The sequence below is a fragment of the Paraglaciecola hydrolytica genome (genome assembly GCF_001565895.1).
GTDB classification, from domain to species: Bacteria; Pseudomonadota; Gammaproteobacteria; order Enterobacterales; family Alteromonadaceae; genus Paraglaciecola; species Paraglaciecola hydrolytica.
This window is the reverse complement of sequence record NZ_LSNE01000011.1, coordinates 127,025-242,367: the sequence shown is the minus strand read 5'-3', so window position 1 is coordinate 242,367 and position 115,343 is coordinate 127,025. Positions and strand designations below refer to the sequence as shown.

Genomic DNA, 115,343 nt, shown 5'->3' with positions numbered 1-115,343 from the left:
ATACTAGGGACATTGGCTCAATCCCCATCGTGATGACAAAACAAAACAGAAACAAGGTTGGTATTGGAGCTAAAAAGACTTCCCAACCCCTTGTTTCGATAAAACCCAGTATCTTGAAGAATTACAGCATGCACTTACACAGATTGAACAAAAATCCCTTTAAGCCTTAAACGTAAATATCTAAGTGTTTAAAACCTTTATCTGATTTATCCTTGTCCTTGATTTGCTGATTGTCTTCACTAGCCTCTTCTTCTTTGGCAGGGACTTGAGATTTATTTTTTGACTGCGATTGCTGCTGTTTTTCACGGGCCTCTCGCTCTTCTAGATGTAACTCCTGCTCTTCATCGTTAAGCGCACGCAAAGCAGCCTCTTTCGAGACTTTCTGTACTTTGTGTTCATCATGGGCAATAGGTACCGTGCCCTGACGAGGTAATACTGAAAATAGCAAATCGTTACTCATAACAATATCCGTCCATTTTTTAAGCAGTTGTAAACCTATATCGCCTCTTTTACTTAAGTCTTTAAATCACTGAGATAAACAAGGTCTTATAAGATAAGACCTTTAATAGTCGATTTTGTTTTAAGTAAGAGGCAAAAACCTGATAATTGCCCTGTATTTACCCTTGCAATAAGCCCCTCAATTGCATAATGTATGCGCCATTATTGAGTGCCAACATTTTTAAAAGCAACATGGGTTGCTCAGCACTTTCAAACAGGATTAATTTATTTTGAAAAATTCACTGCAAGTCGTCCATCACCACAAAGCTTAACCTTTCAGGTCTAGGCTGGAAGGTTTATTGAATCCTTCCAGTGGCGCAGAAAATTTTCTCAACCCTCGGAAGGCAACTTCCGGGGGTTTTTCATTTAAATGGCCCCAAGAAGAGAATGAACGGCAAGCAAACTATTAACTTTTTGATTTTATAAAACGGGAACAAACATGAGTGACAGCAACAGACTTCGTATCGCGGTACAAAAATCCGGTCGCCTTAGCGACGACAGTATCGCTTTGTTAAAAGCCATTGGCATTAAACTACAAATTCGTGATCGTTTACTCATTGCTCATTCTACCAATCAACCCATCGACTTATTGTTAGTGCGCGACGACGATATCCCTGGTCTGGTAATGGATGGCGTGGTTGATCTTGGTTTTATTGGTGAAAACGAATTAGAAGAAAAAATGCTCGAACGCCAAGCGGCAGGCAAGCAACACGAATATATTGAATTACGCCGTTTAGACTATGGTGGCTGTCGTTTATCCATAGCTGTACCTAATGAATTTAATTATCAAGGTGTGCAGTCCTTAGCCGGTAAAAAAGTCGCGACTACTTATCCGTTTTTACTTGAACGCTTTTTCAAAGAGCAAAACGTTGAAGCTAAAGCGGTTATGTTAACCGGCTCGGTAGAAGTTGCACCACGGGCTGGTGTGGCCGATGCGATTTGTGATTTGGTTTCAACTGGTGCCACTTTAGAAGCCAATGGTTTGCATGAAGAAGATGTGATCTTCCGTTCAAAAGCGGTATTTATTCAACGTGCTGGCGAACTGACTGAAGCCAAACAATCTTTGATCAACAAATTATTACCTCGTATTGATGGCGTTATTCAAGCCAAAGAAAGCAAATACATCATGTTGCACGCACCTTTGGCCTATTTAGAGCAAGTTAAATCCTTGTTGCCCGGTTCAGAAAACCCAACAGTATTGCCACTGGCGGGTAATGATAAAACCGTGGCCATTCACGTGGTGAGTCCAGAAAATCTATTTTGGGAAACCATGGAAAAACTTAAAGCATTGGGCTGCAGTTCAATACTGGTTATGCCCATTGAAAAGATGATGAACTAGGAGCGAGCAGGTCTCATGCAAAAGTGGTCCCTACTTAATCAACAGCAACAGCAAAGCTTACTGAGCCGTCCTGCCATGGCAGACTCGGCTACGTTAAGCCAGATTGTGGCCGACATTATCAGTCAAGTCAGTAGCCAAGGTGATCAAGCCTTATTGGCTCTGACCGAACGTTTTGATGGGGCGAAACTGAGCCAATTACGTATTGCTGACTCAGCCATGCAAAACCTCGCAGCACAGCTTAGTCCCAAGGTAAAAAGCGCTATTGAAGTGGCTTATGCCAACATCAAAGCCTTTCATCAAGCCCAGTATCCACAAGATGTAACAGTTGAAACATCCCCCGGTGTAGTGTGTGAATTAAAACATGCGCCTTTAAGCTCAGTGGGTTTGTATATTCCAGGTGGTAGTGCACCACTGCCCTCGACTGTTTTAATGTTAGGTGTAAGCGCTCAAGTCGCTGGTTGTGCACGCAAAGTGCTGTGTACGCCGCCTAACAAAGACGGCGAAATAGCTCTTGAGATCCGTTACGCCGCCGAGCTTTGTGGCATTGATGAAATCTATTTAGTCGGTGGCGCTCAGGCGATTGCAGCACTCGCTCTAGGCACTGAATCTATTGCCAAAGTGGATAAAATATTTGGTCCTGGCAATAGCTTTGTGACCGAAGCCAAACAACAAGTTAGCCGTATTCCGGCTGGCCCAGCTATTGATATGCCTGCAGGCCCTTCAGAAGTATTAGTGATTGCTGACTCTCAAGCTAACCCAGTATTTGTAGCTTCTGACTTATTATCCCAAGCCGAACATGGCGCTGATTCACAGGCAGTATTAGTGTCTGACAGTGCCACGCTTATCGATGCGGTTAAAGCACAAGTGACTAAACAATTAACAACTTTGAGTCGCCAAAATATCGCTGAGCAAGCGGTGCAACACAGTCGTTATATTCTCACGGACTCACTCGAGCAGGCTTTTGCGGTGAGTAATGCTTACGCACCTGAACACTTAATTGTGCAGATTGAAAATGCCCGTGCAGCTCTGCCTAAGTTGACTAACGCTGGCTCCATATTTGTGGGTAAGTGGTCACCCGAATCAGCAGGCGATTATGCCAGTGGCACTAACCATGTATTGCCCACCTACGGTTATGCACGTAATTATTCGAGCTTAGGTTTAGCCGATTTTATGCGCCGTTATACCGTGCAAGAACTCTCTTATCAGGGCCTTAAAAATATTGGCAATGCCATCATGGACTTAGCCGATGCAGAAGGTTTAGACGCCCACAGACAAGCCGTGGCGTTAAGATTACAAGATGGAGACGCTACGCAATGACAGCCAATGTTCAAACTCTAGTGGACAAACTGGTGTGCGAAAATCTCAAAGCCTTAGTGCCCTACGAATCGGCACGCCGTTTGTTTGCCGCCAGCGATAATAACCAAGATGCACAAGTCCCGGTATGGCTAAACGCCAACGAATCGCCTTTTGCCAACGAGTATTCGATAGACAGTGACTTGTTAAATCGCTATCCCGATTGTCAGCCCAGTGCAGTCATTAAGCCCTACGCGTCCTATGCAGGTGTGAACAACAAACAACTGCTGGTTAGTCGTGGTGCCGATGAAGGCATAGAGTTACTCATTCGCGCTTTTTGCACCCCAGGTAAAGACAGCATATTAATCTGCCCCCCTACTTACGGCATGTATGCCATTAGTGCAGAAACCTGCAATGTGGGTGTTGATGTTGCCTTGCTCAAGCCTGATTTTTCCTTAGATATTGAGGCCATCAAAACCTTCAAAGATAAGGTCAACATCGTTTTTATCTGCTCACCCAATAACCCAACAGGCACTAGCGTTGCGCCACAGCAAATTGAACAAGTGTTAAACCACTTTGCTGATTCGGCTTTAGTGGTGGTTGACGAGGCCTATATTGAATTTGATGCCACGTGTACCTTTGCCACTAAACTGGCTGAATATCCTAATTTAGTGATCTTGCGTACTTTATCTAAAGCCTTTGCTTTAGCCGGTATTCGCTGCGGTTTTACTCTGGCTAACGAAGCCATTATTCATACTTTATTAAAAGTAATTGCGCCCTACCCTATGCCACAACCTGTAGCACAGATTGCCGAGCAAGCGCTAAGTGCCAAAGGTTTAGCTTTGATGACCTTACAGGTTGAGACTATCAGCGATGAAAAAGCCAAGCTTAAACAGGCTTTAAGCAACTTCCCAGGTATTGAGTTAGTGGGGGATGATAAGGCCAACTTTATCTTATTCCGCAGCGCGCAAAAGCAAGCTTTGATGGACTTTTTAGTCTCTCACAAGATGTTTATTCGCGACCAAAGTAAACAACGTAATTTAGCCAATTGCTTGCGCATTACCGTGGGTAATGTTGAACAAAACCAGCACTTGCTAAGCCTTATTAAACAATTTTTTGCCAGCCAATCGAACACAGGAAGCCCAGCATGAGTCAACAAGCCATTCTTTTTATCGACCGTGACGGTACCCTAGTTGAAGAGCCAGCTATTGATAAACAATTAGATACCTTAGAAAAACTGGTTTTTGAACCGCAAGTTATTCCGGTATTACTTAAACTACAACAAAGTGGTTTTCGTTTAGTTTTAGTGTCGAACCAAGACGGTTTAGGTACAGATAGTTTTCCACAAGCCGATTTTGATTTGGCTCACAATAAAATGATGGATATTTTTTCCAGCCAAGGCGTGATTTTTGATGACGTATTGATTTGCTCACATTTTGATAATCAAAACTGCAGTTGCCGTAAACCCAAACTCGGGCTAGTGAAAGACTATTTACAACAAGGTAGAGTGGATTTTACCCGCTCCTTTGTAATTGGTGATCGTCAAACTGATATCCAGCTAGCTGAAAATATGGGCATTGTGGGCATCAAGTATGACCGCATTCTTAATGACTGGCCTGCCATTCAAAAACAACTTTTGGCTTCTAGCCGCGTGGCTACTGTAGTGCGCAAAACTTCCGAGACTAATATCGAAGTGACGGTGGATTTAGACTCTACGGCCAAGTCGACTATTCATACTGGCGTGGGCTTTTTTGATCACATGCTGGACCAAATCGCTACCCATGGCGGATTTGAATTGATCTTAAAAACCGATGGCGACTTGCACATCGATGATCACCACAGTGTGGAAGATACCGCCCTTGCCTTAGGTGAAGCCATGAAAAAGGCCCTTGGTGACAAACGGGGTATAGGTCGTTTTGGGTTTGCTTTACCCATGGATGAATGTCGCGCCGAATGTATTTTGGATATTTCGAACCGCCCTCACCTTAAATTTGATGCCGTGTTTAGCCGCGATACCGTAGGTGAAATGGCCACCGAAATGGTGCCCCATTTCTTTTATTCGATTGCTCAGGCTATGGGTTTGTCATTGCACCTTTCTACCACCGAGGGCAATGCCCATCATCAAGTCGAAAGTTTGTTTAAAGTGTTTGGCCGTGCTTTACGTCAGGCTATTCACAAACAAGGTGAAGCCCTACCCAGCAGTAAAGGAACCTTATAGTCATGGCTCAAAACATTGTCATCGTAAATACCGGCTGCGCCAATATTTCCTCGGTAAAATTTGCCGTTGAACGTTTGGGTGTAAAGGTCGAGGTCAGTGATAAGCTCGATATTATCAAAAGCGCCGACAAAGTATTTTTACCCGGTGTTGGCAGTGCCAATGCGGCCATGGCCAGTATCGAACAAAAGCAGTTAATTAAGACCATACAAGGTTTAACTCAACCCGTATTAGGCATTTGTTTAGGCATGCAGTTGATGGTTGAGAAATCAGCAGAGAGTTTGACTGGTTCCACCCCCTGTTTAAACCTGATCCCCGGTGAGGTTAAACGCATGCAGGTTGGCGACTTACGTTTGCCCCATATGGGTTGGAATACCGTGACTCCGGTAGATGAAACGTCATTATTTAAAGGCATTCCAACTGGCACCTATTTTTATTTTGTGCACAGTTTTGCCGTGGACATCAGCGAATTTACCCTAGCGAGTTGCCAGTACGGCATGAACTTTTCAGCCGCCCTGCACAAAGACAATTTTTTTGGTGTGCAGTTTCACCCTGAACGTTCCAGCGATGCGGGCGCCCAGTTATTAAAGAATTTTATTGAGTTGTAACCATGATTATACCTGCCATAGATTTAATAGAAGGCTCGGTCGTACGTTTGTTTCAAGGCGACTATGCACAAAAAACCGAATACAAGTTAGACCCTATCGCTGTGGTACATGACTACGCCGATCAAGGGGCTAAGTGGCTGCATATAGTCGACTTAACCGGCGCCAAAGATACCAACAAACGTCAGTTAGATTTAATCGGTAACATGGTCGCGACTAAACGCATGGATTTTCAAGCCGGTGGTGGTATTCGCTCTGAACAAGATGTAGCACAATTACTGGACATCGGTGTTAAACGAGTAGTTATCGGCTCACTGGCAGTAAAAGAGCCTGAACTGGTGAAAGGCTGGGTTAAACAATACGGGCCAGAAGCCATCGTATTAGCCTTGGATATCAATATTGATGAAGCCGGTAACAAGTTTATTGCCACCCACGGCTGGCAACAAAACTCGGGAGTTTCTATCGAGGCCTTACTCGAAGACTTTTTAACCGTAGGGGCCAAACATGTGCTGTGCACTGATATTAGTCGCGACGGTACTTTACAAGGTGCTAACCATCAGCTTTATCAAGAAATGGCCGCACGTTTCCCTACTGTAGGCTGGCAAGCCTCAGGTGGCATTGGCAGCTTAGCAGATATTGAAATACTTAAACCCACTGGGGTGAGCGGCGTGATCTTGGGTCGCGCTTTGCTCGAAGGTAAATTTACCGTCGAACAAGCTATTCAATGCTGGAAAGAATAACAAACAAATTGAGCCAAACGAGCGGAGCTAATACCAGCACTAAGATTGCGTGTTTAAAGCCGTTATTGAATAATTGGCAGACAAATATTAGTACATGAAACAATGTGTGACATGTATGGGTAAAAACTAACTAAATAGGAAAAGACAATGGCGGCGTTTGGTACAGTGTTTATGCCAAAGATGGCATTAACCACCTTCGAAAATAATCAGTGGGGTCAGGCACAAACAGTGGCTGCGGACAGTATACAATTACATCCCGGCGCCCATGTATTGCACTATTCAAGCACCTGCTTTGAAGGGCTAAAAGCCTTCCGCCACAGTGATGGCAGTGTGCATTTATTTCGTATGGATCAAAACGTCAAACGCTTTGCCCAAAGCAGCCGTTTTTTATCTTTGCCCGCCATCGACGAAGCACAAGTATCTAAGATGATAGTGGACATCGTGGCCCAATACGCTGCTGATGTACCTCTACCTCCGGGTTCGATGTACATTCGTCCGACCCACATTGGCACGGAAGGCGCTATCGGCAAAGCCGCAGCACCCACTTTATCATCCATGTTGTACGTTTTGTTATCACCGGTTGGCGACTATTTTGCCGGCGGCGCTAAAGCTTTACGGATTTTACTAGATGAAACGGGCATGCGTTGCGCGCCTCACATGGGCATGATCAAAAGTGGTGGTAACTATGCCAGCGCGTTGGGCCCTATCCTAAAAGCTAAAGCAGAAGTACAAGCCGACCAAATTTTGTTCTGTCCCAATGGCGACGTGCAAGAAACCGGCGCGGCCAACTTCTTACTTATTGATGGCAACGAAATCATCACCAAAGGTTTAGATTCAAGCTTTTTACATGGTGTAACTCGCTCAAGCATATTGACCCTAGCGGCTGATTTGGGCATGACCATTAGCGAACGTAACCTCACGGTGAGAGAACTACTTGAACGTGCTGCCAAACCCGGTGTAGAAGCCGCGTTATCAGGAACCGCGGCGGTATTAACGCCTATTGGCACCTTTATCCATAATGGAAAAGAGATCAAAGTAGGCTCAGGCGAAGCAGGTCCTACAACCCAAAAATTACGCCAAGCACTGAACGATATTCAGTGGGGCAAAGCACCTGACACTCATGGTTGGTTAACTAAGGTCTGCTAAACGTCCGTAAATAGATACTAGTAAATAGCTCAAAGACTAAAAGCAATTAACCACAGAGAACACAGAGGGTCGATAGGTAAAGCCAAAGACAGAGTAAACACTCCAACTTGGCTTTAACATATCACTAAGCTCTTTGAGAAAGATAATTGGGTGTTCTCTGCATTCTCTGTATTGAATATTTTTGCAGTACTGTACTGCCGGTAATTTTTTATAAGGTTTATTATGCTCGCAAGACGCATTATCCCCTGTTTAGATGTAAAAGATGGCAAAGTGGTTAAGGGGGTTAAATTCCGTAACCATGAGATCATCGGCGACATAGTGCCCCTAGCTCAGCGTTATGCTGAAGAGGGTGCCGACGAATTAGTGTTTTACGACATTACCGCCTCTAGCGACCAACGTGTGGTAGATAAAAGCTGGGTTACCCGTATCGCCCAAGTCATCGACATTCCGTTTTGTGTGGCTGGAGGCATTAAAACCGTTGAACAAGCGGGTTATATTCTGGAAATGGGTGCCGATAAAATTTCGGTCAACTCCCCTGCCTTAGCGGATCCTGAATTGATTACTCGTTTACACGATACCTATGGCCAACAATGTGTGGTTGTCGGCATCGACAGCTATTACAACGAAGAAACCGGTGTCTACCAAGTGCATCAATATACCGGCGATGAAAGCCGCACTCAGGTTACTACCTGGCAAACCGCTGACTGGGTGAAAGAAGTACAGCAACGTGGCGCAGGCGAAATCGTACTCAATTGTATGAACCAAGATGGTGTACGTCAGGGTTATGACATCGCCCAACTGGCGGCCATTCGTAAAGCCTGCAAAGTCCCCTTGATTGCCTCAGGCGGTGCCGGTGAGTTAGTTCATTTTAAAGACGTATTTGAACAAGCCGATGTGGACGGCGCCCTAGCGGCCTCGGTATTTCACAAAGGCATTATCCCTATTCAAGACTTAAAAGCTTATTTAAGAGCGCAGAAAATAGCGATTAGGGATTAACCCAGTAAATAGAAGCTAGAAACGAGTAGCTAGCTAAAGACAAAAGACATATGAACCACAGAGAACACAGAGTACTCGGAGAAAAAGATTAGAAAAACTGCGTTAATACTTTACATGCTCACTTTTTGGTTTTGGGTAATATTTAAGCGTTTATTTTCTTAACTTTATGTCACTTTGCCTTTCTCAGTGAGCGTAGCGCTCTGTGGTAAATAGTTTGGCTTTTTGGCACATGATTAAATTTTGTAGAGATAACAATGAAGATTAATAAAGATAATGTCGCCAAACTTGCTTGGCAAAAAATGGATAACTTATTGCCATGCATAGTGCAAAACGCAGTATCAGGCAAAGTGCTGATGCAGGGTTATATGAATCAGGATGCATTAGATAAAACCCTAGAAACAGGTTTAGTCACTTTCTTTAGCCGTTCAAAACAGCGTTTATGGACTAAAGGCGAAGAGTCTGGCAATAGTTTAAACCTTGTCGAGATAACCAGCGATTGTGACGACGATTCACTCCTCGCCTTGGTTAACCCTGTCGGTCCAACTTGCCATACTGGTACTGAAACCTGCTGGTTCGACAGTGAGTCTGCGGATTTGAGTTTTATTGGTGAGTTAGAGCAAGTCATTGCTTCACGTAAAGGTGCCGATCCCGACTCCAGCTATACCGCGCATTTGTACAGTAAAGGCATTAAACGCATTGCCCAAAAAGTCGGTGAAGAAGGGGTTGAAACCGCCCTTGCCGCCACAGTAAAAGATTTGGAAGAACTTAAAAACGAATCTGCCGACCTGCTTTATCACTTGATTGTTTTACTGCAAGCCAGTGACTTGAGCCTGAGTGATGTAGTTGGGGTGTTAAGAGCTAGACATACAAAATAGTGTCTAGCTGACCTGCACTTTATAAGCGTTCATCTTATGTAATTGCAACCATGCCGCGTTTTCATTGAGCGCTTCAATCCCGATGGTTTTAATAATTTTTTGATAGGCGACTGTATCTTGTTGATTGTGCCTATCTAACAAAGCTAATTTATCCATCGCTTGTTGAAAATAATACCCCGTACGTAAGTAACGCTGACTGAGTTCTTCGAAACCCATTTGTACCGCAAAGGTTTTTATCAGGGCAGAGGTAATAAATAACATGGCAATAATGACAAAAAATACTGAAGTAGACATAACCGGAAAAAAATCAGTATGTACTTTAATGACACTGACAAACATCAAAATAATGGCGCTACAAAATAACACTATTGCGGTATTTTGCAGGCGCTTGGCTTTGAGAAAATAAGATGCTGCTCTGCCTCTTTCTCCTCGTTGGCCCACAAAATAGTTACGTTGATCTAAAATCCATTGTTGCCGCACAAAGGCAATATCACAATCCACGGGGGGAACAACATTTAGCATAAGTTTGTTTAAATTATCTACGATCCAATCCATTTCATTCAGTTTGGTGGTGCGATAATAATTCGCACAGTGATCGGAAATACCACTTAAATACCAAAATATTTGTACCCGTAGATCTTCTGCAAACACGCGCCATTCAACAAATTGTTCTTCTTTGGTGTCGGTGCCGACAAAAAATATTCGATAAATTCCCACCGCCACAATGACCAGAAAAAGATGCAAGGAAAACCACAACCAATTGGGGTACAGACTGACATAGATTTGTTGAGCCAATATTGCAATGAAGGACAAGCTAGTAATAGATTTTATTGAGGTAAGACGTTGTTTTTGACGCAGTTGTGCCAAACAATCCGCCACTGTATAGGCATCAATTAATTTATTAATAGCGGCTAAATCTTTTTGCGAAGACGTAGGACCTAATAAAAATTCCCGGCTAGCCGTTTTTGCCTCCTGTTTAACCCCCAAAGCATTTACGTTAAAACGTTCTGTTTTAAGTAATATTTCATTGAACAGGCGAATATCCTGCTCACCTTTGAGCAAGATGGGTTTCCAGGTGCCTATAATCTCAGGATTACCAATAGTGGCGGGCAGTGTGTTATGTCTTTCGCGGTTTGCTGCCAACCACTTACAAAATGTTTTATTGGGTTTAGAAAACAGCAAACTTCTATCATCGACTAAACCTTCTAGGCACATATTAACCACATCAGCCGTTCCACCTGCCAGTGGGCTACTTATAGTCCCATCTTGGTTGGTTTCTACAACGCCATCCCACAATACAATAACCAAATCTGAAAACTGTACTAATACCTTTGCCAGTTCACTATAGCCACTATCACGAGGAACGTGAGCCTCTCGCCGGCATATTGTTATCTCACTGCACTGACTAAGATAATGGCGAAATTGCTCCAGTGACTCCTCAGTTGCAAAATCCTTTTCGTATTCATCAATCTCAAAAGGCAGCACGCCAATGAGGTTAAAATTCAATTGCAATGCTACATGCGCCATAAGTTGGTCGGCCCCCTCAGCAAGTCCTGAAAGAACATTAATACTGCTATGGGGAAATTGTTCTTTAAGGCTATTGAGCTCAGTTGCCAACGTTTCTTTTAATTTTGGCCAATCTTTAGCAGGAATATCTCGATGGCCAGAAACACCTATGTTGATAGCAAGAGGAGACATTGTCACTATACATTCCTTTCCAAAACGTCTGAGTTTACCAGCGCTATAGCTAAATACCTTAACATTTAAACAGCCTAATAATCTAAAAATAGATGGTCAACATTTGCACGACATGGCAGTGTCACTTAAGGTAAAACCCAAAAAACCAAGGACAATTATTAATGAGCTCAAGGTAGAGCCCAAGGAGATGGAGGTGAAATGAAATATTCTGCTTCTATCAGCTATAGCCATAAGGATCAAAATTGGTTAAATCAATATTGTGATAGCGCAATACAACTGGCGGTAATGGATCCTAATAGTTTGCTTGTAGTTTCTATTTAGTCGCCTCTATTCACTGCTTTACCAATCCAGTTAATCAGATTCATTCGCCACATTAATACGTTCCAAACGTTCTTGCTCCTCAGCAAAAGCGGCTTTGATTTCTTCGAGTACCGAGTCAACGTCAGCTGCTTCGTCACTAAACTCAAAGGTACCGCTAAGTTCGGTATCGGGTGTAAGCTCACCGGCTTCAAATAGTTCCCACATTTCTTCGGCGTAGTAGGTTGAGACTAACTCTGGGGCGTACTGGCCATAATATTCAGACATATTACGTACGTCTCGTTGCAACATACTAAAGGCATTGTTGTTGGCAGCAGCATCAACTACTTGGGGTAGGTCGATGATCACCGGGCCGTAATCGTCGACCAGTACATTAAATTCAGATAAATCACCATGTACTAAACCAATGCACAGCATTTGTTTGACGTAATGCATGACTTGTAAGTGATCTTCGATGGCTTGTTCTGCCGACATCTGCACATCATTGAGGCGCGGTGCCACGTCTCCCTGTTCGTCAGTGATCAGTTCCATTAACAATACACCGTCGTAACAACCATAAGGCTGAGGTACCCTTACACCAGCTTTGGCTAACTTAAATAAGGCTTCTACTTCGGTATTTTGCCAAGCATCTTCTTGTTGTTTACGCCCAAATTTAGAGCCTTTTTCCATGGCACGAGCACGGCGCGTACTGCGTACTTTGCGGCCTTCTTGATATTGCGCGGCCTTTTTAAAGCTGCGTTGCATGGCTTCTTTATAAACCTTGGCACAACGAATTTCTTCACCACAGCGTACGGCATAAACAGTGGCTTCTTTGCCACTCATTAATTGATATAACACTTCGTCAACTAAACCGTCATCTACAAGGGGTTGTATTCGTTTGGGGGTCTTCATGGTTTCCTTAACGTTTATTACAGCAGGCCAAATTTAGCGGTGATGGAAAATATACACTTGAACAATCCGCTAAATTTTCACACAGTTTTTGTCAATTAGCGATTAACACTATGACTTTATTTAGCAAGTCGGCAGCATCGGCGCGACTGTAATGTAAGATCAAATCCATTTTCCCATCATTGTTTAAATCATTATGGGTAATAGACTTGGCATTTTTAGGCACTTGCACTTTGTGTTTTTCTGCACGTTTATTAAAAAGTCTTTTACCATCTCGACTGGCAAATAATACTTTTATTTCTTCTTCACCTTCAGAAAAAATCAAATCTTTAAATTTATCACCGTCAATATCTTGGGCTTTAACCATGGGCTCGCCACTGCGCCCAGAAGACAAACTAAAAGTAATTTCTACGTCCTGGCTGGCCGTGGGTTTAGCCGGAAAAAGATTATTTTCATCCATCTTAAATATCAATACTTCTTGCTCAATACTACTGGATAACAAGGCAGAGATAATTTGCGATAAGCTCAAATCAAAGGACGACAGCATGATCTCTTGTTTACCGTCACCGTCTAAATCAAACCACTTAAAGTCAGACAAAGTACTGTCAGACTGAATACGTGTGTCGGCCTTAAGGGCATAACTCAAGTGCCCATCAACCACACTGGCATAATAAAATTCATAATCGTTGGTGCGATCAAGCACACCAGAACTTTGGGTAAACCGCACAATTAAATCAGGCAAAGCATCACCATTAACATCGGTTATGGTTTCCACGCTTCGATGCTTCAACTGGCTTTGGTCAACTTGCTGACCATCAACATCAATTTTATCCCACCAATTGATACCCTCAATTTCGGCAGCTACCTTAATCAACAAAGGCTCAGGATTAAAATCGCCCGACAAAGTTTGCTGATAAACTCTAAGCTGGCCAGATTCAACCAACACTATGTCGTTTCTTGTATCTAAGTCCATATCCACAAATAACAAGTCACTGGGTTTAAAACGCACATCGGCACCATCAACCCGTAATAAAGATCGGATGTTGAGATGTTGTTCTTTTAAGCCTGTTAATTGAGTGGCATCTTCACCTGATAAATACAGATTTAACTGCTCAAAATGGGGCAGCACAAAATCATCACGCAGATCGTTATTAATGTCTTTGGCAAAATCCAGTGTAATGATGGCATCGGCTTTTTCGCTTAAGTACATCGACTTTATTTTGCTTATCGCTACAAGGCGTGAATTAGAATGTTCAATACTAGCAATGACCTCTGCTTGAGGCGCGGCCATCATTGGTCCGCTTGGCTTTATCGGCTCTGCAGCGGGACCAACAAACTGATACTGAAATAACTGATCCTTACTTAAAAAATATAACTGTTGCTGACCATTTTTATCGGGAGTGCCCACATCAAACGCAAACAGACTATTATCCAAGCGCAGGTGATCCATTAATACTAACTGATTATTGGCATTCAGTGCGTAGATGGCAAACTGGCGCTGACCACTTTCATTAACACCTAACAGCAACATTTCATTGCCCGGATTAGTCAATAGATTGGCCGCATACACAGGCTGAGTGAGATTAAAGGGTAAGGTAATTTGATGTTCGTTAAAAAGACTAGAGTTAGCGGCATGAGCGCAGAGATGAACACTTGCTAAAGATAGGTTCAACAAGCCTAAAATAAGGCACTGCTTAAGTGATAACTGCCATTGCTGTAACATGATTATGCCCTTCCTTTTGCCATTCAATATTGCGCTAAGCATAACAAATCCTTTTTTAAATTCAGTGTTAAAATGTAAATGTTTAATTCAATGTTTATAAGTATGTTTTGCCCGCTGTTAAGCATTTTTCAATACTTAATTCAACAGCTTATATGTTAGGCTTGAACTTGGTCTTCACTTTAATCAAATTAGTTCAACGAGGATTTTCATGTTTCTTTTGCTTATTCGCAGCAAAGCGTTGTGTTTCATCCGCCGTCTTATGATTTTAGGCGCTGCCATCTTTGGATTACTTAATCAGGCTTATGCACATCCCCTCGAACAAACTGAAGGTCTAAAACGTTTTTCGCGCCAACAAACTCTCAGTGCACCAACCAACCCTAAGCAAACTTTACAATCTTCTTTGGATATCAAAGAGGTAAAACTTGGTCAAAATATATTAGACAAAGCTATTGCATTGATCGAAAACGGCGGCGAGATCCATACAATAACAGGTGGTACCCGCAGCGAAAAAATCACTGTTAGTTTTTTTCAGCCTTATCAAGAGTCGCGCCTTGAGCAACGTTTAGAGCTGTATTTCAATAAACACTCGGGCTTTATCCATCAACTCAATTTGCGTTATAAAATCAGTAGTGCTTACCTCAGCATTGAGCCAGTTAGAACCCAAGTGTTAGAAGCCGCTATCGCCAAATACGGCAAACCACTTAGTATGCAGGACGTACGCACTTTGAGTAAACAAACGAAAGGTGAAGTAAAACTGGCAAAATTTGCTGATGCACTACAAGATAATTCACCAGCCGCAGTCACCTTTTTCAAAAAAATGAGTTTTGCGCGAAATGCGCAAATTTCTCAAGATAATCAAAACTTAGCCTTGTTTCCAGCAGGTTTTGATCAGTGTTATGTGTGGCCGCAAGATAATTTTAACGAGTTACTGACTTTTTGCGCATTTGCCCCCAACGCTGCCAATGCAGCAAGTCGCGGACTGGAGTTTAGTTTGCTTAACTTTAGCATTGCAGAAACCATCATCGAACAAGAGCACCTAAACAAAGCCTCTACTCCGCTGTCTTTGTAGCTTTGTGTTCATCAAGATTAAGTAATGTAGCGCCATAAGTTTAGTGCTGCGTTAAGTCCCTAAAGCCTACCCATTTCAAATTAAAATCCACGTACTAAAATTTTAAGGTTTACAAACAAGCCAACACATGCGAAATTACACATATGTGAAATTTCAGATGTGAATTATGGATCCCTGCAAATTCTATAAATGTCTAGCCGACGATACCCGCTTAAAGTCGCTGTTATTAATTAACACCGTCAACGAGGCCTGTGTATGCGACTTAATGGCGGCACTTGAGCTTGACCAACCCAAAATATCTCGCCACTTAGCAGAGCTACGTAAGTGTGGGATCTTGCTGGATGAACGCCGTGGCAAATGGGTGTATTACAAACTTCATCCTAGCCTGCCCACTTGGGCAAAAAATGTCATTGAACAAACGGCAAACCACAACTCCGATTACCACAAAGACGCACTCACTAAATTGAATGTCTGTTTAAGCACCACCGAAACCTGTTGTTGAGCAAGGAAAGAACATGAAAATACTCTATATCTGTACCCATAATCGTTGTCGCAGCATATTGTCTGAAGCCATCACCACTCACCTTTCTGAGGGTCTTATCGAAGCCAAAAGTGCGGGTAGTCAGCCAGTTGGTGAAGTACATCCGTTATCGATTAAATACTTAAGCGAAGCGGGCATTTCTGTTGAAGGTTTACAAAGTCAGTCGTGGGATGAATTTGAAGATTTTGCTCCTGATGTGGTGGTGACGGTTTGTGATTCTGCGGCTGGCGAGTCTTGTCCTGTTTGGTTTGGCAATAGTATAAAAGTCCATTGGAGCTTAAGCGACCCATCTAAAATTGAAGGGACTGAAAGTGAAAAAGCCGCAGGTTTTAGGGCTTGCATGCAGTTGATCAGCGAGCGAGTTGAAGTACTAAAAACTATCGCTGCCCAACAACTCGCAGGCACAGAACTTCGCGCTGCATTGTTAAAAGCTGGAGCCATATAAAATGTTAAGCGATCACACTTTACCCAATATTGAAGCGGCCTCGTTGCAGATCCCCGATAGTCAATCCTTTGCCACCGCAACAAAGCCGGCCTCAGTGCATAAACCCCGTATTCTGTTGTTGTATGGATCTTTACGGGAGCGCTCGTTTTCTCGTTTAGTCATTGAAGAAAGCGCGCGTATTTTGTTGCATTTTGGCGCTGAAGTTAAAATATTTAACCCCACAGGTTTACCGCAAACCGACACCACAGATGCAGATCATCCGAAAGTTAAAGAACTACGGGATTTAATGATTTGGTCTGAAGGTCAAGTATGGTGCTCACCTGAACGTCACGGCTCGATGACCAGCATTTTTAAGAGTCAAATCGACTGGGTGCCCCTAAGTCTGGGCGGTGTACGCCCCACTCAAGGTAAAACCCTCGCAGTCATGCAAGTCAGTGGCGGTTCGCAATCTTTCAACGCAGTGAATCAAATGCGCATATTAGGCCGCTGGATGCGCATGGTGACCATTCCAAACCAATCGTCTGTCGCCAAAGCTTTTATGGAATTTGATGACAATAACCGCATGAAACCCTCGCCCTACTACAACCGTATTGTGGATGTATTAGAAGAACTGATGAAATTCACCTTGTTACTGCGTGACAATAAAGACTACTTTGTTGATCGTTATTCTGAGCGGGTTGAGTCTGCTGAGCAGGTCAGTCAACGGGTTAACCAACGAGCTATTTAGGAAATATTATGGGATTGTTTGAACGTTATTTGTCAGTATGGGTAGGTTTGGCTATTTTAGTGGGTATTGCTGCGGGTAGTTTTTTCCCGGCTCAATTTGCCACCATTGCTACCTTAGAGTTTGCCCATGTTAACTTAGTGATTGCCGTACTAATTTGGTTAATGATTTTTCCAATGATGGTGCAAATCGACTTTTCGTCCATTAAAGATGTGGGTAAAAAACCCAAAGGTTTGGCCTTAACCTTGGTGATAAATTGGTTGATCAAACCCTTTACCATGGCCTTATTGGGTTGGTTATTTTTTAAAGTCTTATTTGCCGATTGGGTCGACCCACAAACTGCAACAGAATATATCGCGGGCATGATTTTATTAGGTGTAGCGCCTTGTACCGCCATGGTATTCATCTGGAGTCAAATGACCAAAGGTGATGCCAACTACACCTTGGTACAAGTGTCGATTAACGACATCATCATGATTTTTGCCTTTGCGCCCATTGCCGGTTTGCTCTTGGGGGTTACCGACATTACCGTGCCTTGGGATACCTTGTTGTTTTCGGTACTCTTGTATGTGGTCGTGCCCTTAGTGCTGGGAACCCTTACTCGTCGGGCTTTAGATTCGGCGGATAACCATACTCGGCTAAATAGTTTTTTGAGCACCATGAAACCTTGGTCAATGATTGGTTTATTAGCCACGGTAGTTTTGTTATTTGGTTTTCAGTCGCAAACCATTATTGCTAAACCCGAAGCCATCTTGTTAATCGCCATCCCATTGCTTATTCAAACTTACGGTATCTTTGCCATCGCTTATTATGCCGCCCTTAAAATGAAACTGCCCCATAATGTGGCCGCACCCGCTTGCATGATAGGCACTTCTAACTTCTTTGAATTGGCGGTAGCCGTAGCGATCTCTTTGTTTGGATTACATTCTGGCGCGGCACTGGCCACCGTCGTTGGTGTGCTAGTTGAGGTTCCCGTGATGTTATCCTTAGTATGGTTTGCTAACCGCACACGTCATTGGTTTACCACCAAGGGCTCACAAATATGATCGTTATTTATCACAATCCAGACTGTGGTACGTCACGTAATGTGCTACAAGTCATCAAAGATGCTGGCTATCAACCTACCGTTATTGAATATCTGCAAGTAGGCTGGACTCAAGCCCAGCTATTAGGTTTATTTGCTGCAGCAGATTTAACCCCGCGTACAGCGTTAAGAACCTCAAAATCACCGGCTCAAGCTTTGGGCTTGCTTGACGAAGGAGTGTCAGATGACACTATTTTACAGGCCATGCTCGAACATCCTGTGCTGGTTAACCGCCCGATCGTGTGCACTGCCAAAGGCGTCAAACTATGTCGCCCAAGCGAGACTGTACTCGCCCTATTGGATAAGTGGCCTGCCGGCCCTTATTACAAAGAAGATGGTGAGATGATGTTAGATGAACAAGGCCATTATTTAGCGTAATCATTTAGTAGCATGCAGCAACTAAACTCTCATGGCCTTGATGAACCAACGTCACCAAGGCTCTTAGCTTAAATTAGTTTAAACAGGCATAAACAAAGCAATAAAGACAAGGTATACTGCGCCGCTCAAATTTTGAAACACCGTAAATTTACTTTTAGGAAAAGGAAATGCCTAACCGGCGAATAAAGTGGTATCGCAACCTACCTGCGTCATTTATTGTGCTGTTTTTTGTCTGTCTCTCCAGTAATATTGCCGCTGCCAATAGATTAAATTCTCACGAACCTCAGGTTAATATTATCAACTCTCCTACGTGGGTTGATATGCAAACCTATACCGTGGCTGATTTTGTCGATTTGCGTAGCCCTGCTCATTACCATCTGGTTGATAAACAGGTGAGCGGGGTAGCCGGTAAACAGGTTTATGCGCGTTTTGTGTATTCATTAACCGATCCGTCAGGCATAGAATCTAACGCCAATATTCATATTCGTTTTAATCCCGCTTACGAAGTTTTAAATATTCACGGCATTAAAGTCTTACGTAACAACAAGGTAGTCAATCAACTCAAACGTAGCGATATTGAAGTGATCAATGCTGAAGATCGTCAAAACAGCAATATTTATTCGGGCGAAGTGGAAGCCGTGGTCTTGCTTAAAGATGTGCGGGTCGGTGACGTGATTGATTACAGTTATACCGTGGTAGGCAGTAATCCGGTGTTTGCCGATAAATTTTCGGCGGGAGCGACTATAGGTTGGGGCGTAACCGTCGACAAAATTAATGTGGCGGTTTTAATGCCCAGTAATCGACCACTACAATACAAACTCTTTCGCAGCGATGCCAAAGTCAAAAAACAAACAAAAGACACAAACACCCTATATCAACTTACTTTACTGGATACCGCTGAAATATTTGAAGAAGATAATATTCCTTCGTGGTACACACCTTATCCCCATGTGCAATTTAGTGAATACCAAAGCTGGCAAGAAGTGGCAAGTTGGGCCAATGAATTGTTTGCTGTTGATAAAACGCCTTCGCCTGAGTTAGTGGAATTTATCAGTAACTTAAAAACCAAACCACTCAACGATGCCATTGATGAAGCGATAAATTTTAGCCAAAACCAAATTCGTTATCTTGGTTTGGAATTAGGTGAAAACTCTCATCGTCCGCATAGTCCAGCCGAAACGTTTGATCACAGGCAGGGTGACTGCAAAGATAAATCTTTGTTTTTAAGTATGTTGTTGAATGAATTGGGGGTTACCGCAAGCCCTGCCTTGGTATCCAGTGTGAATCGTCAACATGTTAATGATTATTTGCCTAGCCATGGCGTGTTTGATCACGCCATTGTTAACATTCAGCTCAATGGTATCAGTTATTGGATTGACCCAACGGTCACCCATCAAGGTTCAAAACTTGTCAGTAAATTTCAAACGGACTTTGGTTCAGCTTTGTTGGTTAATCCCACTAGTACCAAGCTCGTTTCAGCCCAACCTTCGCTTAATAATCACAGCAGTATTGTGGTCACAGAAAACATCATAGCAGCCGATTATAGCTCGGCAGTTGAGTGGCGTATCACCACCAAGATGACAGGCCGTGAAGCAGATAATTTACGCTATCGGCTAAAATCAGAAGGACAGGTAAAGTTAGCCAAGTCTTACCTTAATTATTATGCCAAACGTTATCCCAACATCGAAAGTCTCGATCAATTGAGCATTAACGACAATCGTGGCGACAATCAAATCACCATTGTTGAACGTTATTTAGTGGTGGATTTTTGGCGACTCAATGCACAGCAGCACGCCGAATTTGAGTTACAGGCTGATTTTTCAAGTCAATATGTGCAATTGCCTAAGTCAATTAAACGTGAACAACCCTTAGCCATTTACCCTAACATTAGTGTTGAACATAAAATCACCCTACAACTGCCTGAACATATCGACTTTAGCACCGAAGTAGATAATGCGAGCTATGCCGACCAACACATTAACTTTGATTCACAAATTAGCAATGACAGACGTTTACTGATTTTTTCTAATATCTATCAAGCCAAACAAGATCATGTGGCCGTGGCTGACGTTGCAGCGCACCTAAGCCTACTCAACGATATTGCTAAACGCATGAGTTATCACAACAGCATCACCAATGTCAGTCAAGATCCTGGCATTCAATCAATGCAAAACCTTTTAAAAAATCTAAACCAACGTCGTTTGGCAACAGAACAAAATGCAGGAGAGTAGTATGTCAAAGGCAATGTTGTCCCGTATAAAGTGGACCGTGGTAGCTATGGGTTTGGCAACGCTGTGGGCGTGTTCATCAACTAAAGTAAATAATGCTCAAGCAACTAGCACTAATGTCCCAAATTTAGCTCCTGCCAAGCTATCTCTCTTACAGTTTAACCAACAGCTTGAGCAAGAACTGAATCAAGATCCACTCTCCAGCTTGCAAAGTAAAATTGATGTTTTGAGCATAGCCAGACACTTACGCCTAAAACATCCCGAGCAATACGCCAACCCGCTTAATACCGCAAAAGTAGCGGCCGATGTTAAACAACAGCTTATCTCGGGTATGTTAGATGTATCCCAGACTTTTAGCTGGCATTATTTACGCTCTGAAACCTTCAAGGACAATAGCCTCGCAGCTTATTACCGCATCGATAGTGATGGTGGTTATAGCTACGTTACCTTATGGTTGGAGCCAGACAGTTACCAAATATATGATTTTCATTCGGTATCTTATGCTTTTTCGGCGCTGGATTTTGTCGGTAAGTTCAGCCAATTATTTACCCAATACACAAACTCACAGTCGCAACTCAATAATTTAGTTAAAGCTTTGCAAATGAATGAACTTGATGAAGCTGTCAGAATATATAACAACCTCGATCCGCTCGTTAAAAATGATGCGGCCTTACATGACTTTTTATTACGTAAATACAGTCAGTTACCGGCAGAAAATGCAAAAAAATTACAAACAATTGTTTTAGCCAACCTAGAACAACCAGGGAAAAGCTCCTTGTTGTTTGAAGCACATTATATTCAATTAGATAACTTTGCTGCCGCCATAAAAATGGTCGAAGGTTTACCTTTATTTGCCTTGCAAGACAGCAAAATGCAAAGTGAACTAGCAATATTACATGCCTACAATCGGCAGTTTGAGTCGGCCGTAAGTTACGGACGTCAGGCAATATTGGCTGAGCCAAATCAACGCGAAGTGTATTTTGTGCTCTTGCAAGTATCGTTTTTAGCTAAAGACTATGGCCTGAGCCTTGCTTTGATGGATGTATTAGTTGCGAAGTTTAATTATGTGATGAGTCCTCAGGTCATATCGGAATTTGAAGATGGGCTTAGTTTTATTGAATCAGGCGAATATCAGAGCTGGCTTACTCAACGCATGAACAGTTAAGACCAACTCTATTAAATAAGGCACTAAGTTCTGCCTGATGTGTGCAACACTTAGTTATAGACACTTTGGTTGTAAACTATAAACAAAAGGTGGCTGCCTACAGCGCCAATTCAGGCCATAATCACCGCCGATTTTGCAAAGAAGATAGGATAGTTTGATGACAATAACTCGTATAGGCCATAAATATAGCGATGTGCAAAGTGGCAAAACCTTAGATGTTTGGTTTGCCCGCAGCAATCAAAAAGTTTCACGTAGCTGCTTAGCGCAAAAAGTTGGCTTAATTCAAAGCGAGTTTGTCGAACTAAGTATTGAAATTGACCAAGCTCCACAATCCACCGAAGACGCTTATTTACGTTTACACCTCCTATCTGAAGGTGCGGTTAAACCAAACACCATCAATTTAGACGGTTTGTTTGGTTTGCTTAATAACGTCGCATGGACATCTGCAGGCCCGGTATTACCGGCTAAAGTTGAAGAATTAAAAGCCCTACTTGCCGATGAATACCATCATCTAACCGTCAGTTCTATCGATAAATTCCCACGTATGACTGACTATGTTATTCCAGAAGGTGTGCGTATTGGTGATGCCGACCGCGTGCGCTTAGGCGCTCATCTGGCCTCTGGCACCACTATAATGCACGAAGGTTTTGTAAACTTTAATGCTGGCACTTTGGGTAACTCTATGGTGGAAGGCCGTATCTCACAAGGTGTTATTGTGGGTGATGGTTCAGACATTGGTGGTGGTGCCTCGATTATGGGTACGCTATCTGGTGGAGGTAAAACCATTAACTCTATCGGTAAAGGCAGCATGTTAGGTGCTAACGCCGGTATTGGTATTTCACTAGGTGATGATTGCATAGTTGAAGCGGGTTTATACATTACGGCTGGCACCAAAGTACTCACCCCAGATGGTGACGTAGTAGCGGCACGTAAATTATCCGGTTTATCAGGTTTATTGTTCCGTCGTAACAGTCAAACCGGTGCGGTAGAAGCCATAGTGACCGATGCAGGTAAATGGGGCGGCCTCAACGCCAGTTTACATAGCAACGACTGACAACAATCTATTCGATTAAACGTTTACAAGCCAGTCACCTCGACTGGCTTGTTAGTTTGTATCGCCAGTAAAAACGATACCCAGTTTAATATTCATTTATGAAAGTTACGCCCGATAAACCTTGCCTGACTTAAGTTATTTTCCTACTGTCTGGCGTTTCATTTTGCGGATCTCTTGCATGTATTTCACACGAATCATTAGCCTGAGTACTTTTGTTATTATCAGCCTACTATCGCAAGCTAAGGCCAGTGCCTTAATATTCAATTTTGGCACGCAGCATAACCAAACTAATGCAGAACAGGTCGATAACACCACACATATAAACAGTGCCATTAGCTATTCCGAGCAACAGAGTTACGGCTTTGATTTTGACAGTGGCAGCCATGTGGATTTTGCAGAGCAAGGTTTTATAGCAAACAAACCTGTGTATTTTTCAATGTCATTGCCAGAAGGTAATTATCGTCTTGAGGTAGTGATAGGTAGCCCAAAACAGGATTCTGTCAGTACCATTAAGGTCGAATCCAGACGAGTGCTGTTAAATCAGTTAGCACTAAACAAGGGAGAAAACAGCAAAGAGCGTTTTTTAGTTAACTTGCGTAATCCACAAATCGACGACCAACAAGCCATAGCCATCAAACCCAGAGAAGCAACTTACCTGAACTGGGATAACAAACTCACTTTAGAATTTGCAGCCCTTAGCGCCATCCAACAAATTAAGCTCAGTAAAGTAAACAACGTCACGACAATTTTTTTAGCCGGTGATTCAACGGTAACCGACCAAGAACAAGCACCTTGGGCATCCTGGGGCCAAATGCTCACGCAATATCTAGATGACAGTGTGGTCGTGGCAAATTATGCCGAATCGGGTGAATCGCTGACCTCTTTTAAACAAAGTAAACGTCTGGCTAAAATACTCTCGCTGATGCAAAGCGATGATTATATCTTTATCGAATTTGCCCATAATGATGAAAAACTCAAGGGCGAAGGCATTGGTCCTTGGACAAGCTACAGCGATTTACTCAGAGAATATGTAGTAGCCAGCCGCGCCAAAGGTGGCATACCTGTATTAGTCACACCTACACAAAGACGCTTGTTTAATGCCGATGGCACACTTAAGCACACTCACGGAGATTTTCCGGATGCCATGCGAGCCGTGGCTACCGAGCTCAAAGTGCCACTTATCGATGTAACTAAGATGAGTACAGCAATGTATCAAGCTTGGGGTGACGAGTTATCCCGCAAAGCCTTTGTACAATACCGCGCCAATACCTTTCCTAATCAAACGAGCAAGCTCAACGACAATACCCACTTTAATACCTTTGGTGCCAACGAAATTGCCTTATGCATTTTACAGGGCATAGTTGATAGGGGTTTAAAGCTGCAAAAATCCATCAAAACCGACGTGTTACCTTATAACCCAGCTAAACCGAATGACTATCAAAACTGGACTTTGCCCATGAGTGAGCGTTTTGCTAAGGTTAAGCCTGATGGAAGTTGAAGGCACAAAAAACACTGCGGAAAAAATTCAAGGGTGAGCAAAAATGTTGTTGCTGTATGATGAGGCCACACTGTCAGATATTTTTAGATATATAAATGCAAACATCAATTAGTCATTTTGCTCACGAATTAGCCGAGCTATTAGTACCATTTGAATCCACTCTACAGCAACTTAAGCTACAAAAACTAAAACTCATTATCCACGTCGGCACACCTAAAACCGGCACCACAAGTTTACAAACCTACCTCAATAAAAAACAACGTAAACTCAGAGGTTTAGGCATTCTTTACCCGCACAATCTGGAAAAATCTGACAACCCAGCGGCGCCCACACACCAATGGTTTGAGAAGAACTTGATCACAAGCCATGTGAGTAACTTCTTAGAAAACTTCAAAAATATCATCTCGCAGGTTAAACCCGATACTCACACCATTATTCTGTCATCAGAGGGGATTTATAATTACTGGTGGGATTTTCCTGACGCTTCCAAAGCCCTGTTAGCGGAGTTAAATAAACTCTTCGATATGCAAGTCTGGGTCTGGTTTCGGGAGCCCCTCGCCTTTATTGAAAGCTATTACAAACAATGTATTCGTAACCCGCAAGTGGCCAGTAATCCCTGTTATGGCAAAGACTTATCCTTTGCCCAGATGTTAGACATCCCTTGGTTTGCGCAACATTTAAACTATCAAAGTTTTGTCACTGACTGCCAAAGTCTGTTTGGCAAAAACAACGTTTGTGTATTTAACTACCAAGCTGATGTAGTTCAAGAAGTGGTGCAATTACTGGGGCTAGCAACGCCCCACGACAATCCCACACCCAGACAAAATAACAGTTTAAACAGTGCCTCGATAAAATTATTAAGAACCATAAATCATTACAATCTTAAAGCCAAAGACAAAGAACGGTTGATACCCCATATCAAAGCCATCAATGGAATTGTGGATAATTACGTAGATGATAGTTTGATCGATGCAGAGTCTAGAAAAAAGGTCTTGGCACTGTCTAGGCCGATAAAATCCTAAAACTGAAAATAGCTACTATTTACTGTTTTTTAACTGTTTGCCAAGCCGCTTCCATCTCCTCCAGAGTGGCCGCTTCGATACCCTGTCCTTGTTGCTTTAAGATAGTTTCAACTGCGCGAAAGCGCTTTTCGAATTTTTGGTTGGCTTTGATTAGGGCGGTTTCGGCATCAACTTTTGCGTGCCTAGCCAAATTAACCACCGCAAAAAGCAAGTCACCAATTTCTTCTTCAATGGCTTGTTGATTGGGTTGTGGCGCATTTACCTCGTCGAGTACTTCTTGGATTTCTTCGTGAATTTTATCCACTACCGGCGGTAAAGTTGACCAGTCAAAACCTATTGCAGAACATTTCTTTTGTATTTTTTGCGCCCGTTGTAAGGGTGCCATGCCCTTGGGGATATTGGCGAGGATACTGGCATCGGTATCTTGCTGTTTGCCCGCCCGCTCTTGGGCTTTGATGTGTTCCCATTGTTGATTCAGTTCGGTCGTAGTCAACTGAGTAGATTGCGCAAATACATGGGGATGGCGTCTAATCAATTTGCTGTTTAACTGCTCACAAATACCGGCAAAATCAAACTCATTTTGTTCTTTAGCTAACTGGGCATAAAACACCACCTGAAATAACAAGTCGCCCAACTCATCTTTGATCGCTGCCATATCACCAGAGACAATAGCGTCAGCCACTTCATAGGCTTCTTCGATGGTATGGGGTACTATGCTGACAAAGGTTTGCTGTTTGTCCCACGCACAACCTTTAAGTGGGTCACGTAATACTTGCATGGTTTTGAGCAAATCAGCTAAGGATTCAGCATTAAGTTTGGCTGCTTTGTCAGCTTTATCCACCATCTTAGTTATCTGCTCGTAAGACGTCAGACACACCTTTGATTTGTTGAATTTTAGTCATGGTTTTAGCCAAACTGTTTAAGTCCTTAACCTCTAAACTCAGTTTGATTTTAGCCGTATGTTTACTAGTATCACTTAAGCTATTAACTCCTAACAAACCGACTTTTTCGTTAGCCAACACCGTAGTGACATCACGTAAAATACCATCGCGATCAGCACAATAGATTTCAATATCGGTTTTAAAGGCCGCTTTAACATTACTCGCCCAATTAACATCAATTTGCCGCTCAGGATGAGAGTCGAGTAAATGGTTAAGCTGCTCACAGTCTTCACGATGCACACTCACACCACGGCCTTGGGTGATATATCCTAAGATTGGCTCGCCGGGTAAAGGCTGGCAGCAGCCGGCAATCTGGGTCAGCAAGTTACCTACACCTTCCACCACGATAGTGTCTTTTTTGTGTTTATCACTCTGTGGTTTTTTTGCTTTGATCCTAGGATCAATAACCGGCGCAGGTTCAAGTCTTTGCGACAGAAAGTTAACAACCTGCATTAATCGGATATCACCCGCGCCGACTGCCGCATACAAATCATCCAGATTATGCATATTAAAACGCGCAACAGCTTCGATAGCGTCTTTGCCAGCGACATTTACCTTAAAGAGTTCTCGCTCAAGTAATTCTTTACCGGCGATTAAATTTTTATCTTTATCCTGCTTTTTAAAATAACTATGGATTTTTGCGCGAGCGCGAGACGAATGCACATAACCCAAACCTGGGTGCATCCAGTCACGGCTAGGATTAGGCTGTTTACCGGTTAGAATTTCAATCTGATCACCGGTTTGCAGTTGATAGGTAAAAGGTACGATGCGTCCGCTGATTTTTGCACCTAAACAGCGGTGCCCCACATTACTGTGAATATAATAGGCAAAATCCAGCGGTGTTGAACCTAAGGGCAAATCAACTACATCACCTTTGGGGGTAAAAACATAAACCCTGTCATCAAATACTTGGCTGCGTAATTCTTCGACCAAATCACCTGATTCGGCCACTTCTTCTTGCCATTGCAAGATTTTACGTAACCAATTAATACGTTCTTCATAGGCTGAGCGACTCACCGCTGCGCCTTCTTTATAACGCCAATGCGCTGCCACACCAAGCTCAGCATCGTCATGCATTTTATGGGTGCGAATTTGGATCTCGATGGTTTTACCCTGTTTACCCAAGGTAACCGTATGAATAGACTGATAACCATTGGGTTTAGGCGTGGCAATATAATCATCAAACTCATTGGGAACATGTTTCCAATTGCCATGCACCACACCTAAGGCTGCATAACAATCCTGCACACGCTCAGCGATAATACGCACCGCTCTAATGTCATAAAGCTGGTCAAAAGACAGATGTTTTTTCTGCATTTTTTTCCAGATACTAAAAATATGTTTCGGCCGGCCATACACTTTGGCTTTGATGTTTTGTTCGTCCAGTACACTTTGTAATTCGCTAACGAAGTCATCAATGTATTGCTCACGATCGGCACGGCGTTCGTCGAGTAAACCAGCGATTTGTTTGTAGGTCTCGGGGTGCAAATAACGAAACGAAAGATCTTCAAGCTCCCACTTTAACTGGCCTATGCCCAAGCGATTAGCCAGTGGCGCATAAATACTGGCACATTCACGGGCGACAAGTACGCGGGTTTCTTCGTCTGATTTTTTAACTTGCTGCAAAGCACAGATACGCTCAGCCAACTTGATAACTACGGCTCTAACGTCTTCCACCATGGCGAGTAACATACGACGGACATTATCGATTTGGGTTTCATCGTTTTTCTTGGCACTATTAGCTCGAGTATGTAGGGATTTAATCGCGTCCATCCGCCTAACACCGACGATCAGTTTTTGAATACCTTCCCCAAACTGCTCGGCGATTTGCTCTTCACTCAGTTCGTGCATCTGACAATAAGGATACACCAGTGAAGCTTGCAGGGTTTCATCGTCCATGTGCAATTCGTGCAGTATTTCCACCATTTCCTGACCTATCAGCAGGATCTCAGGAGTAGCGGATACTTCACGTAGTTTTTGCTTTGACGTATCAGTCAAATGTAAACTCGCTAACCACTCTTCAAAAGAAGGTCGTTGCGGTTGATGCACTGTGCGGATTGAAACCATTCAACTCTGCCCTATTGCGGTTATTTATTGCTAACTTAGCGGAGCCCATCGCTAACCTTTTAAATAGCGTTCCCCACTATTACGTTATATCGCGATATTATTCGCTTTCCATTTAATATTCAGAATACGAGCCAAGTTTTTGCTCACAAAAACACCAATAAATAGCATTTTAACTAACCAACCGCTCCATTAAAGAGCAGTGCAGTCCTAGTGCTCTTCCAACAGCACTACTAAGGTGCAAACAACACAGCTAAACACTTTCTAACAACACTGTGGCAACGGCATAATGTTGCTCGTCTGAGATAGAAATAAAACTTTTGTTTACCTCATGCTGCTCACACAGTTCTGCAAACCTACCATAAAATTGTAAGCTTGGTTGCCCACTGGCTAAGTTAACAACCTCGACATGCTGAAAACTCACCCCATTACCAATACCAATACCTAAGGCTTTAACCGCTGCTTCTTTGGCGGCAAAACGTTTTGCCAAAAACCGTTCAGGAAATTTATGTTGTGCAAAGGTCACCAATTCGTTGTCGGTTAATACACGCTCAGCCAAACGTTGTGATTTTTTAAGCTGCACTGCAATGCGTTCAATCTCAACAATATCGGTACCCAAGCCAACGATAGCCATATTAAAGCGACTGACTCCGCGCTTCTTGCATTAACAAACGCATATCGGCAACGGCTTTGTGTAAACCATCAAAAGCGGCCCGTGCAATAATCGCATGGCCAATGTTCAGTTCGTATAACTGAGGGATGGCCGCTATGGGTTTAACATTATGATAATTTAAACCATGTCCGGCATTCACTTTAAGTCCTAAGGAGTGAGCGTATTCAATTCCAGCTTTAAGTTTGTTTAATTCCAGTATTTGTTGCTCACCATGAGCCTCAGCATATTGACCAGTATGAATTTCGATAAAAGGTGCACCACAAGCAACGGCGGCATCAATTTGGTTTTTGTCTGCGTCAATAAATAATGAGACCAAAATACCTGCCGCGGCCAAACGAGCACAGGCGGATTGAATGCTGACCTTATTTGCCACCACATTTAAACCACCTTCAGTGGTCAACTCTTGACGTTTTTCAGGAACTAAACAGCAATAGGTCGGGCGAGTTTGTACTGCAATCAACAGCATTTCTTCGGTCACGGCCATTTCCAAATTCATTCTGGTTTGAATGGTTTGTTTGAGTATGTTCACATCACGATCGGTAATATGCCGGCGATCTTCACGCAGATGCACGGTAATGCCATCGGCACCGGCACGTTCGGCGACTTCTGCAGCATGCACCGGATCTGGATAACTAGTACCCCGCGCGTTTCTTAAGGTGGCAATGTGATCAATATTCACGCCTAAAAAAATATCATTCATGTGCCATTCTCCAACTGTGATGGGGCATTGTGTGACCAACTATGTTTAAATAATTCACGACTTTTTAAGGGTTTGGTACCCAATAACTGGGCCAAACAAAGCCTCGCGATTTGTTTAGCACAATGTAAACTGGCCGCAGTCCATTCTAATTGTGCAACTAATAATAACGTTTCACCTTTAAAACAAAAGCGACTTTGCGAAGGTACTTTTTGGCGTAACCAACCATGTTCATAAACAAAGCCATAATAGGCCTCTGGCTCAATGTTTTGGCTAAACTCAGCATCCTGAGAAAAGTCGATACCATAGCCTAAATCAGCTAATAACGACAGTTCAAACTGGCGTAATACCGGCTCTATTGGCTCCTCGTTTGCCAATGCCCCTAAGGTCGATTGATATAGGGTGAATAATTCAGGCTGAGCAATGTCATGGGCCAACAAACGATTAACTATTTCGTTGATATACATTGCAGAAAACAAATAGTTACCTTGCAAATTAAGGCTCGGTGCCAGTGCTTCGACTTGTTGTAAATTTTTTAACTCGTGTTTACCGACTACAGTAAGTTGCAAGGCTTGAAAGGGTTGCAGCAGACTTTTTTTATCATTTTTAGCTCCACGTATGCCCTTACCAACGGCACTGAATTTGCCCCATTCCAGACTGAAAATATCAAGCAAGAAACTGGTTTCGCGATAGGGCCTGCGATGCAGGATAAAACCAGTCAGAGGGGTACTAGACACGTTATTCTTACCTGTTATACAAACAACCAAATCAGCTTATTTTAATGCGTACCACTTTCATGGCTTCAAACTGCATGCCTGCGACTTCTTCGATGATAGGGTAATAAGTCAGATTAACTTTGGCCCCGGTAAGATTTTTGTAGACTTTACGACGACGAAATTTAAACGGCACATCATAGCCTTTGATCATTAGCGTATTTACAAACCAATCATCTTCATTACGTTGCACATGAGATACAACACTGAGATCATCAGAATGCGTCAGCTTTTCATGTTTGATCAATAATTTTTCTACGTCGGTCTTTTTTGCCATTGTTAAACTTAGCTTATCTAAAAAAAACAATAATATACCCAAACACAGCAAATATGCAGTTTTGTGGGCAACTATTTAAAAAAGAGGCGGTAAATACACCATATAATGGGAATTACACGGTGGCGGCACAGAAATCATCCCCCACGAGCCATGACGGCATTTTTATAGGAAAGAAGGCCGAGCTTACATTAATCCTGTGTAGGTCGGACTTCAGTCCGTCAGCATCCAGCCAACAAACGTGCAGTTACAAGGATGAAGGGTAATTTTAGGCTGGAAGAATCGCTTCAACCATCAATTGCAAGCTACGGCGGCCACGAAACTCGTTGATATCTAACTTAAACGCCAGCCTCACCTGTTTGCAACTCATGTTTGGCCATACTTGAGGGTCGATATTAAAAGCGATGGCATCAATAAGTAATTTACCTTGATAACGCAGCATCATTTTTAAATGTTTACCACCCAGTAACTTTTGCTCAATTAATTCAAATTCATCGTCAAATATGGGCTCGACAAATCCTTGCCCCCAGGGGCCAGCCTCTTTGAGTAACTGAGCAAACTCAATGCTGTAGTGCTCCATGCGTAAACTCCCATCGGATAATATTTCGCCAGCCATGGGTTTATCGTGCAACAAGTACTGAGCTACTTGGTGAAAAACTGCTTCGAACTGCTTGAGTTTAGCCAGTTCAATGGTTAAACCAGCAGCCATGGCGTGACCACCAAACTTGATGATTAAACCAGGATGTTGCAGGTTAATGGTTTCGAGCAGATCACGGATATGCACCCCAGGAATGGAGCGCGCCGAGCCTTTTAATAACTCATCGTCTTGATGGGCAAAGGCGATGGTGGGGCGAAAATATTTATCTTTAATTCGTCCGGCCAGTATGCCAATAACACCCTGATGGTAATCGGCTTGATATAATACCAAGGCAAAGGGCATATTTTGGGCTTCGATATTAAGAGTATCTAGCGCTTTAACCGCCTCTTGTTGCATGGAGCTTTCAATTTCACGACGCTCACGATTTAAACTATCTAATTGCACTGCAATCTGCCGCGCGGTCGTTGGACTGTCGGTGATGAGGCATTCAATCCCCAGTGACATGTCATCTAAACGCCCTGCAGCATTGAGCCTAGGCCCCACGACAAAACCAAGATCTGAGGCAACTAATTTACTTTTATCACGCCCTGCCACTTCCATGATGGCCTGAATACCTGGTCTGCATTGCTCACTGCGTATTCGTTGCAAACCTTGGTGGACTAAAATGCGATTATTGCTGTCCAGTGGCACCACATCCGCCACGGTTCCCAATGCCACAATGTCGAGTAACTCGGCTAAGTTAGGCATGGCAATATTTTGTGTTGCAAACCAATCACGATTTTTTAACTCTGCCCGCAGCGCCAACATCAAATAAAACGCCACACCAACACCGGCCAAGTTTTTAGATAAAAACTCACAGCCTGGCTGATTTGGATTAACAATGGCATCAGCCACAGGTAACGAAGCCGCCGCCAAGTGGTGATCGGTAATAACCACGGTAATGCCTAGTTCTTTGGCTTTTGCCACGCCAGCAAAACACGCAATGCCACTGTCCACAGTCATAATTAAATCGGCGTGTTGACTCGCGGCAACCTCAACAATTTCGGGGCTTAAGCCATAGCCAAAATCAAAACGATTAGGTACCAAATAGCTATGATTCACACTGCCTAACATGCGTAACGACAGTAAACTCAAGGCCGTACTGGTTGCCCCGTCAGCATCAAAGTCACCCACTATAATAATTTTTTGCTGGGCTTTAATCGCATCGGCCAATAAAGTCACAGCCGCCTGAATGCCACTCAACTGCTTATAGTGCAATAGAGACTGGGTACTGCGCTCAAGCTCTGCACCATTTTGCACGCCACGATCAGCATAAATTTGTTTGATCTTAGGATGCAAACTGGCTGGCAAATGAGCGCTGTTAGTGGGTGTTCTGCGGGTAATTGTCAGGCTGGGCATAGTTTCTTTATTTATGGCTATAAAACAACTCAGCCTGTAACAATACAGGCTGAGTATAAACAGGCTTTTAGTATTAGATGTCTTTTAAGGCTTGTTCTAATGCACTAGGCGGTTGATAGCCGGGAATAAGTGTGCCGTCTGGTAATATGATATTAGGTGTACCATTTACCCCTACTTTTTGACCAAAAGCGTATTGTTCTGCTACTTTTGAATCGCAGGCTTTGGCATTAACTTTTTCATCGCTTTTAGCGTTATTCATCGCTTGTTGTTTATTATCTGAACACCAAACCGCCATCATATTTTGCGCGGTTGCACTGCGTAAACCTTCTCGTGGATAGGCTAAATATCTTACGGTAATGCCAAGAGCATTATATTTATCCATTTCGTTATGCAACTTACGACAATAACCACAATTAATATCGGTAAACACCGTTACTGCGTATTTTTCGTTCTTGGCTTTGAACTCAATAACTGAATCTTTGAACTCAGCAATGCCTGCCAAACGTATGTGGCTTAAAGCAATTTCAGTCTCATTACGCATTCCTTCATCGAGATTATACACTCGAGCTTGTAATAAAAACTTACCGTCGTCACTGCTGTAAAATAAACCTTTATTGGTTTCGAGCTGCAATAAACCAGCAACCGGAGAGTCGGCGATTGACGTAATTTGCATACCCAGAGTGCTCTGCACCTTTGCTTTAACAAGATCTAGATTGTCGTTTTGGGTTGATGCACCAGCCGTAGTGCTGATAACAAGAGCTAAACAAAACGCCTTATGCTTAATCCAATTTTTCATTTCTTTCCTAATAGATAACAGTAATCGGACAATATGACCGCGTTACTTAAATAAAATTTCAACGGGCTAGGCGGTTGAGTGTAATGGATTGTAGCCCTGAAACCAAACCATAAAGGCTGCAAAGATGTAACATTAAATAGCTGGCATCAAGCCTTAGCGTCTGTACCACATTGCCAACACACTTCAAAATTGGCATCGTTTTGCTCTTGGCATTGTGCACAGTACCAATCTTTGTTTTGTTGAGGTTGCAACTCAAACTCGCTGATAACTTGCTGAGTTTTAGGCCACCATTCGTCATCACTTATCCATACTTCAGGTAAAGAGTCAAAAGGTGATAACTCACCCACTCCACCGATAGCAAACTCATTTTTGATGAAACATGGAATACCATGTGACTCAAGCAAACCTTTGATTTGCCAGACCATAAAACGATCATGATGACTGTAAATTTTTTTCAATTATTACCTTATTAATCCATATCGATAGAAACATTCGACAAGGAGCCAAGTTTATTGCCATCGTCCCCCGCCAATTTAATCATCAGACGTAAATCATTAGGTGAATCAGCATGATGGATCGCATGTTCTAAGGTGATTTTTCCGGACTTATACAAGTCATACAAGGCCATATCAAAGCTCTGCATACCCATTTCTTTGCCCTTGCGCATGGCTTCTTTAAGGCCACCAATTTCATTGCGCTGGATTAAATCAGTCACTAAAGGTGAATTAAGCAAAATTTCAATCGCCGCCACTCGTCCCTTACCGTCTGGTGTAGGTACCAACTGCTGAGCCACTATTGCTCGCATGTTTAAACTTAAATCAAAACGCAGTTTTTCATGTTGATCGTGGGGCGCTAAATGCATGATCCGCTCTATGGCTTGGTTAGCATTGTTTGCGTGCAAGGTGGCCACACACAGATGTCCCGTATCCGCAAAGGACATAGCATATTCCATGGTTTCCATAGAACGAATTTCACCAATCAAAATGACGTCAGGGGCCTGACGTAAAGAGCTTTTAAGGGCATCGTCGAAGGACTTAGTATCTATTCCCACTTCGCGCTGAGTGACGACACATTGGCCATGTTCGTGCACAAATTCGATGGGATCTTCAATGGTCAATATATGCCCACGTGAATTGTGATTCCTATGCCCCATCAAGGCCGCTAACGAAGTTGATTTACCTGTACCGGTCGCGCCCACAAATAACAACAAACCACGTTTAGACATAATAATGTCTTTAAGCACTTCGGGCAGTCCCAACTCTTCCACCTTGGGAATTTGCGTAACGATGCGCCGAACCACCATACCCGCCATATCACGTTGCCAAAACGCACTGCAACGAAAACGCCCTATACCATCGCGGGCAATGGCAAAGTTACATTCTTTAGTATCAGCAAACTCCTGAATTTGTTTATCTGTCATGGCATCGTGCACTAAGGCGAGTGCCGACTCTTCATCCAATAAACTGCTACCGATGGGTGTCATTTGGCCATTAATTTTGGCACTGACCGGAAAACCCACAGTAATAAATAAATCTGAGGCCCCTGCGTCTTGCATGGCTTCGAGATAAGGTGTTAATTCCATAGTTGTGTCCTTGGTATGGCCCTAATTAAAAACCAGATGTGGGTTTTTTATCAATAGATTTAGCCGCTGCATCTTGTGGGGTAATTAAACCTTGCGCCACTAAACGCTGTAAACACTGATCCATAGTTTGCATACCATGTTGTTGTCCGGTTTGAATAACCGAATACATTTGCGGGACTTTGTCTTCACGGATCAAGTTACGAATAGCAGGAATACCCAACATGATCTCGTGAGCAGCAACTCGGCCCCCCCCCACTTTTTTCAATAAAGTCTGGGAGATAACCGCCCGTAAAGATTCCGATAACATCGAGCGGATCATGGATTTTTCCGCTGCCGGAAATACATCAATAATACGGTCAATGGTTTTAGGTGCTGAGTTGGTGTGCAAAGTACCAAAAACTAAATGGCCAGTTTCTGCCGCTGATATCGCCAATCTAATGGTTTCTAAATCCCGTAACTCACCCACCAAGATAATATCGGGATCTTCCCGCAAGGCTGAACGCAGTGCGTTATTAAAACTGTGGGTATCACGATGCACTTCACGCTGGTTGAGCACACACAATTTGTTTTCGTGCACAAATTCAATGGGATCTTCAATGGTCAGAATGTGTTCACGTTTGGTGCTATTGATATGATCGATCATGGCCGCCAAGGTGGTACTTTTACCCGAGCCTGTTGCTCCAGTAACCAATACAATTCCTGTAGGCTGATTAATAATTTGTTTGAATATCTGTGGCGCACCAAGTTCATCCAAACTCAAAATAGTGCTGGGGATGGTTCTGAGTACCGCTGCTGCCCCACGGTTTTGTACAAAGGCATTGACCCTAAAACGCGACAAGTCTTTCACTTCAAAAGAAAAGTCGGTTTCGAGGTTTTCTTCATATTCTTTACGCTGTTTATCATTCATGATTTCAAAGATCAGCGCATGCACTTCTTTGTGCTCTAAGGCAGGCACGTTAAGTTTACGCATCTCACCGTCTACCCGGATGATGGGGGGCAAACCAGCTGAAAGATGTAAATCAGAGGCTTTATTTTTCACACTAAAGGCTAAAAGTTCGGTAATATCCAAGCCAAATTCTCCCGCAAAATTTTTGATATCGTGGAAACAATAGCAGAACGTCTCAAAAGCGCATACCAAACAATCAAGCAATCTGCAGTAGATGCCCATCGTCCACCAAACTCGGTCAAATTGCTAGCCGTGAGTAAAACCAAACCCGTATCCGATATCGTGCAAGCGTATGAAGCCGGACAACGTTTGTTTGGCGAAAACTACGTGCAAGAAGCGGTGAGCAAAATTCAGGCTTTACAGGATTACCACGATATTGAATGGCATTTTATTGGTCCTATCCAATCGAATAAAACCAAGTTAGTAGCAGAAAACTTTAGTTGGGTACATTCCATTGACCGACTCAAAACCGTGCAACGTTTAAATGATCAACACAGTGCCCACAAGACTCTGAATGTCTGTATCCAGGTCAATGTAGATAATGAGACCAACAAAGCGGGATTGGCGGTGACTGAGGTGCTGGACTTTGCTCAGCAAGTTGCCCAACTGCGTAATATAACGCTGCGGGGTTTAATGTGTATTCCTAAAGCCAATACATCGGCTGAGGAACAACAACAAAGTTTTGCTACAATGGCAGGGCTTTTTAGCCAGTTAAGGGCTTTATATCCCGAGGTGGATACCTTGTCGATGGGCATGTCTGATGACATGGGCCTTGCAATTAGGCACGGCAGCACCATGGTAAGAATAGGTACGGCCATATTTGGTCATCGTGCTTGAACATTTTAAAGTAGATAGACAGAGGTAAAATGCAACATAGAAAAATAGCCTTCATTGGCGCAGGTAACATGAGCAAAAGCATTATCAGTGGTTTAGTTAAAAACGGCTATCCCGCTTCATCCATTTTTGCCAGTAACCCTTCACGCCCCAAATTAGACGAACTCCATAATACTTTGGGCATTCAAATTAGCCAGTCCAATGCCGAAGTTGTAGCACAATGTGACGTGATAGTACTGGCGGTTAAACCCCAGTTGATGGAACAGATGTGTAGTGACTTAGCGGCCAGTAATACTCTCGACGGCAAATTGTTTATTTCCATTGCGGCAGGTTTACCCGTCAAACGTTTACAAGAGATGTTACAAGGCCAAGATAAAGTTATTCGTACTATGCCTAATACGCCAAGTGCACTAGGTAAAGGCATGACGGGTTTATTTGCACCTGAGAATATAAGCACTGCCGACAAAGAATATGCCGGACAACTACTCAAACATGTGGGTGAAATCGCATGGGTCAATGAAGAATCACTCATCGACAGCGTAATTGCCGCAGCGGGTAGCAGCCCTGCTTACTTTTTTGCCTTTTTGGAAGCCATGCAACAAGAAGCTGAACGTCAAGGTATTGATCATGACACCGCCAGATTGTTAGTGCAGCAAGCGATGTTAGGTGCAGCAGAAATGGTTTGTCACAATCCACAACTTGAAATAAGTGAGCTGCGCGCCCAAGTTACCTCCAAAGGAGGCACCACAGCCAAAGCCCTTGAAAGCTTTGCCGCGCACAACTTAAGTGACATAGTGGCAAAATCAATGCAAGCTGCTGTCGCCAGAGCGCAAGAAATGGCCAGAACGTTTTAATAACATCAGGCAAATATAAACCCAAGTCTTTAGTGTGCAGGAAATAAGCAAAATATGAGTTCGATTGAGTTTTTAATTAGTTTACCCTTTACGCTGTATATCATGATTGTATTACTGCGGTTTTGGTTACAGCTAACACGGGCCGATTTTTACAACCCCTTAAGTCAGTTTATTGTAAAAGCGACTCATCCCTTAGTGGCACCGTTACGCCGTGTGATCCCTTCAATGGGCAGATTTGATACCGCCACCTTGGTTCTCGCTTGGTTAGTGGCTGTGGCCAAAATTGTCGTCTTGGGTTTTGTCATTGGTTACAGTTTGAGTAACTATTTTGCAGTGGCTTTTACCGGCTTGATATTAGTCCTAAAAGAAGCTATCGACTTAGTCGTTTATGTTTTGATTCTGCGTGCCATCATGAGTTGGATAAGCCAAGGACGTAATCCTATGGAATTGGTATTAAATCAACTGACCGAACCCATGCTTGCCCCCATCCGTAAACGCATGCCGGACTTAGGCGGTTTAGATTTATCGGTCATGGTAGTGATTTTAATCTTAATCTTTTTGCAAAAACTCATGGGTGATTTGTTTGGTATTTTCTAGCTTTTCTTGCTCTAAAACACTGAGTGTCATTTTTGCTGCGCTAACCTTGTTTGCTTTTGCAAGCAAGGCCAACGCTGAACAAAAAGTCGCACTAGGTACTTGGGATGTACATTACATCGCCTTCAACACCACCTTTTTAACGCCTGAAATTGCCAAAAACAACGGTATAGTGCGCAGCAAATACAACGCTTTGATTAATATCTCGGTACTGGATAAAAAAAGCCAAGCAGCACAAAACGTAATCCTAAGCGGCGAAGCCAGAAACTTATTAGGCGTGACTAAAAAGCTCAGTTTTAAACAAGTCAAAGAAGGCGAAGCCATTTATTACTTGGCAGTATTGCCCTTTAGCGATCAAGAACACTATCGCATCAATGTGGATATTAACGACGGCAAAAGCCAACAAAAGTTGAAGTTTGAACATAAGTTTTATGTTGAGTAGATAGAATTAGCGGCGAGTTTCGAGCAGCGAGCAGCGAAGGGTTGTCGCTGCGCGACAGAGCATGCACTACGTGCGCTTTTAAAAGCATAACTGCACTACTAAGATTATGCGCTGCGCGCACTTATCGCTTCGCGACCGCAATCCATTGCGTTTTTCTAACGGCGTCCCTGCCGCCCGACCATACTTTTCTCCAACAGCTAAGAAAAGTAGGCAAAAGAAGCCGCTCTCCGACCAACTTCCTATTCCAATTTCACTTGCACCTTGTTGATCAAACCGACGTGGAGATTACCTCCCTGTACTCACCACGCCTTGTCCAAACGTCCTGTTTGGACATTTGACAAGGCACAACTGAAATCGGGGAAGTTGGAGTCGAGGGAACAAACGATTCTTCGAATTAACGTCTTGATAATAGGCGCAGTCTGTGGAGCAAGTTTTTGTGCAAAGATGCCCGAAGGCCATGCACAAAAAGGTGCGTAGCAGGATGTGTCCTAAGATTAAACAGTTTGTTATGCGCTTTCTGGATCATTAAAAGATAGCACTGCTTTATAAATGCCTTTGGATCGCCAGCCACGTAAAAAACCAGACCTTAAGTTTGCTCCTAAATTGGAGTCCTCAGAAAATTTTGATGCCTTCCAGAATTTAGATTTGCTTGTGCCGTCTGTAAAGAACAAGGTTATATAAGCCGATTTGTTTTTGATTAGTGCCTTTTTAAAAACCACTTCTGTCATGCCATCAAATTCTATCTCTAATTTTGTTGAAGCAACTATCTCTTGCATAGTTGTAGTGGGCTTAAAGCCGTTTGCTTCATATGCATTGACGATTTTCTCGATCACACTGGCTGGAGTATCAAAGCCTTCAGCGTGACTTTTAAGACGATTATACAGTTTTTCGGTAATTCGGATTACTTGACTCATAACTGCCTCTGCAACATCTAGACGAAGGCACACTGTAACCATGTTACCAAATATGTCAAATATTATGTTGCGCATAAAGTTAATTAGTCGGAATTCATGTTAGCTCCGGATTTAACATTATTCCGACTAATATTAAATTTTTCTTAATATTTCATACTCTTATTCAAATGAAAGAGGCAATATTTCGATCCATAATTTGTATTTAACCTGAATCGGGTTAAATCCAGAAAAGCGGAAATAAATCGAAGAAAGTGGCATTTTATCTCGACTCCAACTTACCCGATTTCAATTGTGCCTTGTCAAATGACCTCACAGGACGTGAGGTCAAGGCGTGTAGTGCACAAGGATGTGCGCTCACGCCGGTTTGATCAACAAGGTACGGTTGAAATTGGATCAGTAAGTTGGTCGGAGAGCGGCCCTTTTTGGTTACTTTTTGCGGCTGTTGGGAAAAAGTAACTCAAGCCGCAGGGACGCGGCTTGAAGAAAGCAATGGATTGCGGTAAGCGCAGCGCATGCTCCGTGCACGAAGTGCATGCCTAGTCGCGAAGCGATAAGTGCGCGTTGCGCATAATCTTAGTGGCCGAAGGCCATAAAGTAAGCGAAGCGCATGCCCGTCGCGTAGCGACAAGAAGCCTACTTCGCTCCATCCCTAAACTCACGGGGAGTTTTGTCATAATGCTTTTTAAACACGGCATACATGTATTGCAAGGATGGATAGCCACAAACTTGGGCGACATCGTTGGTTGACATGCTTTCTTCGGCTAACAGTTTGCAAGCCTTAGCCAGTTTTTCATTATGAATTTCAGTATGAATACTGTGTCCACGCTCTTCTCTAAAACGCTGTTCAAGGTTTGAACGGGAAACGCCCACATAATCTAATACCTGCTCAACCTTGATCCCCCGACAGGCATTTTGCCGTATGTAGTGCATGGCTTGGATAACATAGGGATCTTTTAAGGCTTTAAAGTCAGTGGACTGACGTTCTGATACACCTGCAGGCGGCACCAATACTCGTTTATTTTTTAAATTAGGATTATCCAGATGACGATGCAACAATTTAGCGGCCTGGAACCCCATATCAAAACAGCCCTGGGTCACGCTGCTCAAACTGATACGACTTAAATAACGGGCGATATCATCGTCATCAATACCTACGATGGAAATGCTGTCGGGCACCAGTTTACCTATATGCTCACAGGCCTGTAATAAATGGCGGGCACGGGCATCGGTTACCGAAACTATGCCCACTGGATTAGGCAAACCTTGGATCCAGTCAGTCACGCGGTTCATGGTGTATTGCCATGTTTCGGGGCGAGTTGGATGGCCACGGTAAATCGAACAATCGTAACCATCTGCTTTACATAATTTGACCATGGCACGTTCACGCTCTACCGCCCAACGATGATTTTGATCTGCCGGAAAGCCGTAAAACGCAAAACGTTCTAAACCCTTTTTCTTAAGATGTTCGTAAGCGGCTTTCACCACTTCAAAATTATCCGTAGCAACGTAGGGCACATCGGGATAATCCTCATCATTAGAGTAAGAGCCGCCAATGCCTATGACCGGCACCTTGGCATTTAACAAGGCCGATTGAATGGCTGGATCATCAAAATCCGCAATAATGCCATCGCCGCCCCACTCTTCTATATGTTCGAGACGGGCGAGAAAATCTTCTTCCAGATAAACATCCCAATCCACTTTAGAGGATTGTAAATAGTGGCCAATACCTTCAATAACTTGGCGGTCGTAAACCTTATTGGCATTAAATAAAAGACTGATACTGTGCTTGGCTTGATACATAGACACTCCAACGAAGCTATTTACGTTTTTTCGTATTTTGCAACATAATTGTTACATATAGCTATGACGTAAGACAACAGGTTTATTATGAAATATCATTATTTAATTTCGTAATTAATCCTACAGGTCTTTAAAAATAATTCCTTCTGCTAGAATTCGTGAAACTTTTAATGAGGCTTATGTATGTTTATAGGTGTAGACCTAGGTACCTCTGGTATTAAAATAGTGTTAACAAATAGTGAAGGGCAGATTGTAGATAGCAGCTCTAGCCACTATGAAGTCAGCCGCCCAAAGCCACTTTGGTCGGAACAAAATCCACAAGATTGGTGGACAGGTTTTTGCACTGCTATGGATAAACTAAGCGGTAAACATGACTTGTCTGGCGTACTCGCTTTAGGTCTATCAGGTCAAATGCATGGCGCCACTTTGATGGATGTTGACAATCAAATTATCCGTCCAGCGATTTTGTGGAACGATGGCCGTTGTGAAGCCCAGTGCAAAGAAATTGAACGTTTAGTGCCTCAGTCTCGAAGCATAACCGGCAACATCATGATGCCAGGTTTTACCGCGCCTAAATTACTGTGGGTTAAACAAAATGAGCCTGCTAATTTTGCCAGAGTTGCCAAGGTGCTGTTACCTAAAGATTATTTACGCCTTTTATTAACGGGTGACTTTGCTTCTGATATGTCAGATGCGGCAGGCACCATGTGGTTAGATGTTGGCGCTCGCACCTGGCATAGTGGTTTACTTCAAGCCTGTGGTTTAAACGAGTCCCACATGCCAGCTTTATACGAAGGTTCGCAAGTTACTGGCACATTAAAAGCTGATATTGCTAAACGCTGGGGCATGCAAGCTATCCCCGTCATCGCCGGTGGCGGTGATAACGCAGCGGGCGCTGTGGGTGTTGGCATCGTTAAACCCGGTCAAGCCATGTTATCCCTTGGAACTTCAGGGGTATATTTTGCGGTAGCTGACGGTTTTACGGCCAACCCTGAATCTGCAGTTCACAGTTTTTGTCACGCCCTGCCCGGCACTTGGCATTTGATGTCGGTAATTTTAAGTGCCGCCAGTTGTTTGCAATGGTTTGCCGACAATATTGCCAAACGTCCGGTGCAAGACTTACTCGACGAGTTGGATAATGCTGATATTCAACTTGAGCATTGCCCGGTATTTTTGCCCTATTTAAGCGGTGAACGTACCCCACACAACAACCCTTTTGCTAGTGGCAGCTTTTTTGGTTTGAACCATTCAACGGCTCAAGTCAATCTGACCTATGCGGTATTAGAAGGTGTGAGCTTTGCCTTTGCTGATGGTGTTGAAGTATTACATGCCGCGGGTGCACAAGCTGAGGAAATCACCTTAATCGGTGGTGGTGCAAAAAGCCATTATTGGCGCCAATTGCTGGCCGATGTATTGCAACGCCCAGTAAATTATCGCACTGGCGGCGATGTCGGTCCTGGATTGGGTGCTGCTCGTTTAGCGCAGTTAGCCACAGATAAAACCCTAAGCTTAGAGCAAATTTGCCCACAGCCTGAGCTTGAATCCGTGTTTGAACCGAATGCACAGCGTTCAGCTTTGTTGCAAAAACGCCGTCAAACCTTTCAAAAACTTTATACCCAACTCGCACCGCTAATGTGTGAGTAAGGTTTGTAAGTATGGTTTGCGAAAAATAGTGCACAAATAACCGAAAACCATTAGCGGTAGGTTTTAAATTGCATATTTAACAAAATATCAACAAAAAGCACACTGGCTAATTAAGAAAACATAATTGTTAGCGCTACGGCTAAGTAGCATCATAGCGCTATCGTAATCATTTTATTTTGACCATTTCAGGAGAGCCACATGGCTGAGTATTTTAAAAACATATCCAAAATCCAATACGAAGGTACAGGGTCTACTAACCCTTTAGCTTTTCATCATTACAACCCTACTGAAGTTATTTTAGGTAAGACCATGGCTGAGCATTTACGTTTTGCTTCATGCTACTGGCACAACTTCTGCTGGGACGGTTCTGATGTATTTGGACAAGGTGTATTTGGCCGTCCATGGTTACAAGCTGGCGATGAAATGCAACGTGCTAAAGAAAAAGCCAATGTTGCTTTTGAGTTTTTCTCTAAATTAAACGCCCCTTATTACTGCTTCCACGATGCAGACGTTGCACCTGGTGGCAACAATCTTAAAGAATACGTGAATAACTTCGCTGAAATTACTGATGTGCTTGAGCAAAAACAAGCTGAAACAGGCATGAAACTGTTATGGGGTACAGCTAACTTATTCAGTCACCCTCGTTATGCCGGTGGCGCTATCACTAGCCCAGATCCAGAAGTATTTGCCTACGGTGCAGCACAAGTGTTTAACGCCATGAACGCCACTAAGCGTTTAGGTGGTGAAAACTACGTATTATGGGGTGGCCGTGAAGGTTATGAAACCCTGCTTAATACTGATTTGCGTCAAGAGCGTGAGCAACTTGGCCGTTTCATGCAAATGGTGGTTGAGCACAAAAACAAAATCGGTTTTAAAGGTGCTTTGTTGATTGAGCCTAAGCCACAAGAACCAACAAAACACCAGTACGACTACGACAGTGCCACGGTTTATGGCTTCTTAAAACAATTCGGTTTAGAAAACGAATATAAAGTTAACATCGAAGCTAACCACGCAACATTGGCTGGCCATTCATTCCATCACGAAGTCGCTACCGCCGTATCTTTAGGTATTTTTGGTAGCTTAGATGCTAACCGTGGTGATGCACAATTAGGTTGGGATACTGACCAGTTCCCTAACGACGTACCTGAATTGACTTTAGTCATGTACGAAATCTTAAAATCAGGTGGTTTCACTACTGGTGGTATGAACTTCGACTGTAAACTACGTCGCCAAAGTTCTGATCCTGCTGACATGTTCCATGGCCACATTGGTGGTATGGATCACTTAGCATTAGCTCTACGTAAAGCAGCTGCCATCTTAGAAAAAGACTTCTTAGCTGATTTTGTTAAACAACGTTATGCAGGCTGGAGCGGTAACTTAGGTAAAGCTATCCAAAACGGTGAGCACAGTTTAGCGACCTTGGCTGAATTTGCTGTTGCCAATAACTTGCAACCAAAACACGTTAGTGGTCAGCAAGAATTGTTAGAAAATAAAGTTAACCGCGTACTATTTGGTTAATTCTTTATAGAGATATTTATACCCAATAGCATTGGAATGGCAGCCAACAACGCTGCCGTTTCAAGGGTGAAGAAAGGTGGGTATAAAAAACACAGTTTGTAAAAACCAGTTGGCGAATGTGTGTGTCCCGTGGTTCGTCGACTTTTTGCAAGGCCTCTATTTTAGAGGCCTTTTTTTATGTCTGAGTTTTGAGTGTGCTAAATTTTGCGCAAAAAAAAAGCCGGAAAGCTAAACACTCTTTCCGGCTTTTTTAAGTGCTCGTTACCTAGTAACTAGGCAAGTTGCAAAGTAGGAATAATATTCTTCTTAGCTTCTTCTTCAGCTGCTTTGAACGATGGCATACGATCGAAGTTCAAATAACGGAACACATCGCCCGACATTGATTCAATCTTATTAGCATATTCCATATATTCTGCAGCACTGGGGATTTTACCCACGATAGCGCCAACAGCGGCCATTTCAGCTGAACACAAATACACGTTTGCACCATCACCTAAACGGTTAGGGAAGTTACGAGTAGAAGTCGATAATACCGTTGCGCCAGGTTCAACACGTGCTTGGTTACCCATACACAATGAACAGCCCGACATTTCAGTACGTACACCCGCTTTAGCGTAAACGTTGTAGTAGCCTTCTTCTTTAAGCTGGGCTTCGTCCATCTTAGTCGGCGGAGACATCCACAAACGTGTTGGCAAAGTACCGTCATATTGCTCAAGCAATTTACCCGCAGCGCGGAAGTGACCAATGTTAGTCATACATGAACCGATGAAGACTTCATCAACTTTGTCGCCAGCGACTTCAGATAAAGTTTTGGCATCATCTGGATCGTTAGGGCAGCATAAAATCGGCTCTTTGATTTCGTTTAAGTCGATTTCTAATACTTCAACATATTCAGCGTCAGCATCGGCTTCCATCAATTCTGGTTTAGCTAACCATGCTTCCATCTTACGTGCACGACGCTCAAGGGTACGTTGGTCGCCATAACCTTCGTTGATCATCCAACGTAACATGGTGATGTTAGAAGTCAGATATTCAGCGATAGAATCTTGTGACAACTTAATAGTACAACCAGCCGCAGAACGTTCAGCAGAAGCATCAGATAATTCAAAAGCTTGTTCGATAGTTAAACCATCTAAACCTTCAATTTCTAAAATACGGCCAGAGAAAGCATTGATTTTGCCTTTTTTAGCAACCGTCAATAAACCGGCTTTGATGCCGTATAAAGGAATGGCATGCACTAAGTCACGTAAGGTGATACCAGGCTGCATTTTACCTTTAAAACGTACAAGGATAGATTCAGGCATATCCAAAGGCATAACACCTGTGGCAGCAGCAAAAGCCACCAAACCAGAACCTGCAGGGAAAGAGATACCCATAGGGAAACGGGTATGTGAGTCACCACCAGTACCGACTGTATCAGGCAATAACATACGGTTTAACCAAGAGTGGATAATACCGTCACCTGGACGTAAAGACACACCGCCACGGTTCATGATGAAATCAGGTAGAGTATGCTGAGTTTCGATATCGATAGGCTTAGGGTAAGCCGCTGTATGACAGAAAGACTGCATAGTTAAATCAGCCGTAAAACCTAAACACGCTAAGTCTTTTAATTCATCACGCGTCATAGGACCGGTAGTATCTTGTGAACCAACAGTCGTCATCTTAGGTTCGCAATAAGTGCCTGGACGGATACCTTTAACACCACAAGCCTTACCCACCATTTTCTGAGCAAGAGTATAACCCTTACCCGTATCAGCTGGTTGCTCTGGTTTACGGAACATATCGTTAGCCGGTAAACCCAAAGATTCACGGGCTTTATCGGTTAAACCACGGCCGATAATCAGGTTAATACGGCCACCAGCACGCACTTCGTCTAACAATACTTTTGACTTGTATTCGTAAGTGGCAAGCACTTCGCCGGTTTTGTGGTTAGTGATTTTTCCTTCCAGAGGGAAGATGTCGATCACGTCACCCATATTCATTTTTTCTACGTCGGCTTCAAATACTAAAGCACCGGCATCTTCCATGGTATTGAAGAAAATTGGCGCCACTTTGCTACCAAAACAAATACCACCGCCACGTTTGTTAGGTACGCCCGGCATATCTTCACCGAAGAACCACAATACTGAGTTAGTGGCTGACTTACGTGAAGAACCTGTACCAACAACGTCACCCACAAAAGCAACGGGGTAACCTTGGGCTTTAATGGCTTCGATTTGTTTTAGTGGGCCCACTTCGCCGTGTTTTTCAGGTGTTAAACCATCACGAGTCATTTTAAACGCAGCGCGCGCGTGTAATGGGATATCCGGACGTGACCATGCGTCAGGCGCAGGAGACAAGTCATCGGTATTGGTTTCGCCGGTCACTTTAAATACGCTGACCGTAATTTTTTCAGCTAAATCAGGGCGAGAGGTAAACCATTCGGCTTCGGCCCAAGATTCCAATACGTCTTGAGCATATTGGTTGCCGGCGCGGGCTTTATCTTCAACATCGTGAAAACGGTCAAACATTAACAAAGTATGTTTTAACTCTTCTGCGGCTAACTCGGCTAATTCAACATCATCCAAGGCATCAACCAAAGTCACGATGTTATAACCACCGTGCATATTGCCTAGTAATTGGATAGCTGCATCTTTAGAAATTAACGCACATTCTGTTTCGCCTTTAACGATAGCGCTTAAAAAGCCAGCTTTAACATAGGCTGCTTCATCTACACCAGGAGGTACACGCTCAGAAATTAGTTCAAGTAAAAACGCTTCTTCACCGGCCGGTGGCGCTTTTAACAACTCAACTAAACTGGCAGTTTGCTCGGCAGTTAATGCTTGTGGTGGGATACCCTCTGCTGCACGTTCAGCAACGTGTTTACGATATGCTTCTAACACTATACGATCCTCTTGGTTGGCTCCGGAAATACAACTTATGGTGGAGGTTAGGAAATAAACCTATGCAGTATAAAGCCTTATATGCAAAATTAAAATTCATCTAGGCTAAAGTTTAACTATAGTGACTATTGATTTTGGTGATAAGACACTGAAAATTAACATTTTTTAAACATAAAACTAGCATTTAGTCATTTAAGCGCCGTAACTCGAAGTATTTTTCCATCTGCTGCATCCGTCAACAAATACAAGCTACCATCAGGATGCACACGAATATCGCGCAAACGTTCGCCAATTTCACTAAACAGGGTTGTTTGCGTAAGTACCCTATCACCCTCTAATTGCAACCAATATACTTGTTTAAACTTGAGTGAGGTGGCAAGTAAATCACCTTGGGCATTAGCAAACATCTCACCGCGATACATCACCATGCCTGATGGCGCTATGGACGGAGTCCAATCAACCCAAGGTTGTTGCATACCGGGGTATTCGGTAAAAGGACTAATGCGCGCGCCTGAATAATCAAGACCTTGGGTGATCACTGGCCAGCCATAATTATAACCCGCTTTAATGATGTTAACTTCATCACCACCTGCAGGACCATGTTCATGGGCAAAAATCTGCTGGCGTTGTGGATCATATAAAATCCCTTGAGGGTTACGATGGCCAAGAGAATAGATATATTGGATTGACTTATTTTCATGATCTACAGCCGAAGTAAGTTCCTCCCCACTCTCAACAAAAGGATTATCCAGTGGCACACTACCATCATCCATAATGCGGATAATTTTTCCTAACAAACTCGACTTAAGTTGTGCTTGTTCACGAAAATCAAAACCATCACCACTAGTAATTAACAGGCTGTTATCCGGCAAAAACGCCATACGCCCACCATAATGCACAGGGGTATTTTTTGTTGGTGTAACCGTAAACAACACTTGTTGCTCGAGCAATTTAAGTCCACTGAGTTTAGCGCGCATGACTTTTAAGGCATTATTCTGATCTGTGCCAGATGCATAACTTAAATAAATCCAGCCGTTTTGGGCATAGTCAGGATGTAGCACCACATCCAATAACCCCCCCTGACCTTTAACATAAATATCATCAGGTAGGCCGCCGATTGGTGTCGACACTTCACCAGCAACGACTTTGCGCAACTGTCCTGTGCGCTCGGTCACCAATAAAGCATCATCGGGTAAAAATGCCAATGACCACGGAAAAGACAAACCAGTGGCTACTTCGCTTACTTGATAAGCCGAAAACTTTTTGCCGGAAGCGGGTTCAGCTTGTGCGACGGTCGCAAATGCAATGTGGGTCAGTGTCAGCAAAAAAACAAAGAGGTGAAATACTCGAATAAAATTATTGGGAAATATCATAAGCTCAGCACCACTAAAATTTTTCATTGGGTTATAAGCTCGATAGTGCCATGATAATGGTCATCATATCTATCTATGCAGATACTTTATGCAGCGTTTTTTTACTCTGGTTGGTCATTTTTTTGCGGCATCGCTGCTCACCTTCATCTGTGCCAGCATGGTGCATAGTCAGTTTGTCTTACATGGCTTGAGTGACTTAGGCATCGTGATTTCTTGGTCTGATCGACTACGCATGACCTGGCAAGATCTGCAGGGTTTATTCCCTACCCTTGGACCCATTATTAGCTTGAGTTTATTTTTAGGCTTGCTCGCCCTAACGCTGTTAAAAAAATGGCTAGTCACACTTTATTCACCACTTAAGCTACTTTACCCCTTAGCTGGCGCCAGTGCAGTTGGACTCATGTTAATCGCCATGCAACCCATTATGAATATTACGCTTATCGCCAGCGCCCGCTCTCATGCAGGGATATTGGCTTTATGTTTATGTGGCGCAATAGGGGGATGGGTGTTTGGACGTTTACGCTGCGGGCAAACACTGCTAAAAGCAGAAGCTTAAAAGCATCGCTACGCGATGGGGCATGCGCTTTGCTTATTTATCGCTGCGCGACCGCAATCCATTGCGTTTTTCTAACGGCGTCCTTGCCGTCCGACCATACTTTTCTTCAACAGCTAAGAAAAGTAGGCAAAAGAAGCCGCTCTCCAACATTGCTCTAATCCCTGCGCGTCTTGATTTTATAAGGCCGTGAGCAGATGTTCCCGACATCATTCTCACTCAAAGTGCATCCCTGCACTTTGACCTTTTAAAACCAGCGGTGCTCAGGGAGCAATGAGTCGAGAAGAACACCTATTTCTTCGAATTTATACCTTATTAAATTTCATACTGACACAAAAGAAAGTTTCGACTTTCGAACTGGAGCCTTTAGTCCATATTTCACACATAAATCCGAAACGGCTTCAACAAAATTAGACTCTGCCTCTGGAGCAAGCACAACACTTCTGATTAATTTATTAAGATCTGTCAATGGCAGACGCATTCCCATTGATGGATTTACATTCCTATGTGGAGACACAACGACTCGAAGTTCATTTTCGAATTTGTAGGCTTCACTCTTAAATTGCAATACATCTCTAGGCGCCCCAATGCCACAATTAGGAGGCTTTTTATGATTTATGTACTTTACTTTACGCACATCAATAGGTTCATTCCAATCTAATGCGCAATGAATAATTCTCTCAACAGTAGTAGTTATTGCGACGCTAGTCTTAATGCCACCATACAACTGCCATAAAGCCATATTATCATTGGCACCGATAGTCCAGCAGCTTACAAAGTTCTCTTCTCTCGCTCTTCTATAAAATTCGTCCGAATTTGTTTTTATTGCGCCATTTTTACACCCTTCATCTATTGACCTTCGTAAACATGGGAATAACGCGCCTTCCAAACGATCTGAAAAACCATCTGCTCGTCTAAAATAGAGAGACTTCGAATGTAAGATATCCAAAAGCTTTGGCAAATCTAAATAACGTCTTAGAATTTTTTGGGTATTTACCTCAGAACCAACCGTTGCCAATGTACGTTCCATAAAAACCTATAATTTTCGTGCCCTTAATTTTTATTTAACCAGAATTAGGCTATATGTAGCAACACGAAATTTAATCGAAGAAAGTGCTTTACACTCGACTCCAACTTACCCGATTTGAGTCACGACTTGTCAAATGACCAGACAGGATGTCTGGACAAGGTGAGGTGAGCATATGGACGTGCTCTCCGCACCGGTTTGAAAACAAGTTGGGGCTTAAATTGGAATAGTAAGTTGATTGGAGAGCGGCCCTTTTGGGTTACTTTTTGCGGCTGTTGGGAAAAAGTAACTGGCATGTCAGGGATGACATGTCATAAACGCAATGGATTGCGGTCGCGAAGCGATGCTTTAAAAGTAAGCACCGCGCATGCTGTGTCGCGTAGCGATAAGCTTCGTGGCCGCAGGCCATGCTTAAAGATCCGGCAATTGCCGTTGATAACTCCCATCAAAAAACAACGGCGAGGTTATCACCATATCCGCTGTAGACATATTACATGCCACCGGCACATTCCACACTGAGCACAAACGCAATAAGGCTTTTACATCGGGATCGTGGGGTGCGGGATTCAGCGGGTCCCAAAAAAAGATCAAACAATCGAGTTTGTTTTCGGCTATCAAGGCGCCGATTTGTTGGTCACCACCTAGTGGACCACTTTTATAACGATGAATATCCAGGGCCAAGGCTTTCATTAACAGGCCACCGGTGGTGCCGGTTGCCACGAGTTTATGTTTACTGAGCTCACTTTTATGCTCTAGCGCCCATTTGATTAAATCGGGCTTTTTATGATCATGTGCCACTAGGGCAATGGTTTTTTGCATGGTTAAACCTTGTTGTTTTTTATGTAAATCGACACTAACCAAGTTCAACTCGATTACGTCCATGGATCTTGGCTTGAAATAAAGCCATTTCGGCTATTTGCAGTAATAACGTCGGTGATGAAAACTGTTTAGGTTGAACCACGCCCACACCAATGCTCGCGGTAATAGTATGGCTGTCATCACCACACTGAAATTCTTCAAACTCTAGGTTATGTCGAATAACCTCGGCCAGTTTCAGTGCTGCGGCCTGTTCGGTATCGGGTAAAATCAAGACAAACTCCTCACCTGCATAACGAATTACCATGTCGGTTTGTCTTTTGGCACTTTGCCTGATGACATCCGCGATATGCACCAAACATTGATCACCAAACTCTTGCCCATGGGCTTCGTTGATGGTTTTAAAATGATCAATATCAATCATCAGCAATGCAATCTCAGTACTATTTCGTATCGCCAATTGCCATTGATATTCAAAACAGTCTTCAAAATAGTGACGATTATAAATCTTTGTGAGTGAATCTATTTTATCTTTTGAATCAATGTCTTGTTTATTTTTCATTAAACTTAACTGAAAGCTATGGTTAAGGATGTAATGTTTGTGACAACGCAAAGCAAAGGCTAATAGGTACATCCAATAAGCGATTAATAGGTAAGCTAAAAACTGCAGATTGTCTTGCCCAAAACTCATGGCTGCTGCCGGCAATAGCATTAATACAAGATAGATTTGAGTCATTACCAATTTAGAACGCATACTAAATATGGCCCCATTACTGTCCACGGCTAACATTAAAATACTTGCCAGCAAAGCAGGGCTAAGAGCATCTAAGTTGATTTGATAAACATAAAATCCAGACCAAAACAAAGCTTGCAGGAGCAATAAAAAATAGTGAGTCGCCATCCATATTCGCGAGGAGCTGGCATAAAAATATTGATGCAAGGCAATATGAGTAAAACGCAGTAGAGAAATGACAATAATCAGCCAGCTTAGCTGTAGGGTCAGTAAGGGTTGTTTACTGTAAAAACCGGTTAGTATCACTATCAGTAACCAACCCAATATTTGCACTAACAGGCCGATCCTAGCGCTAAGGATAAAATCCAAATCACTTTGGCGCCGAAAATCATCCACGGAATTTATTTGTGTTGTTGTATTCATAAACCCCTACCTGTCTCTTTTTACCGTCTAACTTACTCCTTTTAATGCTGAATACAAACACCTTGTATAAATTGCTGCAGTACACGCACAGTAGGCTCTACATAGCCTAAGGACATAAACTCATCCGGTTGATGAGCTTGGTCGATACTTCCCGGCCCCAACACCAAAGTATCGCAACCTAATAAGTTAATAAAAGGCGCTTCAGTGGCGTAGTTAGCGCTTTTGGCTTTTTTACCTGTGAGTTTTTCGGCTAAGGCAATAATATTTTGCTCGTCTTTACAGGCAAAAGAGGGAGCCGTTGGATACATTAAATCCAGACTTAAACGATTGGGAAAACGCTCACGTACTGGCGCCAATGCAGCTTCTATCATCGCCAATGCTTCTTCATCGGATAATTCAGGTACCGCGCGTAAATCAAAATTTAATAAACACTGACCACAAATGCGGTTTTCACCATCGCCGCCATGAATATGTCCCAAGTTCATGGTCACATGGGGCACACTAAAAGCATCGTCATGATATTTAGCTTTGAGTTTGCTTTGTAAATCCATTAGCTGGCCTATCGCTTGATACATAATTTCGATGGCGTTCACGCCTTTGGATGGATCGCTTGAATGCCCTGCTTTGCCTTCAATATTCAGACTCTGGGCAATATGTCCTTTATGTTTGTAGATGGGTACTAATTCAGTTGGCTCACCGATAATCGCCATGGAGGGTTTAATCAGTTGCTGCTCGGCAAAAAAGCGCGCACCTGCCATGGAGGTTTCTTCGTCGGCGCTGGCTAATATGTATAAAGGTTTGTTTAACTTATTGAGTGGGATGGTTTTTAAGGCTTCAAGGATAAACGCAAAAAAGCCTTTCATATCACAGGTACCCAAACCGTATAACTTGTCGTCCTTTTCGGTCAATTTAAAAGGGTCTGACTGCCAACGGCCTTCGTCAAAAGGCACAGTATCCGAATGGCCGCATAACAACAAACCACCTTCCCCCGATCCTATGCTGGCTAGCATATTAAATTTGTTATTGGTACCCGGCACAGGCTGAATATTTATTGAAAAACCAAAATCCGCCAACCAACCTGCAAGTAGTTCGATAATAGGCCGATTTGTTTCGTCTATTTTTTCATCAAAAGCGCTGATGGAAGAGGTAGAAATGATACGAGCATAATGTTCTAAGAAAGATGAATGTTGCATAAGATCCTTAAGATATATTTATTCACTTTTATTGCATAACTATCCCGCATCTGGCATTCTATTGTCAACACGGCTAGGGCACTTAAAAGTACTTTAGTCATACTTTAGCTTAATTTGGTTTCATAACGAATATGTTCACTTTTATTTCATCCGAGTTTTCCCTGCCTAGCTTCGCCAGCATGTTGTATCGACGATAGTCGAAGTCTGATTGCGTATAGCGCACTCCTTACCTTTGAGATAAATGCTCAAAGGTAAGGAGTGATTTTTTTGTTGGTTATTTGCTACCCTGTTTGCAGGAAATAAAGGATTGTCCCATGTTTAAAACTTGTATTATTGGCGCCAGTGGTTATACCGGCGCAGAGCTAGCTTTGTTATTACAACAGCACAGTCAATTTGATTTGGCGGCTTTATATGTGTCAGAAAACAGTCATGACGCCCATAAAAACATTGGCGATTTACATGGTTTTTTATACGAACAAATCGACCTACCGCTTTTACCCCTAAAAGAATCAGACATGTTGGCGCTTGCCGAAGAAATGGACGCGATCTTTTTAGCGACGCCCCATGAAGCCAGCCATGAATGGATGGATAAATTAGCCGGTAAAAAAGCCGTTATCTTTGATTTATCTGGTGCGTTTCGTTTAAAAGATAAAAGTGTCTTTGCTCAGTATTATGGTTTTGAAAACACCCAGAGTGCTTGGTTACAACAAGCTGTTTATGGTTTAGCTGACTGGCACCAAGAGCAAATTAAACAGGCCGCACTGGTTGCAGTACCAGGTTGTTATCCAACGGCTTCGCTTACCGCGCTAAAACCTTTGTTTAACGCCAAGTTATTAGACTCACAACATCGCCCTATTATCAATGCGATATCGGGAGTGTCTGGTGCTGGCCGTAAAGCTGCCTTAAACAGCAGTTTTACCGAAGTGAGCCTGCAGGCCTATGGCGTATTAGGTCACAGACATCAGCCTGAAATTTCGAACTACTTAGGCACAGAGGTTATTTTTACTCCTCATTTGGGTAACTTTAAACGCGGCATTCTGGCCACCATCACAGTAAAAGTGGCTGCTGGTGTCAGTGCTGAGCAAATTAATCAAGCCTATCAGCAAGCTTATGCAGGCAATCCTATTGTGCGTTTGCGTAAAAGTTGGCCGAAAATTGATGACGTAGCACAGACGCCATTTTGTGATCTGTTCTGGAAATTTGATAGCCAAAGCGGCTATTTAGTGATCACCAGTGCCATTGATAATTTACTCAAAGGTGCCGCCTCACAAGCAGTGCAATGTGCTAATTTACGTTTTGGTTTTGCTAGTCAACTAGGTTTGGTGAATTAAGTTTATGAATACCTTAGTAATTAAAGTCGGTGGCGCGTTTATGCAAGCCGATGAACTGGCTTTAGAGCTACTTGGCGTCATTAAACAACTACAGCAAAAATTGTGTGTAGTGTTAGTGCATGGTGGCGGGCCTATGGTGGAAGAGCTATTGGCAGCCTTGAACATGACCAGCCATAAAATTGCTGGTTTACGAGTCACGCCTGCTGATCAAATGCCTTTAATTGCCGGTGCCTTAGCGGGTACCGCCAATAAACAACTCTGTGGTTTAGCCATCAAAGCGGATTTAAATCCGGTTGGACTGAGTTTAGCTGATGGCAAAATGTGTTTAGGTTCAGTATTAAACCCCGAGCTTGGCCGTGTTGGTTCAGTCGTGGCTGGCGATCCACAGCTACTTAAACTCTTACTCAGCAATGAAATGTTACCCATCATTAGCTCTATCGGCGCCGACTCAGAAGGTAAGTTGTTAAACATCAATGCCGATCAAGCCGCGACAGTTATCGCCCAGTTGCTTAATGCCGAGCTTATTTTACTGTCTGATGTGCCTGGTGTGCTTGATGCCAATAAAGAGCTATTGACTAAACTTGATGGCGAACAGATCGCCGAACTTATTGATAAGGGCGTAATCCGTGACGGCATGATAGTCAAGGTGCAAGCGGCGTTGACGGCGGCAGAAAGTCTCGGTCGTAGCGTGACTATTGCAAGTTGGAAATCAGCGACTAAACTACTAGGTTTTTTGCATCATGAGGCGGTAGGTACGCTTATATCACCTGCTATTTCACCTACAAGCACTACGCTTCCACATTCTAAAAAGACTAAGGCAGATTGATGAAACAGGATTTACTTTCATTTAAGGACTGGGACAAAACTCAATTAGAGCAATTGCTCACATTAGCCAAGACCATAAAAGCCAACCCTAAAGCTTATCGTAAGGCCTTGGATGGTTTATCTATTGTGGCCTTATTTGAAAAACCCTCATTACGTACCCGTGTCAGTTTTGACATTGGTATTCATAAATTGGGGGGCCACATGGTCTATTTGGACAGTCAGTCAAACAAATTGGCTGGGCGCGAAGATGTTAAAGACATGGGCGCTAATTTAGCCTGTTGGGCCGATGCTATTGTGGCGCGGGTATTTGCTCACTCTACCTTAGAAGAATTAGCCGAGTCAGCCAAAGTGCCGGTGATTAATGCCTTATGTGATATGTATCACCCTTGTCAGGCCGTGGCCGATTATTTGACGATTAGCGAGCATTACCCAGATTTAAGCAAGGTAAAAGTAGCTTACATTGGTGACGGTAATAACGTAACTCATTCCTTGATGTTAGTGGGTGTGGCACTGGGCTGTGAAGTGATCGTTATCACACCAGCAGGTTATGAAGTGGATGCCGGCATCGTTGAATTAACTCAGCAACGTGCTGCTCTTTACGGTGGCAAACTGACTATCAGTACTGATATGGACGCAGCTATCGGCGCACAAGTACTTTACACCGATACCTGGATTTCCATGGGTGACAACACCCCATTAGCTGAAATCAAAGAAGTATTCGACGCTTATAAAATTGATGAGGCTTTAATGGCACGTACCGGCGCAGATTATGTGCTGCACTGTCAACCAGCCCATCGTGATCTGGAGATCAGCGGTAGTTTGATCGACGGTGACAAATCTCTGCTGATGCAACAAGCGGAAAACCGCATGCATGGGCAAAACGCAATATTAGTGCAACTATTAGCTGCTAATTTTAAACCAGCTAATTAAACCAACATTCATTTTATAAACCGACTTAGGGCAGGAACAACAATGGCCAAAAAACAAATTAAAAAAGTGGTATTAGCTTATTCAGGTGGCTTAGATACCTCTGCAATCATCCCTTGGTTAAAAGAAAACTACGAAGGCTGTGAAATCATTGCCTTTGCTGCCGACGTAGGTCAAGGCGAAGAAGAACTGATTGGCTTACGCGAAAAAGCCCTAAAAACCGGTGCTAGCGAATGTTATATCGTTGATCTTAAAGAAGAGTTTATCGCTGACTATGTATTCCCTACCATCACCACAGGTGCGGTGTATGAAGGTGAATACTTGTTGGGCACCTCTATGGCACGCCCCATCATTGCTAAAGCACAAGTAGAAGTGGCTTTACGAGTTGGCGCTGACGCCCTATGTCACGGTTGTACCGGTAAAGGTAACGACCAAGTACGTTTTGAAGGCACCTTTGCTGCCCTTGCCCCTGAGCTAACCGTTATCGCCCCATGGCGTGAGTGGGACATGGTCTCACGTGAAGATTTGTTAGATTACCTAGCTGCTCGTGATATTCAAACCACAGCCTCAGCCACTAAAATCTATAGCCGTGATGCCAACGCTTGGCACATCTCCCACGAAGGTGGTGAGTTAGAAGATCCTTGGTGTGAGCCAAGCAAAGGTGTGTGGACCTTAACCACTGATCCAGAAGATGCGCCTAACCAAGCTGAGCGTGTCATGTTGAGCTTTGAAGAAGGCAAATTAGTTGCCGTTAACGATGAAAAATTAAGCCCTTATCAAGCGGTAATGAAATTAAATGCCATTGCTGGTGCTCATGGTGTTGGCCGTATCGACATCGTTGAAAACCGCTTAGTGGGCATGAAATCTCGTGGCTGTTATGAAACCCCAGGTGGCACGGTTATCGTTGCTGCTTATAAAGCCCTAGAAACCTTAGTATTAGATAAAGCCGCCCTTAAATACCGTGAGCAAATCGGTTTAGAGTTTTCACACGTTATGTATGACGGTCGTTGGTTCACCCCATTAAATGAAGCATTGTTAGCCGGTGCAGCGTCTTTTGCCAAAAAAGTAACAGGCGACATCGTGGTTAAATTGTATAAAGGTCAGGCTACTGTGGTACAACGCCGTTCACCTAACAGCTTGTATTCTGAAGACTTTGCCACCTTTGGTGCCGATGATGTGTATGACCAAAGCCATGCCGAAGGATTTATCCGTTTGTACAGCTTATCTAGCCGTATCAGTACTTTGAATCAAAAGGCTCGCGCCCTTAAAGAAGCAGGTAAAGCATAATGAGTTTATGGGGTGGTCGCTTTCAAGATGGCAGCAGTGCCATGTTCAGACGGGTAAACGATTCGTTTCCCTTTGATCGTGTCTTAGCTAGTCAAGATATCCGTGGTTCAATTGTATGGTCGCGCGCCATTTGCAAAGCCGGCGTGCTGAGCAAAGACGAGCAACAACAACTTGAATCAGCCTTAAACGCCTTATTGGTTAAAGCCGATGCAGGTGAACTGGATTTTGATGCCAGCACGGAAGAAGACATTCATAGTTTTGTCGAAGCCACCCTCATAGAACAACTTGGTGACGTGGCCCGTAAACTTCATACGGGCCGTAGTCGTAATGATCAGGTCGCCACTGACTTTCGTTTGTGGTGCCGTGAACATGTTGACTTACTCACTCAGGATTTAGAACTGGTTATTCGCTCTTTGTTAAACACGGCTAAAGCCAATCAAGAGGTGATTTTGCCGGGTTATACCCACTTACAACGTGCTCAACCTGTGCGTTACCCACACTGGTGTTTGGCCTACGTGGAAATGTTTAAACGTGACTTAAGTCGCCTGCGCGATTTAAAAGCTCGTTTAAACCAATGTCCATTAGGCAGTGGCGCGCTAGCCGGTACGGTTTATCCCATTGATCGTCAAGAGATAGCTGAGCAATTAGGTTTTGCTAGCCCTTGTTTAAACAGCTTGGACGCCGTATCTGATCGTGACTATGTGTTAGAAACCTTATTTGCTGCGAGTACCAGCATGATGCATTTGTCGCGTATGGCGGAAGATTTGATCTTTTTTAATACCGGTGAAGCAGGTTTTATTACCTTGGGTGACCAAGTCACTTCTGGCTCATCCTTGATGCCACAAAAGAAAAACCCTGACGCATTAGAGCTGATCCGTGGTAAATGTGGCCGTGTATTTGGCAGTTTGCAAGCCATGTTAGTGACCATGAAGGGTTTACCTCTGGCCTATAACAAAGACATGCAAGAAGATAAAGAAGGTTTATTTGATGCGATGACCCAGTGGCATATCTGTTTGTGTATCGCCAGTGAAGTGGTCGACACTATTAAACTCGACGCCCAGCGTTGCGCTAAAGCGGCCCGTGAAGGTTACGCCAACGCCACTGAACTAGCCGATTATTTGGTTGGCAAAGGCATTCCGTTTAGAACTGCTCATGATATTTCAGGCCAAGTCGTGCTCGGCGCATTGGCACAGAAAAAAGCCATTGAAGAGCTAAGTCTGGACGAGTTGAAAAAATATTCAGACCTCATCGAAGACGATGTGTACGGTATCTTGCAACTTGAGTATTTAGTTAACAAACGTTGCATTTTGGGTGGTACCGGCGCTGAGCCAGTGGCTAAAGCTCTAGATGCTGCACTTGCTCAATTCGCGGTAAAAGCTTAGTCAATTTGCACTTGAAGTAAAAAACATTAAGGAAGGTCTGTGGTCGTTTCACATATTGACAGTGTCAAAACTATTCGCAATTCTGCGCCTTACATTAATGCTCATCGAGGTAAAACCTTTGTCTTGATGTTTGGTGGGGAAGCCATAGAAGACGCTAATTTTGCTCATATCATTCACGATATCGCCCTGCTCAACAGCTTGGGCGTGCGTTTGGTATTAGTACATGGGGCACGACCACAAATTGATGAAAGGGTAAACTTACGCAATTTACCTTTTCGTTTTCAAGATGATATCCGCATTACCGACAAACAAACCTTAGAGTGTGTCAAAGACGCTGCTGGCTCAGTACGTGCTCAAGTGGAAGCCTTGTTGACTATGGGTTTACCTAACTCACCCATGCATGGCGCGCAGATCCGCGTGTGTTCCGGAAATTTAGTGGTCGCGATGCCCATAGGCGTGCGTGATGGGGTGGATTTTGAAAACACCGGTATGGTGCGCCGTATTGATGTGGTAGGTATTAACGATCACCTTAACGATGGCTCTATCGTCCTGTTATCCCCTATGGGTTATTCGCCCACAGGTGAAGTGTTCAACTTATCCCATGAAGACGTTGCTACCAATGCGGCGATGGCTTTAAAAGCCGATAAACTAATACTGTTTAGCCCAAATGATGGCATCCTCAGTGAAGATGGTCATTTATTACGTAACATCGAAATCGATCAGTTATATGGCATGTTGAACAATGCGTTTTATGCCCCGCAAAAACTGTCTTTGCAAGCTATTGCGGCCAGTCTAGAGTCTGGTATCAGCCGCTGTCATTGTGTCAGTTATTCGCAAGATGGTGCCTTGTTACAAGAGTTGTTTACCCGTGATGGCGCTGGCTCATTGATTTCCCAGCGCTCTTACGAGCAGTTACGTCCAGCCAACATTGAAGATGTAGGTGGCATACTAAAACTCATCAATCCTTTAGAAGAAAAAGGCATTTTGGTGAAACGTTCACGTGAACGCCTTGAAAGCGAAATCGAACTATTTACCTTAATTGCCCGGGATGGCATGACCATAGCCTGCGCAGCGCTTTATCCTTATCCTGAAGATGCCATGGGTGAATTAGCCTGTGTTGCGACCCACAGTGATTATCGTGGTGGTAATCGTGGTGAACGTATACTCCATGCCATCAAAAGTCAGGCCTTACAGCAGGGTTTAACGTCGATATTTGTCTTAACCACCGTCACCGGACATTGGTTTTTAGAACAAGGATTTATGCCAGCCAGTTTGGAAGACTTGCCCGCCAAGAAAAAGAAACTTTACAACTATCAGCGTAATTCAAAGGTGTTTGTACTTAAGCTGTAGTCTTACTAGCATAGGCATGTAAGTTTTCTAACCTTACATGCCTTGATACTGTTTTTAGACAAACAGCCGCCAAGTTTGTCACCTTTCACTAAATCAAGCGCTCATAAGCCCATACCACACCAAGTAAAACAATAAATATTGAGATAAGTGGCAAAACGGTTTTTTCAAAGTGCTGCCATTTGCGCAAATACCACAGCAAAGGTAAGACAACGATTGCTAAACTTAACTGACCTATTTCCACTCCAAGATTAAAGGCCATTAAAGGGATAAATATTGGTGCACCGCTAGTGCCTAAACCAATATCCATCAGTACATTCGCAAAACCCAAACCATGGATTAGGCCAAAACTGCAGGTTAACAACCAACGATGACGTGGCCTATGTTTAAAATAAAGATTCTCTAACCCGACATAAATTATCGTTAGCGCGATAAGTAACTCTACCCAAACACTTGGCAAAGCCACAATTTGCAAGGCTGCCAATGCGAGGGTCACGCTATGAGCAAGGGTAAAACAGGTGATGATAAGGGCAGCAGCTTGCCAGTTACGACACACCAACAACAAAGCAAGCAAAAATATTAAATGGTCAAAGCCAATTAAAATGTGCTCAATACCTAAGCTAAAAAAGCGTGAAAAAACGCCGTCGTTATTAGCCTGACGAGATTTACCATCGATCAAAAGTTCATCATAACGATGTGAAAAATTGTGAATAAATAAACCCAGCTGAGTATGTTGATTGTCAAAAACACTCAGGGTGAGTTGGTATTCAGGGTTAGTCTGGGCGATGTAATCACTGCGAAACCCCAGCGTACCTAAAACAGACTCGGGATAATCCAATGTAAATATCACAGCATCGACTTCACTAACGATCTTGATATCAACTTGAGACGCCGTAATTGGCTGACCGTTAACTGTTACTCTGAAAAAACGGTGGGCTTTAGCTACCAGATGAGATTTGATATTGGAGAGGTTTTCAGGACTTAGCTGATTGTTTTTATTAACTATGTCTTGACTAAATACCTCAGCAGTTACGGCCGCTAGATTTAACTCTAAGGTCATAGCCCCTGCATCGTTAATAATGGCTTTAGCTTCTCCTGAAAAAGCATCGTGAGCGTGGCTCATACAAGAAAAAATGAAAAATAAGCACAATAAGCTTAATCGATAGGACATATAAAAACTCAGTTGTTGTTACGATTTGAGGTGAGGTTTAACACCCTTAGAAATAGGTTTATAGCCAAACAACCTAACGATGCGAGTTTCAGCGTTTCTTAAAGTTGCTTGGGTATATACCAAACCAAAAAAGGCACAAGCAGCCATCATGGCGACTTGTGCCTTAAACTACCTGTTTACTTACATTTTATACGAGAAACCTACCGAGTATTCGCGTCCTGACCACTGTAAGTCAGACAAACGACCTGGGCCGGCATTTTCGCTTTTCACTTCACCGGTAAGATTACGACCATCGATATAAATCTTCAGGCCATTATCAAAGGTATAAATGAGTTTGGCATCCAGATATCCACCAGCATCAACATAAACTGGGTTGCCTGATCTATCCTGCGCACGCGCTAGATATTCATCACGATAGTTATAGGCGATACGTGCACTCCAATGCTCATCTTCATAATAGGCTGTCAGGTTGTAAGCATTTTCAGACATAGAGGGGAACGACAGTTCTTCGCCGGTTAAGGCGTTAAACAAACCGACATCTTCTGATTGCATATGCGTAAAGTTGACAGCCCCACCAAGATTGCTAAAGGGGTCTGGTAAAAAAGTGAAAGTGGTAGAGGCTTGTAACTCCAAACCTTTATTGGTTACCCCACTGCCATTAATTTTTTGTCTGACATCCCATAAACGGCCATCACCAAAAAAGTCCACGTCGTAACGTGTATTGGCATCGATTATCCAACTATTAATGTCTTTAACAAAATAACTACCCGCTACAATAGACTCCTCAGTAGGATACCAGTTTAAGGCCACTTCCCATTGATTTGCCATATAAGGCTTGAGTGCTGGGTTACCTGCACTACAGTTATTACGTGGTTCATCTTCTAACTGCGAACGGCGCGTCAGATAAATATTACACGTGGCATTAACGTTTAAATCGCCGGTATTAGGGTGAGCCATTACTTTGGCAGCACCGACATATAACACCAACTCGTCGGGGATCAAACCTAAATTCAGGTTGATACTAGGCAAGCTGTTCGAATAGTCTTCGATCACGGTTTTTCTGCCTACAAAAGCCTGAGGGTGATCGGGATCTTCAATACCCGCCAAATCAATACCAAATTGATCGACCAAAATATTGCCAAAGGTATCGGTCTGATCAACAAATACTCTTTCTCTAACATCACCATTAGCGCCTATTTCGGTTTTTACATAACGTAAACCTAGGTTACCCCATAGACGCATGCTGGCTAATTCATGTTCAAAGTTGGCTTGAAAATAAAACGCGTCAGTATTTACCACCTGATCGTAGTTTCCGTTAATCACATCTAAGTCAGCGCGACTAAGGTTTTCTTGGGAGATATATTTCATCACTTCAATAAAGGGTTCGGTATTCACCGCCCAATATGTACCTACGGTATTGACCCCAAGATCATAACCACTAAATAGTTCACGGGACTCAAAAGTACGACCACTCAAGACGTTAATGTTGTCCTGTAGTGTCCATACTTCACTGTTATAGGTCGAACCTACGTCACGAATAATATTGTAGGAAAAATCCGCATTTTCGACTTTTAGCGAGCTACTACGATAGCCTGCTTTGAGCGTCGACAAAAAGTCTGAATCTGGAATATAGGTAATATCCAGCTTGGCCATAATCTCTTTAGCCTGATCTTCATGGGGGGCATATTTATATCTGACCCGGTTACGATAACTAGCAGGATCATTAATATTAAAGCGATCAGAGGTATCAGTGGGATCCTCAGGATTAACAAAATAACCATCACTGTAATCCCATTCAGGCGCACCGCGATCATCTAAAGTAACTTTGACTCCAGCAATGCCTTCGGTGGTAGCGTGAGTATCCCGTGAATCGATGTCTTGATCAGAGGTTGACTCAGACACTAATCCTTCAATACGCCACGCATCGTTGGCATATACAAAACCTGCATCCAATAAGGTAGTAGTTTGATCCCAGGCAAAGTTAAGGGTTCGGTTTGAGATACCCGCTAAGGTAGTTTCAAAATATCGTACATTGTGCAGCTCATCGACCACCACCGAATCCGGATTGGTTCTAAGCACCGAGCCCACACCTAAATCGATATTCAAATCCAAAGCCTGTTTGTCACGAGTATTATAGGTATAACCCACATGACCAGATAAATTATCGGTGAGTTGATACTGTAAAGTGGCGTTAGCACTTAAGCGTTTTTCATCACGTCCCCAAATACCATAACGGGGGGTTACGGGTGAAAAGTCCCACCATTGCTGCTCACAGGCAGTGGGATCTTCTGCGGATAAACACTCACCAGCATCGGTGACATTGGCATAATCTGGATGCACCGAGGTTTTTTCGGCTGTTTGGTCGTAATCTGCATAACGGTTCCACTCGGTGTTACGCAGAGCATGGATCATGGTGCTTTTATCCGATGCAGTGGCATTAACCAATACACCCAATCTATCGTTAAACTTATAAACACCAGTAAAATTGACTTTAGGACTCACGTTGTCAATCAAATCATTGTATTGACCTTCAGCACTGAGGGCTAAAAAGTTTTCTTTGAATTCATTGGGTTTGCGGGTTTCTACTTGAATAGTTCCGCCGATACCACCTTCGGTCAGGCGAGCTTCCGAGCCTTTAATTACATCCAAGGCTTTGATGAGTTCTGAAGCCATATCCCGAAAATCCACACCACGACTGCCGCCAAAACCTAGTGCCGATACGTTGTTGACTTCAACTTTAAGCAAGCCCGGTTCGACACCACGAATACTGACACTATCACCTTCGCCAAAATCTCGGCTTAGTTGCACACCCGGAATACGTTGCAATGCTTCAGCCACGTTTTTATCAGGAAACTGACCGATATCTTCAGCCACCAATGAATCCATCATGGTGCCGCCATTTTTCTTACGATCCAGCGCTTTTAATTGACTAAAACGCATACCAGATACTTCGATAACTTCTAGGCCATCTTCGTCTTCTGCTTGTGCACCTGTTGCGTCTTTTTCAACTTGCGTTTCTTGCTGTGTTTGGGTTTGAGCTAATTTAGGGTCACTTTTTACCTGACTCTGTTCAGCAGCATTAGCCACTGCCATAACGCTTAAAGCTGAGCTGCCCGCTAAGATAGCGGCAATCAATTTGCTCAGTGATTTATGTTTGTAATTATTCATGATTCCCTCATGGTACTTTGAGTTATCTGCAGAGACATAAACATCTCTTTCAAACGGTTTACACGGTGTCACTGCCATAAAGAGCACACTCTTTATGGCAGTGGACTGGTTTTATTGACAAACAACCGGTGTCGGTGCATTGCCACCTGTGGTTGACTCTATCGTCAAGCTGTCAACGTTACCCAAGCCTCCAGCCGTTCTCGAAATAAGGGTAATATTGGCCTCCCCTGCTTCAAGCTCAACCATGACCTCAACGGGCACATAAGTAGTCCAATCACCAGGTCCCATGTCTACTTTAGCGACCGCTTCAGCGCCATTTATATCCAAACGTCCCCAACGGTTGTCAGCGCCGCCATTGGCGTAAACAAAGGTAAACTTATAACTACCCGCTTCTCCAACGTTGACTTTCCAGTAAACACCTTTGCTGGTTTCATTATCGGTATTGGCAAAACCATCACCAGTAAAACCAAGGTTGTTACTCTCCACTGCGCCATCTACACCACAGAAACCAGGTCGGTTCTCTTCCAGTATTACCGCCGTTATTACTGGCGCAGCCTCATACTTAATTTCTGCTTCAGGCTCAGTGTTGTAACTTGTGCCGTCAGCAAAAGAAACTTCAAACATATACCAGTAAGTGGTTTCTTCGACTAAGTTTGCGGTGTCAGAGTAGCTGCCTTGTAGCGTCAAATTACTGCTCACCAGCTCACGACCATCCTGCGAGTTTTGCGTATTGCGATAGAGGCTAATGTTGGTGATTTCATTGAAGAAATCTTGCAGATTCCACGATAGCGAAACACCACCATCAGCGAGGCCAGAGAACAAGTTCGCTTTAGGAATGGGTAAGGCAAACTGGGTTTCTGCTTCTGGATCAGTATTCACTGTGGTGCCATCGGCCAACACTAGTTTGAACATATACCAGTAGTTGGTGCCATCCACTAAACCTTCGGTATCAACAAAGCTACCTTCCGTCGCAATGCTTTTTGCGATGCGAGTACGGCCACCTAATTGATTTTTGGAATTACGATACAACTCACCGTAAGTAATTTCCTGACCAAAGTTTTTCAGGCTCCATGCCAAATCGATCTGCTGACCACTATAGGTTGCACTAAGGTTGGTTAAGTTTGGTAAGAAGGTAATTTCACCTTCCACATCCGTACTCGGAGTAGAACCGTCAGCTAAGGTTAGTTTGAACATATACCAGTATGTTTCACCCGCCACTGCTGTGGTATCCATGAAAGTACCTTGCATCACATCACTGGCAGCTAATACTGACAAACGGGTGCGGCCACCAGCCTGAGGTAAGGTATTGCGATATAACTGTGAACCTACTACATCGGGGTAATTTTCAAGGTTCCAGCTAAGCGCAATGCCCTCAGCGGTATAAGTCGAGGTAAAATTAGTACGTTGAGTAATGATGTGCTCAGCAAACTGTGCTTCTGAGGCGATAACATCACCATCAGCTTCAGTAAATTCTAGCCAGTAGTAAAACTTCTGACCTTCAACTGTTGAGTCGTCCACCCATGATGTCGCAGCAATATCTGGATTGCCAACCAATACTGCATCAGCTCTATCAGGCATAGTTTCTTGATCTACACTATCTGCTCGATAAACCGCAATGCTTTGTACATCAACATTTTTAGTTGACCAGGTTAGTTGCACATTCGCTGTTCCACTGGCGGCTTTAAACACCACTACCGGCAATAAACTGCTAGTCAATTTGGTTTTTGAGAACTCAAGTTCGTCAATAACATTACCACTACTATCAGTCAAAACAGCCCAGTAGTAGTACGTCACATCAGGTACGGCTGTGGTATCGTCAAAGGCAGATTGTCCCGCGGCCAATTCTCCAATACTGATACGACTTGCCGCATTATCACTTGTATTACGGAAGATCTCAGTTTTAGCAGCCGTCACGCCGTGCAGGTATACGTTGATTGTCACACTGTCATCGTCGCCCTGCGCCACCAGTTTAGTTAACTGACCTTGTTCGATAGTGCGGGTTCTGAACTGTGGTAGCTCACGAATCGACAACAACTCAGTGTCCATGTCTGTTCCTAGGTAAAAACTAGGATGAGGTGGTTGGTTGTAACCGACGTTTTGCCAAGCAATCGCAGTACGATATTGGCTATCGTGCATTAAGGTAGGCAGTCTTAGTGTGGTCGCTATAGGCGTAGAAAACACCATAAGCTCTGTGCTATCTGCATTAGCAAATACCACTTCTTCACGCCAGTCGCCAAACAGATCGGCTGCTAAACTAGGAGTTGCCTTGGTACCATTGTTAGACACCGCATTATATAGACTACCTTCAAAAATAGTGTTTGAAGTCAGTGCGGCGGCATCCCACTTGTAAATGTTGGTACCATCCAGCAACTCACGAGCAAGATCACCATCCCACCAGATGGCAAAATTCATCGATGCTGGATGTTCAGTGTGACCTTCAAGTACCACTGTGCCATCGGCAGCAATTAACCCACCGCGGGATCCCCAGTTCTCGTTGCCTGGGTAGTTAGGATCAATATCTGCACTAAGACCACGCCCAACATCAGCACCGTCACTGGGACGATACCAAAGAATTGCACCCGTCTCGGCATCGTGCATTTCAACGCCATATTCCACTCCATCTTTGGTATAACAAGTTGGGCACTCATGGACCATAAAGATTTCTTGACCAGGACGATTGGGGTCAATGTCACTTAAATGTAAGGCATCACCATGCCCTAAGCCTGTGCTGTACAACACAGTTCCATCATTATCGAGGGTGGCAGCACCAAAGATGATTTCGTCATAACCGTCAGCATCGACATCACCAATGGTTAAACTGTGAGCACCTTGACCCGCCACAACTGCATCAGCTTCGCTGTTATTGGTATCAAATACCCAACGCGAAACAAAGGCACCGTCTACCCAATCATAAGCCGCGATCACAGCACGTGTATAATAACCTCGGGACATTAACAAACTGGGAGCATCATCTCCAAGATAGGCTACGCCCGCTAAGAAACGGTCAACACGATTGCCGTAGGTATCACCCCAGTCACCCACATTACCCCGTGCTGGGGTATAGTCGATGGTATCTAAGGCTTCGCCCGACAAACCATCAAACATGGTTAAAAATTCAGGGCCGTCTAATACGTAGCCCGCATTGTTACGATAAATTGCCGTAGCATCACCAATTACGGTACCGCGGCCATCTACAGTGCCATCAGCGGTTTTCATGGCGATTTCAGCACGACCATCCTGATCAAAATCGTAAGCAATAAACTGGGTATAATGGGCACCAGAACGAATATTAGGGCCTAAATTAATGCGCCATAACATATTCCCTTCAAGGGTATAGGCATCAATCAAGGTGTCGCCAGTTGCGCCGGATTGAGAGTTATCTTTGGCATTACTTGGATACCATTTCACCAGTAGTTCATACTGGCCGTCACCATCTAAATCAGCAGCTGACGCATCGTTGGCGGAATAGCTATATTCCACACCTTCTACAAAGTTGTTGGCAGGTTTTTTCAGTGGAATGCTTAAATAAGGATTGGCCCATGGACTCACCTTTTTAGAAACACTGACTTCTACGCCATCTACATAGCCCTTAACCTGATAGTTATCAGTTGGTAAGCCTTTCGTATCAGCAAAATAGGTTTTATCGATGACAAAATTGTTGGTTAATACCGCATCGTTTTTGAACAGTTTAAAACTAATCTTTTGTTGATCTGAACCCAGAAAACGCCAACTCAGGGCATTCCCTTTATCAGTAGGGATAACCACCAAACCTCTGTCCAAAAACTCCATGGCTTTACCATCTCGGTCGGGATTGGTAATTTCAACCACTACCGGTGGAGGGGTGCCATTATCAACCACCACTTCATTATCTGGCGTAAAATCTTGCTTACAACCAAAAAATATTGTCGACAAGGCGATTGGCAATAATGCTTTGACTAACAGCCGACCCTTGTATTTTTGTAACCTACCATCCTGACTCATACTCACTCTCTCCCACAAACGACATGCATAGATGCTCTATTGGCTCAGGTAACAATTCCAAGCCCCAAAAAAATTTGAAATACAAAAATAGAGGCAGATAAAACGGGATGTGACCAAAACCATGATCTCATCAACAACCTCAATGCAATCACAATACATCACAACCAATCAATATCACCCATGTTATGTAACCATTTATTAACATTTATTAACATTTATCCATATATGAACATTTTTTTAACAATTATCGTCAAATATTGGTCATAAAATCAGGAATTTGACGTATTTCGTGGTTTACAGCCTCATGAAAAGAAAGGTCAAGAATGTGAGTATTTTCAAGGTCAGCCCACCACAATGCCCTTTTTACGGCATAAAAACACCAAATCACACCAAATATCAATCAAGTCAACCCACCGAATGATTGAAATTGAATACTAATAAACTATATTAGGCGCGCCTTAAACTTCGCAATACGTTAAACAAGGCAGTTTCTTTCAACCAGAAAATTAGCTATAGAGGGATGATATGCGTAAATATCTTGTTTTATCCGTATTACTACTTTCAATAAATGGCTGTGGTGGCCAGGGAAGTACTGATATTGGCAGCACAGCTCCACCTGTCATTATCGCTCAACCAGAAAGCCCAGAAGTGCCAGTAACACCCTCCACCCCAGAGACACCTGAAGTACCAACAACACCTGATCCTGGCGAGTTGCTATTAGAGGAAATGCAAGCTGGTTTTTGTAGCGTAAGTGGCTTGATTGAAAATACTCATACAGGTTTTACTGGTGAAGGTTTTGCTAATACAGACAATCAAGTTGATGCGCAGATAAAATGGCAAGTTAATGCCACTACGGCAGGAGATTATAATATAGAGCTGGTTTATGCCGCTCCAACCGCTCGGCCGAGCACGCTGAGCAGCAATGGTTCTGAAAGTGCGCTTGCCTTTGTTTCATCAACAGCCTGGGATATCTGGTCAGTTGACACGGCTGTTATCACACTAGTTGCCGGAGAAAACGACATAGTATTAAGTGCCAATACCGCAGAAGGCGCGCCCAATATTGATTCATTAAAGATACTTGGCCAAGGTTTAAGTGCCGGCGCTTGTAGCTTTACGCCAACCACACCCACCGAGCCACCTTCTGAGGCGAATACCCAAATTTATATCATTGGTGACTCCACAGTGGCTAATTATGGAGCGTCTTACTATCCCCAAAAAGGGTGGGGCCAAGTTCTGCAACACTTTTTTAAAAATCGTGAAGTTGAAGTAGTGAATCGTGCTCGTGGTGGCCGTAGTTCAAGAAGTTTTTATAGCGAGGTCGGTCTGTGGGACGAAGTCCTTAAAGAGCTAGACTCTGGTGACTACCTACTCATCCAGTTTGGTCACAATGATCGGGATTGGAGTGAAGAAACACGCTTTACGCCACCAGCCGATTTTGAGCAGTACTTAGCAAATTATGTCAATGAAGCCCGGGCTAAAGGTGTTACTCCCATATTAGTCAGTCCTATGGTGATGAACGCTTACAATGGTGATGTATTACGTAATGTATTTACCGAAGACGGTAACGATTACCGCGGCTCAATGGCCAAAGTTGCCACCGATATGGACGTGGCTTTTGTTGATTTAAACATTAAATCATTCGACTTAGTTAAGGCTTTAGGGCAGCAGCAAGCATCCCATTATTTGTACCTCATTCTTGATGCCGGTGAATACCCTAACTATCCTGCAGGCTCCAACGACGGTACCCATTTTCAGGAATCAGGGGCCGTTGAAATGGCGCGTTTGGTCGTTGAAGGTTTAGAAGAACTGCGCAACCGAGTCGATATCGAGCCTCTCATTGCCAATGTGAAACATCGTTATACCCTGAGTGTCGATAATGTGGGTGCCAACACGAGTATTCTCACCCAAGGCAATGCCTATCCGGAGGGTATCCCGCTGACTTTCAAAACCATAGCGGGCGAAACCGATACTTTTAATGCTTGGTATAGCTGGGGGCTAATTGTCAGTGAAGGCAATATTTTTCAAACGACAATGCCAGCCAACAAATACAGTTTAACTGCCGCCTTTAATGGTGCTGTTCCGGTGGTTAATTTTTCAGCCGCAACGGTTTTTGTGATCGGCGATTCAACCGTGGCTGATTATACCTCTGGTTATTTTCCACAAACCGGTTGGGGACAAGTGTTACAACCATTTTTTGACGACAATAAAATCACCATTGATAACCGCGCAATCGGCGGTACTAGTTCTAAAAGTTTCTATGCAGAGTTTTGGCAAAGTGTAAAAGCAGATATCCGTGAGGGCGATTTTGTATTTATTCAATTTGGCATAAACGATCGTGCCAATGATGAAGACCGAGCGGCGCCAAGCGGTGGTGTGTTTGAAGGCTACTTAAGCAGCTATATTGAAGAAACCCAAGCCTTGGGTGCTACACCCGTATTGATATCCAGTGTTAGACGTAATCAATGGCAAAACGGTACACCTTATGATGCTTATCACGAACATCCTGTGGTTACTCGTGAATTGGCCGCCACACTTGGGGTCGCTCTGATCGATTTAGATAGCAAAAATAAAGCCCTATTGGTAAGTGTAGGTGAAACATACGCTAATCAATTTTACTACATGGGTTTGGCCGCTAATGAATATGAGAATTTCAAAAACGGTATCAGTGACACTGTGCATTTTCAGCAGGCTGGTGCCGTTGAAATGGCCCGCTTAGTGGCTCAAGGTATTGCTGAATTAAGCAGTAGGCAAACCATCGCACCACTTATCGATGCTTTGAAACCAGTTTATGTTTTGAACATTAGCAGTCCAACCCCAGATGCGGGAGTTATTACTCAAGGTTTTGCTTATCCACAAGGTAGCCCATTAACCATTAAAGCTGTGGCCAATAGCGATAATGTATTCACTCAATGGTTAGACAAAAACAGTGCTGAAGTGGCAAATAAATCTATTTATCAATTCACAGCTAAAGATAATGACACAGAGTTCACCGCGGTATTTAACAACAGTGAAGGTTTAGGTATTCCAACTAACAACTTAGTCGCTGTATTAGATGGCACTAAGGTTAATTTATCTTGGGATCTACAAAACTATGATCCTGCAATCACTTATCTAGAAGTCTATCGCAATGACAAAAATGATGTTGCTGGGCGCACACGTATAGTGGCAGGTGCGACGCCTAAGGGAAATTTTGTCGATGAAACAGGTGTCGAAGGCACGACTTATTGGTATATGTTCAAAATTGTGCAAGATACCGTGACGACCAATACCACGCCAGAAGCCGAAACCAGAATACCTTTTGTAAACGAAATTCCAGTCACTAACCTTAGCGCACAAATTGATGGAACTGCTGTTAACCTGAGCTGGGATTTGCAATATTTCGAACCTGAAATTACCTATCTAGAAGTGTATCGTAACGATAAAAATGAAGCCCTAGGTCGTACGCGTATTGTGCCTGGAGCCACACTTAACGGCACGTTTAGAGATGAGGGGCTTGAACCTGGTAAAACCTATTGGTACATGTTTAAGATGGTACAAGACGGAGTTACTGCTAATACAGCACCTGAGGCTGAAACCACGATACCAGCGGATGCGGTTCCTTCCACTCCTACTGAGCCAGGAGAGCCTAGCGATCCAGAAACACCAACCGAGCCAGTTGAACCGACTGAACCTCCCGTTACCAACTTAACAACAGTGGTAAACGGTAACAATGTGACGGTTAGCTGGGATCTGCAAAATTTCTCACCGGAAATTACCTATTTAGAAGTGTATCGTAATGATAAAAATGGAACAGCAGGTCGCACCCGAATTGTAGCCGGAGCGGCATTAGCTGGTTCATTTGTCGATGAAGGGTTAACCAGTGGGCTTACTTATTGGTATATGTTTAAAATGGTACAAGACGGCGTTACGTCCAATACCGAGCCTGATGCGCCAACAACCATCCCCTAACTCACCATGAGGGTAGTGTTTTACTGATGTATCGCTCAGTAATTCTGTTGTAAACAAACATAAAAAAACCGAAGCACTGCTTCGGTTTTTTACTGTTTAACTCAGACTTAAACGTTTTATTGAGCGCCAGCTACCGCTTGTTTAGCTAGCTCGGTAATTTTATCCCACTCACCATTTTCTAAGGCACCATCAGGCACTAACCACGAACCACCAGCACAACGCACATTAGGCAAGGCTAAATATTCAAGATAGTTGCTTGGGCTAATGCCACCTGTTGGGCAAAAAGCGACATCAGGGAATGGACCACCTATGGCTTTTAATGCTTTTACGCCACCAGAGGCTTCAGCGGGGAAAAATTTGAAATGAGTATAACCATGATCCAAACCTTTCATCAGTTCAGAAATCGATGAAATGCCTGGGATCAGAGCAATACAGCCTTCGTTGCCTGCTTCTAATAAATCTGGGGTCATACCTGGGCTGATAGCAAACATAGCGCCAGCAGCTTCAACTTGTTTAAGCTGGGCACGATTAGTCACCGTACCGGCTCCAATTAAGGCATCAGGGACTTCTTTGGCAATTTTAGCGATAACGTCTAAGGCTGCTGGTGTACGTAAAGTCACTTCCAGTACACGAATACCGCCGGCGATTAATGCTTTTGCCAAAGGTACCGCATGCTCTACATCTTTAACGACCAGTACAGGGACTATCGGTCCTTGACTGAATATTTCTTCAGAAGTGATTTTCCAATTTTTTGTCATCACATTTACCCTTTATGATTTTGTTCTAGATAAGCCATGGCACCGATTAAACCGTGATCTGGCTCGGTAATAATGAAAGTCGGTATGCTTGCAACATAATCGCGAAAACGGCCTTTTGCTTCAAAACGCATACGAAAATCACTGTCTTTTATAAAATTCAGAAAACGCGGGGCGATACCACCACCAATATACACACCACCGCGGGTTCCCATGTTAAGTGCCAAGTTACCGGCAAAACTGCCCATAATTCGACAAAATTGGTTTAAGGTCGCTCGGCTCAGCTCGCAGCTACCATCCAATGCACGATCGGTAATATCAGCAGGATCATCAAACGCCGCTGGCACACCTTTGTGTGCTGCCAAAGCTTGATATATGTGTAACAGTCCACGGCCTGACATCACTTCTTCTGCCGAGGCATGGCCATATTTGGCCGTCAAAAAGCGCCAAATCGCGAGGTCTTCTTCATCAACAGGAGCAAAGTCCACATGACCACCTTCACCGTCTAAGGCTAACCAGCCTTGCGGCGTCATGGTTAAGTGTTTAACCCCTAAGCCTGTGCCCGGTCCAAACACCGCAATATTATCTGTTGCAACGGCTTGCCCTTGGCCAATCTGTTGTTTTTGTTGCTGGTTTAATACTGTTACAGCATGAGCTACAGCGGTAAAATCGTTGATCACACCCAGCCACTCTAGCCCTAATGATTCTTGCAGTTTTGCAATGGAAAACTGCCATGAATTATTGGTCATCGAGATAAAATCACTGTTCACCGGACAAGCTACACCTAAACAACCAGCACTGAATTTGACGTCAGGGAAAGCCGCAAAATAAGTCTGAATAGCCGCAGTGATAGTGCTGTAGTCACTACACAGATACTTTTTAATTTTAGTCAGTTTGCCATTTTCAATCTGGGCAAGGCGGATGTTGGTTCCGCCTACATCGGCAACAAAGTTGATACTCATATAAAGCCCTGCTTAGTTGAGTTCTTGGTCAAAAAACAATGAACAAGCGCCTTGTTCTGCACCCGTTAACGTCGAGCGCATACCGGCAAACATTTCACGGCCCATACCAATCTGGTGCTGTGAAAAGTCTGTGACTTTAGCTTCACGTTTGGCCAGCTCAGTTTTATCAACCAACAAACTCATTACGCCTGTTTGAGTATTAAGCTCAATCATGTCACCACTTTGTACTTTAGCCAGTAAACCACCTTTGCAGGCTTCAGGGGTCACGTGGATAGCAGCTGGCACTTTGCCCGATGCGCCAGACATACGGCCATCAGTCACTAAAGCAACTTTGTAACCTTTGTCTTGTAATACACCAAGTGGCGGAGTAAGACTGTGCAGTTCAGGCATACCAATAGCAGACGGTCCTTGGAAACGCACAACCACGATGCAGTCTTTATTCAAATCACCGGCTTTAAAGGCAGCAGCAAGTTCAAACTGATCTTCAAATACCACGGCAGGTGCTTTGATCATGCAATGAGTTTCACGCAGAGCTGAGGTTTTCATCACAGCGCGACCTAAGTTGCCATGTAATACCGATAAACCGCCATCTGGTTTAAAAGGCTGTGCCACACTGGCGACTACATTGCTATCAAACGAAGCCGTTGGACCATCACGCCATTCGAGCACACCATCATTTAATACTGGCTCTTTGGTATACCGCTCAAGGCCTCTACCACAGATAGTATTAACGTCGTTGTGTAACAATCCACCATCCAATAATTCTTTAAACAACAAAGACATACCGCCAGCAGCAGTAAAATGGTTGATGTCAGCAGAGCCATTGGGATAAATACGGGTAAGTAAAGGTACGGCATTTGAGATATCAGAAAAATCATCCCAGTTGACGATATAACCTGCGGCGCGAGCGACAGCCACCAAATGCATAGTGTGATTGGTAGAGCCTCCGGTGGCTAATAAGCCGACCAGACCATTTACTATGGCTTTAGCATCCACTATGTGACCAATGGGCATGTAGTTGTCACCCAAATCGGTGATACGTGTCACTTGGCGAGCAGCTGCATCAGTCAAAGCGGCACGTAGAGGAGTGCCCGGATTGACAAATGATGAGCCAGGTAAGTGTAAACCCATGATCTCAACCACTAACTGGTTACTATTAGCTGTGCCATAAAAAGTACAAGTACCGGCAGAGTGATAAGACTGTGATTCAGCTTCAAGCAACTCAGCACGACCGACTTTACCTTCGGCATAGGCCTGACGTACACGAGCTTTTTCTTTATTAGGTAAACCGGAAGGCATAGGCCCTGCGGGTACGAATATGGTAGGTAAATGGCCAAAACTTAAAGCCCCCATCAACAAGCCAGGTACGATTTTATCGCAAATACCTAACATCAAGGTGCCATCAAACATGTTGTGGGACAGAGCAACGGCAGTCGACATAGCAATTACGTCACGGCTCATTAAACTCAAATCCATGCCCGGATTACCTTGAGTTACACCATCACACATGGCCGGTACACCACCCGCAAATTGGGCAATACTGCCTACTTCGGCAATAGCTTTTTTGAGTATCGCGGGGTAGTCGTCATAAGGCTGATGTGCTGACAACATATCGTTATACGACGATACAATCGCAATGTTGGCTTTGGTCATGCTGCGTAAGTCGGCTTTTTCTTCCGCGCCACAAGCCGCAAAACCATGAGCTAGGTTACCGCAAGACAATATTCCGCGGTGCGGGCCCTGCAAACGGGCTTTTTCAATCTTAGCTAAATAAGCCTTACGCGAGTCTTGGCTGCGTTCGATAATACGATCTGTTACTTCCTGAATAAGGGTATTCATGGTGTTCTCCTAAGGGGCCCACATTAATTCAACTCGGGTATTATTTAATACCGCGCGAATTGGCATCTCTAATTCATTGTCATCAGCCAAGGCCTTAGCCAATACATCCTTTTTACTCTCACCGGTAAGGTGTAAAAAAATATGTTTGCTTTTTAATAAGGCAGGCAAAGTGAGTGACATGCGCTGATTAGGTGCTGTAGTGGGTTGTACTGCAATAAACATCTGTTCAGAGTCTATATCCAGACCCTGAGTAATTTGTGCCGAACAAGGAAAAAGTGAAGCCGTATGGCCGTCTTCACCCATGCCTAAAATCAATACATCAAAAGGCTTAGCCACATCAGAGAAATTGGCAGTACAGGTGTTAACTGCATCTTCTGCATTGGTGGCTGAGGTCTTCAAACCAATAAAATTGGCAGCAGCAGCATGGTTAATCAGTAATTTAGCCCTGACCATTTTTTCATTGGAGGCATCATCACTAGGATCAACCCAGCGTTCATCCGCCAAGCTGATATCCACTTTATCCCAAGCTAAGGGGACTTGTGACAGTGCACCAAACAAAGCTGCCGGCGTACGGCCACCGGACACGATCAAACTAGCGCGACCATTTTCTTCAATACCTTGTTTAAGTAAAGTACTGATGCGACGACAGAAAGCCTGATTAAGGGCATCGGTAGTGCCAAATAGAGACTGAACAAGGGCCATTATTTCTTCCCTATTCTGCTTTCGTACCAAGAACGGTTTTCACGAGCCATTAAAGCGATAGACTCAGTTGGTCCCCACGTTCCGGCTTGGTATGGTTCTGGTGGCTCATTGCTTGAACGCCATGCAGCTAAAATTCCGTCAACCCATTTCCATGCGGCTTCCACTTCGTCACGACGCACAAACAAAGCTTGATTACCTAACATCACTTCCAACAATAATTTTTCGTAAGCATCAGCGATACGTTCACCTTTAAAGGTGTCTGAAAAACTCAAATTCAAACGAGATTTTTGCAAATCCATTGAACCTGTACCGGTCAAACCTGGTACTTTGTTCATGACCGTAACTTCAACACCTTCATCAGGCTGTAAACGTATGGTTAGCTTATTGGCTGGCAGCAACGGGAAGCTGTCTTTAAACAAGTTATGTGGTTGACGTTTAAAAAAGATAACCACTTCACTGGTTTTGCCTGGCAGACGCTTACCTGTACGCAAGTAGAAAGGAACACCGGCCCAGCGCCAGTTATCTAATTCAACTTTAATTGCCACAAAGGTTTCAGTTTTACTGCTGACATTCGCGTCTGGCTCATCAAGGTAGCCGGGGACTTCTTTACCTTTAACAAAACCACCGACATATTGTCCACGTACGGTATTTTGGCGAATGTTAGATGAATTGATCGGACGTAAAGACTTGAGTACTTTAAGTTTTTCATCACGGATACTATCAGCATCAAGATTAGCTGGTGGCTCCATGGCAATCAGAGTCAGTATTTGCAACAAATGGTTTTGCACCATGTCACGCATTTGGCCTGCTTCGTCAAAATAACCCCAACGCCCTTCGATACCGACCGATTCAGCTACGCTGATCTGCACGTGATCGATACAATTGTGATCCCAATTGGTTGCAAAGATAGAGTTAGCAAAACGTAAGGCAATCAGGTTAAGTACTGTCTCTTTACCTAAATAGTGATCGATACGATAAATTTGTGTCTCATCAAAATATTCAGCGACTTGATCATTAATCACCTTAGATGATGCCAAATCATGACCGATAGGTTTTTCTAACACCACACGCATGTTTTTATGAATGAGATTGGCGGTTTTTAAACCTCTGCATATGTCACCAAATATAGAAGGAGGTGTCGCAAAGTAACACACCATCAAACGCCCTGCTTTTGCATGGGTTTTAAGTGCGCTGTAACTTTTGCTGTCTTTCATGTCAACACAGGCATAAGCCAACTTGGCGGAAAAACGCGCCCAGCTTTCTTCACACAATGCTTCTTTGGTGAATTTTTCGATATTCTCTTTAACCATAGCAACGTAGTCGCTATCTGAAATTTCATTACGCGCCACACCAATAATTTTGGAGTCAGCATGCATGAGATTTGCTTTTTCAAGTTCATATAAAGAGGGGAGAAGTTTACGCCTTGCTAAATCGCCTTTTGTACCGAACAAAACAAAATCACAAGGTTCGAATGAGTTTTCCAAAACCATTTTTATCTGCCTATCTGCTTAAACTAAATGAGTGACTGCTGCAATGATACCCAACATTGCCTCAATCAATAAGAATATGGATTAAAATTTAACATCAAATGTAGTAAATTTACAACTTTTCACACTGGTTTACACCATAATTAATGGTATTTTGCCGTTATTAACTGAAAAAGCTGGAACTATTCCTGTTAATAAATTACAACTCTAGTACCCAGCGGCCTACTGACAGTGTTAATGTATGGCCCCAGAGAGTAATTATAATGAAGTTTTTGATGCAAGTATGAATATTCTAGAAAAAATAACCCAGCATAATGCCCTATTCAGCAAATCAGAGCGTAAGGTTGCCGAAGTCATTTTAGCAAATCCGCAGACTGCCATACATAGCAGCATTGCGACCTTAGCCAAAATGGCCGATGTCAGCGAACCCACGGTTAATCGCTTTTGTCGACGCTTAGATACCAAAGGCTATCCCGATTTCAAATTACATTTAGCGCAAAGTCTGGCTAATGGTACACCCTACGTTAACCGCCATGTAGAAGAACATGATGGTCCAGAGGAATATACCAAAAAGATTTTTGAGTCGACCATGGCCTCACTAGAAGTCGCTCGTCAATCAGTGGATATCCCCACCATAAATCGAGTAGTCGACTTACTCACTCAAGCCCAGAAAATATCCTTTTTTGGTTTGGGTGCCTCGGCTTCAGTAGCCCATGACGCGCTCAATAAATTTTTTCGCTTTAATGTGCCAGTGGTCTATTTCGAAGATATCCTGATGCAACGTATGAGCTGCATGAACTGCACTGAAGATGATGTAGTGGTATTAATCTCTCATACTGGTCGTACAAAAAGTTTGGTAGAGATCGCTCAAATTGCCCGCGGCAACGATGCCACTGTGGTCGGCATCACATCGAGAGACAGTCCGCTTGGCAAAGAATGCAACTTGGTTCTATCCTTAGATGTGCCTGAAGATACTGACATGTACATGCCCATGGCGTCACGCATCGCTCAACTTACGCTCATTGATATACTCGCCACCGGCTTTACACTCAGACGCGGCAATAAATTCAGAGAAAATCTGAAACGTGTTAAAGATACTCTGCGTGGATCGCGTTTTGATAAAAAAGGTGAGTAGTAACATTAAAAACTGAACTTTTTTCACAAAAAACCAAATAAAAGAAGGGAAAAGTTTCACATTATCTTATGAATGCACTACCATTTTGTAATAAAATTACAGAATGGTAGGTTTATCACTCTGAAGTTAAGCACTTTATTACATTATTCAGCTGATTAAATGTTAACCATTCTAGTACCACTATGCATATAACACTTTCTCATTACGACAATCGCCATCAATTAAAGGCAAGGTAATCATGTTAAGACGTACAAAAATACTCGCAACTTTAGGTCCATCTACTGACAGCGTTGAACAAATTGAAGCCATATTAGCCGCTGGCGCTAATGTAGTGCGCATGAACTTCTCCCACGGTACTGCGGACGATCATATTCAACGTGCTAATCGAGTGCGCCAAGCTGCTAAAAAATTGGGCAAGTATGTGGCAATTTTGGGTGACTTGCAGGGTCCCAAAATTCGTGTAGCCAAGTTCGAAAACGGTTCAATCATTTTAAAAATCGGCGACAAGTTTATCCTTGATGCTGATATGGATCGTAATATCGGTAATCAACAAGCTGTGGGTATTGATTATAAAGCCCTACCCAGTGATGTTAGCACTGGCGACTTACTCTTGTTAGATGACGGTCGCATTCAATTAAGAGTTATCGATGTACAAGGCAACAAGATTAATACTGTCGTCACGGTGTCTGGTAAGTTATCTAACAATAAAGGTATCAACCGTTTAGGTGGTGGTCTATCTGCCGAAGCCTTGACTGATAAAGACAAAGAAGACATTAAAACAGCAGCAAAAATTGGTGTTGATTATTTAGCCGTATCTTTCCCACGTAATGGGGCTGATATGCGTTATGCCCGTCAGTTAGCTGTTGCAGCTGGTTGTAATGCGATGATGTGTGCCAAGGTTGAACGTGCTGAAGCGGTTGCTAGCGACGAAGCGATGGATGACATTATTGAAGCGTCTGACGCAGTTATGGTTGCTCGTGGTGACTTAGGTGTAGAAATCGGTGATGCAGAATTAGTCGGTGTACAGAAGAAATTAATCTCTCGTTCACGTCAATTGAACAAAGTGGTTATCACTGCCACCCAAATGATGGAATCGATGATCACTAGCCCCATGCCTACGCGTGCCGAAGTAATGGACGTGGCCAACGCAGTATTGGATGGCACAGATGCAGTAATGTTATCTGCCGAAACTGCAGCAGGTGAATTCCCAGTAGAAACCGTTGCCGCCATGGCCCGTGTTTGTATCGGTGCAGAAACCCATCCCAGCATTAAAATTTCCAAACACCGCATGGATGAAAACTTCAATTCGATCAGTGAAACCACTGCTTTGAGTGCCGTTTATGCAGCCAATCATTTAAAAACCATTAAAGCCATAGTGGCACTGACAGAAAGTGGTAGTACGCCATTGTTAATGTCACGTATTACTACCTCTTTACCCATTTACGCCTTATCTCGTCATGAAAGCACATTGAACATCATGGCCTTATATCGTGGTGTTAAACCGGTATTTTTTGATTCTAGAGGCAGCGACCCAGGTCAGCTTAAAAATGATGTAGTAACCATCATGTTAGAATTAGGTCTGATTGAAAAAGGTGACCAATTTATCATGACTTACGGTGATGCGATGGAAACTGTCGGTGGTACTAACGCCTGTAAGATAGTTACGGCGTAACTACCCTTCATCCTTGAAACAGCACGTTTGCCGGCTGCACTCATTCGATCCAGCCGCGCTCTACAAGTTAATAAAAAAAAACCAATCAATTGATTGGTTTTTTTTATTCTGGAATGTGTAATCCAATAATGGCTTAGTATTCCCACCAAGATTGTTGCCACCATTCTAAAAATTCTGCAAAATCGATCGACCCGTCACGGTTTTCGTCAATCAGATTAAAACCTTCTTCAACGTGGCTAGCCTTAGTTTTAGGCGATAATATTGTTAATAGCTCAATAAATTCTGGGAGAGCAATTTCTCCGTTTCCGTCAGCATCAAAGAAATCAAATTCTTTGCGAATTTCAGCAATTTTTTCTGCTGGAAGCGTTTTTTGTTCAGACATAGTCAGTTCAGCGTTTAGTTTTGTTACAGTAAGTTTACCGTTTTAAACCAGTAAGTGTCTAGGTGGAATTAGCCGTTACTTTTACCCATTGCTGTACGTTGTGCTCTGCGAGCTGCTGCTTTTTGCTGACGCCTTAGCTTAATTGCTTTACGAGCGTCTAAACCAAGATGCTCTTCTTCCCGCGCTTTGGCCAGCTTAACTTGTTTTTCCCGTTCACGAAAACGAGCAAGTTGATCGTCACTGTGTTTACCATAACATTTTGGGCAACTCACCCCTGATTCATATTGAGGGCTTTGTTTGTCCTCTTCGGTAATGGGTAAACGACAACCATAACATTGGTCATAGTCACTTTTTTGCAAATCGTGATTTACCGCCACACGGTTATCAAATACAAAACAATCACCCTGCCACAAACTTTGCTCTTGTGGCACTTCTTCTAAATATTTCAAAATACCACCAGCAAGATGGAACACCTGGTCAAAACCTTGTTCTTTTAAATAGGCAGTGGATTTTTCACAGCGGATACCGCCTGTACAAAACATCGCGACTTTTTTATTTTTAGCCGGATCAAGATTGTCTTTAACGTATTGGGGAAATTCTCTAAATGATTCCGTTTTGGGATTGATCGCATGTGTAAAAGTACCGATCTCAATTTCGTAATCGTTACGGGTATCAATCACCACCACGTCTGGGTCTGAAATAAGCGCATTCCAATCGGCAGGTTGCACATAAGTACCCACCGTTTTACGCGGATCGATGCCCTCAACCCCCATAGTGACGATTTCTTTTTTGAGTTTTACTTTGATGCGATGAAAGGGCTGAGTTTCATCCAGTGATTCTTTATGAGTAATCGGATTAATACGAGGATCAAGGTTTAAATAAGCCAGCAACTCATTGATGGTTTCACGGGTGCCAGACACTGTGCCGTTAATGCCTTCAGACGCTAATAACAACGTTCCTTTGATATTTCTGTCTTCCATAAACTGCTGTAAAGGCTGACGCAGATCTTCAAAATTTTCTAAACTCACAAACTTATATAACGCACACACAACAAATTTAGACATAACAACAATACCTTGCGAATTGGGACGCAATCCCAGAGCAAAAAAAGGACGCGGAATATAGCAAAACATGCCATGGGATACCACACTCAGAGACCAAAATGGGCAAATATTCGCCACAAAATCTCTAATTAGCTGGAGTTATTTGTGTATTTTATTAAATAAAAAAATTTATAGTTGATAAGTTTGCCCTAAGGACTTATCTATATAGTTAAGAAAAGATTGAGGTGTGGTGGTCATTAACTCACTTCGATCAGGCCATTTGGTTAAGGCTATGCCAGTCCGTTCAAATAAATCGACACTTAGTGAGCAAAGCTTAATTAAGTAAGGCAAAAAATGCAGTTACTTCAACTAACATCAATACCACGTAACAGAGTCCTAGGTTTTGTCGCCAGTACTTTGCTGATGTTGTTGTTAGCTTGGCAACTCAGTTTTAAAGCAACAGCCATAGAAAAAACCTTTGTCGGTGTTAATCAATCGGTATTTGATGTCACTGAACTTAGCGTAGATTTTAACGATTTTGACCAAGCCATACCCGCTACTCAGTTTCAACGTGGCGAACTTACTGGCTGGGTTGACGCTGACACTGTGGTATTACCTGCAACTTCTAGTCACGTTTTAGTTCCACAATCCAGAGCCCCGCCTGCACAACTCTAACACTTACTAAAAAACCACTTTTTTGTTTTCGTTGGAGAATTACCATGAGCAGTTTTAAAACATTGACGTCTATCCCTTTGTCACAAGTACAAACCTTACGAGTGAATGACGTAGTAGAACCCTTACAACTAGAAAGCCCTGCGACTTTTGTGATGACCGATTTCAGCCGCCGCAGCCCACGTATTATCGAACTTGATACCTCGGTTGACGAAGCCTTACGTATCATGGACAAAATACACGTCAGATCAAAACTGGTAATAGATAAAAATCTCAACCTAGTGGGCATCGTTAACCTTAGCGATTTACTAAGTCGTAAAGTGTTAATGGCTGCCAATCTTAAAGGTGTAAAACGCACTGATGTTAGTGTTGGCGATGTGATGGTTAAGATCTCTGAACTTCACGCTGTAAGGTTAAGTAAAATTCAATGCTCTAACATAGGTGATGTATTAGCGACCATGCGCGCCTTAGGTGAACAGCACCTCTTAGTCTATGACAACGATAAAAACATACGTGGCGCAATCTCAGCCGCCGATATTGGCAGAGCTTTGCAAATCCCTGTGGATATCAACGCCACAGCCCATAGTTTTAAAGATATTTTTAACGTTATTCATGAACATTACGAATTAAGTTAAACCTTATCGCCTTCATCCTTGAAACCGAAGCGTTGTTGGCTGCGTTCAATCTCCGTGATATGAATTACTTAACACTAAGTAAAGCTAAGTTCATGGAGCTGAGTCCTTTGCCGCCTAACTGCTATTCCATTGATAATGGGGTAAAGATATACACCCAAGCAACCTGAAGATGCTGGATTATGAATAAGGGAGCCTTTGCTCCCTTATTTATTAGTAATGGCACGAAACTTAAGCAGCAACGTGCAAAGGTGCTACATCTTGCAAAATATCGTATAAACCCGTGGCATCCTGCTCAAACTGTTTTTGCTGAGCCTGTTTCAATCGCTCACGTACATGCAAAGCACAATTTTCAAGTATCGCTTCAGGGATATGTAAGGCATCGTTATATAACGACAAAGGCTCGGGATGCATGGTCAACCACAACTTGGCATTTTCCAGCTCGCCACTTTGAATAAAATTTTCAGTCAGTGTCACTTTGGACCAATATTGCTGGTCAGCTGCCAAAGGCGCAGAGCGATAGAAAGACAAGGCAGCAATATCATTTTGATATTTATCCTCCGCCCTATCCTCATCCTTGGCAATAGTTGGTCGCAACAGGCTATTTTGCTCAAGCATCGCCAACAACAGCGCAAATTTTGCACCATGGGCAGTGGCCTGATTCAGCTCACCATTGTATTCAAGGTCCCTAAACTGCTCATTAAAAACCGAGCCAGACTCAGGTGTCGAATCAACATTCTGCAAACAACAACTCCATACAATATCCTGCTTACTGTATCGATTGCTGGCACTCATACTTGAGGGGTTTGTGGTTTTAAAGCTAAAAAATTATTTACAGACGCAGTCAGATAAAGGTAGATGAACCAAATTGTGAATTGGCAAAAACGACGCTAAGTAAGCGAGCAACTTTTGAGGCCCCGATAACAACACAGCGACAAATATTATGCTTTCAAATGCGCAACTGACTGCTGCGAAAGTAGCGCTGCGATACCTGCAAAGAAGGACTCTGCAACAAGAATAACGTCTTCATGAGGAAGACTGTTGAAAATACATTTTGCAAGAGAACCATAGTCTTGCAAGCCTTCTTATGGCAACGATAAAACAACCGTATCCATACCTTGAAAGTTAGCTAAAAGTGACGCAAATAAAATCCCTGTTCCATCCACAACGGGTAATAGTACCAACTTCAATTTCTATCCTTTGTTAGCCATGCTTTGCGCATAATCTTTTGCAATAATTTCTCTTAATACTTGTTCGTCAATGTCGGTGAGTTTATTGATATAAAGACAGGAGACTGCTTTTTTATGTTTTCCTAAACGCTTATAAAGCGCTTCGGCACCAGCAAAATTGCTCCCCACATAAAACGCTAAATTTGTTTTGCGAGGTGAAAAACCGGCTGCGGCAATGCTGCCTTCACGACCACTTTCATAAGCATAGTGACGTTCGCCAAAGCCAATAATGGAAGGCCCCCACATTACGGGAGGATGGCCAGTTAGCTCTTTATATATTTGTAAAACGGTTAAGGTATCTGCTCTACGGCGCTCATTACTGACCGTAGCGATAAAGTCTGCAACTGATGCGGAAGTTGCTTGGGTTTTGTTTTCAGCCATGTTCGTCTCCTAATTCTTGAATGAGTTTTTTAACCTTAGTGATGCCTTATTCAGAAACGGGTATCAAACCTAAATTTTCCAGCTGTTTTTTTAAGGCCTCTGGTCTTTGAGAGCGTTGTATCATCGAATTAGGTGCAATACCTTTTTCTGCCAGCACTGCCGCGAGTCGTCCTTGGTTATTATGCATGGTGTCGGGATAACGATTGGCGATCTTGTCTTGGTAAGCTTCAAGTGGCGAAATTATCTCCCAACCATCTTTTTTAATTGCTTGGATAAGTTCATCCATAAACAAAGCGGCTAAGTCATTTTCATGCAGCAATAGCACTTGCTTAGGTGCTTGCATTAGGTTTTTCTCAGCTAATTGCTGGTAATAGTTGGCCGAGGCCACGATGTGGTTAATGTACACCTCGCGCCAACTGTCCAGTTGCAATGGTATGTCGGCTGTTACTGCCTGCTGAAACAACGAATCAAGATACCAATCAGAATCATCGATAGTGATATAGCCCTGTTTTAAACCAAGTGTTGTTAGGCCTGCGCGGAGTTCATCACGTTTTTGACGTGTATCCCCGTGGTGTAAATAGGGAAATCGAAAATAGGCATGATAGTTTGTATAGGTTTGTAGTATCTGATGTGCCTTGGCTACATCTGCAATAAAGTCAGCGGATGGGATTTTGTAGGCTGATATATGCGAATGCGAGTGGTTAGCTAACAATTGATTGCTTTGCGCATATTCAAGTAGGCGCTTATCTCGACCATCTTGCATATGTTTAGTGGTAATAAAAAACATCGCCGTTACATCATGTTTGTTTAACGCGCTTAGTAAGTGTTTATTTCGCTCGGCACTATTCAAGTAAGTGGTATCCGGCCGCGGTGCATCGTCGAAAGTGATGGCTATTTGCTTGGCTAAGGGTGAAAAGCTGGCGAGTAATAAGCAAGATAGGCTTATACATTTTATCAATTTATTCATCAAATACAGACCTTTTGATACATCAAACAACATTGTAGCTGCTTTCTAGGTTAAATTTTCAAGCAAACTATAGCCCTTAAGTTCGATTAGCCAAAGTCGCTCTCGCTTAACGAAATTAAGGACATAGACCATTTAATTGCCATAAACCATCGACCACAGTACTAATACCAATTCCATTAAATAAATAGGCACTTAGAACGCGTCCAGCGGTTAAGGAACAAGGCGTCGCTATGCAGGAATGGCATTACCCTTTCAAATAGCGAGAACGCAGAGCCTTATCCGCTGGGGCGTTCCCTTTGGGCGAGTTTTAAAAGCACATACTCAGCGTTGCTCGAACTCGAAAGAGCGCCACTATTACTTCATTCAAGCGCCTTGATTATGTGCTTTTAAATTCACGCTGAGTGTACATTTATTTAATGGAGTTGGTATAACGTACTTAAAACAGCATATCGATAATAAATAAACCACAGATAGCGCTGCCGCCTAACACCAGTGTGCCTAAACTGTGCATGCGATACCCTTGTTTTACGTCCATGCCTGACATTTGTGTGACTACCCAAAAAAAGCTGTCGTTAGCATGGGATACCACAGCGGATCCTGCGCCGATCGCAATCACCAACATGGCTTTTTGCCAGTCATCCACAAAACCCAAAGTCGTGCTTAAAGGAGCGATAATCGAGGCCGTCGTGATAAGCGCCACGGTTGATGAACCCTGCGCGCTTTTTATCGCAGCAGCTAATAAAAATGGCAGAAAAATCCCTAAACTTACCCCAGATAACACCTCAGCTAATAAGTCAGCAATACCTGAATTTTGTAAAACTTTGCCAAATATGCCACCTGCGCCAGTGATCAATAAAATAGAAGAGGCACTCATTATCGCCTTACCGATTAGGCCTTCGCTAGACAACATCTCACAGTTAAGCTTCTTAGGCAGCAGTAAGGCTAAAAATACTCCAATGAGTAATGCCACAAAGGGCGTACCTAAAAAGTTTGTGCATTCACTCATCATCCCTTGCCACTCCAAAGCCTGTGACAAAGAACGTAATAAAATCAAACCAATAGGGACTAAAATCGGTAAAGCGGATAACCCAAGCCTAGGCGCTGCTTGGTGGATAGTGGCTAACTCTTTTTCACTAATTTGGGGATTGGGATCAATATAAGTGCGCCCGACATACTTAACCGCAAACAATATGGCAAAAAACAACGCGAACAAACTAACAGGAATTCCCAAGGCCAAGACCAAACCCAAATCCGCTTCAAGTATGCCCGCAGCGGCAATCGGCCCTGGTGTAGGAGGCACCATGGTATGTGAAGCAGTTAATCCCATCGCTAGCGCAATGGCCGAACCAGAAAGAGAAATTTTGGCCTTTTTTGACAAGCTTTTATTCAGTGGCTGTAACAATAAAAAACCACTATCAGCGTAGACTGGAATAGACACCAAATAGCCCATCAAGCCCATAGACTGAGGTACACGTTTGCGCCCTACTTTACTGAGCACCCAGTCTGCTATGGTATAAGCAGCGCCAGAGCTTTCCATAAACGCGCCAATGATCACGCCCAATACTATTAATAATCCGATGCTACCTAAGGTTTTGCCAAAACCTTCGTTAACCGAAGTAATAATGACATCACTTGGCATGCCAGCCACAAAACCATAAGCTAAGGCCACTAACAACAAGGCGATAAAAGGGTGAACCTTTAACTTGGTAGTTAACCCTACAATTGCAACAACACTCAGTATCAGCCAAAGGATCAACATAATTGTATACCTCCAGCATATTGACGGCCCGACTTACTTAACCTAGGCCCCTGATTATTTACCCATTTACCTGCAATTAGATTATTTCCTGAGATCGCCAAAAGACTTACCTTGCGTGTACAAAATGTGTACGCAGTGTGCCATAACAAGGTTTTTTAGCTTTTAACAGAATTTAACTATGCGCTAACAAAATATGCTTTTAATTAACATATCAACATTTTTATTGGTTTTTTTGATATAAGACCGTTCGTGCCAATCGGCAAACCTCGGTAAATCAATTACCTAGCGCAAACATCCTTTGCTTTTAATCTGAATTTGCATGTCTATAATGGTTTTGCATTCAACGCCTTAACAACAATATCTATTAAGTGACTGCTCAGATGAAAATAAAAACAAATAATCTAATCAAGTTCGGCGCGTTATTTCTCTGCCTGCTAAGCTCAACCACTTATGCTATTGAGGGCTACTATCGTTATCCGGCGCTCAATAAAGACACCTTGGTATTTACCGCTGAAGGAGATTTGTGGAAAACCACCCTCGGCCAACCCTATGCTCAGCGCCTTACCACTCATCCTGCACAAGAGACTCAAGCGGCTATTTCCAATGATGGTCAAACAGTGGCCTTTGTCGCTAATTATAGTGGCAGTGCCGAAGTCTATGTCATGCCCATTCAGGGTGGACTTGCCACACAAGTTACTTTTGAGAATGTGCAGGTCAAACTGCATGGCTGGACCAACTCAGGGCAAATCTTATACAGTTACAACGGGCGTGTCGGACCGAGCGGTAATTGGAGTTTGCGTTTAGTTGATCCACAAAATTTGCAGGTCGAGGATATTCCCGTTGCTGATGCGGTAGATGGTGCTATCGATGCAGCCAGTAATACGCTGTTTTTCAGTCAGTTTGGTTTGCAGATTTCCAATGATAATGCCCACGCTTATCAAGGCGGTGCCAAAGGCAAGTTATGGTCGTTTAAGCTCGGCTCAGATAAAGAAGCCAGCCGGTTAAGCGACAAACATCAGGGATCTATACGCTCACCTATGGTGTATCAGGATCGCGTTTATTTTGTCAGTAACCAAAGTGGTACAGATAATATCTGGTCAATGACGTTCAATGGCCGCGACCAGACTCAGCTTACTCACTATATTGATTTTAATGTGCGGGATCTGCGTTTAGATGCAGGGCGCATTGTGTATCAGTTAGGTGCTGATATTTATCTTTACGATATCGCCAGCAAGGCCAGCAATAAAGTCGATGTGCACTTAAGTTCTGATTTTAGTCAAACCCGCGAGCGTTGGATCAATGAGCCGCTTAAATTTTTAAGCTCGGCTAAGCTAGCTGGTAAAAGTAAAAAAGTAGTCATAACTGCACGTGGCAGAGTGGCTATAGCCAGCACCGATGGTTCACGTTTAATCGAAATCGCCACCCCACAGAATTCCCGTACTCGTAATGCAAGTTTAAGCCACGATGGAAAATCAGTTTATGCCTTAAACGATAGCAGTGGTGAGATGGAAATCTGGCAATACCCCGCCGATGGATCTCAAGGTGCTAAACAACTAAGCACTGATGGCAACGTATTTCGTTGGGATATTTACCCTTCACCCGATGGTAAGTGGTTAGCCCACGACGACAAAAAAGGTGACTTATGGTTATTAAACTTGGGTAGTGGCGAAAACAAAAAAATACTGAGTCGCAACAGAGGGCTTAATCCTATCAACTCTTTAAGTTGGTCAAGCGACAGTAAATTAATCGCACTCACCCGCGATGAACTTGGAAGTGAACGTAGTCAGGTGATGTTGTTAGATATCAATACAGAACAAACAAAAGTCCTGACCAGTGAGAAATATTCGTCCTATTCACCAGCTTTTAGCGTCGATAATCAGTGGCTGTATTTTATCTCTGACCGTCACTTTGATCCCTACCCAGGTTCACCTTGGGGCGATCGTAATATGGGGGCAAGCTTCGATCGTCGCAGCCAAATTTTTGCTATTGCTTTAACTGAAAAAGCCACCTTCCCCTTTGACAAACCCACAGAGTTAAGTGGCAAAGATGAACCAGCAGAAACTAAAAAAACAACTGAAGACTCTTTATTAAACAACAAAAAAGATGACAAAGAAGCTGAAGATAACAATGAAGACAAGGCAGAATCTGCAGATAAAGCAGATAAAAAAACTGATACGCCAAAGGTAAACTGGGTTGATATAGAAAAACGTCTTTATCAGGTACCTGTACCACCCGGCAACTATTCAAATTTAAGTGTTAACAAAGGTTTTTTGTATGTGATGGATCGTGTAACCGAACCGGGAGCACAGCCTGAATTAAAATCGATTAAAATAAGCCACCATATTAAGGTCGAAACCTTTGTATCTTCAGTTGCTCAATACAGTTTATCCGACGATGGCAAAGACTTATTTGTGCGTAAAACCGGTGATAAACATGAGATGTCCATCGTATCAGCCGGTGCCAAATACTCAAGTAACGATGATGATAGCAAGGTGCAAACTAATGAATGGAAATTGCTGCTCCAACCCAAACAAGAGTGGCAACAGATCTTCCATGATGCTTGGTTAATGCATCGTGATTCCTTGTTTGATCCCACTATGCGCGGTCTTAACTGGCAAGCGGTAGAGCAAAAATATCAGCCCTTATTGGCTCGTTTAACAGAGCGCGCAGAATTAAATGATATCTTTGAACAAATGATGGGCGAATTAAATACCTTACATTCGCAAGTGCGTGGTGGCGATTTCCCCAGTGATCCAGCCATGCCTAAAACTGCCACGTTGGGTGCGGAATATCGACAAACGGAAAAAGGGCTGCAAATCACCCACATATTTACCAATGATCCAGAAGTGCTCAACCGTTTAGCTCCCTTAGCTAAACCCGGCGTGAATGTGCAGCAAGGTGACACGATTACGGCCATTAATAATATTAGCATTACAAACCACGCTGATTTAAGTAATGCTTTGTTAAATCAAACGGGCAAACAAGTCTTACTCACTTTGTTACGTGACGGGGAAGAACTCAAAACCGTGGTAGTGCCAGGCTCAAGCCGCGACGACTATATGTATCGCTACTACGATTGGGTAAACCATAACCAACAAGAGGTGGTTAAAGCGGATAAAGACATTGGTTATCTGCATTTACATGCTATGGGCTCAGCTGATGTCGAAACCTTTGCCCGTGAATTTTATGCGCAATATCAAAAGCAAGGTTTGATCATCGATGTCAGGCGCAATAGAGGTGGTAACGTAGACAGTTGGATCATCGAAAAACTACTTAAACGCGCCTGGACTTTCTGGCAGCCAGTTAACGGTGAGCAATTTACCAATATGCAACAAGCCTTTCGTGGGCATTTAGTGGTGCTGGCCGATCAATTTACTTATTCAGACGGTGAAACGTTTACTGCGGCCATTAAAGCACTTAAGTTGGGACCTGTTATCGGTAAACAAACTGCTGGTGCTGGTGTTTGGTTAACGGGGCGTAACAGCCAGGTTGATGGTGGTATGGCGCGGGTGGCTGAATTTCCGATGTTTGCGACAGAAGGTGGCCATTGGATCACTGAGGGTACTGGCATTGCGCCCGACATTGAAGTGGATAACCTGCCCTACGCCACGTTTATGGGCCAAGATAAACAACTTGAAGAAGCCATTAAACTGTTGAAAAAACAAATCAAGAAAGAGCCTGTTAAACCATTAAAGGCCAAGCCCTTACCCAAGGACATTAGCCCAGCAGCGGATATCAACAAGTAGCAATAGATCAGCATAACAGGCGGGTTTAACACCGCCTATTATGTAAGTTACTCATTAAAAAACATCCTTAATTCTACAGCTTTGTACGGCCCTTTTTTCTGCCTGATAGTCATAATTAAGGCCAGTAAATCACTTTCGTTTTTGCTGTTTTTTTGTTGCAGATAATCTGCCAAGCCCTTTCCAAATTTCTATACTATATTCAATATAGATCAATACCTTACTATGGAAATTAAGTTACCGTATTAGTTTCGTTGGCGCGGTGAACCACAGCAGTCTCGGCAAATTTTAACCGTATATTTTAAGGATTAGCATGACAGATCTAAGTGATATTAATCTAAAGAAATTATTAGATAATGCCAAAATTGGTGTGGTAATTCACAATATAGATACTTCTGTTGTATACGCAAATCCCGCGGCATTGCAGTTGTTGAATTTAACCTATGAGCAAATTATTGGTAAAGATGCCATGGATCCCCAATGGCATTTTGTTGACGAATATGGTCAAGTTTTGCCAACAGAAAGCTATCCAGTTAGCCGAGTCGTGCACGCCCATGAGACGCTCAATCAAGAAATATTGGGCGTCGTATTTCACCATGATAAAGACATCAATTGGTTTTTAGTGGATGCCTATATCGAAGGCTTTGGCACAAGTGGTTTTGTAGTGGTCACTTTTACCGATATTACCGATAAAAAAACCCAGTTCTCTTTTCAAGATGTAGTCGAAAATGCTCAAGACATTATTATTATTACCGAGGCCGATCTACTCACCAGCCCCTTAGGCCCCAAAATTGTTTATGTAAACAAGGCTTTTGAAACCCTAACAGGTTATACAGAAACAGAAGTTATTGGTGATACACCACGCATTCTGCAAGGTAATTTTACCGATGCCGACAGTTTAAAACGCATTAGCAAAGCCCTTCAAGCCAAACAACCAGTGCGCGAAACTCTGCTCAATTATGGCAAAAACGGTCGCCCCTATTGGCTCGACATCAATATTATCCCCCTTAAAAATAGACTGGGTAAAGTTACCCATTTTGCCGCCATAGAACGGGATGTCACCGAACAAAAATTCCATGCCGAGCAATTAGAAAAGAGCAACAAAGACTTAAAAATGCTCAAAGACAACTTATTGAAGATGGTGGAGCAACAAACCGCCGAGCTAAAAAATACCAATTTTAAATTACAACGTTTGGCCTACTATGATTTTTTAACCGGCTTGCCCAACCGTCGTAGTTTTATGGACAATATGCAAAAACAATTAAGTGCGGCTAAACGTAGTGGTGAGCTACTCTTAATGGGCGTAATAGATTTAGATAATTTTAAAGCCGTTAATGACCAATATGGTCATGACATCGGCGATAATGTGATCAAACTGGCGGCCGATAGCATACGAGCCGTATTTAGACAGGAAGACTGTTTTGGTCGCTTAGGAGGAGAGGAATTTTCTTTCTCTTTAAAAATCGAACAGTCAGCTGATGCCGAGCAAATTTGCCAACGACTGTTAGACTCCATCGCCGCCCAAAAACACCAAATTTCCGAGCACGAGTCAGTTTCAGTCACCGCCAGTATTGGTATTACCGTATTAAAACCGCATAAAAACACCACAGTGTCAGACTTATATAGCCAAGCCGATCAAGCGTTATATGACGCCAAAGCTCAACAAAAAAACTGTTTCAAACAATATATCCAAGCAGATGATTAGCGGAAAACGACAAATTAATGCAACATTCCATTGCTCTTATCTGCCTATCTGTTAACTGCTAGTTCACTGTTCTTCAATAAACGTGTCGCAAAATCATTTTTTTGCGACAACTTGATACATTATTGTTGAGTCGATTTGTAACTAATACTTAAGCTCGCTCATTGTATTAGCTATAGTGATGCAGTAGTTAATCGGAGACGTATAACGTGACTCATGTACTCATCGTGGATGATAACCCAGACATTATTGTGTCGCTAAAGCGATATTTGCTCGACCATGGATTTCGTGTAAGCAGTGCCAATGGCGGCAAAAACATGCGCAGTCTGCTTGAAACCAGTGCAATAGATATTATTTTGCTGGATATTATGATGCCAGATGAAGACGGCCTCACTCTATGTCGTTACGTGCAAGACAAATACAAAATACCGGTTATTTTACTGACAGCTCTGTCGGAAGACTCAGATAAAGTTGTGGGCCTAGAAATGGGTGCTGACGATTACATCACCAAACCCTTCAACCCCCGTGTATTGCTTGCCAGATTAAAAGCCGTACTTCGACGCAGCCAAAGTGAACCAGTGCAAATTAACCAAGTGACTAAAGAGCGCAGCACATCAAAATTTGATTGTTGGACTTTAGATCTTAATCAACGGGAACTAGTCGGCCACGACAATATGTCGATTGCCTTAAGTGCCGCTGAATTTCGTTTATTACAAGCCTTTATCTTGCGCCCACAAAAAGTATTAACTCGTGACCAATTACTCGACTTAACTCATGGGCGCGAAGCCAAAGCCTTTGATCGCAGTATCGATAATTTAATCAGTCGTTTAAGACGTAAAGTCGAAGTTGATGCTAGCGAGCCCAAAATTATTAAAACGGTTTGGGGCGGTGGATATATTTTAACTAGCCCTGTTGAGCACCATTAATAATGCTTAAAAAATTATCAAGCCAGATGATTTTGTTAGTTCTGGTGGCGCTATTTAGTACGCAATTATTAATATTCACTATTTTTGTTTTTGAAACTGATGAAAACGATATTGTCAGCAAAAATTTACAAGGAGAGCACTTTCAACTAAAAATGAAGGCGGCACTAAACATCATAGAGCATTCTTCCGAACAACATCTATATGCGATGAATACCTATCGAGTAGAGTTCTCTGTTGGTAACAAGCCCTTGTACGATGTAACTCACATGTCAGCCACTGACAAAGTGCGCAGTATACAATTGCAGCAACAATTTAACGATCAACAACCCAGCGCCACCATGCGCCAGTTTAAACCCATCGAAAATCGCTTATATGCGGCGATGGTTTATTTAAAAGATCAGTTATCGGGCACTCTCACTGCAGAACTTAAAAACGACCCACGCAATATCCTTATGCAATCTCAAATACGATTGAGCGATGGAAAATGGCTAGGCATGACTGTCTTTGATTTACATAATTTTCCCATTTGGATCCGGTCCACTGTAAAACCCATGGCGATTTTTACCTTTATCTTTATTATTTTTGCCGTATTTGTGGTTAAACGTCTTACCAGCCCTTTGGCGGAATTAGCTGACAATGCTCATAAATTCGGTAAGGGCCATGCCATTGCTCCTCTCGAGCCAAGAGGCCCTGAAGACATGCAAAATGCCATTGTGGCATTTAATACCATGCACAAACGTTTATTGAGTGTTAACGATCACCGCGCTAGAGCATTAGCGGCTATTTCTCACGATATTCGCACGCCATTAACCTCAATGCGATTGAATGCAGAATATATTACTGACGCTGACGTGCAGCACAATATCCTAGAAAAAATAGAAGAGATGGAGCAAATATGTGAGGCCACAGTAACCTTTGCTTTAAAAGACTCTTGGTCAGAAAAAAACAAACACTTTGATCTCACCTCTTTGATTGAATCCTTGTGTTGTGACCTTAATGCCCAAGAGCTCGATGTAAGTTTTGATGCACAACATAAAATCCCTTTTCAAGGACGCCCCATCGCTTTAAAACGGGCCATCAGTAACTTAATCAAAAATGGGGTGGACTATGGTCATCGTGTTAATGTTTTTATTGTGCAGTCGACGAGTACCTTAGAAATCCATATTGAAGATGAGGGTAATGGTATCCCCGATTCTGAAAAAGAACGTCTATTTGAGCCTTTTGAACGCTCAGAACAATCACGTAATAGAAGTTCTGGTGGTATGGGTTTAGGCATGGCTATTGCTCGTTCAGTGGTGCGTTCTCATGGCGGCGAAATAGAGCTAAACAACCGGCCAATTAAAGGCTTAGATGCCGTTATTATTTTACCCTTATAAGCCCAGCCTATACTGCTACTGCACATCCCTGTACGAAAAATAACAAAATTGCAAACATACTCGATTAGGAGGCTTTGTTGGATATAGAGATTGATCAACACTCTGTTGAATAATTATTTCATTACTTTGGTCGTTCCTCAGGCGTAAACATGGCGAGGAAATATTCAGGTAATCTTGGCTCTGGTAACGCCAGCAAAAGTGATTTAGTGAGCTTAAGAGGCAGTTTAACCCTAGTTGAGAAAAGTATTGATTTAAAGTTGGATTTACCCAAATTTGTGCCCGTTCAAAACACGGGACAACAGCGTTATGCCACCTACACTGCGCCCGAACTAACGTGGCAATCACATAATATTGGTGAATTTGAATTATCACCTGATAGCGGATTTTTAACGTTTAATATTAAAGAAATGCAACAACTGCGCAGTGATGAAGATGTCTTTATCAAAGGGATTGAACTGACAAAACTATAGTAAGCTTGCAGTAATATGGTGCTCCTAAATAACGACTTTGTACTTTATTTAGGAGCAATAACCTGCGTTTAAACATGCCTCAAACCCAAATAAACCAAGCTGACTAAGCAGTGCCACAGTGCTTTAGTGATAATTAAAATTTGCACTAAACTTGCGAGCTACGGTGCAATTCATCACACTAGTACCATTAAGTAAGCTACCAACCGCCTCATGCCCAAATTGCACAATCAAAAATTAATTCGCCTATTTTTTTGGTGGTTGGTTTTGCTGCCCAGCATTCCCTTTGTATTAGTGTCATTAGGGCTATTCATTTACACCTATTGGCCCCGTGATTTTTCATCCATTAGCCACATAACCATGGCAGAAGGCACGGAATATATTACCTTGTCAGCACATGGAGTTAACGACTCCCCAAGCAGTTGGAGCGACGAGTTACAAGCTTTAATGGCGACAGCGCCTTCACCACAATTAGGCGATATTGTTCAACAACATCACAGTATCAACTGGCAAGACTATTCAAGTAATGTCTTTCTATGTTCGGTGGTGGGGAAAAATCTGGGTTTTGAAATAGGTAAACGTTTGGCTACACAATCTAGCCTTAAAGCCATTCATGTTATTGGCCACAGTTGTGGTGCCTTTGTTACATTAGGCCTATGTGAAGGCGCAAAATCAGTTAATCCTAGCCTAATTGTGCAAACAACCTACTTAGATCCCGTCGCCGTTTATTCAGGTATATTTTGGCAATATGGCATTGAACACTTTGGCAGCTGTGCTGATTTTAGCGACAACTACATTGACACCCGCGACACAGTACCAGGCAGCAATCAAGCATTACCCAATGCCTATACTTTTGATGTCACTCAACTGCAAACAGCCAAAGATGCACAGTATCCAGCTCACGCGTGGCCACCACGTTATTATCTCAATGCCTATAAAGTACAAACCGTGCCGGTGTTTTATAAAGCGGTCCCAGCGGTTATCAAACCGTTTACCAAGGGCGGTTTGGTCCTTCTAAAATAATCTAAAGTAGCCTGTAGCACGGATAATTTAGCTGCTCTTAAGCAAAGGTTACACTCTCAGGCACTTTGTTGGATTTAGAGATTTATCGACTCTCTGATAGCTATTTTTACTTTGTTCGTTCTTCAGGTATAAACATAGCGAGAAAATCTTCAGGTAATCTTGGCTCTGGTAACGCCAGCATATACACCACCCGATCTTTAATCGCGCCCTCAGCATGCAGTTCACCGGCAGGCACAATAATTTTGTCGCCAGCACTGACTGCTGTTCTTATATTGGTCTCCCCATCAAGAAAATCCGTTTCCCCTTCCATGATATAAGCGTGAACTTCATCTTTATGCCAATGCACTGGAGGTCCCTCGGTCGCACCTGAGACAAAAGTGGTTGGCCAGGTATTATTTTTTTCTATATCGGCTAAGACTTCAGACTGTGTGGTAAAAAACTGCTTATAAAATTTTAAGCCCATTTGAAATACTCCTTTTTCTACGTTTAGTTTAACTAATGCCTTGGGGAGCTTAACAGCAGGTTACTTGCGCAGTAAATACCTATACAATCATGACATTAATGTAAGGAGTGCACGAATGGATTTGAACAACATCCAGTTATTTGTTGATGTAATGCGGCGCAACAGTTTTGCTGAAGTAGCGAGAATGCGTAACATTGACCCTTCTTCAGTATCTCGCTCTATTCGCAAACTTGAAGAAACCTTGGGTTTTCGCTTGCTCCAACGCACGACTCGAAAGTTATCACCTACCGAAGCAGGAAAGTCCTATTTTACTCAAGTAGAAGGACTGGTCGCCACCTTTCTCAAAGCTGGGGAACAGGCTTTAGATTTATCCAATGAGCCGATCGGCAACCTCAGAGTAGCCGCCTGTACCTCTTTCGGGCAAAAAATATTAGTGCCCTTATTATCGGTAATGAGAAAGAAATATCCAAAACTCGTCATTGACTTGGTATTGGCTGACAATCAAGTTGATATTGTTGAGCAGCAAATCGATGTCGCAATCCGTTTTGGCAAAAAACCATCTGATGATTTTATTTGTCTGGAATTAGCGCCTAGAAAATTTATTGTCTGTGCCAGCCCAGCTTTTATCAAAGCAAATAAAATCAGCAAAAATCCACTTTGTTTAAGTGAATTGGAGTGTTTACGATTTTCAATTCCTGGATATCGTGATGCCTGGAAATTTCGTCAAGCTCAGCAAAAAGACCTCGCCGTGGCGGTCAATGGTCATTTGTTGATTTCTCATGGATTAACAATGACAGCAAGTACTGTTGCCGGACTTGGTGTGTCATTACTGCCAGATTGGGCGTGTCGCGATGAGTTAGCAGATGGAAGATTGGTTAATTTATTCCCCGACTACGAATGCGCAGCAGCAGATTTTGACACATCCACTTGGTTGGTTTATCCAAGTAGAGATTATATGCCCTTAAAACTCAGTGCTTTTATTGATTGCTTGAAAACTGAGATCCCAGAATTTCGCTAACACAAATTTTAAGCTTAAAGATGGAATTCAGTAAGTACCAACAAAAACCACTTGTTAATGTCAGTACTTACTTTCGTTTATCGTTATTTTTTGATGGGCTTTTGTTCTACTTTTGACATGCTAGCGCGTTTTTCGTCAGTTTGCATAAAGTCTCTGCTTCCTGGTATATCACCCTTTTCATTGGGCACTTTTAACCACTGAGCTGGAAACGTAGCTTCTTTAGAACGTGTTGCTTCACGCAGCACTGCTCCGCTCGAAAAGCGCTCAGTGTAAGGCACAGCATGCTGGCCATTATTATCTTCTAATTTGGCAAACAAGCGTGATCTGAGGTTGGCAACAATACTTAAATATGACTCGTCATTAATCAAATTATGCATTTCTTGTGGATCATTTTTGATGTCGTATAACTCTTCCGTATCCCAAACACCATGATAGGTAATGAATTTGTAATCATCGGTGCGCAGCGCAAATGTGGTTGGTGTGCTGGGGTAATTGAATTCCCAGTAATATTCATACAATAATTCGCTGCGCCATTGAGCCACTTTTTTGCCTTTAGCTAAGGGCAGTAAACTTTGACCTTCAAACTGTTGTGGTTGTTTTTTAACGCCAGCAATATCTAAAATAGTCGGTGCGATATCGATGTTCGCGGCAATTTCATGCACTACGCTTTTTTCGGCGATAATACCCGGCCCACGTACTAATAAGGGTACACGCATGGATTCTTCATAAGCATTACGTTTATCAATCAGTCCGTGTTCACCAAACATAAAACCATTGTCCCCCATGAGTACAACTATGGTGTCTTTATCGTGACCATTTTTTTCTAGCCATTGGAAGATACGACCTAAAGAGTCGTCAACAGCAGAAAGCGCACGGTGATACTGCATTTTGTAAGATTGCACATCTAAGGTGCTGTGATAAGGGAAGTCCACTCCGTGCCAGCTATTACGCTGATTTTTAACCCATAAAGGTTTGCCCTCATAGTTTTCCTCAGTATCGGCCTGTGAGCTAGGCACCGGAATTTCTTTACCTTGGTATTGGTTTTCATGGCGTTCTGCGGGTTGAAAGTCAGCGTGAACCGCCTTGTGCGATAAATACAAGAAAAACGGCTTATCGCTCTTTTTTTGTTGCTCCAACCAATCAATGGAATAGTCGGTTAATTCGTCAGTGATATAACCTTTTTGTGGCACCCGCTCACCGTCGACGTTCAAGGTATAGGGCTCGCCATTGGCTAAGGTCGTTGGGTAATAATTACCTTGACCAGGAAAGCTCACCCAGTGATCAAAGCCGGGTTGTGGTGCGTCTTTTGCGCCATGGCCACGAGACTCACCCATGTGCCATTTCCCCACAAAAGCAGTGTTATAACCTGCTTCTTTTAAGTAGCTAGAAAAGAATGTCGTGCCCTCTTTAGGCGGCGCATTGTTATCTACTACGCCATGGTTATGCATGTACTGCCCTGTGAGTATGGATGCACGACTGGGTGAACACAGTGCGGTAGTCACAAAAGCATTTTTAAAATGCACCCCTTCATTGGCCATTTTATCCATATTCGGGGTATCGAGCACGGGGTTCATAAAACCCAGTTCATCGTAGCGTTGGTCATCGGTGAGCACAAAGATGACATTGGCTGGTTTAGTCGCCGCTAAGGCAAAACCGGCAGGCATCAGTAGTAGTAAAGTAAATAAGTAACTTAGATGTCGCATAAATCCGCGGTACTGCATGTTATTGCTCATTCAAAATTCTCTTTATTATCGAAGTGTTAGCATCATAAAGCGCAAAAGCTGACAAGGTAACGTCAAAAAGTAGACGAAATGTATCAAGTTGTCGCATTTAACGATAGTGCGACAATTGCTGACCAAATTAACGTTAACACAACTAGTATGTTGAGCGCATTTGATACAAGTTACCCCTTTGCTCACATAGTTTTAAGACATTTGGCTGTTTTAATGTGGCATTTGATTAACCCGTTGTGAGATGTATATGCGCATAATTTTAGTTTTTGTCATGTTTATAGCTAGCTGTCTGCCCGCTTGGTCGACCACCTATGATGGTAAGGATATTAGCGGCCTAGAAAGTTTATTAAAGGTGGGTGAAACTCCTGCACTGTGGCAGGGTGATGAAGCATGGCGTGATGCTGCCGAGCAGAGGATCAATGAATTTCGCAAACAACATTTATTGATACAAGTGGTAGACGACACTGGCCAAGCGATACCAGACGTAAAAGTAACAGCCAAACTGATAAAACATCAGTTTGCCTTTGGTACGGTGATCCTCGCCAAGCACTTTGACAAAGTAAAACCGGTGCTGCCCGCTTTTGCCAATCAAATTGGTTTTGGCAATGCGCTAAAATACAAACGCAAAGACGAACTCGCGGTTTATGTGCCGCCGATTTTGGAATGGGCTAAACAGCAAAATATTGATGTGCGTGGCCATAATCTAGTATGGCCAGGTTGGCAGTACATGCATGATGATGCGCTACAGTATAAAGATGGTAAAAATAACCCCGCGCTTAAACAGTTTGTTGATCAGCAAATCCAAATTGCGGCGCAAAAATGGGATGTAATGGCCTGGGATGTCATCAACGAACCCATTGATAACAAAGACATACAAGCCATGCTTGGTGACGAGGCGATGGCCGACTGGTTTAAACTAGCCGCCAAATATCGTCGTAATAAAGATGCATTACTCTATATCAATGAAAACCGCATTATTTCAGCCCCTCATCAACAGGCTTATCGCATCACCGAATATCGCAGTATTATTGATAAAATTCTGCAACAAGGCGGACCAATTGAAGCGATTGGAGTACAAGCCCGTTTTCGCGTAGATGATATTACACCGCTACAGGTTTATGAGCGTTTAGAGCAGTTTGCTGATTTAAAGCTACCCATAATGGCCACCGAATTTGAAATTGTTGATACCAACAATAACAAAGGTTTTCGTTTTGCTCCAAGTGAGCTGCGTCGTGCCGAGCTAACCGAAAACTATATGAGCATATTGTTCTCCCATCCTCAGGTAAACGGCGTGATGGCGTGGACCACTTTAAACGAATTAAGCAAATCCTCTCGTGCCGGTGATAAACCTTTAAATGAACCAGAAAATAAGGGTTTGATCAATTGGGATCTATCCTTGCCACTTAACGGAAAAATGTGGCTGTATTTAACCAAACAACGTTGGCATACAGACATCGCTGCAACAACAGATCAAGATGGCGAAGTATTGGTTCACGGATTTAAAGGCCAATATGAACTCACTATCACCAGCGCAAATAAGACCATCCATCTCACTACCGATTTAGCTGATGAAGCTAAAACGCTGATCATCAAAACCAGCAAAAACAATAACTCAGTGCAACAAGAACAATCTTACCGCGATAAAATACCGCCCCTGAGTGTGCAATTGTGGTCAATAAAAGATGAGCTTAAAGCAGATTTTACCGGGACCTTAAAAAAACTAGCTGAACTGGGTTTTAAAGGCGTGGAGTTTGCCAGTGATTTTGGACCTTACCAAACTAATCCAGCAGGCCTCAAAACCCTGTTAGATTCTTTTGGCTTAAAAGCCAGTGGAGCCCATGTCAATATTAAGCAACTAGATGCACAAAATATCGCTAACACTTTAGATTTTATGCAGACACTGGGCGTGGACTTAGTGATTGTGCCTTGGGACAAAAGAGCTTGGCATCCCGATGGTGTAAAACAACTTACTCAAGAATTAAACGAGGCCGCAGCCAAGGCCAGCAAATGGGGCATTAATATAGGTTTTCACAACCATGATAAGGAATTTAATAATTTCCAAAAGACAAGCTTCTGGGATTACATAGCTTCACATACAGCTAACACTGTAGTACTGCAACTGGATGCGGGTTGGGTCAATTTTGCCGGTAAAGATCCAATCGCCTATGTCAAAAAGTATCCTGGGCGAACGTTAAGTACTCATTTCAAAATCAGGACAAAACCCAACAGCCAACAAAGTCCTATTTTAGGACAAGACAAATATGACTGGGGCGCTTTACTTAAAGCGAATATTGCTTATGGTGGTACCCAATGGATAGTGCTTGAGCAAGAAGAATATCCCGAAGGCGTAACACCTTTAGAGGCAGTGGCCTTATCCAAGTCAGGTTTAGATAAGATTATTGCTGAGTTGTAGATTCAGCATAACAACACCTTAGTTTTGTTAGTCACTAAAAACCTTAGGTTGTTAACAAACACGAACAATAGTGTAGGAAGTAATATGTCACAAAATCACGGGGATGAAACCCAACAATGTCACGACACCTCGCGCCGCCGTTTTCTTAACGGCTTTGGAGTTTTAGTCGGCGCCACTGCGGCTACGCAACTCTTAGGCGGCAATGCTATTTCAGTGGCGATGGCCTATACATCCCAAGCAGATAGCACCAGTAAAGCAGGTAAATTGTTATCGCAAGCGCAGTTAATTCAGCTAAAAGCCATTTGTGCCCAAGTCATACCTATAACCGAAACACTTGGCGCAGCCGATGTGGATGTGCATGGTTTTATCGATAATCAATTGTTTCATTGTCACACCGTAAAAGAACAACAACGAATTATTGAGCTGCTGACTAATATGGATAAAGAAGCTCAAGCACAATACCAACACAGTTTTGTGGAACTATCGGCGGCCCAACAAGTTAGCTTGCTTAACCACATAGAGTTGGGCACCAGCCACTTTAAACAAAAATACCGCAATGATTTTAAATACCTTAAAACCCTCATTTGCTTTGGTTATTACACCTCTGAAGTCGGCGCCTCTAAGGAACTAAGATATCTCGCCGTACCTGGTGGTTACACGGGCTCGATCCCTTATAAAACAAGTGATGCAAGTTGGGGCTCCCAGGGCTTGTCTTACTAATCTCCATGGCTCAAATTTTAAAGTTCAAATTTTAAAAATAGTGAAGTAAACAAACATGCAAAATGAACAGATGTATATTAAACAAACTAGCGAAGTGTATGACGCGATAGTAGTGGGCTCTGGAGTGTCTGGAGGTTGGGCTGCGAAGGAGCTCTGTGAAAAAGGCCAGAAAACCCTGATGATTGAGCGCGGCCGCATTGTCGAACATCGCAAAGATTATATCGGTGAAAATAAAGCGCCGTGGCAGCAAGAGTTTCGCACTAGTGTTGATAATTTATTGGTAGAACAGCAATACAATATCCAACAGCAATGTTATGCCTTTAAAGATGCCACCAAACATTTTTTTGGCAATGATCGTGATTTACCTTACAACACCCCAAAAGATAAACCCTTTAGCTGGATACGTGCCAATCAATTGGGCGGTAAATCCCTACTCTGGCATCGTCAATCTTATCGCTTAAGTGACTATGATTTTGCCGCAAATTCATTAGATGGTTATGGTAATGATTGGCCTATTCGTTATAAAGATATTGCTGATTGGTATTCCTATGTTGAAAAACATGCGGGCATCAGTGGTCAAGCTGAAAATTTGCCACAGTTACCCGACAGTGATTTTTTACCACCTTTTGAAATGAGCTCACCAGAAAAAGCCATTAAAGCCAAACTCGAAGCCTTGTTTCCAACGCGAAACATGACCATTGGCCGCACCGCCCATTTAACCAAACCCACTGAATTACATTACTCCCAAGGGCGTGTGCAATGTCAGGCACGTAATGAGTGCCAGGCGGGGTGCTCATTTGGCGCTTATTTCTCTACTCAAAGCTCTACCCTTCCGGCCGCCGCAAAAACAGGTTTACTGCATATTGCGCCCGATAGTGTGGTGCATAGTTTGATCTTTGATGAGCAAAAAAATCGGGTGATTGGTGTCAGGGTCATTGATAACAACGACCTGAGTCAGCGAGAGTATTTTGCCAAAGTAGTGTTTTTATGTGCCTCAACCTTAGGCAGTACGCAAATTTTATTAAATAGCTCGACTAAATCCCAGCCCAATGGTTTAGCTAACAACAGCGGCGTGCTTGGCCACTATTTAATGGATCACAATTACAATGCCAATGCAGGCGGCGACGTTGAGGGCTTTGAGGACGAGATTGACCGTGGCCGTCGTCCAACCGGTATTCTGGTTCCCAACTTTTATTATCAACCGGATCCTAAACGTAAATTTTTACGGGGTTACATGCTCGGTGGCAGTGCTTACCGTGAAAACTGGAAACAAACACAACATCAAGATGGTATAGGTGTTGATTTTAAAAACAGTCTTAAACAAGCCGGAAAGTGGAAGTTTAGTTTTTACGCCATGGGCGAAATGTTGCCACGTTTTGAAAATCAAGTGGCCTTGCATCCTACCCTAAAAGATAAATGGGGCATGCCTCAATTAGACATCGATTGCCAGTATTCAGAAAATGAAAAACTGATGATGGAAGACGCAAAAGAGCAGATGATCTTGATGTTAGAAGCCGTAGGCCTGACCAACGTTAAAGGACAAACCAGAAATAAACCACCGGGACTGGCTATCCATGAAGTAGGTACGGCACGTATGGGGCGCGATCCCAAAACCTCAGTGCTTAATAGTTTTAACCAAAGTCATGATATTCCTAACCTGTTTGTTACCGACGGTGCCAGCTTTTGTTCAACGGCTCCGCAAAACCCCAGCTTATCCTTTATGGCGTTAACTGCCAGAGCAGTAGACTATGCGCTCAAAGAGCGTGCAGCAGGACGACTATAACCTGTACCACGAGCTTGTTACTGGCGTTGTCAGCAACAAGCTCATGGTTAATCTCTAGAGTAAAACCCATGCCTAGCTTTAACGTTTTCGATATCGTTAAAATCCAAGCAAACCATACAGGCTAAAGCAGTAAGTTATGGTTGGGCCGAAAATGAAATAGGCGATTTTTCCCTGCCCCAGTAAAGATAAAATATAAGTCTTTCAGACTCTTATGCTGAAACCCAAGGAGCTAACAAACAAAAATTAAGTTGCGCTAAAGCAGTGGGATAGATACGCTTAAAAAACAAACAGCACGGTTGGATCACAAATTACCAGCGTGCCATAACGCCTCCCAATTTTTTAAGGCTTTAAGCGATGATTTTACGCCGCGTTATTCACCATTTCCGTAAGCAAGAATGGACAGCCATAGGCATTGATTTTTTGATTGTGGTGTTTGGTGTGTTTATGGGACTGCAGGTATCTAACTGGAACGACGGTCGTAAAACGAGCCAACGAGCGGCCGTGTTCAGCGAGCGATTAGCCAAGGATATGCGTTATGAAGCATGGGCTTATGAATATCTTATCGACTACAATCGAGACGTTCTCAGCGGCGCGAAGGCGGCACTCGACACACTGTCCGGCGCAATTCCTCTATCTGACGAGCAATTTCTTATCAATGCCTATCGGGCGACCCAGTACAAATATATGGACAGGGGGCGTTCGACCTTTGACGAGTTGATCTCGACGGGCAATATCGGACTTATTGCCGATGAAGACCTACGCACGACGGCAATTTCAATTTATACCACGACGCTGATAGATGTGGTCGCCGAGGAAGGGCGACAAGCCCCAATCCGAACGATCTTCCGTCGGCGCGTACCAGCCGATGTCCAGCATGCCTTGCTTGAAAAATGTGGTGATCGCTTCGCCGCGTCCGGTGACTACCAAGCAATTGTCGGCTCACTAGCTTATCCATGCACACTTGGACTTGATGCGGCACAGATCGCTGCAGCGGCCACTTTACTGCGCACTGCCCCCGGACTGGTGGAGTCCTTACAAATTCGTTTTGCAGATCTGGAGACCGCAATCCAAGACTTAGAAAAGGTCAACAGCGAGATTTTTATCAAACTTCGCAGCATCGCAGGTAGAAAACCATGATCCTACGCCGCGTAATTCAACACTTTCGCAATCAAGAATGGACAGCCATTGGCATCGATTTTTTAATCGTGGTAGTGGGCGTGTTTATGGGTATTCAGGTATCAAACTGGAATCAGGCACAAACCGATAAACACTTAGGCGAAAAATTTACTGAACGACTCAAAGCCGATCTTGTGGTTGAGGCGTGGAATTATGCCGCTTTAATTGAGTATCTGGTCGATGTGCAAAGCAATACTGACAAAGCGCTAGCTGGACTGCAGGGCACGATTGATATATCTGATGAACAATTATTGATTGCCGCGTATCGTGCAACCCAATTTAACGCAGGGATCAGGCAGAGAACCACCTATGATGAGCTCATTTCTACCGGGAAAATTGGTTTTATCGCAGATAAAACCTTAGTGAATACCGCGTTACTCATCTATGACACAAGAATATTAGATCAAGTGAATGATGAAGGTGTTAATTCTGCTTACCGCGTAACATTCAGAAAGAGTCTGCCGGTAGCAATCCAAGATAGTGTTGGTCAACATTGTGGCGATCGCTTTGTACCGACAGGAGATTTTAATGACATTAAGAACCAGTTGAACTACCCCTGCAGCACAAACTTATCTGCACAACAAATTGAACTCGCAGTAAAGCTACTACGTGATAATCCAGCTATCGTCGAAAATCTGCGTCTAAGAGCGATGGATGTCAGAACACAACACAATAATCTGGTAATTAGTAATCAGGATATTTTTGAGGCCCTGAAAAATATTAAAAATGCCGCAACTCCTCAAAAAACAATGACTTCTGATACCAGCCCTGCACAATAAACCTAGGTCAACGTACCATCCTAACCAATACGGCAATGGAGCAGCAAAAAAACGACTTTCTCGCCATGATTGAAATGAGCTTAGCTAAACATGAAATGGCCGAGGTATGGATTAAATCTATTCGTAGCCCTGAAAATTTAAGCGATACACAAATCCGCATGGTCGAAAGCCATTGGCATTTTGTCTTTCGAGCTATAGGAGTGCTTTGTTTTTGGATAGATAAAATAGGCTTAGGCTTTAACTAGCAATTCTAAACCTCACAACGACTGTTTATCTTTCGCAAACAACGTACTGAGCTCTTCCCTACCCTGTTTACTTGTGGCAATAAGTTGCTCCATTGTCACATCTTGAGCAATGCTTTTTTCCAATAAATCTTTATCATGTTGGGCAAACATAGTCGTTAGATTATTAGCTTCAGACTCTGTATACCCATATTCCCTTAACATCAAATTTGCAGCGTCTAAGCCACCGGCAAATAACTCTCTTACAGAATGCTCAACTCCAATTTCAGCGAAACGTCTTACTGTCATGCGATTTCGAGCTCGGGCGATAATTTTAATTTGGGGAAATTGATGATGTACTAACTCTGCTATCTTCAGAGCATCTTCTTCACTGTCCACCGCGATCAGTAAAATACGGACATGTTCAATACCTGCGGTGATCAATAAATCAAGACGGCAAGCGTCACCATAAAACACTTTATTACCAAACTGTTTTACAAACTCAATATGTTTGGCATCTTTATCCAACGCGATGAAAGGGATGTTGTTTGCTGCCAATATCCTCGCGCTCACTTGGCCAAAACGACCAAAGCCTGCAATCAATACTTCAGGCTCACTAATATCTTTTTTATTATCATATACCGCAGGACAATTTTTACTGGTAAACCACAAGCTATGCAAAATAACCAAGGGTGAGGTTAAAGCCATTGATATGCCTACAACAAGCGTCACTTGGTCGGCAATAGTAACTGCAAAAATGCCATTACTCGCCGCTTGGGCCATTACAACAAAAGCAAACTCACCACCTTGAGACAGCATTAAAGCGACTCTGAATGAATCAGTAGAAGTCTGTTTATTCAGTTTCAAAATCAAAAAGATAATGACTGTTTTAATCACAACTAACAGTAAAGCGGCTGAGATAATAAAAATCGGTTCCGCAATTAACAAACCCAAATCGAGGTTCATGCCTATAGCGATAAAAAACAGGCCTAAGAGTAAACCTTTAAAAGGTTCAATTTCGGTTTCTAACTGATGCCTAAAGCTTGAGTTAGCTAGGAGTATACCCGCGATAAAAGCGCCCATGCCCATTGAAAGACCAGCTTCCTGCATGCCCAAAGCCGTCGCAATAACTATTAATAGCGCGGCAGCTGTCATCACTTCTGCGCTGCCGTAAGATGAAATCAAACGTAAAAAAGGATTGGTCAAATAACGGCCAACAACTAAGACTCCAACGACAGCCAACACACTTATCCACCATTGCGGAGATTGGCTTTTTTCAAGTACGGAAAAGCTTTCAACTAGCAGTAAAATGGGAATAACCGCAAGATCTTGCATGAGCAATATTGAAAAACCCTGTTGGCCGGGCGGAGATTTTAGAATTTTATGTTCATTTAAAAGTTGTACCGCAAAAGCAGTAGACGATAACGACAAGGACAAACCGATAATAATCGAACTAATTACACTTAATTCAAAACTGTAATGTACTAATCCAGTAATGGCCGCAGCACTGATAATTAACTGCCCACCACCGGTTAACATAATGTGACTGCGCATGCGCCAGAGCTTTTGCGGCTCTAACTCCAATCCTATAATAAAGAGTAATAGCACCACACCTAATTCAGCGATGTGCAGAATGGTTTGAGGATCGTTCACCCAATCCATTATCTGTGGGCCGATAATTAAACCCGCGATCAAATATCCAAGAATAGCCCCAAGCTTGAATTTTTTAAAAATAGGTACTGCAACAACGGTTGCTATCAAAAAAATTAATGCGGTTCCAAGTCCACTCATTGCTTACACTTCCTAGTAAAAACGCTACAAATAGCATATCAGAATTACACGATAGGCATACTAAAGAGAAGTGAATAGCCGAAGTCAGCAAACATCCCAAGCCATTTGCACCCTGAGTATCAAAAGCGTATTGCTCTACAATCTTTACATTTTTATAACACTGCTATACTCATTAAGTTGATTTTAATGCAATAGACATTAGTTTCGGAGAAAAACCATGCAAAGACACTATTACATAAGTGATGATCTAAGCGAATTAGAAACGATTGAAAACGAGCTACAAGCCAAAGGCGTATTAAGCCCTCAAATTCATGTGTTAAGTGACAACGACGCTGAAGTCGAAAAACACCATCTACATGCCATAGAGCCGGTACTAAAAAAAGACGTAGTTCGTTCTACCGAAGTCGGAGCCATTTTAGGTTTAGTGGGAGCGGGTTTAGTACTCGTGGTAACATACCTTATGCAGTGGCACCAAAGTCCTATTGGCTGGTTACCATTTATTTTTTCAGCCTTAGTAACTTTAGGTTTTTGCACTTGGCAAGGTGGGTTGATTGGTATCCAACTGCCCCACCATCAATTCAAACGCTTTCAGGAGCTGTTACAAAAAGGTCAACATGTCTTTTTTGTCGATATCGAACATAAACAAGAAGCTATCTTAACCAGCGTAGTAAATCAGCATCCTAATTTAAAATCTGCGGGGACAGGCAAAGCTACACCAAGTTGGATAGTTAAAGGCCAACATAAATTTAGCCATGTGATGAAAGTAATGCCTTAACTTATCTGTGATCTGCTTAATTATTAACTTTAATTCGCATACCGGTCGAATACACTATGTCTTCACTTGGGCATGAATATTCTGGTTTAACTGTGACACATGACTGATCTGGTTGATCAAAACAAAAATCAAATCGAGTTTGTGTTTTCACAGGAACCTTGGTGACATTTTGGGGTAATTCGGACCATTTCCATTTGTTAATCACCTCACTAGCCGCGCTTGCAAATAGCTTGTTGGTTGCAGTGATAACATTGATGTCTCTAATTTCATTCTGTGGCGTTATTACGTATTCAATAGTTGCACAGCCTTCAATAGATCCCATTGCGGCTTTCATTGGATACCTAGCGGGAAATCTATTCAATTGCTTCCACTTTGCAGATTGCATGGCGTTTTGTGTAAGGGGCAAACCTGTATATTGATCTTCTACTGTTGTTGATGTGCAACCACTCAATATCGCTACATATATAAGGAAAGCAAGTTTATTTTTCATACAGAAAACTCCTTTTAGAGAAAAATTCATGTCAATATTTGATTGAAAACTTCATCACAATCAAGCAAATATATATTAATCAAAGACATAGTTTCACATTCCCTGTAGAAAATAAAATGGTAATTTTTAGTACCAACTATTGTTTGCTCGGCATGAATCATTAGAGTCAGAACAATGTGATTCTCATTCGAACGTTGGCTTTTATTTCCCCGCTTAAGCGTTCCATGAGTGGCGTCAGAATTAGCTAAGTAAACTGGCAGGCGACCAAATATGGATGTTGGAAGATAGAACGAAGCAGAGGATGCCAGCGCCAACGATCAGTTATCGATATGACTAAGTACCAGCGCATGCTTTTAGAATCTTAGTCGCTCAGCAATAACCTTTTCGCCTTCAAATTCATTTTTGGCTTTTGCCAAATCCCATTTCCATGCTATTTTCTGCCACAAAATTTTTTGGAGAGCTCCTATGCCTAAAGCCAGTGAAATTAAAAAGAATGCGGCCATTGAACATAATGGCAAAGTATATTTGATCAAAGATATTAACAAACTCACACCCAGCGGTCGTGGTGGTGCAAGTTTGTACCGTATGCGTTTATACGAAGTCGGTACTGGCGTTAAAGCCGATGAAAGCTTTAAAGCCGAAGAAATGCTTACCGCTGTGGATTTTAGCCGCCGTAAAGTGACTTTGTCTTACATTGACGGTAACGAGTACTTCTTTATGGATAACGAAGATTATACTTCTTACGCGCTAAACGACGAGACCATTGCCGACGAAGCTTTATTTATCACCGAAGATACCAAAGGTTTGCAAGTATTGTTGGTTGAAGGTGAGCCAGTAGGCATCGAGTTACCTACTGCCGTAGATATGTTGATTATCGAAACCGATCCTTCAATTAAAGGAGCTTCGGCCACGGCCCGCACTAAACCAGCTAAATTAAGCACGGGTTTAATGATCCAAGTGCCAGAATATATCGCCAACGGTGAAAGAGTACGAGTCAATACTGAAGAACATAAGTTTATCAGTCGCGCTGACTAAGCTCTTTATTTATACATTAATGATTGGCCAGCGAGTGCTTAGCATTAGCTGGCTTTTTTTATAGCGGTTTAACCCATACCCGATAATCCCACGACGCCAGTTCAAACTCCGTAATGCTATCAAAATTTTGCAGTTCTTGGCGCAAACACTCACGATACGACCCTGTCACTAAAGCACTGTGCAAACACACATTTTGTACTTTGGCAGAGAGATTCAATACCACCAGCACTTGGCTATAAGCATCTTGGCGCACAAAACTAAACACACTATCGGGGCTGCTATTGGCTACGTGTAACATGGTTGCGCCCCACTGGCCATTTGCTAGTGCGCTATGGGATTTTTTAATAGTAATCAACTGCTGATATAAATCACCAATTTCATGGTTGCGCCACTCAATAGGGTCACGGTCAAAAAAGGCTAAACGCTTAGGGTTTCCCGCTTCTTGCCCGTTATATATCAAGGGCATGCCATCACCGAGTACTGATAAAACAATGGCTGCTTTTAGCCCCTCACCAAACTGCTCAAACTGGGTGCCGTCCCACGCGTTTTTATCGTGATTACTCACAAAGGTCATTTTAATCGCATCTTTGGGATAGGTTTTTTCATGCCACGAATAGTACTTAAACAGCTTTTCAATTTTGAGCTTGCCCATACAAATGCCATGTAGAGTTTCATTCCACATCCATGCGTACGTCATATCAAAAGCAGCATAATGCAGGTCTCGGGTTTCCCATTCGGCTAACATCAATACGGGTTTAATTTGTTCGAGTTGCTGGCGAACTGCTACCCAAAAATCCGTCGGCACCATGCCAGCAACATCACAGCGATAGCCGTCTATGTCGCACTCTTTAACCCAATAACACATCGCTTTGGCCATGTATTCGCGTAGCTCAGGATGGGAATAATCAAAGTCAATAATGTCATGCCAATCCCACCAAGGTGTGGGGTGAAAGTCATTTTGATGGTCGCGGGAATACCACTGTGGTTGCTCAGCCACTAAAACATTATCCCAAGCACTATGATTAGCCACCCAATCAACGATCACATACATGCCCTGTGCATGAATGGCATTTACTAAGGCTTTAAAGTCATCAATAGTGCCAAACTCGGGGTTAATTGTTAGATAATTTTGTACCGCATAAGGGCTACCTAGACTGCCCTTGCGATTTTTAAGCCCAATAGGATTTATCGGCATCAAATAAATAATATCGATGCCCAAATCTTTAAGTCGAGGTAAGTGCTCAATTGCCGCGCTAAACGTACCTTGTTTAGTGAATTGCCGTGTATTGATTTGATACATCACCGCGTTTTTACACCAATCGGGATGAATTAAACGCACAGGATTTTGTGGTCTATGTCTGCTGATTGTAGCCATCTTTTCCTCCACTCGTGCTGTTAGTTATTTTATCGCCTTTTGTATCGTTACTAAGCTTTATTTAGCTTTATGTAAACTGATCACCACTGACTTATAAGCAGGAGTATTGCTTTTTTCTGCCACACTACTGAGCGGGATCAAGTCATTGGTTTCAGGGTAATAAGATGCAGCGCAGCCTTGAGGTATGGCGTATTCCACCAAGGTAAATCCTTGAGCTTTGCGTATTTGTTGGGGCTCATCTGGCCAATGGCTGTGAATATCCACCACTTCTCCGGCTTTAAAACCTAAGGCTGCAATATCCTGAGCGTTAACAAACAAGACCTGACGGCTGCCATGAATACCACGGTAACGATCATTGTCGGTATAGATAGTGGTATTAAACTGGTCATGACTGCGTATTGTCATCATCATTAAACATTTATCCGCGCCTTTGGCGGCGCTGAGTTCATGCACCACAAAATTAGCTTTTTTAGTGGCAGTATTAAACTGGCGTTTATCCCGCACGGCATTAGGTAATTCAAACTCCCCATCTTGCTCAATGCGCTGATTAAAATCAGTAAAGCCGGGGATCACTTGAGCAATGCCATCACGAATTAAGGCATAGTCATCACGATGGGCTAACCAGTTGGTTTTGCTCTGTGGTAATACCTTGGTCGCCAGCTCGGCAATGATAGCGATTTCACTTTTTAAGCTTTGACTAGCAGGCGGGATTTTGCCATGAGAGGTTTGCACCACGCCCATGGAGTTTTCCACCGTGACGGTTTGAATGCCAGTGGCTTGACGGTCTATCTCAGTACGCCCTAAGGTTGGGAATATTAAGGCTGTTTTCGCGGTATAGAGATGGGATAGATTCAATTTAGTCGATACCTGCACACTCAAATCACAGTTTGCCAAACCAGCTTCAATGGCCTGATGGTCGGGCATGGCGCGATAAAAGTTACCACCTAAGGCAAAAAATACTTTCAGCTTTTCTTGTTGCATAGCATGAGCGGCTTCAATGGCATCATAACCATCTTCTCGAGGAGCAATAAAATCATAGGTTTGTTCGAGTTTATCTAAAAACGCTTTGGGTGGTTTTTCCCAAATGCCCATAGTACGGTCGCCCTGCACATTACTGTGGCCACGCACCGGACACACACCTGCACCGGGCTTGCCTAAGTTGCCTTGCAACATTAAAAAGTTGGTCATTAGTTGAATATTGGCCACGGCATTTTTATGCTGAGTCATGCCCATAGCCCAACAGCATATGGTCTTGTTCGACGCGCAGGCAATATCTGCTGCTTGCTGAATTTGTGCCTTAGTTAAACCACTGAGCTGCTCAATATCGACCCAAGGGGTGTTAAGACAATCTTGTTTAAACTCGGCAAAACCATGGCAATATTCATCGATAAACGCCATATCTAATACCGCTTGCCCTGCGTCATGACGTTCAATTAATTCACGGCACAAACCTTTTAACAAGG

The 115,343-nt window shown here is 43.1% G+C and carries 97 protein-coding genes and 1 other annotated feature; of the genes, 54 read left to right on the top strand and 43 right to left on the bottom strand.

Annotated features, from left to right (window positions below):
• Window positions 1-166 precede the first annotated feature (166 nt).
• On the bottom strand, window positions 167-460 hold the full coding sequence (locus tag AX660_RS19495) for a hypothetical protein (RefSeq protein WP_068380844.1): 294 nt from the start codon (window positions 458-460) through the stop codon (window positions 167-169).
• A gap of 287 nt (window positions 461-747) precedes the next feature.
• Window positions 748-861, top strand: a sequence feature (His leader region).
• 76 nt (window positions 862-937) lie between these two features.
• Here AX660_RS19495 and hisG point away from each other — a divergent pair.
• The 9 genes from hisG (at window position 938) to hisIE (ending at window position 9,707) form a co-directional block, all read left to right on the top strand.
• Window positions 938-1,837 (top strand): ATP phosphoribosyltransferase, encoded by a 900-nt coding sequence (hisG, locus tag AX660_RS19490; protein WP_068380841.1) that lies wholly within the window; start codon window positions 938-940, stop codon window positions 1,835-1,837.
• Between the two features lie 15 nt (window positions 1,838-1,852).
• The gene (gene hisD, locus AX660_RS19485; protein ID WP_068380838.1) at window positions 1,853-3,154 is read left to right on the top strand and encodes a histidinol dehydrogenase; all 1,302 of its coding nucleotides are present in this window, start codon (window positions 1,853-1,855) and stop codon (window positions 3,152-3,154) included.
• Window positions 3,151-4,281, top strand: a complete 1,131-nt coding sequence (gene hisC / locus AX660_RS19480) for a histidinol-phosphate transaminase (RefSeq protein WP_068380835.1) — start codon at window positions 3,151-3,153, stop codon at window positions 4,279-4,281. Before hisD ends, hisC begins: the two co-directional genes overlap by 4 nt.
• Window positions 4,278-5,348: a bifunctional histidinol-phosphatase/imidazoleglycerol-phosphate dehydratase HisB gene (gene hisB, locus AX660_RS19475; protein WP_068380832.1), complete on the top strand. Its 1,071-nt coding sequence runs from the start codon at window positions 4,278-4,280 to the stop codon at window positions 5,346-5,348. Before hisC ends, hisB begins: the two co-directional genes overlap by 4 nt.
• Before the next feature lie 2 nt (window positions 5,349-5,350).
• Window positions 5,351-5,953 carry an imidazole glycerol phosphate synthase subunit HisH gene (gene hisH / locus AX660_RS19470; RefSeq protein WP_068380829.1) on the top strand — a complete coding sequence of 201 codons (603 nt, stop codon included), beginning with the start codon at window positions 5,351-5,353 and terminating at the stop codon, window positions 5,951-5,953.
• A gap of 2 nt (window positions 5,954-5,955) precedes the next feature.
• Window positions 5,956-6,690: a 1-(5-phosphoribosyl)-5-[(5-phosphoribosylamino)methylideneamino]imidazole-4-carboxamide isomerase gene (gene hisA / locus AX660_RS19465; protein WP_068380826.1), complete on the top strand. Its 735-nt coding sequence runs from the start codon at window positions 5,956-5,958 to the stop codon at window positions 6,688-6,690.
• 147 nt (window positions 6,691-6,837) lie between these two features.
• Window positions 6,838-7,836 carry a branched-chain amino acid aminotransferase gene (locus AX660_RS19460; RefSeq protein WP_068380823.1) on the top strand — a complete coding sequence of 333 codons (999 nt, stop codon included), beginning with the start codon at window positions 6,838-6,840 and terminating at the stop codon, window positions 7,834-7,836.
• 222 nt (window positions 7,837-8,058) lie between these two features.
• Window positions 8,059-8,832, top strand: a complete 774-nt coding sequence (hisF, locus tag AX660_RS19455; protein WP_068380820.1) for an imidazole glycerol phosphate synthase subunit HisF — start codon at window positions 8,059-8,061, stop codon at window positions 8,830-8,832.
• Window positions 8,833-9,086: 254 nt separating this feature from the next.
• Complete coding sequence (gene hisIE, locus AX660_RS19450) at window positions 9,087-9,707, top strand: bifunctional phosphoribosyl-AMP cyclohydrolase/phosphoribosyl-ATP diphosphatase HisIE (protein WP_068380817.1); 621 nt, start codon at window positions 9,087-9,089, stop codon at window positions 9,705-9,707.
• A gap of 3 nt (window positions 9,708-9,710) precedes the next feature.
• On the opposite strand, the gene AX660_RS19445 is transcribed toward hisIE, so the two are convergent.
• Window positions 9,711-11,411 carry a hypothetical protein gene (locus AX660_RS19445; RefSeq protein ID WP_131811837.1) on the bottom strand — a complete coding sequence of 567 codons (1,701 nt, stop codon included), beginning with the start codon at window positions 11,409-11,411 and terminating at the stop codon, window positions 9,711-9,713.
• Between the two features lie 192 nt (window positions 11,412-11,603).
• Here AX660_RS19445 and AX660_RS23650 point away from each other — a divergent pair, with 192 nt between their 5' ends.
• Entirely contained in the window at window positions 11,604-11,726 is a 123-nt protein-coding gene (locus AX660_RS23650) for a hypothetical protein (protein ID WP_268801396.1), read from the top strand.
• A gap of 30 nt (window positions 11,727-11,756) precedes the next feature.
• Here the strand turns inward: AX660_RS23650 and AX660_RS19440 are convergent, their stop codons facing one another.
• Together AX660_RS19440 and AX660_RS19435 are read right to left on the bottom strand one after the other, a co-directional pair.
• A complete protein-coding gene (locus AX660_RS19440) occupies window positions 11,757-12,614 on the bottom strand; it encodes a PA4780 family RIO1-like protein kinase (protein WP_068380811.1) in 858 nt (285 codons plus the stop codon).
• A gap of 91 nt (window positions 12,615-12,705) precedes the next feature.
• A complete protein-coding gene (locus tag AX660_RS19435; RefSeq protein WP_082769024.1) occupies window positions 12,706-14,376 on the bottom strand; it encodes an FG-GAP-like repeat-containing protein in 1,671 nt (556 codons plus the stop codon).
• Between the two features lie 166 nt (window positions 14,377-14,542).
• On the opposite strand from AX660_RS19435, the gene AX660_RS19430 reads away from it, so the two are divergent.
• The 11 genes from AX660_RS19430 (at window position 14,543) to AX660_RS19380 (ending at window position 25,542) form a co-directional block, all read left to right on the top strand.
• A complete protein-coding gene (locus AX660_RS19430) occupies window positions 14,543-15,403 on the top strand; it encodes a hypothetical protein (protein ID WP_082769023.1) in 861 nt (286 codons plus the stop codon).
• A 166-nt stretch (window positions 15,404-15,569) separates the two neighbouring features.
• Window positions 15,570-15,905 (top strand): metalloregulator ArsR/SmtB family transcription factor, encoded by a 336-nt coding sequence (locus AX660_RS19425; RefSeq protein ID WP_068380806.1) that lies wholly within the window; start codon window positions 15,570-15,572, stop codon window positions 15,903-15,905.
• 13 nt (window positions 15,906-15,918) lie between these two features.
• Window positions 15,919-16,389, top strand: a complete 471-nt coding sequence (locus AX660_RS19420) for an arsenate reductase ArsC (protein WP_068380803.1) — start codon at window positions 15,919-15,921, stop codon at window positions 16,387-16,389.
• Window position 16,390: 1 nt separating this feature from the next.
• Window positions 16,391-17,116 (top strand): arsenical resistance protein ArsH, encoded by a 726-nt coding sequence (gene arsH / locus AX660_RS19415; protein WP_068380800.1) that lies wholly within the window; start codon window positions 16,391-16,393, stop codon window positions 17,114-17,116.
• A gap of 8 nt (window positions 17,117-17,124) precedes the next feature.
• Window positions 17,125-18,159 (top strand): ACR3 family arsenite efflux transporter, encoded by a 1,035-nt coding sequence (gene arsB / locus AX660_RS19410; protein WP_068380798.1) that lies wholly within the window; start codon window positions 17,125-17,127, stop codon window positions 18,157-18,159.
• Entirely contained in the window at window positions 18,156-18,575 is a 420-nt protein-coding gene (gene arsC / locus AX660_RS19405) for an arsenate reductase (glutaredoxin) (RefSeq protein ID WP_068380795.1), read from the top strand. The genes arsB and arsC overlap by 4 nt, the downstream gene beginning before the upstream one ends.
• Before the next feature lie 167 nt (window positions 18,576-18,742).
• Window positions 18,743-20,806: a DUF3857 domain-containing transglutaminase family protein gene (locus AX660_RS19400; protein WP_068380792.1), complete on the top strand. Its 2,064-nt coding sequence runs from the start codon at window positions 18,743-18,745 to the stop codon at window positions 20,804-20,806.
• Window position 20,807: 1 nt separating this feature from the next.
• Window positions 20,808-21,968 carry a tetratricopeptide repeat protein gene (locus tag AX660_RS19395; protein ID WP_068380790.1) on the top strand — a complete coding sequence of 387 codons (1,161 nt, stop codon included), beginning with the start codon at window positions 20,808-20,810 and terminating at the stop codon, window positions 21,966-21,968.
• Window positions 21,969-22,125: 157 nt separating this feature from the next.
• Window positions 22,126-23,022 carry a tetrahydrodipicolinate N-succinyltransferase N-terminal domain-containing protein gene (locus AX660_RS19390; RefSeq protein WP_068380788.1) on the top strand — a complete coding sequence of 299 codons (897 nt, stop codon included), beginning with the start codon at window positions 22,126-22,128 and terminating at the stop codon, window positions 23,020-23,022.
• 178 nt (window positions 23,023-23,200) lie between these two features.
• The gene (locus tag AX660_RS19385) at window positions 23,201-24,520 is read left to right on the top strand and encodes a rhamnogalacturonan acetylesterase (protein ID WP_068380786.1); all 1,320 of its coding nucleotides are present in this window, start codon (window positions 23,201-23,203) and stop codon (window positions 24,518-24,520) included.
• 95 nt (window positions 24,521-24,615) lie between these two features.
• Window positions 24,616-25,542, top strand: coding sequence for a hypothetical protein (locus AX660_RS19380; RefSeq protein WP_068380784.1), 927 nt, complete (start codon window positions 24,616-24,618; stop codon window positions 25,540-25,542).
• 19 nt (window positions 25,543-25,561) lie between these two features.
• Here the strand turns inward: AX660_RS19380 and mazG are convergent, their stop codons facing one another.
• The 11 genes from mazG to AX660_RS19320 all read right to left on the bottom strand — a co-directional run bounded on the left by mazG (window position 25,562) and on the right by AX660_RS19320 (window position 36,407).
• Window positions 25,562-26,386 carry a nucleoside triphosphate pyrophosphohydrolase gene (mazG, locus tag AX660_RS19375; protein ID WP_068380781.1) on the bottom strand — a complete coding sequence of 275 codons (825 nt, stop codon included), beginning with the start codon at window positions 26,384-26,386 and terminating at the stop codon, window positions 25,562-25,564.
• Between the two features lies 1 nt (window position 26,387).
• Window positions 26,388-28,550 carry a GTP diphosphokinase gene (gene relA / locus AX660_RS19370; protein WP_068380778.1) on the bottom strand — a complete coding sequence of 721 codons (2,163 nt, stop codon included), beginning with the start codon at window positions 28,548-28,550 and terminating at the stop codon, window positions 26,388-26,390.
• A 250-nt stretch (window positions 28,551-28,800) separates the two neighbouring features.
• Entirely contained in the window at window positions 28,801-29,181 is a 381-nt protein-coding gene (gene acpS / locus AX660_RS19365; RefSeq protein WP_068380775.1) for a holo-ACP synthase, read from the bottom strand.
• Window position 29,182: 1 nt separating this feature from the next.
• Window positions 29,183-29,920, bottom strand: coding sequence for a pyridoxine 5'-phosphate synthase (pdxJ, locus tag AX660_RS19360; RefSeq protein WP_068380772.1), 738 nt, complete (start codon window positions 29,918-29,920; stop codon window positions 29,183-29,185).
• Window positions 29,917-30,654, bottom strand: a complete 738-nt coding sequence (recO, locus tag AX660_RS19355; RefSeq protein WP_068380769.1) for a DNA repair protein RecO — start codon at window positions 30,652-30,654, stop codon at window positions 29,917-29,919. The genes pdxJ and recO overlap by 4 nt, the downstream gene beginning before the upstream one ends.
• A 31-nt stretch (window positions 30,655-30,685) precedes the next feature.
• The gene (locus AX660_RS19350; protein ID WP_068380765.1) at window positions 30,686-30,967 is read right to left on the bottom strand and encodes a hypothetical protein; all 282 of its coding nucleotides are present in this window, start codon (window positions 30,965-30,967) and stop codon (window positions 30,686-30,688) included.
• Window positions 30,968-31,232: 265 nt separating this feature from the next.
• Entirely contained in the window at window positions 31,233-32,951 is a 1,719-nt protein-coding gene (recJ, locus tag AX660_RS19340; RefSeq protein WP_068381197.1) for a single-stranded-DNA-specific exonuclease RecJ, read from the bottom strand.
• Between the two features lie 82 nt (window positions 32,952-33,033).
• Window positions 33,034-33,756, bottom strand: coding sequence for a bifunctional protein-disulfide isomerase/oxidoreductase DsbC (gene dsbC, locus AX660_RS19335; protein WP_201027480.1), 723 nt, complete (start codon window positions 33,754-33,756; stop codon window positions 33,034-33,036).
• Between the two features lie 146 nt (window positions 33,757-33,902).
• Window positions 33,903-34,214, bottom strand: a complete 312-nt coding sequence (locus AX660_RS19330; protein WP_068380759.1) for a putative signal transducing protein — start codon at window positions 34,212-34,214, stop codon at window positions 33,903-33,905.
• Between the two features lie 11 nt (window positions 34,215-34,225).
• Complete coding sequence (locus tag AX660_RS19325) at window positions 34,226-35,338, bottom strand: PilT/PilU family type 4a pilus ATPase (RefSeq protein ID WP_068380756.1); 1,113 nt, start codon at window positions 35,336-35,338, stop codon at window positions 34,226-34,228.
• Between the two features lie 25 nt (window positions 35,339-35,363).
• On the bottom strand, window positions 35,364-36,407 hold the full coding sequence (locus AX660_RS19320; RefSeq protein WP_068380754.1) for a type IV pilus twitching motility protein PilT: 1,044 nt from the start codon (window positions 36,405-36,407) through the stop codon (window positions 35,364-35,366).
• Between the two features lie 30 nt (window positions 36,408-36,437).
• Here AX660_RS19320 and AX660_RS19315 point away from each other — a divergent pair, with 30 nt between their 5' ends.
• The 4 genes from AX660_RS19315 to AX660_RS19300 are packed head-to-tail and all read left to right on the top strand — an operon-like array spanning window position 36,438 to window position 39,008.
• A complete protein-coding gene (locus AX660_RS19315; RefSeq protein ID WP_068380751.1) occupies window positions 36,438-37,121 on the top strand; it encodes a YggS family pyridoxal phosphate-dependent enzyme in 684 nt (227 codons plus the stop codon).
• Between the two features lie 29 nt (window positions 37,122-37,150).
• Entirely contained in the window at window positions 37,151-37,972 is an 822-nt protein-coding gene (proC, locus tag AX660_RS19310; RefSeq protein WP_068380748.1) for a pyrroline-5-carboxylate reductase, read from the top strand.
• Between the two features lie 54 nt (window positions 37,973-38,026).
• Window positions 38,027-38,569 carry a YggT family protein gene (locus AX660_RS19305; protein ID WP_068380745.1) on the top strand — a complete coding sequence of 181 codons (543 nt, stop codon included), beginning with the start codon at window positions 38,027-38,029 and terminating at the stop codon, window positions 38,567-38,569.
• A gap of 19 nt (window positions 38,570-38,588) precedes the next feature.
• Window positions 38,589-39,008, top strand: coding sequence for a DUF4426 domain-containing protein (locus AX660_RS19300; protein WP_068381191.1), 420 nt, complete (start codon window positions 38,589-38,591; stop codon window positions 39,006-39,008).
• A 506-nt stretch (window positions 39,009-39,514) separates the two neighbouring features.
• Here the strand turns inward: AX660_RS19300 and AX660_RS19295 are convergent.
• Window positions 39,515-39,922: a hypothetical protein gene (locus AX660_RS19295; protein WP_131811836.1), complete on the bottom strand. Its 408-nt coding sequence runs from the start codon at window positions 39,920-39,922 to the stop codon at window positions 39,515-39,517.
• Window positions 39,923-40,555: 633 nt separating this feature from the next.
• The gene (locus tag AX660_RS19290) at window positions 40,556-41,722 is read right to left on the bottom strand and encodes a XylR family transcriptional regulator (protein WP_068380740.1); all 1,167 of its coding nucleotides are present in this window, start codon (window positions 41,720-41,722) and stop codon (window positions 40,556-40,558) included.
• 183 nt (window positions 41,723-41,905) lie between these two features.
• On the opposite strand from AX660_RS19290, the gene xylB reads away from it, so the two are divergent.
• Together xylB and xylA are read left to right on the top strand one after the other, a co-directional pair.
• The gene (gene xylB, locus AX660_RS19285) at window positions 41,906-43,366 is read left to right on the top strand and encodes a xylulokinase (RefSeq protein WP_068380737.1); all 1,461 of its coding nucleotides are present in this window, start codon (window positions 41,906-41,908) and stop codon (window positions 43,364-43,366) included.
• Between the two features lie 198 nt (window positions 43,367-43,564).
• On the top strand, window positions 43,565-44,884 hold the full coding sequence (gene xylA, locus AX660_RS19280; protein WP_068380735.1) for a xylose isomerase: 1,320 nt from the start codon (window positions 43,565-43,567) through the stop codon (window positions 44,882-44,884).
• 272 nt (window positions 44,885-45,156) lie between these two features.
• Here the strand turns inward: xylA and acnB are convergent, their stop codons facing one another.
• Both acnB and AX660_RS19270 read right to left on the bottom strand, forming a co-directional pair.
• Complete coding sequence (gene acnB, locus AX660_RS19275) at window positions 45,157-47,769, bottom strand: bifunctional aconitate hydratase 2/2-methylisocitrate dehydratase (RefSeq protein WP_068380733.1); 2,613 nt, start codon at window positions 47,767-47,769, stop codon at window positions 45,157-45,159.
• A 188-nt stretch (window positions 47,770-47,957) separates the two neighbouring features.
• A complete protein-coding gene (locus AX660_RS19270; RefSeq protein WP_235594792.1) occupies window positions 47,958-49,169 on the bottom strand; it encodes a PQQ-dependent sugar dehydrogenase in 1,212 nt (403 codons plus the stop codon).
• Between the two features lie 61 nt (window positions 49,170-49,230).
• Here AX660_RS19270 and AX660_RS19265 point away from each other — a divergent pair, with 61 nt between their 5' ends.
• Complete coding sequence (locus AX660_RS19265) at window positions 49,231-49,698, top strand: hypothetical protein (protein WP_068380730.1); 468 nt, start codon at window positions 49,231-49,233, stop codon at window positions 49,696-49,698.
• 319 nt (window positions 49,699-50,017) lie between these two features.
• On the opposite strand, the gene AX660_RS19260 is transcribed toward AX660_RS19265, so the two are convergent.
• From AX660_RS19260 to argE, 4 genes are all read right to left on the bottom strand, one after another.
• Window positions 50,018-50,725, bottom strand: a complete 708-nt coding sequence (locus tag AX660_RS19260) for a hypothetical protein (RefSeq protein ID WP_068380727.1) — start codon at window positions 50,723-50,725, stop codon at window positions 50,018-50,020.
• Between the two features lie 408 nt (window positions 50,726-51,133).
• Window positions 51,134-51,541 (bottom strand): methylglyoxal synthase, encoded by a 408-nt coding sequence (locus AX660_RS19255; protein ID WP_068381185.1) that lies wholly within the window; start codon window positions 51,539-51,541, stop codon window positions 51,134-51,136.
• 34 nt (window positions 51,542-51,575) lie between these two features.
• Window positions 51,576-52,694 carry a GGDEF domain-containing protein gene (locus AX660_RS19250; protein WP_068380724.1) on the bottom strand — a complete coding sequence of 373 codons (1,119 nt, stop codon included), beginning with the start codon at window positions 52,692-52,694 and terminating at the stop codon, window positions 51,576-51,578.
• Between the two features lie 41 nt (window positions 52,695-52,735).
• Window positions 52,736-53,887, bottom strand: coding sequence for an acetylornithine deacetylase (gene argE, locus AX660_RS19245; protein WP_068380721.1), 1,152 nt, complete (start codon window positions 53,885-53,887; stop codon window positions 52,736-52,738).
• A gap of 314 nt (window positions 53,888-54,201) precedes the next feature.
• On the opposite strand from argE, the gene argC reads away from it, so the two are divergent.
• Genes argC through argA form a run of 6 tightly spaced genes read left to right on the top strand, consistent with a single transcriptional unit; the run spans window position 54,202 to window position 60,989 of the window.
• Complete coding sequence (gene argC / locus AX660_RS19240) at window positions 54,202-55,218, top strand: N-acetyl-gamma-glutamyl-phosphate reductase (RefSeq protein ID WP_068380718.1); 1,017 nt, start codon at window positions 54,202-54,204, stop codon at window positions 55,216-55,218.
• A gap of 4 nt (window positions 55,219-55,222) precedes the next feature.
• Entirely contained in the window at window positions 55,223-56,044 is an 822-nt protein-coding gene (gene argB / locus AX660_RS19235) for an acetylglutamate kinase (RefSeq protein ID WP_068380715.1), read from the top strand.
• Window positions 56,044-56,973: an ornithine carbamoyltransferase gene (locus tag AX660_RS19230; RefSeq protein WP_068380712.1), complete on the top strand. Its 930-nt coding sequence runs from the start codon at window positions 56,044-56,046 to the stop codon at window positions 56,971-56,973. Before argB ends, AX660_RS19230 begins: the two co-directional genes overlap by 1 nt.
• 42 nt (window positions 56,974-57,015) lie before the next feature.
• Complete coding sequence (locus AX660_RS19225) at window positions 57,016-58,257, top strand: argininosuccinate synthase (RefSeq protein ID WP_068380709.1); 1,242 nt, start codon at window positions 57,016-57,018, stop codon at window positions 58,255-58,257.
• The gene (gene argH / locus AX660_RS19220) at window positions 58,257-59,639 is read left to right on the top strand and encodes an argininosuccinate lyase (protein WP_068380707.1); all 1,383 of its coding nucleotides are present in this window, start codon (window positions 58,257-58,259) and stop codon (window positions 59,637-59,639) included. The genes AX660_RS19225 and argH overlap by 1 nt, the downstream gene beginning before the upstream one ends.
• Before the next feature lie 39 nt (window positions 59,640-59,678).
• Entirely contained in the window at window positions 59,679-60,989 is a 1,311-nt protein-coding gene (gene argA / locus AX660_RS19215) for an amino-acid N-acetyltransferase (protein WP_068380703.1), read from the top strand.
• 88 nt (window positions 60,990-61,077) lie between these two features.
• On the opposite strand, the gene AX660_RS19210 is transcribed toward argA, so the two are convergent.
• The 3 genes from AX660_RS19210 to AX660_RS19200 form a co-directional block, all read right to left on the bottom strand.
• Complete coding sequence (locus AX660_RS19210; RefSeq protein WP_068380700.1) at window positions 61,078-62,109, bottom strand: HupE/UreJ family protein; 1,032 nt, start codon at window positions 62,107-62,109, stop codon at window positions 61,078-61,080.
• A 228-nt stretch (window positions 62,110-62,337) separates the two neighbouring features.
• Window positions 62,338-65,325: a TonB-dependent receptor gene (locus tag AX660_RS19205; RefSeq protein ID WP_068380697.1), complete on the bottom strand. Its 2,988-nt coding sequence runs from the start codon at window positions 65,323-65,325 to the stop codon at window positions 62,338-62,340.
• 111 nt (window positions 65,326-65,436) lie between these two features.
• The gene (locus AX660_RS19200) at window positions 65,437-69,306 is read right to left on the bottom strand and encodes a rhamnogalacturonan lyase family protein (protein ID WP_068380694.1); all 3,870 of its coding nucleotides are present in this window, start codon (window positions 69,304-69,306) and stop codon (window positions 65,437-65,439) included.
• A gap of 525 nt (window positions 69,307-69,831) precedes the next feature.
• Here AX660_RS19200 and AX660_RS19195 point away from each other — a divergent pair.
• The gene (locus AX660_RS19195) at window positions 69,832-73,254 is read left to right on the top strand and encodes a GDSL-type esterase/lipase family protein (protein ID WP_068380690.1); all 3,423 of its coding nucleotides are present in this window, start codon (window positions 69,832-69,834) and stop codon (window positions 73,252-73,254) included.
• Between the two features lie 116 nt (window positions 73,255-73,370).
• Here the strand turns inward: AX660_RS19195 and AX660_RS19190 are convergent, their stop codons facing one another.
• From AX660_RS19190 to zwf, 5 genes are read right to left on the bottom strand one after another with little or no spacing between them, the layout of a single operon-like run.
• Complete coding sequence (locus AX660_RS19190; RefSeq protein ID WP_068380687.1) at window positions 73,371-74,012, bottom strand: bifunctional 4-hydroxy-2-oxoglutarate aldolase/2-dehydro-3-deoxy-phosphogluconate aldolase; 642 nt, start codon at window positions 74,010-74,012, stop codon at window positions 73,371-73,373.
• Window positions 74,013-74,017: 5 nt separating this feature from the next.
• The gene (locus tag AX660_RS19185; RefSeq protein ID WP_068380684.1) at window positions 74,018-74,971 is read right to left on the bottom strand and encodes a glucokinase; all 954 of its coding nucleotides are present in this window, start codon (window positions 74,969-74,971) and stop codon (window positions 74,018-74,020) included.
• 12 nt (window positions 74,972-74,983) lie between these two features.
• Window positions 74,984-76,810 (bottom strand): phosphogluconate dehydratase, encoded by a 1,827-nt coding sequence (edd, locus tag AX660_RS19180; RefSeq protein ID WP_068380681.1) that lies wholly within the window; start codon window positions 76,808-76,810, stop codon window positions 74,984-74,986.
• Between the two features lie 9 nt (window positions 76,811-76,819).
• Window positions 76,820-77,512: a 6-phosphogluconolactonase gene (gene pgl / locus AX660_RS19175; protein WP_068380678.1), complete on the bottom strand. Its 693-nt coding sequence runs from the start codon at window positions 77,510-77,512 to the stop codon at window positions 76,820-76,822.
• Window positions 77,512-79,002: a glucose-6-phosphate dehydrogenase gene (gene zwf, locus AX660_RS19170; RefSeq protein WP_068380675.1), complete on the bottom strand. Its 1,491-nt coding sequence runs from the start codon at window positions 79,000-79,002 to the stop codon at window positions 77,512-77,514. The genes pgl and zwf overlap by 1 nt, the downstream gene beginning before the upstream one ends.
• Window positions 79,003-79,282: 280 nt before the next feature.
• Between zwf and AX660_RS19165 the strand changes: the two genes are divergently transcribed.
• Together AX660_RS19165 and pyk are read left to right on the top strand one after the other, a co-directional pair.
• Entirely contained in the window at window positions 79,283-80,134 is an 852-nt protein-coding gene (locus tag AX660_RS19165; protein WP_068381182.1) for a MurR/RpiR family transcriptional regulator, read from the top strand.
• A gap of 238 nt (window positions 80,135-80,372) precedes the next feature.
• A complete protein-coding gene (gene pyk, locus AX660_RS19160; RefSeq protein WP_068380671.1) occupies window positions 80,373-81,806 on the top strand; it encodes a pyruvate kinase in 1,434 nt (477 codons plus the stop codon).
• Between the two features lie 133 nt (window positions 81,807-81,939).
• Here pyk and AX660_RS19155 read toward each other — a convergent pair whose 3' ends face one another.
• The gene (locus AX660_RS19155) at window positions 81,940-82,188 is read right to left on the bottom strand and encodes an EF-hand domain-containing protein (protein ID WP_068380668.1); all 249 of its coding nucleotides are present in this window, start codon (window positions 82,186-82,188) and stop codon (window positions 81,940-81,942) included.
• Between the two features lie 68 nt (window positions 82,189-82,256).
• Window positions 82,257-83,252 carry an oxygen-dependent tRNA uridine(34) hydroxylase TrhO gene (gene trhO / locus AX660_RS19150; RefSeq protein ID WP_068381178.1) on the bottom strand — a complete coding sequence of 332 codons (996 nt, stop codon included), beginning with the start codon at window positions 83,250-83,252 and terminating at the stop codon, window positions 82,257-82,259.
• 333 nt (window positions 83,253-83,585) lie between these two features.
• On the opposite strand from trhO, the gene AX660_RS19145 reads away from it, so the two are divergent.
• Window positions 83,586-83,906, top strand: a complete 321-nt coding sequence (locus AX660_RS19145; RefSeq protein ID WP_068380663.1) for a hypothetical protein — start codon at window positions 83,586-83,588, stop codon at window positions 83,904-83,906.
• Between the two features lie 44 nt (window positions 83,907-83,950).
• Window positions 83,951-84,538 (top strand): CBS domain-containing protein, encoded by a 588-nt coding sequence (locus AX660_RS19140; protein ID WP_068380659.1) that lies wholly within the window; start codon window positions 83,951-83,953, stop codon window positions 84,536-84,538.
• A gap of 228 nt (window positions 84,539-84,766) precedes the next feature.
• On the opposite strand, the gene AX660_RS19135 is transcribed toward AX660_RS19140, so the two are convergent.
• The 4 genes from AX660_RS19135 to AX660_RS19120 form a co-directional block, all read right to left on the bottom strand.
• A complete protein-coding gene (locus AX660_RS19135; RefSeq protein WP_068381175.1) occupies window positions 84,767-85,279 on the bottom strand; it encodes a VC2046/SO_2500 family protein in 513 nt (170 codons plus the stop codon).
• Between the two features lie 449 nt (window positions 85,280-85,728).
• Complete coding sequence (locus tag AX660_RS19130; protein ID WP_068380656.1) at window positions 85,729-86,145, bottom strand: DUF1801 domain-containing protein; 417 nt, start codon at window positions 86,143-86,145, stop codon at window positions 85,729-85,731.
• Between the two features lie 46 nt (window positions 86,146-86,191).
• The gene (locus AX660_RS19125; RefSeq protein WP_157884359.1) at window positions 86,192-87,112 is read right to left on the bottom strand and encodes a polysaccharide deacetylase family protein; all 921 of its coding nucleotides are present in this window, start codon (window positions 87,110-87,112) and stop codon (window positions 86,192-86,194) included.
• Between the two features lie 436 nt (window positions 87,113-87,548).
• Window positions 87,549-88,871, bottom strand: a complete 1,323-nt coding sequence (locus AX660_RS19120; protein WP_068380645.1) for a GntP family permease — start codon at window positions 88,869-88,871, stop codon at window positions 87,549-87,551.
• Window positions 88,872-89,251: 380 nt separating this feature from the next.
• On the opposite strand from AX660_RS19120, the gene AX660_RS19115 reads away from it, so the two are divergent.
• The 6 genes from AX660_RS19115 (at window position 89,252) to AX660_RS19090 (ending at window position 98,108) form a co-directional block, all read left to right on the top strand.
• Window positions 89,252-92,617, top strand: a complete 3,366-nt coding sequence (locus AX660_RS19115; RefSeq protein WP_068380643.1) for a S41 family peptidase — start codon at window positions 89,252-89,254, stop codon at window positions 92,615-92,617.
• Between the two features lie 310 nt (window positions 92,618-92,927).
• Window positions 92,928-94,319, top strand: a complete 1,392-nt coding sequence (locus tag AX660_RS19110) for a sensor domain-containing diguanylate cyclase (RefSeq protein WP_068380641.1) — start codon at window positions 92,928-92,930, stop codon at window positions 94,317-94,319.
• A gap of 206 nt (window positions 94,320-94,525) precedes the next feature.
• The gene (locus AX660_RS19105) at window positions 94,526-95,242 is read left to right on the top strand and encodes a response regulator (protein ID WP_068380639.1); all 717 of its coding nucleotides are present in this window, start codon (window positions 94,526-94,528) and stop codon (window positions 95,240-95,242) included.
• A gap of 2 nt (window positions 95,243-95,244) precedes the next feature.
• The gene (locus AX660_RS19100) at window positions 95,245-96,618 is read left to right on the top strand and encodes an ATP-binding protein (protein WP_068380637.1); all 1,374 of its coding nucleotides are present in this window, start codon (window positions 95,245-95,247) and stop codon (window positions 96,616-96,618) included.
• A gap of 149 nt (window positions 96,619-96,767) precedes the next feature.
• Window positions 96,768-97,088 (top strand): hypothetical protein, encoded by a 321-nt coding sequence (locus tag AX660_RS19095; protein WP_068380635.1) that lies wholly within the window; start codon window positions 96,768-96,770, stop codon window positions 97,086-97,088.
• Between the two features lie 210 nt (window positions 97,089-97,298).
• Window positions 97,299-98,108, top strand: a complete 810-nt coding sequence (locus AX660_RS19090) for a hypothetical protein (RefSeq protein ID WP_068380626.1) — start codon at window positions 97,299-97,301, stop codon at window positions 98,106-98,108.
• A 106-nt stretch (window positions 98,109-98,214) separates the two neighbouring features.
• Here AX660_RS19090 and AX660_RS19085 read toward each other — a convergent pair whose 3' ends face one another.
• On the bottom strand, window positions 98,215-98,571 hold the full coding sequence (locus AX660_RS19085) for a cupin domain-containing protein (RefSeq protein ID WP_068380620.1): 357 nt from the start codon (window positions 98,569-98,571) through the stop codon (window positions 98,215-98,217).
• Between the two features lie 115 nt (window positions 98,572-98,686).
• Here AX660_RS19085 and AX660_RS19080 point away from each other — a divergent pair, with 115 nt between their 5' ends.
• Window positions 98,687-99,589 (top strand): LysR family transcriptional regulator, encoded by a 903-nt coding sequence (locus tag AX660_RS19080; protein ID WP_068380617.1) that lies wholly within the window; start codon window positions 98,687-98,689, stop codon window positions 99,587-99,589.
• 83 nt (window positions 99,590-99,672) lie between these two features.
• Here AX660_RS19080 and AX660_RS19075 read toward each other — a convergent pair whose 3' ends face one another.
• Window positions 99,673-101,322, bottom strand: a complete 1,650-nt coding sequence (locus AX660_RS19075; protein WP_201027479.1) for a sulfatase family protein — start codon at window positions 101,320-101,322, stop codon at window positions 99,673-99,675.
• 247 nt (window positions 101,323-101,569) lie between these two features.
• Between AX660_RS19075 and AX660_RS22910 the strand changes: the two genes are divergently transcribed.
• The 6 genes from AX660_RS22910 (at window position 101,570) to AX660_RS19045 (ending at window position 108,438) form a co-directional block, all read left to right on the top strand.
• Complete coding sequence (locus AX660_RS22910; RefSeq protein ID WP_201027478.1) at window positions 101,570-103,735, top strand: endo-1,4-beta-xylanase; 2,166 nt, start codon at window positions 101,570-101,572, stop codon at window positions 103,733-103,735.
• 84 nt (window positions 103,736-103,819) lie between these two features.
• Entirely contained in the window at window positions 103,820-104,455 is a 636-nt protein-coding gene (locus AX660_RS19065) for a gluconate 2-dehydrogenase subunit 3 family protein (RefSeq protein ID WP_068380613.1), read from the top strand.
• Between the two features lie 55 nt (window positions 104,456-104,510).
• On the top strand, window positions 104,511-106,238 hold the full coding sequence (locus AX660_RS19060) for a GMC oxidoreductase (protein WP_068380612.1): 1,728 nt from the start codon (window positions 104,511-104,513) through the stop codon (window positions 106,236-106,238).
• Window positions 106,239-106,592: 354 nt separating this feature from the next.
• Window positions 106,593-107,375, top strand: coding sequence for a DUF6090 family protein (locus AX660_RS19055; protein WP_068380611.1), 783 nt, complete (start codon window positions 106,593-106,595; stop codon window positions 107,373-107,375).
• Entirely contained in the window at window positions 107,372-108,193 is an 822-nt protein-coding gene (locus AX660_RS19050) for a hypothetical protein (RefSeq protein ID WP_068380610.1), read from the top strand. The genes AX660_RS19055 and AX660_RS19050 overlap by 4 nt, the downstream gene beginning before the upstream one ends.
• Before the next feature lie 35 nt (window positions 108,194-108,228).
• Window positions 108,229-108,438, top strand: coding sequence for a hypothetical protein (locus AX660_RS19045; RefSeq protein ID WP_068380609.1), 210 nt, complete (start codon window positions 108,229-108,231; stop codon window positions 108,436-108,438).
• Window positions 108,439-108,450: 12 nt separating this feature from the next.
• On the opposite strand, the gene AX660_RS19040 is transcribed toward AX660_RS19045, so the two are convergent.
• The gene (locus tag AX660_RS19040; protein ID WP_068380608.1) at window positions 108,451-110,205 is read right to left on the bottom strand and encodes a monovalent cation:proton antiporter-2 (CPA2) family protein; all 1,755 of its coding nucleotides are present in this window, start codon (window positions 110,203-110,205) and stop codon (window positions 108,451-108,453) included.
• Window positions 110,206-110,422: 217 nt separating this feature from the next.
• Between AX660_RS19040 and AX660_RS19035 the strand changes: the two genes are divergently transcribed.
• Window positions 110,423-110,980, top strand: a complete 558-nt coding sequence (locus tag AX660_RS19035) for an NAD/FAD-utilizing enzyme (protein WP_068380606.1) — start codon at window positions 110,423-110,425, stop codon at window positions 110,978-110,980.
• 16 nt (window positions 110,981-110,996) lie between these two features.
• Here AX660_RS19035 and AX660_RS19030 read toward each other — a convergent pair whose 3' ends face one another.
• The gene (locus AX660_RS19030) at window positions 110,997-111,470 is read right to left on the bottom strand and encodes an energy transducer TonB (RefSeq protein ID WP_068380603.1); all 474 of its coding nucleotides are present in this window, start codon (window positions 111,468-111,470) and stop codon (window positions 110,997-110,999) included.
• 465 nt (window positions 111,471-111,935) lie between these two features.
• Between AX660_RS19030 and efpL the strand changes: the two genes are divergently transcribed.
• Complete coding sequence (gene efpL / locus AX660_RS19025) at window positions 111,936-112,505, top strand: elongation factor P-like protein EfpL (RefSeq protein ID WP_068380596.1); 570 nt, start codon at window positions 111,936-111,938, stop codon at window positions 112,503-112,505.
• A gap of 58 nt (window positions 112,506-112,563) precedes the next feature.
• Here the strand turns inward: efpL and AX660_RS19020 are convergent, their stop codons facing one another.
• Both AX660_RS19020 and AX660_RS19015 read right to left on the bottom strand, forming a co-directional pair.
• Window positions 112,564-113,880, bottom strand: coding sequence for an alpha-amylase family glycosyl hydrolase (locus AX660_RS19020; protein ID WP_068380592.1), 1,317 nt, complete (start codon window positions 113,878-113,880; stop codon window positions 112,564-112,566).
• Between the two features lie 57 nt (window positions 113,881-113,937).
• A partial coding sequence (locus AX660_RS19015; RefSeq protein ID WP_157884358.1) for a molybdopterin dinucleotide binding domain-containing protein occupies window positions 113,938-115,343 on the bottom strand: 1,406 nt, incomplete at its 5' end.

Coding starts and splice junctions, on each gene's coding strand:
- AX660_RS19495 (WP_068380844.1), bottom strand. CDS start 460: ATGAGTAACGATTTGCTATTTTCAGTATTACCTCGTCAGGGCACGGTA.
- hisG (WP_068380841.1), top strand. CDS start 938: ATGAGTGACAGCAACAGACTTCGTATCGCGGTACAAAAATCCGGTCGC.
- hisD (WP_068380838.1), top strand. CDS start 1,853: ATGCAAAAGTGGTCCCTACTTAATCAACAGCAACAGCAAAGCTTACTG.
- hisC (WP_068380835.1), top strand. CDS start 3,151: ATGACAGCCAATGTTCAAACTCTAGTGGACAAACTGGTGTGCGAAAAT.
- hisB (WP_068380832.1), top strand. CDS start 4,278: ATGAGTCAACAAGCCATTCTTTTTATCGACCGTGACGGTACCCTAGTT.
- hisH (WP_068380829.1), top strand. CDS start 5,351: ATGGCTCAAAACATTGTCATCGTAAATACCGGCTGCGCCAATATTTCC.
- hisA (WP_068380826.1), top strand. CDS start 5,956: ATGATTATACCTGCCATAGATTTAATAGAAGGCTCGGTCGTACGTTTG.
- AX660_RS19460 (WP_068380823.1), top strand. CDS start 6,838: ATGGCGGCGTTTGGTACAGTGTTTATGCCAAAGATGGCATTAACCACC.
- hisF (WP_068380820.1), top strand. CDS start 8,059: ATGCTCGCAAGACGCATTATCCCCTGTTTAGATGTAAAAGATGGCAAA.
- hisIE (WP_068380817.1), top strand. CDS start 9,087: ATGAAGATTAATAAAGATAATGTCGCCAAACTTGCTTGGCAAAAAATG.
- AX660_RS23650 (WP_268801396.1), top strand. CDS start 11,604: ATGAAATATTCTGCTTCTATCAGCTATAGCCATAAGGATCAAAATTGG.
- AX660_RS19440 (WP_068380811.1), bottom strand. CDS start 12,614: ATGAAGACCCCCAAACGAATACAACCCCTTGTAGATGACGGTTTAGTT.
- AX660_RS19435 (WP_082769024.1), bottom strand. CDS start 14,376: ATGCTTAGCGCAATATTGAATGGCAAAAGGAAGGGCATAATCATGTTA.
- AX660_RS19430 (WP_082769023.1), top strand. CDS start 14,543: ATGTTTCTTTTGCTTATTCGCAGCAAAGCGTTGTGTTTCATCCGCCGT.
- AX660_RS19425 (WP_068380806.1), top strand. CDS start 15,570: ATGGATCCCTGCAAATTCTATAAATGTCTAGCCGACGATACCCGCTTA.
- AX660_RS19420 (WP_068380803.1), top strand. CDS start 15,919: ATGAAAATACTCTATATCTGTACCCATAATCGTTGTCGCAGCATATTG.
- arsH (WP_068380800.1), top strand. CDS start 16,391: ATGTTAAGCGATCACACTTTACCCAATATTGAAGCGGCCTCGTTGCAG.
- arsB (WP_068380798.1), top strand. CDS start 17,125: ATGGGATTGTTTGAACGTTATTTGTCAGTATGGGTAGGTTTGGCTATT.
- arsC (WP_068380795.1), top strand. CDS start 18,156: ATGATCGTTATTTATCACAATCCAGACTGTGGTACGTCACGTAATGTG.
- AX660_RS19400 (WP_068380792.1), top strand. CDS start 18,743: ATGCCTAACCGGCGAATAAAGTGGTATCGCAACCTACCTGCGTCATTT.
- AX660_RS19395 (WP_068380790.1), top strand. CDS start 20,808: ATGTCAAAGGCAATGTTGTCCCGTATAAAGTGGACCGTGGTAGCTATG.
- AX660_RS19390 (WP_068380788.1), top strand. CDS start 22,126: ATGACAATAACTCGTATAGGCCATAAATATAGCGATGTGCAAAGTGGC.
- AX660_RS19385 (WP_068380786.1), top strand. CDS start 23,201: ATGTATTTCACACGAATCATTAGCCTGAGTACTTTTGTTATTATCAGC.
- AX660_RS19380 (WP_068380784.1), top strand. CDS start 24,616: ATGCAAACATCAATTAGTCATTTTGCTCACGAATTAGCCGAGCTATTA.
- mazG (WP_068380781.1), bottom strand. CDS start 26,386: ATGGTGGATAAAGCTGACAAAGCAGCCAAACTTAATGCTGAATCCTTA.
- relA (WP_068380778.1), bottom strand. CDS start 28,550: ATGGTTTCAATCCGCACAGTGCATCAACCGCAACGACCTTCTTTTGAA.
- acpS (WP_068380775.1), bottom strand. CDS start 29,181: ATGGCTATCGTTGGCTTGGGTACCGATATTGTTGAGATTGAACGCATT.
- pdxJ (WP_068380772.1), bottom strand. CDS start 29,920: ATGAATGATATTTTTTTAGGCGTGAATATTGATCACATTGCCACCTTA.
- AX660_RS19350 (WP_068380765.1), bottom strand. CDS start 30,967: ATGGCAAAAAAGACCGACGTAGAAAAATTATTGATCAAACATGAAAAG.
- dsbC (WP_201027480.1), bottom strand. CDS start 33,756: ATGAAAAATTGGATTAAGCATAAGGCGTTTTGTTTAGCTCTTGTTATC.
- AX660_RS19325 (WP_068380756.1), bottom strand. CDS start 35,338: ATGGAATTAACACCTTATCTCGAAGCCATGCAAGACGCAGGGGCCTCA.
- proC (WP_068380748.1), top strand. CDS start 37,151: ATGCAACATAGAAAAATAGCCTTCATTGGCGCAGGTAACATGAGCAAA.
- AX660_RS19305 (WP_068380745.1), top strand. CDS start 38,027: ATGAGTTCGATTGAGTTTTTAATTAGTTTACCCTTTACGCTGTATATC.
- AX660_RS19295 (WP_131811836.1), bottom strand. CDS start 39,922: ATGAGTCAAGTAATCCGAATTACCGAAAAACTGTATAATCGTCTTAAA.
- AX660_RS19290 (WP_068380740.1), bottom strand. CDS start 41,722: ATGTATCAAGCCAAGCACAGTATCAGTCTTTTATTTAATGCCAATAAG.
- xylB (WP_068380737.1), top strand. CDS start 41,906: ATGTTTATAGGTGTAGACCTAGGTACCTCTGGTATTAAAATAGTGTTA.
- xylA (WP_068380735.1), top strand. CDS start 43,565: ATGGCTGAGTATTTTAAAAACATATCCAAAATCCAATACGAAGGTACA.
- AX660_RS19270 (WP_235594792.1), bottom strand. CDS start 49,169: ATGAAAAATTTTAGTGGTGCTGAGCTTATGATATTTCCCAATAATTTT.
- AX660_RS19265 (WP_068380730.1), top strand. CDS start 49,231: ATGCAGCGTTTTTTTACTCTGGTTGGTCATTTTTTTGCGGCATCGCTG.
- AX660_RS19260 (WP_068380727.1), bottom strand. CDS start 50,725: ATGGAACGTACATTGGCAACGGTTGGTTCTGAGGTAAATACCCAAAAA.
- AX660_RS19255 (WP_068381185.1), bottom strand. CDS start 51,541: ATGCAAAAAACCATTGCCCTAGTGGCACATGATCATAAAAAGCCCGAT.
- AX660_RS19250 (WP_068380724.1), bottom strand. CDS start 52,694: ATGAATACAACAACACAAATAAATTCCGTGGATGATTTTCGGCGCCAA.
- argE (WP_068380721.1), bottom strand. CDS start 53,887: ATGCAACATTCATCTTTCTTAGAACATTATGCTCGTATCATTTCTACC.
- argC (WP_068380718.1), top strand. CDS start 54,202: ATGTTTAAAACTTGTATTATTGGCGCCAGTGGTTATACCGGCGCAGAG.
- argB (WP_068380715.1), top strand. CDS start 55,223: ATGAATACCTTAGTAATTAAAGTCGGTGGCGCGTTTATGCAAGCCGAT.
- AX660_RS19230 (WP_068380712.1), top strand. CDS start 56,044: ATGAAACAGGATTTACTTTCATTTAAGGACTGGGACAAAACTCAATTA.
- AX660_RS19225 (WP_068380709.1), top strand. CDS start 57,016: ATGGCCAAAAAACAAATTAAAAAAGTGGTATTAGCTTATTCAGGTGGC.
- argH (WP_068380707.1), top strand. CDS start 58,257: ATGAGTTTATGGGGTGGTCGCTTTCAAGATGGCAGCAGTGCCATGTTC.
- AX660_RS19210 (WP_068380700.1), bottom strand. CDS start 62,109: ATGAGCCACGCTCACGATGCTTTTTCAGGAGAAGCTAAAGCCATTATT.
- AX660_RS19205 (WP_068380697.1), bottom strand. CDS start 65,325: ATGAATAATTACAAACATAAATCACTGAGCAAATTGATTGCCGCTATC.
- AX660_RS19200 (WP_068380694.1), bottom strand. CDS start 69,306: ATGAGTCAGGATGGTAGGTTACAAAAATACAAGGGTCGGCTGTTAGTC.
- AX660_RS19195 (WP_068380690.1), top strand. CDS start 69,832: ATGCGTAAATATCTTGTTTTATCCGTATTACTACTTTCAATAAATGGC.
- AX660_RS19190 (WP_068380687.1), bottom strand. CDS start 74,012: ATGACAAAAAATTGGAAAATCACTTCTGAAGAAATATTCAGTCAAGGA.
- AX660_RS19185 (WP_068380684.1), bottom strand. CDS start 74,971: ATGAGTATCAACTTTGTTGCCGATGTAGGCGGAACCAACATCCGCCTT.
- edd (WP_068380681.1), bottom strand. CDS start 76,810: ATGAATACCCTTATTCAGGAAGTAACAGATCGTATTATCGAACGCAGC.
- pgl (WP_068380678.1), bottom strand. CDS start 77,512: ATGGCCCTTGTTCAGTCTCTATTTGGCACTACCGATGCCCTTAATCAG.
- zwf (WP_068380675.1), bottom strand. CDS start 79,002: ATGGTTTTGGAAAACTCATTCGAACCTTGTGATTTTGTTTTGTTCGGT.
- AX660_RS19165 (WP_068381182.1), top strand. CDS start 79,283: ATGAATATTCTAGAAAAAATAACCCAGCATAATGCCCTATTCAGCAAA.
- pyk (WP_068380671.1), top strand. CDS start 80,373: ATGTTAAGACGTACAAAAATACTCGCAACTTTAGGTCCATCTACTGAC.
- AX660_RS19155 (WP_068380668.1), bottom strand. CDS start 82,188: ATGTCTGAACAAAAAACGCTTCCAGCAGAAAAAATTGCTGAAATTCGC.
- trhO (WP_068381178.1), bottom strand. CDS start 83,252: ATGTCTAAATTTGTTGTGTGTGCGTTATATAAGTTTGTGAGTTTAGAA.
- AX660_RS19145 (WP_068380663.1), top strand. CDS start 83,586: ATGCAGTTACTTCAACTAACATCAATACCACGTAACAGAGTCCTAGGT.
- AX660_RS19140 (WP_068380659.1), top strand. CDS start 83,951: ATGAGCAGTTTTAAAACATTGACGTCTATCCCTTTGTCACAAGTACAA.
- AX660_RS19130 (WP_068380656.1), bottom strand. CDS start 86,145: ATGGCTGAAAACAAAACCCAAGCAACTTCCGCATCAGTTGCAGACTTT.
- AX660_RS19125 (WP_157884359.1), bottom strand. CDS start 87,112: ATGAATAAATTGATAAAATGTATAAGCCTATCTTGCTTATTACTCGCC.
- AX660_RS19120 (WP_068380645.1), bottom strand. CDS start 88,871: ATGTTGATCCTTTGGCTGATACTGAGTGTTGTTGCAATTGTAGGGTTA.
- AX660_RS19115 (WP_068380643.1), top strand. CDS start 89,252: ATGAAAATAAAAACAAATAATCTAATCAAGTTCGGCGCGTTATTTCTC.
- AX660_RS19110 (WP_068380641.1), top strand. CDS start 92,928: ATGACAGATCTAAGTGATATTAATCTAAAGAAATTATTAGATAATGCC.
- AX660_RS19100 (WP_068380637.1), top strand. CDS start 95,245: ATGCTTAAAAAATTATCAAGCCAGATGATTTTGTTAGTTCTGGTGGCG.
- AX660_RS19095 (WP_068380635.1), top strand. CDS start 96,768: ATGGCGAGGAAATATTCAGGTAATCTTGGCTCTGGTAACGCCAGCAAA.
- AX660_RS19090 (WP_068380626.1), top strand. CDS start 97,299: ATGCCCAAATTGCACAATCAAAAATTAATTCGCCTATTTTTTTGGTGG.
- AX660_RS19085 (WP_068380620.1), bottom strand. CDS start 98,571: ATGGGCTTAAAATTTTATAAGCAGTTTTTTACCACACAGTCTGAAGTC.
- AX660_RS19080 (WP_068380617.1), top strand. CDS start 98,687: ATGGATTTGAACAACATCCAGTTATTTGTTGATGTAATGCGGCGCAAC.
- AX660_RS19075 (WP_201027479.1), bottom strand. CDS start 101,322: ATGAGCAATAACATGCAGTACCGCGGATTTATGCGACATCTAAGTTAC.
- AX660_RS22910 (WP_201027478.1), top strand. CDS start 101,570: ATGCGCATAATTTTAGTTTTTGTCATGTTTATAGCTAGCTGTCTGCCC.
- AX660_RS19065 (WP_068380613.1), top strand. CDS start 103,820: ATGTCACAAAATCACGGGGATGAAACCCAACAATGTCACGACACCTCG.
- AX660_RS19060 (WP_068380612.1), top strand. CDS start 104,511: ATGCAAAATGAACAGATGTATATTAAACAAACTAGCGAAGTGTATGAC.
- AX660_RS19055 (WP_068380611.1), top strand. CDS start 106,593: ATGATTTTACGCCGCGTTATTCACCATTTCCGTAAGCAAGAATGGACA.
- AX660_RS19050 (WP_068380610.1), top strand. CDS start 107,372: ATGATCCTACGCCGCGTAATTCAACACTTTCGCAATCAAGAATGGACA.
- AX660_RS19045 (WP_068380609.1), top strand. CDS start 108,229: ATGGAGCAGCAAAAAAACGACTTTCTCGCCATGATTGAAATGAGCTTA.
- AX660_RS19040 (WP_068380608.1), bottom strand. CDS start 110,205: ATGAGTGGACTTGGAACCGCATTAATTTTTTTGATAGCAACCGTTGTT.
- AX660_RS19035 (WP_068380606.1), top strand. CDS start 110,423: ATGCAAAGACACTATTACATAAGTGATGATCTAAGCGAATTAGAAACG.
- AX660_RS19030 (WP_068380603.1), bottom strand. CDS start 111,470: ATGAAAAATAAACTTGCTTTCCTTATATATGTAGCGATATTGAGTGGT.
- efpL (WP_068380596.1), top strand. CDS start 111,936: ATGCCTAAAGCCAGTGAAATTAAAAAGAATGCGGCCATTGAACATAAT.
- AX660_RS19020 (WP_068380592.1), bottom strand. CDS start 113,880: ATGGCTACAATCAGCAGACATAGACCACAAAATCCTGTGCGTTTAATT.